This is a genomic window from Nocardioides sp. NPDC054178, from assembly GCF_055585005.1.
This window is the reverse complement of the sequence record NZ_JBVJKY010000009.1, coordinates 232,679-339,079: the sequence shown is the minus strand read 5'-3', so window position 1 is coordinate 339,079 and position 106,401 is coordinate 232,679. Positions and strand designations below refer to the sequence as shown.

The 106,401-nt window shown below is 70.2% G+C and carries 99 protein-coding genes; 37 read left to right on the top strand and 62 right to left on the bottom strand.

All coding sequences use genetic code 11. The features are described from left to right. Nucleotides 1–104: 104 nt before the first annotated feature. Nucleotides 105–1,043, bottom strand: coding sequence for a heme o synthase (locus tag ACZ6WN_RS27385; protein ID WP_465869270.1), 939 nt, complete (start codon nucleotides 1,041–1,043; stop codon nucleotides 105–107). Between the two features lie 172 nt (nucleotides 1,044–1,215). Here ACZ6WN_RS27385 and tkt point away from each other — a divergent pair, with 172 nt between their 5' ends. The 6 genes from tkt (at nucleotide 1,216) to ACZ6WN_RS27355 (ending at nucleotide 9,230) form a co-directional block, all read left to right on the top strand. Continuing rightward, nucleotides 1,216–3,327, top strand: a complete 2,112-nt coding sequence (gene tkt, locus ACZ6WN_RS27380; protein WP_465869268.1) for a transketolase — start codon at nucleotides 1,216–1,218, stop codon at nucleotides 3,325–3,327. Between the two features lie 3 nt (nucleotides 3,328–3,330). Beyond that, nucleotides 3,331–4,437: a transaldolase gene (gene tal / locus ACZ6WN_RS27375; RefSeq protein WP_465869266.1), complete on the top strand. Its 1,107-nt coding sequence runs from the start codon at nucleotides 3,331–3,333 to the stop codon at nucleotides 4,435–4,437. Further along, nucleotides 4,434–6,089 carry a glucose-6-phosphate isomerase gene (gene pgi / locus ACZ6WN_RS27370; RefSeq protein WP_465869265.1) on the top strand — a complete coding sequence of 552 codons (1,656 nt, stop codon included), beginning with the start codon at nucleotides 4,434–4,436 and terminating at the stop codon, nucleotides 6,087–6,089. Before tal ends, pgi begins: the two co-directional genes overlap by 4 nt. Next, on the top strand, nucleotides 6,086–6,826 hold the full coding sequence (pgl, locus tag ACZ6WN_RS27365) for a 6-phosphogluconolactonase (RefSeq protein ID WP_465869263.1): 741 nt from the start codon (nucleotides 6,086–6,088) through the stop codon (nucleotides 6,824–6,826). The genes pgi and pgl overlap by 4 nt, the downstream gene beginning before the upstream one ends. 147 nt (nucleotides 6,827–6,973) lie before the next feature. Further along, nucleotides 6,974–8,158, top strand: coding sequence for an endonuclease (locus ACZ6WN_RS27360; protein ID WP_465869261.1), 1,185 nt, complete (start codon nucleotides 6,974–6,976; stop codon nucleotides 8,156–8,158). A gap of 103 nt (nucleotides 8,159–8,261) precedes the next feature. Beyond that, nucleotides 8,262–9,230, top strand: a complete 969-nt coding sequence (locus ACZ6WN_RS27355; RefSeq protein ID WP_465869260.1) for a type IV toxin-antitoxin system AbiEi family antitoxin domain-containing protein — start codon at nucleotides 8,262–8,264, stop codon at nucleotides 9,228–9,230. A gap of 106 nt (nucleotides 9,231–9,336) precedes the next feature. Here ACZ6WN_RS27355 and ACZ6WN_RS27350 read toward each other — a convergent pair whose 3' ends face one another. The 10 genes from ACZ6WN_RS27350 to ACZ6WN_RS27305 form a co-directional block, all read right to left on the bottom strand. Beyond that, entirely contained in the window at nucleotides 9,337–9,696 is a 360-nt protein-coding gene (locus tag ACZ6WN_RS27350; protein WP_008357153.1) for an RNA polymerase-binding protein RbpA, read from the bottom strand. A 132-nt stretch (nucleotides 9,697–9,828) separates the two neighbouring features. Then, nucleotides 9,829–10,059 carry a preprotein translocase subunit SecG gene (secG, locus tag ACZ6WN_RS27345; RefSeq protein ID WP_008357155.1) on the bottom strand — a complete coding sequence of 77 codons (231 nt, stop codon included), beginning with the start codon at nucleotides 10,057–10,059 and terminating at the stop codon, nucleotides 9,829–9,831. A 30-nt stretch (nucleotides 10,060–10,089) separates the two neighbouring features. After that, nucleotides 10,090–10,899, bottom strand: a complete 810-nt coding sequence (tpiA, locus tag ACZ6WN_RS27340) for a triose-phosphate isomerase (RefSeq protein WP_465869258.1) — start codon at nucleotides 10,897–10,899, stop codon at nucleotides 10,090–10,092. Continuing rightward, nucleotides 10,899–12,122 (bottom strand): phosphoglycerate kinase, encoded by a 1,224-nt coding sequence (locus ACZ6WN_RS27335; RefSeq protein WP_465869256.1) that lies wholly within the window; start codon nucleotides 12,120–12,122, stop codon nucleotides 10,899–10,901. Before ACZ6WN_RS27335 ends, tpiA begins: the two co-directional genes overlap by 1 nt. Before the next feature lie 38 nt (nucleotides 12,123–12,160). After that, nucleotides 12,161–13,159 carry a type I glyceraldehyde-3-phosphate dehydrogenase gene (gene gap, locus ACZ6WN_RS27330; RefSeq protein ID WP_465869254.1) on the bottom strand — a complete coding sequence of 333 codons (999 nt, stop codon included), beginning with the start codon at nucleotides 13,157–13,159 and terminating at the stop codon, nucleotides 12,161–12,163. 184 nt (nucleotides 13,160–13,343) lie between these two features. Continuing rightward, on the bottom strand, nucleotides 13,344–14,330 hold the full coding sequence (gene whiA / locus ACZ6WN_RS27325) for a DNA-binding protein WhiA (RefSeq protein ID WP_045547796.1): 987 nt from the start codon (nucleotides 14,328–14,330) through the stop codon (nucleotides 13,344–13,346). 60 nt (nucleotides 14,331–14,390) lie between these two features. Beyond that, complete coding sequence (locus ACZ6WN_RS27320) at nucleotides 14,391–15,371, bottom strand: gluconeogenesis factor YvcK family protein (RefSeq protein ID WP_465869252.1); 981 nt, start codon at nucleotides 15,369–15,371, stop codon at nucleotides 14,391–14,393. A gap of 2 nt (nucleotides 15,372–15,373) precedes the next feature. Next, nucleotides 15,374–16,240 (bottom strand): RNase adapter RapZ, encoded by an 867-nt coding sequence (rapZ, locus tag ACZ6WN_RS27315; protein ID WP_141792971.1) that lies wholly within the window; start codon nucleotides 16,238–16,240, stop codon nucleotides 15,374–15,376. Nucleotides 16,241–16,243: 3 nt separating this feature from the next. Continuing rightward, on the bottom strand, nucleotides 16,244–18,220 hold the full coding sequence (uvrC, locus tag ACZ6WN_RS27310) for an excinuclease ABC subunit UvrC (protein ID WP_465869250.1): 1,977 nt from the start codon (nucleotides 18,218–18,220) through the stop codon (nucleotides 16,244–16,246). Between the two features lie 60 nt (nucleotides 18,221–18,280). After that, complete coding sequence (locus ACZ6WN_RS27305; RefSeq protein ID WP_465869249.1) at nucleotides 18,281–22,207, bottom strand: GH92 family glycosyl hydrolase; 3,927 nt, start codon at nucleotides 22,205–22,207, stop codon at nucleotides 18,281–18,283. Nucleotides 22,208–22,439: 232 nt separating this feature from the next. Between ACZ6WN_RS27305 and ACZ6WN_RS27300 the strand changes: the two genes are divergently transcribed. Together ACZ6WN_RS27300 and ACZ6WN_RS27295 are read left to right on the top strand one after the other, a co-directional pair. Beyond that, nucleotides 22,440–23,474 carry a LacI family DNA-binding transcriptional regulator gene (locus ACZ6WN_RS27300; protein WP_465869248.1) on the top strand — a complete coding sequence of 345 codons (1,035 nt, stop codon included), beginning with the start codon at nucleotides 22,440–22,442 and terminating at the stop codon, nucleotides 23,472–23,474. Between the two features lie 61 nt (nucleotides 23,475–23,535). Further along, on the top strand, nucleotides 23,536–24,819 hold the full coding sequence (locus ACZ6WN_RS27295) for a tetratricopeptide repeat protein (protein ID WP_465869246.1): 1,284 nt from the start codon (nucleotides 23,536–23,538) through the stop codon (nucleotides 24,817–24,819). Nucleotides 24,820–24,851: 32 nt separating this feature from the next. Here the strand turns inward: ACZ6WN_RS27295 and ACZ6WN_RS27290 are convergent, their stop codons facing one another. Both ACZ6WN_RS27290 and uvrA read right to left on the bottom strand, forming a co-directional pair. Then, nucleotides 24,852–25,274: a Rieske (2Fe-2S) protein gene (locus ACZ6WN_RS27290; RefSeq protein ID WP_465869244.1), complete on the bottom strand. Its 423-nt coding sequence runs from the start codon at nucleotides 25,272–25,274 to the stop codon at nucleotides 24,852–24,854. Nucleotides 25,275–25,349: 75 nt separating this feature from the next. Beyond that, nucleotides 25,350–28,313, bottom strand: coding sequence for an excinuclease ABC subunit UvrA (gene uvrA, locus ACZ6WN_RS27285; protein ID WP_465869242.1), 2,964 nt, complete (start codon nucleotides 28,311–28,313; stop codon nucleotides 25,350–25,352). Nucleotides 28,314–28,462: 149 nt separating this feature from the next. Here uvrA and ACZ6WN_RS27280 point away from each other — a divergent pair, with 149 nt between their 5' ends. Continuing rightward, on the top strand, nucleotides 28,463–29,146 hold the full coding sequence (locus ACZ6WN_RS27280; RefSeq protein WP_465869241.1) for an MBL fold metallo-hydrolase: 684 nt from the start codon (nucleotides 28,463–28,465) through the stop codon (nucleotides 29,144–29,146). Here the strand turns inward: ACZ6WN_RS27280 and ACZ6WN_RS27275 are convergent, their stop codons facing one another. Next, the gene (locus ACZ6WN_RS27275) at nucleotides 29,147–29,626 is read right to left on the bottom strand and encodes a hypothetical protein (RefSeq protein ID WP_465869239.1); all 480 of its coding nucleotides are present in this window, start codon (nucleotides 29,624–29,626) and stop codon (nucleotides 29,147–29,149) included. 110 nt (nucleotides 29,627–29,736) lie between these two features. Further along, nucleotides 29,737–30,204 carry a hypothetical protein gene (locus ACZ6WN_RS27270; protein ID WP_465869238.1) on the bottom strand — a complete coding sequence of 156 codons (468 nt, stop codon included), beginning with the start codon at nucleotides 30,202–30,204 and terminating at the stop codon, nucleotides 29,737–29,739. A gap of 263 nt (nucleotides 30,205–30,467) precedes the next feature. Between ACZ6WN_RS27270 and ACZ6WN_RS27265 the strand changes: the two genes are divergently transcribed. Beyond that, nucleotides 30,468–30,788 carry a helix-turn-helix domain-containing protein gene (locus ACZ6WN_RS27265; RefSeq protein WP_465869237.1) on the top strand — a complete coding sequence of 107 codons (321 nt, stop codon included), beginning with the start codon at nucleotides 30,468–30,470 and terminating at the stop codon, nucleotides 30,786–30,788. Nucleotides 30,789–30,791: 3 nt separating this feature from the next. On the opposite strand, the gene ACZ6WN_RS27260 is transcribed toward ACZ6WN_RS27265, so the two are convergent. Both ACZ6WN_RS27260 and ACZ6WN_RS27255 read right to left on the bottom strand, forming a co-directional pair. Next, nucleotides 30,792–31,397 (bottom strand): ClpP family protease, encoded by a 606-nt coding sequence (locus ACZ6WN_RS27260; RefSeq protein ID WP_465869236.1) that lies wholly within the window; start codon nucleotides 31,395–31,397, stop codon nucleotides 30,792–30,794. After that, nucleotides 31,394–32,026 carry a ClpP family protease gene (locus ACZ6WN_RS27255; protein ID WP_465869235.1) on the bottom strand — a complete coding sequence of 211 codons (633 nt, stop codon included), beginning with the start codon at nucleotides 32,024–32,026 and terminating at the stop codon, nucleotides 31,394–31,396. The genes ACZ6WN_RS27260 and ACZ6WN_RS27255 overlap by 4 nt, the downstream gene beginning before the upstream one ends. Before the next feature lie 108 nt (nucleotides 32,027–32,134). On the opposite strand from ACZ6WN_RS27255, the gene ACZ6WN_RS27250 reads away from it, so the two are divergent. Then, nucleotides 32,135–33,079, top strand: coding sequence for a D-2-hydroxyacid dehydrogenase family protein (locus ACZ6WN_RS27250; protein ID WP_465869233.1), 945 nt, complete (start codon nucleotides 32,135–32,137; stop codon nucleotides 33,077–33,079). On the opposite strand, the gene ACZ6WN_RS27245 is transcribed toward ACZ6WN_RS27250, so the two are convergent. Continuing rightward, a complete protein-coding gene (locus tag ACZ6WN_RS27245; RefSeq protein ID WP_465869232.1) occupies nucleotides 33,080–33,850 on the bottom strand; it encodes a GNAT family N-acetyltransferase in 771 nt (256 codons plus the stop codon). Between the two features lie 114 nt (nucleotides 33,851–33,964). Between ACZ6WN_RS27245 and ACZ6WN_RS27240 the strand changes: the two genes are divergently transcribed. The 3 genes from ACZ6WN_RS27240 to map are packed head-to-tail and all read left to right on the top strand — an operon-like array spanning nucleotide 33,965 to nucleotide 36,442. After that, nucleotides 33,965–34,408 carry a YciI family protein gene (locus tag ACZ6WN_RS27240; RefSeq protein WP_465869230.1) on the top strand — a complete coding sequence of 148 codons (444 nt, stop codon included), beginning with the start codon at nucleotides 33,965–33,967 and terminating at the stop codon, nucleotides 34,406–34,408. Continuing rightward, the gene (locus tag ACZ6WN_RS27235) at nucleotides 34,405–35,637 is read left to right on the top strand and encodes an RNA polymerase sigma factor (RefSeq protein WP_465869228.1); all 1,233 of its coding nucleotides are present in this window, start codon (nucleotides 34,405–34,407) and stop codon (nucleotides 35,635–35,637) included. Before ACZ6WN_RS27240 ends, ACZ6WN_RS27235 begins: the two co-directional genes overlap by 4 nt. A 37-nt stretch (nucleotides 35,638–35,674) precedes the next feature. Continuing rightward, nucleotides 35,675–36,442 carry a type I methionyl aminopeptidase gene (map, locus tag ACZ6WN_RS27230; RefSeq protein WP_350659017.1) on the top strand — a complete coding sequence of 256 codons (768 nt, stop codon included), beginning with the start codon at nucleotides 35,675–35,677 and terminating at the stop codon, nucleotides 36,440–36,442. Nucleotides 36,443–36,501: 59 nt separating this feature from the next. On the opposite strand, the gene ACZ6WN_RS27225 is transcribed toward map, so the two are convergent. The 6 genes from ACZ6WN_RS27225 to ACZ6WN_RS27200 all read right to left on the bottom strand — a co-directional run bounded on the left by ACZ6WN_RS27225 (nucleotide 36,502) and on the right by ACZ6WN_RS27200 (nucleotide 44,112). Then, nucleotides 36,502–38,838 carry a M4 family metallopeptidase gene (locus ACZ6WN_RS27225; RefSeq protein WP_465869227.1) on the bottom strand — a complete coding sequence of 779 codons (2,337 nt, stop codon included), beginning with the start codon at nucleotides 38,836–38,838 and terminating at the stop codon, nucleotides 36,502–36,504. A gap of 374 nt (nucleotides 38,839–39,212) precedes the next feature. Beyond that, a complete protein-coding gene (locus ACZ6WN_RS27220) occupies nucleotides 39,213–39,497 on the bottom strand; it encodes a DUF3263 domain-containing protein (protein ID WP_357334978.1) in 285 nt (94 codons plus the stop codon). Between the two features lie 229 nt (nucleotides 39,498–39,726). After that, nucleotides 39,727–40,875 carry a potassium channel family protein gene (locus tag ACZ6WN_RS27215; protein ID WP_465869226.1) on the bottom strand — a complete coding sequence of 383 codons (1,149 nt, stop codon included), beginning with the start codon at nucleotides 40,873–40,875 and terminating at the stop codon, nucleotides 39,727–39,729. 98 nt (nucleotides 40,876–40,973) lie between these two features. After that, nucleotides 40,974–41,813 (bottom strand): carbohydrate ABC transporter permease, encoded by an 840-nt coding sequence (locus ACZ6WN_RS27210; RefSeq protein WP_465869224.1) that lies wholly within the window; start codon nucleotides 41,811–41,813, stop codon nucleotides 40,974–40,976. After that, nucleotides 41,813–42,808: a carbohydrate ABC transporter permease gene (locus tag ACZ6WN_RS27205; RefSeq protein WP_465869222.1), complete on the bottom strand. Its 996-nt coding sequence runs from the start codon at nucleotides 42,806–42,808 to the stop codon at nucleotides 41,813–41,815. Before ACZ6WN_RS27205 ends, ACZ6WN_RS27210 begins: the two co-directional genes overlap by 1 nt. Continuing rightward, entirely contained in the window at nucleotides 42,805–44,112 is a 1,308-nt protein-coding gene (locus tag ACZ6WN_RS27200; RefSeq protein WP_465869221.1) for an ABC transporter substrate-binding protein, read from the bottom strand. Before ACZ6WN_RS27200 ends, ACZ6WN_RS27205 begins: the two co-directional genes overlap by 4 nt. Nucleotides 44,113–44,362: 250 nt before the next feature. Between ACZ6WN_RS27200 and ACZ6WN_RS27195 the strand changes: the two genes are divergently transcribed. Further along, entirely contained in the window at nucleotides 44,363–44,707 is a 345-nt protein-coding gene (locus tag ACZ6WN_RS27195) for a hypothetical protein (RefSeq protein ID WP_465869219.1), read from the top strand. Between the two features lie 67 nt (nucleotides 44,708–44,774). On the opposite strand, the gene ACZ6WN_RS27190 is transcribed toward ACZ6WN_RS27195, so the two are convergent. Beyond that, nucleotides 44,775–46,124, bottom strand: a complete 1,350-nt coding sequence (locus ACZ6WN_RS27190) for a cation:dicarboxylate symporter family transporter (RefSeq protein ID WP_465869217.1) — start codon at nucleotides 46,122–46,124, stop codon at nucleotides 44,775–44,777. A 123-nt stretch (nucleotides 46,125–46,247) separates the two neighbouring features. Here ACZ6WN_RS27190 and ACZ6WN_RS27185 point away from each other — a divergent pair, with 123 nt between their 5' ends. From ACZ6WN_RS27185 to ACZ6WN_RS27175, 3 genes are all read left to right on the top strand, one after another. After that, nucleotides 46,248–47,870, top strand: coding sequence for a sensor histidine kinase (locus ACZ6WN_RS27185; protein WP_465869215.1), 1,623 nt, complete (start codon nucleotides 46,248–46,250; stop codon nucleotides 47,868–47,870). After that, nucleotides 47,867–48,559, top strand: coding sequence for a response regulator (locus tag ACZ6WN_RS27180; RefSeq protein ID WP_465869213.1), 693 nt, complete (start codon nucleotides 47,867–47,869; stop codon nucleotides 48,557–48,559). The genes ACZ6WN_RS27185 and ACZ6WN_RS27180 overlap by 4 nt, the downstream gene beginning before the upstream one ends. Nucleotides 48,560–48,621: 62 nt before the next feature. Continuing rightward, nucleotides 48,622–49,365: a class I SAM-dependent DNA methyltransferase gene (locus ACZ6WN_RS27175; RefSeq protein ID WP_465869211.1), complete on the top strand. Its 744-nt coding sequence runs from the start codon at nucleotides 48,622–48,624 to the stop codon at nucleotides 49,363–49,365. Here the strand turns inward: ACZ6WN_RS27175 and ACZ6WN_RS27170 are convergent. The 5 genes from ACZ6WN_RS27170 to ACZ6WN_RS27150 are packed head-to-tail and all read right to left on the bottom strand — an operon-like array spanning nucleotide 49,335 to nucleotide 52,723. Then, nucleotides 49,335–49,649, bottom strand: a complete 315-nt coding sequence (locus ACZ6WN_RS27170) for a hypothetical protein (protein ID WP_465869209.1) — start codon at nucleotides 49,647–49,649, stop codon at nucleotides 49,335–49,337. The two genes, ACZ6WN_RS27175 and ACZ6WN_RS27170, sit on opposite strands and share 31 nt — an antisense overlap. Continuing rightward, complete coding sequence (locus tag ACZ6WN_RS27165) at nucleotides 49,646–49,939, bottom strand: hypothetical protein (protein WP_465869207.1); 294 nt, start codon at nucleotides 49,937–49,939, stop codon at nucleotides 49,646–49,648. Before ACZ6WN_RS27165 ends, ACZ6WN_RS27170 begins: the two co-directional genes overlap by 4 nt. Before the next feature lie 9 nt (nucleotides 49,940–49,948). Then, nucleotides 49,949–50,719 carry a nucleotidyltransferase domain-containing protein gene (locus ACZ6WN_RS27160; RefSeq protein WP_465869205.1) on the bottom strand — a complete coding sequence of 257 codons (771 nt, stop codon included), beginning with the start codon at nucleotides 50,717–50,719 and terminating at the stop codon, nucleotides 49,949–49,951. Nucleotides 50,720–50,724: 5 nt separating this feature from the next. Beyond that, nucleotides 50,725–51,261 carry a GNAT family N-acetyltransferase gene (locus ACZ6WN_RS27155; protein ID WP_465869204.1) on the bottom strand — a complete coding sequence of 179 codons (537 nt, stop codon included), beginning with the start codon at nucleotides 51,259–51,261 and terminating at the stop codon, nucleotides 50,725–50,727. A gap of 4 nt (nucleotides 51,262–51,265) precedes the next feature. Then, nucleotides 51,266–52,723 (bottom strand): glycine hydroxymethyltransferase, encoded by a 1,458-nt coding sequence (locus tag ACZ6WN_RS27150; RefSeq protein WP_465869203.1) that lies wholly within the window; start codon nucleotides 52,721–52,723, stop codon nucleotides 51,266–51,268. 465 nt (nucleotides 52,724–53,188) lie between these two features. Here ACZ6WN_RS27150 and ACZ6WN_RS27145 point away from each other — a divergent pair, with 465 nt between their 5' ends. From ACZ6WN_RS27145 to ACZ6WN_RS27130, 4 genes are read left to right on the top strand one after another with little or no spacing between them, the layout of a single operon-like run. Beyond that, nucleotides 53,189–54,913, top strand: a complete 1,725-nt coding sequence (locus ACZ6WN_RS27145; protein WP_465869202.1) for a nitrite/sulfite reductase — start codon at nucleotides 53,189–53,191, stop codon at nucleotides 54,911–54,913. Next, nucleotides 54,910–55,110, top strand: a complete 201-nt coding sequence (locus ACZ6WN_RS27140; RefSeq protein ID WP_465869201.1) for a hypothetical protein — start codon at nucleotides 54,910–54,912, stop codon at nucleotides 55,108–55,110. The genes ACZ6WN_RS27145 and ACZ6WN_RS27140 overlap by 4 nt, the downstream gene beginning before the upstream one ends. After that, the gene (locus ACZ6WN_RS27135) at nucleotides 55,107–55,850 is read left to right on the top strand and encodes a phosphoadenylyl-sulfate reductase (protein WP_465869200.1); all 744 of its coding nucleotides are present in this window, start codon (nucleotides 55,107–55,109) and stop codon (nucleotides 55,848–55,850) included. Before ACZ6WN_RS27140 ends, ACZ6WN_RS27135 begins: the two co-directional genes overlap by 4 nt. Nucleotides 55,851–55,897: 47 nt before the next feature. Then, nucleotides 55,898–56,641, top strand: a complete 744-nt coding sequence (locus tag ACZ6WN_RS27130; RefSeq protein WP_465869199.1) for a sirohydrochlorin chelatase — start codon at nucleotides 55,898–55,900, stop codon at nucleotides 56,639–56,641. 112 nt (nucleotides 56,642–56,753) lie between these two features. Here the strand turns inward: ACZ6WN_RS27130 and ACZ6WN_RS27125 are convergent, their stop codons facing one another. The 8 genes from ACZ6WN_RS27125 to ACZ6WN_RS27090 all read right to left on the bottom strand — a co-directional run bounded on the left by ACZ6WN_RS27125 (nucleotide 56,754) and on the right by ACZ6WN_RS27090 (nucleotide 62,825). Further along, complete coding sequence (locus ACZ6WN_RS27125) at nucleotides 56,754–57,164, bottom strand: DUF3037 domain-containing protein (RefSeq protein WP_465869197.1); 411 nt, start codon at nucleotides 57,162–57,164, stop codon at nucleotides 56,754–56,756. After that, nucleotides 57,164–57,946, bottom strand: a complete 783-nt coding sequence (locus ACZ6WN_RS27120; protein ID WP_465869196.1) for a HipA family kinase — start codon at nucleotides 57,944–57,946, stop codon at nucleotides 57,164–57,166. Before ACZ6WN_RS27120 ends, ACZ6WN_RS27125 begins: the two co-directional genes overlap by 1 nt. Further along, a complete protein-coding gene (locus ACZ6WN_RS27115; RefSeq protein WP_465869195.1) occupies nucleotides 57,943–58,785 on the bottom strand; it encodes a PPK2 family polyphosphate kinase in 843 nt (280 codons plus the stop codon). The genes ACZ6WN_RS27120 and ACZ6WN_RS27115 overlap by 4 nt, the downstream gene beginning before the upstream one ends. A gap of 31 nt (nucleotides 58,786–58,816) precedes the next feature. Continuing rightward, nucleotides 58,817–59,512: a GNAT family N-acetyltransferase gene (locus tag ACZ6WN_RS27110; RefSeq protein WP_465869194.1), complete on the bottom strand. Its 696-nt coding sequence runs from the start codon at nucleotides 59,510–59,512 to the stop codon at nucleotides 58,817–58,819. A 23-nt stretch (nucleotides 59,513–59,535) separates the two neighbouring features. Then, nucleotides 59,536–60,036, bottom strand: coding sequence for a phosphoribosyltransferase (locus ACZ6WN_RS27105; RefSeq protein ID WP_465869192.1), 501 nt, complete (start codon nucleotides 60,034–60,036; stop codon nucleotides 59,536–59,538). Next, a complete protein-coding gene (locus ACZ6WN_RS27100; protein WP_465869191.1) occupies nucleotides 60,033–60,746 on the bottom strand; it encodes a regulatory protein RecX in 714 nt (237 codons plus the stop codon). Before ACZ6WN_RS27100 ends, ACZ6WN_RS27105 begins: the two co-directional genes overlap by 4 nt. Nucleotides 60,747–60,804: 58 nt before the next feature. Continuing rightward, entirely contained in the window at nucleotides 60,805–61,863 is a 1,059-nt protein-coding gene (recA, locus tag ACZ6WN_RS27095) for a recombinase RecA (protein ID WP_378685601.1), read from the bottom strand. A 248-nt stretch (nucleotides 61,864–62,111) separates the two neighbouring features. Beyond that, nucleotides 62,112–62,825, bottom strand: a complete 714-nt coding sequence (locus ACZ6WN_RS27090) for a DUF4396 domain-containing protein (protein ID WP_465869189.1) — start codon at nucleotides 62,823–62,825, stop codon at nucleotides 62,112–62,114. A gap of 159 nt (nucleotides 62,826–62,984) precedes the next feature. Between ACZ6WN_RS27090 and ACZ6WN_RS27085 the strand changes: the two genes are divergently transcribed. Continuing rightward, nucleotides 62,985–63,431 carry a hypothetical protein gene (locus tag ACZ6WN_RS27085; RefSeq protein ID WP_465869187.1) on the top strand — a complete coding sequence of 149 codons (447 nt, stop codon included), beginning with the start codon at nucleotides 62,985–62,987 and terminating at the stop codon, nucleotides 63,429–63,431. Nucleotides 63,432–63,484: 53 nt separating this feature from the next. Then, the gene (locus ACZ6WN_RS27080) at nucleotides 63,485–64,126 is read left to right on the top strand and encodes a DUF305 domain-containing protein (protein ID WP_465869186.1); all 642 of its coding nucleotides are present in this window, start codon (nucleotides 63,485–63,487) and stop codon (nucleotides 64,124–64,126) included. Nucleotides 64,127–64,177: 51 nt separating this feature from the next. On the opposite strand, the gene ACZ6WN_RS27075 is transcribed toward ACZ6WN_RS27080, so the two are convergent. From ACZ6WN_RS27075 to ACZ6WN_RS27045, 7 genes are all read right to left on the bottom strand, one after another. Then, nucleotides 64,178–65,416 carry an MFS transporter gene (locus ACZ6WN_RS27075; RefSeq protein ID WP_465869184.1) on the bottom strand — a complete coding sequence of 413 codons (1,239 nt, stop codon included), beginning with the start codon at nucleotides 65,414–65,416 and terminating at the stop codon, nucleotides 64,178–64,180. Further along, on the bottom strand, nucleotides 65,413–65,607 hold the full coding sequence (locus ACZ6WN_RS27070) for a DUF3046 domain-containing protein (protein ID WP_465869183.1): 195 nt from the start codon (nucleotides 65,605–65,607) through the stop codon (nucleotides 65,413–65,415). Before ACZ6WN_RS27070 ends, ACZ6WN_RS27075 begins: the two co-directional genes overlap by 4 nt. A 25-nt stretch (nucleotides 65,608–65,632) precedes the next feature. Then, on the bottom strand, nucleotides 65,633–66,775 hold the full coding sequence (locus ACZ6WN_RS27065; RefSeq protein ID WP_465869181.1) for a DinB family protein: 1,143 nt from the start codon (nucleotides 66,773–66,775) through the stop codon (nucleotides 65,633–65,635). 71 nt (nucleotides 66,776–66,846) lie between these two features. Beyond that, complete coding sequence (locus tag ACZ6WN_RS27060; protein ID WP_465869179.1) at nucleotides 66,847–67,659, bottom strand: ABC transporter permease; 813 nt, start codon at nucleotides 67,657–67,659, stop codon at nucleotides 66,847–66,849. Nucleotide 67,660: 1 nt separating this feature from the next. Next, the gene (locus ACZ6WN_RS27055; protein ID WP_465869178.1) at nucleotides 67,661–68,500 is read right to left on the bottom strand and encodes an ABC transporter permease; all 840 of its coding nucleotides are present in this window, start codon (nucleotides 68,498–68,500) and stop codon (nucleotides 67,661–67,663) included. After that, a complete protein-coding gene (locus tag ACZ6WN_RS27050; RefSeq protein WP_465869177.1) occupies nucleotides 68,500–69,429 on the bottom strand; it encodes an ABC transporter ATP-binding protein in 930 nt (309 codons plus the stop codon). The genes ACZ6WN_RS27055 and ACZ6WN_RS27050 overlap by 1 nt, the downstream gene beginning before the upstream one ends. Nucleotides 69,430–69,484: 55 nt before the next feature. Next, a complete protein-coding gene (locus ACZ6WN_RS27045; protein WP_350840555.1) occupies nucleotides 69,485–69,805 on the bottom strand; it encodes a hypothetical protein in 321 nt (106 codons plus the stop codon). A 167-nt stretch (nucleotides 69,806–69,972) separates the two neighbouring features. Between ACZ6WN_RS27045 and ACZ6WN_RS27040 the strand changes: the two genes are divergently transcribed. Next, nucleotides 69,973–72,036, top strand: a complete 2,064-nt coding sequence (locus ACZ6WN_RS27040) for a HelD family protein (protein ID WP_465869176.1) — start codon at nucleotides 69,973–69,975, stop codon at nucleotides 72,034–72,036. Continuing rightward, nucleotides 72,033–72,623, top strand: coding sequence for a GNAT family N-acetyltransferase (locus tag ACZ6WN_RS27035; RefSeq protein ID WP_465869175.1), 591 nt, complete (start codon nucleotides 72,033–72,035; stop codon nucleotides 72,621–72,623). Before ACZ6WN_RS27040 ends, ACZ6WN_RS27035 begins: the two co-directional genes overlap by 4 nt. Here ACZ6WN_RS27035 and ACZ6WN_RS27030 read toward each other — a convergent pair. Continuing rightward, complete coding sequence (locus ACZ6WN_RS27030; protein WP_465869173.1) at nucleotides 72,613–73,308, bottom strand: aspartate/glutamate racemase family protein; 696 nt, start codon at nucleotides 73,306–73,308, stop codon at nucleotides 72,613–72,615. The genes ACZ6WN_RS27035 and ACZ6WN_RS27030 overlap by 11 nt on opposite strands. Before the next feature lie 176 nt (nucleotides 73,309–73,484). On the opposite strand from ACZ6WN_RS27030, the gene ACZ6WN_RS27025 reads away from it, so the two are divergent. Next, nucleotides 73,485–73,784, top strand: a complete 300-nt coding sequence (locus ACZ6WN_RS27025; protein WP_465869172.1) for a hypothetical protein — start codon at nucleotides 73,485–73,487, stop codon at nucleotides 73,782–73,784. Between the two features lie 227 nt (nucleotides 73,785–74,011). Here ACZ6WN_RS27025 and ACZ6WN_RS27020 read toward each other — a convergent pair whose 3' ends face one another. Then, the gene (locus tag ACZ6WN_RS27020) at nucleotides 74,012–75,286 is read right to left on the bottom strand and encodes an HNH endonuclease signature motif containing protein (protein ID WP_465869171.1); all 1,275 of its coding nucleotides are present in this window, start codon (nucleotides 75,284–75,286) and stop codon (nucleotides 74,012–74,014) included. A 1,038-nt stretch (nucleotides 75,287–76,324) separates the two neighbouring features. On the opposite strand from ACZ6WN_RS27020, the gene ACZ6WN_RS27015 reads away from it, so the two are divergent. Next, nucleotides 76,325–76,744, top strand: coding sequence for a pyridoxamine 5'-phosphate oxidase family protein (locus ACZ6WN_RS27015; protein WP_465869170.1), 420 nt, complete (start codon nucleotides 76,325–76,327; stop codon nucleotides 76,742–76,744). On the opposite strand, the gene ACZ6WN_RS27010 is transcribed toward ACZ6WN_RS27015, so the two are convergent. After that, on the bottom strand, nucleotides 76,675–77,817 hold the full coding sequence (locus ACZ6WN_RS27010) for an NAD(P)-binding domain-containing protein (RefSeq protein WP_465869169.1): 1,143 nt from the start codon (nucleotides 77,815–77,817) through the stop codon (nucleotides 76,675–76,677). The two genes, ACZ6WN_RS27015 and ACZ6WN_RS27010, sit on opposite strands and share 70 nt — an antisense overlap. Nucleotides 77,818–77,933: 116 nt before the next feature. Between ACZ6WN_RS27010 and ACZ6WN_RS27005 the strand changes: the two genes are divergently transcribed. The 5 genes from ACZ6WN_RS27005 (at nucleotide 77,934) to ACZ6WN_RS26985 (ending at nucleotide 84,635) form a co-directional block, all read left to right on the top strand. Beyond that, the gene (locus tag ACZ6WN_RS27005; RefSeq protein ID WP_465869167.1) at nucleotides 77,934–79,292 is read left to right on the top strand and encodes a cytochrome P450; all 1,359 of its coding nucleotides are present in this window, start codon (nucleotides 77,934–77,936) and stop codon (nucleotides 79,290–79,292) included. After that, nucleotides 79,289–80,878 carry a succinic semialdehyde dehydrogenase gene (locus tag ACZ6WN_RS27000; RefSeq protein ID WP_465869166.1) on the top strand — a complete coding sequence of 530 codons (1,590 nt, stop codon included), beginning with the start codon at nucleotides 79,289–79,291 and terminating at the stop codon, nucleotides 80,876–80,878. Before ACZ6WN_RS27005 ends, ACZ6WN_RS27000 begins: the two co-directional genes overlap by 4 nt. Continuing rightward, nucleotides 80,875–82,422: a class I adenylate-forming enzyme family protein gene (locus ACZ6WN_RS26995; protein WP_465869165.1), complete on the top strand. Its 1,548-nt coding sequence runs from the start codon at nucleotides 80,875–80,877 to the stop codon at nucleotides 82,420–82,422. The genes ACZ6WN_RS27000 and ACZ6WN_RS26995 overlap by 4 nt, the downstream gene beginning before the upstream one ends. Next, complete coding sequence (locus ACZ6WN_RS26990) at nucleotides 82,419–83,249, top strand: SDR family oxidoreductase (RefSeq protein WP_465869164.1); 831 nt, start codon at nucleotides 82,419–82,421, stop codon at nucleotides 83,247–83,249. The genes ACZ6WN_RS26995 and ACZ6WN_RS26990 overlap by 4 nt, the downstream gene beginning before the upstream one ends. Before the next feature lie 75 nt (nucleotides 83,250–83,324). Then, nucleotides 83,325–84,635, top strand: coding sequence for an APC family permease (locus ACZ6WN_RS26985; RefSeq protein ID WP_465869162.1), 1,311 nt, complete (start codon nucleotides 83,325–83,327; stop codon nucleotides 84,633–84,635). On the opposite strand, the gene pdxR is transcribed toward ACZ6WN_RS26985, so the two are convergent. Continuing rightward, complete coding sequence (gene pdxR / locus ACZ6WN_RS26980; RefSeq protein WP_465869161.1) at nucleotides 84,558–85,949, bottom strand: MocR-like pyridoxine biosynthesis transcription factor PdxR; 1,392 nt, start codon at nucleotides 85,947–85,949, stop codon at nucleotides 84,558–84,560. The two genes, ACZ6WN_RS26985 and pdxR, sit on opposite strands and share 78 nt — an antisense overlap. Before the next feature lie 60 nt (nucleotides 85,950–86,009). Continuing rightward, entirely contained in the window at nucleotides 86,010–86,588 is a 579-nt protein-coding gene (locus tag ACZ6WN_RS26975) for a DEAD/DEAH box helicase family protein (protein ID WP_465869159.1), read from the bottom strand. Nucleotides 86,589–86,638: 50 nt separating this feature from the next. On the opposite strand from ACZ6WN_RS26975, the gene ACZ6WN_RS26970 reads away from it, so the two are divergent. Then, nucleotides 86,639–91,516: an Lhr family helicase gene (locus ACZ6WN_RS26970; protein WP_465869157.1), complete on the top strand. Its 4,878-nt coding sequence runs from the start codon at nucleotides 86,639–86,641 to the stop codon at nucleotides 91,514–91,516. A gap of 4 nt (nucleotides 91,517–91,520) precedes the next feature. Next, complete coding sequence (locus ACZ6WN_RS26965; protein ID WP_465869155.1) at nucleotides 91,521–92,273, top strand: DNA-formamidopyrimidine glycosylase family protein; 753 nt, start codon at nucleotides 91,521–91,523, stop codon at nucleotides 92,271–92,273. Here the strand turns inward: ACZ6WN_RS26965 and ACZ6WN_RS26960 are convergent. The 10 genes from ACZ6WN_RS26960 to ACZ6WN_RS26915 all read right to left on the bottom strand — a co-directional run bounded on the left by ACZ6WN_RS26960 (nucleotide 92,270) and on the right by ACZ6WN_RS26915 (nucleotide 101,356). Next, nucleotides 92,270–92,500 (bottom strand): hypothetical protein, encoded by a 231-nt coding sequence (locus ACZ6WN_RS26960; protein WP_465869153.1) that lies wholly within the window; start codon nucleotides 92,498–92,500, stop codon nucleotides 92,270–92,272. The genes ACZ6WN_RS26965 and ACZ6WN_RS26960 overlap by 4 nt on opposite strands. Nucleotides 92,501–92,616: 116 nt before the next feature. Beyond that, nucleotides 92,617–92,904 (bottom strand): helix-turn-helix domain-containing protein, encoded by a 288-nt coding sequence (locus ACZ6WN_RS26955; RefSeq protein WP_040754988.1) that lies wholly within the window; start codon nucleotides 92,902–92,904, stop codon nucleotides 92,617–92,619. A gap of 60 nt (nucleotides 92,905–92,964) precedes the next feature. Then, a complete protein-coding gene (locus ACZ6WN_RS26950; RefSeq protein WP_465869151.1) occupies nucleotides 92,965–93,450 on the bottom strand; it encodes a CinA family protein in 486 nt (161 codons plus the stop codon). A 77-nt stretch (nucleotides 93,451–93,527) separates the two neighbouring features. Continuing rightward, the gene (locus ACZ6WN_RS26945; protein ID WP_465869150.1) at nucleotides 93,528–95,501 is read right to left on the bottom strand and encodes an ExeM/NucH family extracellular endonuclease; all 1,974 of its coding nucleotides are present in this window, start codon (nucleotides 95,499–95,501) and stop codon (nucleotides 93,528–93,530) included. 154 nt (nucleotides 95,502–95,655) lie between these two features. Then, a complete protein-coding gene (pgsA, locus tag ACZ6WN_RS26940; protein ID WP_465869148.1) occupies nucleotides 95,656–96,279 on the bottom strand; it encodes a CDP-diacylglycerol--glycerol-3-phosphate 3-phosphatidyltransferase in 624 nt (207 codons plus the stop codon). Between the two features lie 10 nt (nucleotides 96,280–96,289). Then, the gene (gene rimO, locus ACZ6WN_RS26935) at nucleotides 96,290–97,693 is read right to left on the bottom strand and encodes a 30S ribosomal protein S12 methylthiotransferase RimO (protein ID WP_465869275.1); all 1,404 of its coding nucleotides are present in this window, start codon (nucleotides 97,691–97,693) and stop codon (nucleotides 96,290–96,292) included. Between the two features lie 127 nt (nucleotides 97,694–97,820). After that, on the bottom strand, nucleotides 97,821–98,246 hold the full coding sequence (locus tag ACZ6WN_RS26930) for a universal stress protein (protein ID WP_465869147.1): 426 nt from the start codon (nucleotides 98,244–98,246) through the stop codon (nucleotides 97,821–97,823). Beyond that, complete coding sequence (locus ACZ6WN_RS26925; RefSeq protein WP_465869145.1) at nucleotides 98,246–99,769, bottom strand: tripartite tricarboxylate transporter permease; 1,524 nt, start codon at nucleotides 99,767–99,769, stop codon at nucleotides 98,246–98,248. The genes ACZ6WN_RS26930 and ACZ6WN_RS26925 overlap by 1 nt, the downstream gene beginning before the upstream one ends. A 10-nt stretch (nucleotides 99,770–99,779) precedes the next feature. Next, on the bottom strand, nucleotides 99,780–100,310 hold the full coding sequence (locus ACZ6WN_RS26920; protein WP_465869144.1) for a tripartite tricarboxylate transporter TctB family protein: 531 nt from the start codon (nucleotides 100,308–100,310) through the stop codon (nucleotides 99,780–99,782). After that, complete coding sequence (locus ACZ6WN_RS26915) at nucleotides 100,307–101,356, bottom strand: Bug family tripartite tricarboxylate transporter substrate binding protein (protein WP_465869143.1); 1,050 nt, start codon at nucleotides 101,354–101,356, stop codon at nucleotides 100,307–100,309. The genes ACZ6WN_RS26920 and ACZ6WN_RS26915 overlap by 4 nt, the downstream gene beginning before the upstream one ends. A gap of 100 nt (nucleotides 101,357–101,456) precedes the next feature. Here ACZ6WN_RS26915 and ACZ6WN_RS26910 point away from each other — a divergent pair, with 100 nt between their 5' ends. Next, on the top strand, nucleotides 101,457–103,130 hold the full coding sequence (locus ACZ6WN_RS26910) for a sensor histidine kinase (protein WP_465869141.1): 1,674 nt from the start codon (nucleotides 101,457–101,459) through the stop codon (nucleotides 103,128–103,130). Continuing rightward, on the top strand, nucleotides 103,127–103,843 hold the full coding sequence (locus tag ACZ6WN_RS26905) for a response regulator (protein ID WP_465869140.1): 717 nt from the start codon (nucleotides 103,127–103,129) through the stop codon (nucleotides 103,841–103,843). The genes ACZ6WN_RS26910 and ACZ6WN_RS26905 overlap by 4 nt, the downstream gene beginning before the upstream one ends. A gap of 10 nt (nucleotides 103,844–103,853) precedes the next feature. Here the strand turns inward: ACZ6WN_RS26905 and ACZ6WN_RS26900 are convergent, their stop codons facing one another. Both ACZ6WN_RS26900 and ACZ6WN_RS26895 read right to left on the bottom strand, forming a co-directional pair. Next, complete coding sequence (locus ACZ6WN_RS26900; RefSeq protein ID WP_465869139.1) at nucleotides 103,854–104,870, bottom strand: LacI family DNA-binding transcriptional regulator; 1,017 nt, start codon at nucleotides 104,868–104,870, stop codon at nucleotides 103,854–103,856. Between the two features lie 23 nt (nucleotides 104,871–104,893). Beyond that, nucleotides 104,894–106,264 (bottom strand): glycoside hydrolase family 16 protein, encoded by a 1,371-nt coding sequence (locus ACZ6WN_RS26895; protein ID WP_465869138.1) that lies wholly within the window; start codon nucleotides 106,262–106,264, stop codon nucleotides 104,894–104,896. Nucleotides 106,265–106,401 lie beyond the last annotated feature (137 nt).

The window sequence follows — 106,401 nt, the reverse complement described above, 5'->3', positions numbered from 1 at the left end:
GACGCCTCGCCCGACCTAACCGACGCCTCGCCCGACCTAACCGACGCCTCGCCCGACCTAACCGACGCCTCGCCCGACCTAACCGACGCCTCGGCGGAGCCGGGTCAGCGGATCAGCGGGTCGACAGCGAGAGCGACGAAGAGGAGCGACAGGTAGAGGTTGCTCGAGTGGAAGAGCTGCATGGGGCGGATCTTGGTGAGGTCCTCGGTGCCCTTTGCACGCGCGTGCAGCTGGTGGGCCTGGACGAGGAAGACGGCGCCGAGGCCGACGGCGGCGACCGGGTAGAGCCAGCCGGTGGAGGCGATGGGCCACAGCAGCAGCGAGGTGGCGACCATGATCCAGGAGTACGCCACGATCTGGCCGCCCACGTGGCGGGCGGACTTGACCACCGGCAGCATCGGCACGTCGACCTGCGCGTAGTCCTCGCGGTAGCGCAGCGCGAGGGCCCAGGTGTGCGGCGGGGTCCAGAAGAAGACGACCATGAACAGGATCAGCGGCTCCCAGGAGACCTGGTTGGTGACCGCGGTCCAGCCGATCAGGGTCGGGAAGCAACCGGCGATGCCGCCCCAGACGATGTTCTGGGTGGTGCGCCGCTTGAGCAGCATCGTGTAGACGAAGACGTAGAACGCGTTGGCGGCCAGCGACAGGCCCGCGGAGAGCCAGTTGACGAAGAACCCGAGCACCAGCACCGACAGCACGGCCAGCACGGACCCGAAGACCAGGGCAGCCCGCGGGGTGACCACGTGCCGCGGCAGAGCCCGGCGTCGCGTACGCCTCATCTGCTCGTCGATGTCACGGTCGTAGACGCAGTTGAAGACCGAGGCCGAACCGGCCGAGAAGATCCCGCCGACGACGGTGGCCGCGACCAGGCCGACGCCCGGGACACCCTGGGCGGCGAAGAACATCACCGGAACGGTGGTCAGCAGCAGCAGCTCGATCACGCGGGGCTTCGTCAGGGAGACGTACGCCGAGATGACGTCGCGCATTGACGCGCGGTCGCTACGCTGGTCGAGGTCGGGGACCGGCTGTTCGACGTGCGTCACTGAGAAGATCCTTCTCGTTCGGGTTGAGGCGTCACATGCGGCTCGTACAAGCAGTTCACAGCATGCGGCTCGCAGTCTAACCCCGAGCGTGAGTAGGCTCGGATTCGGCAGCCCCCACGGCCAGCCCAAGAAATGTCCCCAGCGGATTTCTACGATTTTGAAAAGGCACCTCGTGAGCACCAAACCTGTACTCGAGTGGACCGATCTGGACAGCAAGGCCGTGGACACCGTCCGCGTTCTCGCCATGGACTCCGTGCAGAAGGTCGGCAACGGCCACCCTGGCACCGCGATGAGCCTGGCCCCGGCGGCGTACCTGCTCTTCCAGAAGGTGATGAAGCACAACCCGGCCGACACCGACTGGCTCGGCCGTGACCGGTTCGTGCTCTCCGTCGGCCACTCGAGCGTCACCCTCTACATCCAGCTCTACCTCGGCGGCTTCGGTCTCGAGCTCGGCGACCTGGAGGCCCTGCGCACCTGGGGCTCGCTGACCCCGGGTCACCCCGAGCGCGGCCACACCCGCGGCGTGGAGGTGACCACCGGCCCGCTCGGCCAGGGTGTCGCCAACGCCGTCGGCATCGCGATGGCCCAGCGCCGGCTGCGCGGCCTGCTCGACCCGGACACCCCGGTCGACCAGCCGAGCCCGTTCGACCACAAGACCTACGTGCTGGCCGGTGACGGCGACCTGCAGGAGGGCGTCAGCTCCGAGGCCAGCTCGATCGCCGGCACGCAGAAGCTCGGCAACCTCACGATGATCTACGACGCCAACCGGATATCGATCGAGGGCGACACCAACGTCGCGTTCACCGAGGACGTGGCGGCCCGCTACAAGGCCTACGGCTGGCACGTGCAGGAGGTCGACTGGACCCACGACGGCACCGGCTACGCCGAGGACGTCCCGGCGCTCTACGACGCGATCAACGCCGCCGCCGAGGTCACCGACCAGCCGTCGCTGATCCTGCTGCGCACCATCATCGCCTGGCCCGCCCCCAACGCGCAGAACACCGAGGCCGCCCACGGCTCGGCGCTCGGCGCCGAGGAGGTCGCCGCGACCAAGGAGGTGCTGGGCTTCGACCCGGCCAAGTCCTTCGACGTCGACCCCGCGGTGCTCGCCCACACCCGTAAGCTCATCGAGCGCGGCGAGCAGGCCGAGCAGGCCTGGCGTGAGCAGGAGGCCGCCTGGGCCGAGGCCAACCCGGAGGGCGCCAAGCTGCTCGCGCGGCTGCAGGCCGGGGAGCTCCCCGACGGCATCGCCGACGCGCTGCCGTTCTTCGAGGCCGACGCCAAGGGCATCGCCACCCGCGCCGCCTCCGGCAAGGTGATCAACGCGCTGGCGCCGGTGCTGCCCGAGCTGTGGGGCGGCTCGGCCGACCTCGCCGGCTCCAACAACACCACCATCTCCGGTGCGCCCAGCTTCGTCCCCGAGGACCGCTCCACCCACGAGTGGAAGGGCGACCCCTACGCCGGGCGCGTGCTCCACTTCGGCATCCGCGAGCACGCCATGGGCGCGATCCTCAACGGCATCGTGGCCCACTCGCCCACCCGGGCCTTCGGCGGCACGTTCTTCCAGTTCTCCGACTACATGCGCGGCGCCGTACGCGTCGGGGCCCTGTCCAAGCTGCCGGTGATCCACGTCTGGACCCATGACTCGGTCGGTCTGGGCGAGGACGGCCCGACCCACCAGCCGGTCGAGCACCTCGCCGCGGTCCGGGCCATCCCGGGTCTCGACGTGGTCCGTCCCGCCGACGCCAACGAGACCGCCGCCGCCTGGCTCGAGGTGCTCAAGCACCACGACCGCCCCTCGGCGCTCATCCTGACCCGTCAGGCGCTGCCGACCTTCCCGCGCGGGAAGGATGGCTTCGCCGACACGAGCGGCGTGGCCAAGGGTGGCTACGTGCTCCTCGACTCCCCCACCGGGACCGTGGACGTGGTGCTGCTCGGCACCGGCTCCGAGGTGCAGTACGCCGTCGCCGCCCGCGAGGAGCTGGCGAAGGAGGGCATCGGCGCCCGGGTCGTCTCGCTGCCCTGCCTGGAGTGGTTCGAGGCCCAGGACCAGGACTACCGCGACTCGGTGATCCCGCCCAGCGTCAAGGCGCGCGTCAGCGTCGAGGCCGGCGTGAAGCAGGGCTGGCGGGAGTACGTCGGCGACGCCGGCCGGATCGTCTCGCTCGAGCACTTCGGCGCCTCGGCGTCCGGTGCGCTGCTGTTCAAGGAGTACGGCTTCACCCCCGAGGCGGTCGTCACGGCCGCCAAGGAGAGCCTCGCCGCCATCAACAAGGGAGCATGAAATATGTCTGATCGTCTCAAGGCGCTGGCCGAGGCCGGCGTATCCATCTGGCTCGACGACCTCTCCCGCGAGCGGATCGAGACCGGCAACCTCGCCGATCTCGTCAAGGAGAAGTCCGTCGTCGGGGTGACCACCAACCCGACCATCTTCGCCGCCGCGATCGCCAACGGTGAGCGCTACGACGAGCAGCTGCGCTCGCTGGTGGCCGACGGCAAGAACGTCGACGAGGTCATCTTCGGCCTCACCACCGAGGACGTACGCAACGCCTGCGACATCCTCGCGCCGGTCGCCGAGGCGACCAAGGACGACGGCCGGGTCTCGATCGAGGTCGAGCCCACGCTGGCCAACGACACCGACGCGACCATCGCCTCCGCGAAGGCGCTGTGGGCCGCTGTCGACCGCCCCAACGTGCTGATCAAGATCCCGGCAACCCTCGAGGGGCTGCCGGCGATCACCGCCGCGATCGCCGAGGGCATCTCGGTCAACGTGACCCTGATCTTCTCGGTGGAGCGCTACCGGGCGGTGATGGACGCCTACCTGACCGGTCTGGAGCAGGCCAAGGCGGCCGGCAAGGACCTGTCCACGATCCGCAGCGTGGCGTCGTTCTTCGTCTCCCGGGTCGACACCGAGATCGACAAGCGGCTCGAGGCGATCGGCACCCCTGAGGCCACCGCGCTGCGCGGCAAGGCCGCGGTGGCCAACGCCATCGCCGCCTACGCCGCCTTCGAGGAGGTCCACGCCGGCGAGCGCTGGGCCGCGCTGGCCGCCGAGGGCGCCAACGCCCAGCGGCCGCTGTGGGCCTCGACCGGGGTCAAGAACCCGGACTACCCCGACACCCTCTACGTCACCGAGCTGGTCGTCGCCGACACCGTCAACACGATGCCGGAGAAGACCCTGGAGGCCTTCGCCGACCACGGCGAGGTCAAGGGCGACGTCGTCACCGGCAAGGGCGCCGAGGCGGCAGCGGTCTTCGAGTCGCTGCGCTCGGTCGGGGTCGACATCGACGACGTCTTCTTGGTGCTGGAGACCGAGGGCGTCGACAAGTTCAAGGCCTCCTGGACCGAGCTCGTCGACACCGTCGTCGGCCAGATCGAGGCGGTCAAGCAGTGAGCGATGGCCCGGTCGACGTGACCACGACGGACGCTTGGAAGGCACTCACCGAGCTGCGGGCAGGCTTCGAGCCCGACCTGCGCTCGTGGTTCGCCGATGATCCCGGCCGGGCCTCACGCTTCACCTTCGAGGCGGCCGATCTCCACGTCGACCTCTCCAAGAACCTCCTCACCGACGACCTCCTGGCCACCCTCCTCACGCTCGCCGAGCAGGTCGGCCTGGAGGCGCGGCGCGATGCCATGTTCACAGGCGAACACATCAACGTCACCGAGGACCGGGCGGTGCTCCACACCGCCCTCCGCCTCCCGTCCGACGCCTCCCTGGTGGTCGACGGCACCGACGTCGTCCCCGAGGTCCACGAGACCCTGGCGAAGATGTACGCCTTCGCCGACCGGGTCCGCTCGGGTGAGTGGAAGGGCGTCACCGGGGAGCGGATCCACACGGTCGTCAACATCGGCATCGGCGGCTCCGACCTGGGCCCGGTGATGGCGTACGAGGCGCTGGAGCCGTTCCGTCACCCCGAGATCGAGTGCCGCTTCATCTCCAACATCGATCCCACCGACGCCGCCCAGAAGCTGAAGGGGCTCGACCCCGCCACCACCCTGTTCGTCGTCTCCTCGAAGACCTTCTCGACGCTGGAGACGCTGACCAACGCCCGGCTGGCGCGTGCCTGGCTCCTCGACGCGCTCGGCGACGACGTGGACGCCGCCGACGCGGTGAAAAAGCACTTCGTCGCGGTCTCGACCGCCCTGGACAAGGTCGCGAGCTTCGGGATCGACCCGGAGAACGCGTTCGGCTTCTGGGACTGGGTCGGCGGCCGCTACTCGGTCGACTCCGCGATCGGCACGTCCCTGGCGATCGCCGTCGGCCCCGAGGGCTTCGCCGAGTTCCTCGGTGGCTTCCACGCGATCGACGAGCACTTCCGCACCACCCCGCTCGCCCAGAACGTCCCGGCCCTGATGGGTCTCCTCAACGTCTGGTACGTCAACTTCTTCGACGCCCAGACCCACGCCGTGCTGCCCTACTCCCAGCTGCTGCACCGGTTCCCGGCCTACCTCCAGCAGCTGACCATGGAGTCCAACGGCAAGTCGGTTCGCTGGGACGGCACCGCGGTGAGCACCGACACCGGCGAGGTGTTCTGGGGCGAGCCCGGCACCAACGGCCAGCACGCGTTCTACCAGCTGATCCACCAGGGCACCCGGGTGATCCCGGCCGACTTCCTCGCGTTCGCCAACCCCGCCTATCCGCTCGCGGACGGCGACATCGACGTGCACGAGCTGTTCCTGGCCAACTTCTTCGCCCAGACCCAGGCACTCGCCTTCGGCAAGACCGCCGAGCAGGTGCGCGCCGAGGGCACCGCGGAGAACATCGTCAACGCCCGAGTCTTCTCCGGCAACCGGCCGACCACCTCGATCATGGCGCCGGCTCTGACCCCGCACGTGCTGGGGCAGCTGATCGCGCTCTACGAGCACATCACCTTCACCCAGGGTGTGGTGTGGGGCATCGACTCCTTCGACCAGTGGGGCGTCGAGCTCGGCAAGCAGCTCGCCCTGCAGATCAGCCCGGCGGTCTCCGGTGATGTCGAGACCGCCAAACAGCAGGACACCTCCACCCAGTCCCTCATCGCCTACTACAGAGAGAAGCGCACGTGACCAGCGACGGTCATCCCGAGTCACTTATCGAGGTCCACGAGACCGCCGAGGCGCTGGCCTCGGCCGTTGCCGGAGAGTTCCTCAGCCGCCTCGCCGACCTGCAGGCGGCCGGCGACGTCCCCACCATCGGACTCACCGGTGGCACCATCGCCGAGGCGATCCATCGTGAGATCGCGCGTCTCGCTCCCGAGTCGGGTGTCGACTGGGGCGCGGTCGAGTTCTTCTTCGGCGACGAGCGCTACGTCGCCGCCGACTCCCCCGACCGCAACGCCGGCCAGGCCCGTGCCGCCTTCCTGACCGAGGTCGGCGTGCCCGACCACCGCATCCACGAGATGCCCGCCACCGACTCCGGCCTGAGCGTCGACGAGGCCGCGGCGCAGTTCTCCGAGGACGTACGCCGGCACGGCTCCGGCGGCTTCGACATCCTCATGCTCGGCGTCGGGCCCGACGGCCACATCGCCTCCCTCTTCCCCGGCTTCCCGCAGCTCGAGGCGAAGGACGCGATCGCCGTCGGCGTCACCGGCTCCCCCAAGCCCCCGCCCGAGCGCATCACCTTCACGTTCGAGGCGCTGCGCCGTTCCACGACCGTCTGGTTCCTGGTCAGCGGTGAGGGCAAGGCCGAAGCGGTGGCCAAGGCCCACTCCGGCGCACCGGTCACCGAGATCCCCGCCACCGGCGTCACCGGCACCACCGAGACGACCTGGTTCCTGGACCGGGCCGCCGCCTCGAAGCTCTGACCGCCGCCGACCCGGCGCGTCTGCCCCGCCCAGGCGCGTCGAGTCGGCGCAAATGTCTCGGGAACTCCGTTACCCAGGTTGCTAACTGCAGGTAAATCTTTCCCGCATCGGGTTCCGCGCGCACCTGCCGGCTGCCACCATCCGAGCATGTCCTTCAGCGCCTCTCGGCGGCTGCGCCTCACCCTGGCCAGCCTCGTTGCCCTCGCCCTGGCGAGCTTCATGGCGGTCGTCATCACGACCGCCCCGGCCCAGGCGGCCACGATCACCGTATCCACGGCGATCGCCACCCAGAACGGCTCGACGGCGACGGTACGCGGCTACGTCGTCGGTCAGCCCACCGCGACCAACACCGTCGTGACCAGCAGCTATCCCAACGACTACGCCCTCGCGATCGCCGACTCAGCCACGGAGACCAGCACGTCGAGGATGCTCTACGTGCAGATCCCCGACGCCTTCCGCAGCTCGTGGGGCCTGCGGTCCAACCCGAGCCTGAAGGGGCGTCAGATCGATGTCACCGGCACCCTGACGGCGTACTTCTCCCATCCCGGCCACAAGAACGGCACCGCCTTCGCGTTCGCCGGCTCCACGCCGGCCCCCACACCCACCCCCACCGCCAGCCCCACCCCGGATCCCAACATCCCGGCGGGCTACTACGACTCGGCCACAGGTCTGTCCGGCTCGGCACTGAAGTCGGCGCTGCACAACATCATCGACGGCCACACCACCCTGTCCTACAGCGCGGTCTGGGAAGCGCTGAAGGTGCTCGACCAGGACCCCAACAACTCCTCGAACGTGATCGAGTTCTACTCCGGAGTCTCCACACCGAAGACCAACAACGGCGGCGACGCCAACAACTGGAACCGCGAGCACACCTGGCCCCAGAGCCACGGCGACTTCGGCACGAGCAACGGCCCCGGCACCGACGTACACCACCTGCTGCCCGAGGACGTCACCGTCAACTCCACCCGCGGCAACAAGGACTTCGACCTCGGTGGCTCGGCAGTCTCGGAGTGCAGCGACTGCTGGAGCGACGCCGACTCCTTCGAGCCGCGCGACAGCGTCAAGGGCGACCTCGCCCGCGGCATCCTCTACATGGCCGTGCGCTACAACGGCGACGACGGCTTCGCCGACCTCGAGCTCAACAACTCCGTCAACGGTTCGACCAGCTACCTCGGCAAGGTCTGCGTCCTCCTGGCCTGGCACAGCGCCGACCCCGTCACCGCCGCCGAGCGCACCCGCAACAACACGATCTACTCCACCTACCAGCACAACCGCAACCCGTTCATCGACCACCCCGAGTACGCCGACTCCATCTTCGGCGCCACCTGCTAACCCCCGCCGAGTCGGCTCATCTTGACCGGATTCCGCGCCGAGTCGGCTCGTCATGACGAGCCGACTCGGCGGAATTGTCGGTGGTCCCGCTCATGCTGGGCGCATGGACATTGAACAGATGCGATTCACCCGTACGCTCGGCGCCGACTTCCCGCTGGCCGCGACCCTGCCGTTCACCACGAAGATGGCGCTCGATTCGGGCGTGACCCACCGACAGCTGCGCGAGCTCGTGCACCTCGGACTCATCCGGCGGTTGATCAAGGGGGTCTATCTGGCCACAGAGGCGGGCGACTCGCTCGCGCTGCGCGTCGCGGGGCTCAAGCTCGTCGTTCCCGAGGACGCCGTGGTGGTCGACCGGCATGCTGGTTGGCTCCTCGGCGCCGAGATGATGCTCGCGCCGGGCGAGCACCTCGACCTGCAGCCTCTCTCGGTCTTCCTTCCTGCCGGCCGTGGTCGTCTGCGCAACGACCTCGCTGCCAGCGGCGAGCGCACCTTCGTCAAGGACGACATCCTCGAGATCGACGGTCTGCTGGTGACCAGCGCACTCCGCACCGCCTGGGACGTCGGCCGGGTGCGGTGGCCAGAACGGGCCATCGCCGGGATCGACCAGGTGCATCGGCTCGGCCACTACGATCCTGGCGAGTTCCTCGCCGGGATCAACAGGTTCCGTGGACAGCGGTACGTCACCACGCTGAGAGCGGTCGGACCACTCGCCGATGGTCGAGCGGAGTCACCTCCGGAGTCGGTCCTGCGGATCTGGTCGAAAGAGGTGAGAGGCCTCGATCTCGTACCTCAGCTCGAGGTCCATCGAGGACGCCGGTTCCTCGGACGCCTCGACCTCGGCAACGAGCACCTGAAGATCGGCGTCGAGTACGACGGGGCCGAATGGCACAGCACCCCCGAGCAGCTGGAGCATGACCGGAGCCGGCGAGCCGACATGATCGATGACGGCTGGCTCATCGAGGTCTTCACCAAGGACGACACGTTCCGCAGACTCGCTGACCCCGGCGTACGACTGCGGCGGCTGCGCGACCGCGCCCACCAGCGCCTTGCCGACGCGACGGCCGCCTGAAACCGCCGAGTCGGCTCGTCCTGACCACATCCGGTGCCCAGTCGGCTCGTCATAACGAGCCGACTCGGCACCGATTCATGTCAGAACGAGCCGACTCGGCGGGTGTTCAGAAGATGATCTCGCCGGACTTGCGGCGGGAGCGGAGCAGGGCGATGGCCTCCTCCAGGATGTCCTCGGCCTCGGCGTCGGAGCGGCGCTCCTTCACGTAGGCGAGGTGGGTCTTGTAAGGCTCGATCTTCGGCGCCGGGGGCGCGTTCTCCTCGTCCAGACCAGCCGGGAGCCCACACTTGGGGCAGTCCCAGGAGTCCGGTGGCGTCGCCTCGACGGCGAAGGTGATGACCGAGCGATGTGCGTTGGCGCAGAAGTAGGTGACGGCCTTTCGCGGGGCAGCTTCGCCACGCTCCGCCTCACCCATCGGCCCAGCACCGACTCGGGAGCCCCGAATCGCGTTCCCTCCACCTGCCATGGTGCTGCGGTGTCCTCTCTCAACTTAAAGTTCGCAGCCCCGAGAGGCCACTTTGGGGGAATCGGACGGCAAAATCTCCGTCCAGCGTCGATGAGTTTAGACGCTATCGCGCGTGCGCTGAAGGGGAATGGTTCAGTAGGCCATCAGCAGGCCGAGCGCGATCACACAGGCGAACCAGATGACACCGATGCCGATGGTGAGTCGGTCGAGGTTGCGCTCGACGACCGAGGATCCACCCAGCGAGCTCGAGACACCGCCACCGAACATGTCGGAGAGTCCGCCACCGCGGCCCTTGTGGAGCAGCACGAGCAGGATCATCAGCGCGCTCGCGATGACCAGAATGATGGTGAAGAGAAGTTCCACGTCTGAAATCCTATCTGGAGAGCGGCAAACCTACAGCACCGGTAGGTCGTAGTAACGGGAGATCGCCGCGAAGTCCTCCACGGAGAGGCTTGCGCCGCCGACCAGGGCGCCGTCGACGTCGCCCTCCTGCATCAGCGCGGCCACGTTGTTGGGCTTCACCGAGCCGCCGTAGAGGATGCGTACGCCACCGGCGATCTCCGCTCCGTAGAGCTTCTCCAGGCGCTCCCGGATGCCGGCGCAGACCTCCTGGGCGTCCTGCGCCGTCGCGGTCTCCCCCGTGCCGATCGCCCAGACCGGCTCGTAGGCGATCACGACCTGCGCGACCTCGGCGTCGGTGAGCCCGGCCAGCGATGCCTCGGCCTGAGCGGTGCAGTGCTCGAGGTGGTTGCCGGCCTGGCGGACCTCGAGGCCCTCGCCGACGCAGACGATCGGGACGATGTTGTGCTTGAGCGCGATCTTCGCCTTCTGCGCGACGATCTCGTCGGTCTCGCCGAAGTGCTCACGACGCTCGGAGTGACCCACGATCACGTAGGAGCAGCCGAGCTTGGCCAGCATCGAGGCCGAGATCTCGCCGGTGTAGGCGCCGGACTCATGGGTCGAGACGTTCTGGGCACCGTAGGTGATGCGCATCTTGTCGCCGTCGACCAGCGTCTGCACCGAGCGGATGTCGGTGAAGGGCGGGAAGACCGCGACCTCCACGGCAGCGAAGTCGTGGCGCTTGTCGGAGAGCGTCCAGGCGAGCTTCTGGACCAGCACCACCGCTTCTTGGTGGTTGAGGTTCATCTTCCAGTTGCCGGCGATGAGCGGGGTGCGCCCCGCGGCCGCCTTCTTGGCCGCCATCAGCCCAGTCCCCCGGCCAGCGTCGACTCCTCGAGCACGGCGATGCCCGGAAGGGTCTTGCCCTCCAGGTATTCGAGCGAGGCGCCGCCGCCGGTGGAGATGTGACCGAACTGGTCATCGGAGAACCCGAGCTGACGGATCGCCGCGGCGGAGTCACCACCGCCGACGACCGAGAGGCCGTCGATCGTGGTGAGCGCCTGGGCCACCGCGCGGGTGCCCTCGGCGAAGGCAGCCTGCTCGAAGACGCCCATCGGACCGTTCCAGAAGACCGTCTTCGCGCCCTCGAGCGCGGCGGCGTAGGTCTGCGCGGACTCCGGACCGATGTCGAGCCCGAGCGACTCGGACGGGATCGCGTTGGCCGCGACCACGCGGGCGGAGGCCTCGTCGCCGAAGGAGTCGGCGACCACGATGTCGGTCGGCAGCAGGATCTCGACGCCGATCTCCTCGGCACGCTCGAGGTAGCCGAGCACGGTGAGGATCTGGTCCTCCTCGAGCAGCGACTGACCCACCTCGTTGCCCTGGGCCTTGAGGAAGGTGAAGACCATGCCGCCCCCGATGAGCAGCTTGTCGGCCTTGCCGAGCAGGTTGTCGATCACGCCCAGCTTGTCGGAGACCTTCGAGCCACCGAGGACGACCACATAGGGCCGCTCGGGGGTCTCGGTGAGCCGCTTGAGCACGTCGATCTCGGTGGCCACCAGGTCGCCCAGTGCGCTCGGGAGCAGCTTGGCGACGTCGTAGACCGAGGCCTGCTTGCGGTGGACCACGCCGAAGCCGTCGGAGACGAAGGCGTCGGCCAGAGCGGCGAGCTCGGCGGCGAAGGTGGCCCGCTCGATGTCGTCCTTGCTGGTCTCACCGGGGTTGAAGCGTACGTTCTCCAGCAGCGCGACCTGGCCGTCGGCGAGGCCGCCGACGACCGCGCTGGCGGAGTCGCCGACGGTGTCGGTCGCGAAGGCGACCTCGGCACCGAGCAGCTCACCGAGGCGGACCGCCACGGGCGCCAGCGAGTAGGCCGGGTCCGGCTCCCCCTTCGGGCGACCGAGGTGGGCGACCACCACGACCTTGGCGCCGGCGTCGGCCAGCGCCTTGATCGTGGGCACCGAGGCACGGATGCGACCGTCGTCGGTGATCGTGGTGCCTTCCAGCGGGACGTTGAGGTCGGAGCGCACGAGAACGCGCTTGCCCGCGACACCCTGCTCGATGAGCTGCGTGAGATTCAGAGACATAACGGGCTAGACCCTAACCTGTGAGGTGGGTCGCTGGGTCACAGGCTCGCGCCAACGTACGCCACCAGGTCACCGAGCCGGTTGGAGTAGCCCCACTCGTTGTCGTACCACGCCGCGACCTTGACCTGGTTGCCGATCACCTTGGTGAGCGGAGCGTCGAAGATCGAGGACGCCGGGTTGGTCACGATGTCGGAGGAGACGATCGGGTCGGTCGAGTAGACGAGGTACTTCCCGTCGGCGGCCTTCTCCATGATCGAGTTGATCTCCTCCACCGAGGTCTCGCGCGAGGCCTCGAAGGAGAGGTCGACGATCGAGCCGGTCGGCACCGGCACACGCAGCGCGTAGCCGTCGAGCTTGCCCTTCAGCTCCGGCAGCACCAGGCCGATCGCCTTGGCGGCGCCGGTCGAGGTGGGCACCACGTTGAGCGCGGCCGCGCGGGCACGGCGCAGGTCCTTGTGGATGTTGTCCTGCAGGTTCTGGTCGGCGGTGTAGGCGTGCACCGTGGTCATCAGGCCCTGGTTGATGCCGATGCCCTCGTGCAGCGCCTTCGCCAGCGGCGCCAGGCAGTTGGTGGTGCAGGAGGCGTTGGAGATGACCGTGTGGGCCTCGGGGTCGTAGACGCCCTCGTTGACGCCGAGGACGATGGTGGCGTCCTCGTTCTTCGCCGGTGCGGAGATGATGACCTTCTTCGCGCCGCCGTTGTCGACGTGGGCGCGGGCCTTGGTCGCGTCGGTGAAGAAGCCGGTGGACTCGATCACGACGTCGACGCCGAGGTCGGCCCACTTGAGGTTGGCCGGGTCACGCTCTGCGTACGCCTTGATCTCCTTGCCGTCGACGACGATCGCGTCCTCGGTGGCGGACACGTCGGCGCCGAGGGGACCGAGGATCGAGTCGAACTTCAGCAGCGTCGCGAGGGTGGCGTTGTCGCTGAGGTCGTTGACACCGACGATCTCGATGTCGAGGTCGGAGGCGCGCACCGCGCGGAAGAAGTTGCGGCCGATCCGGCCGAATCCGTTGATGCCTACTCGAACTGTCACGTGGACTCCTGGTTCGCGTCGAAAGATTGTGCGCGGGATCACCCGCTGACGCCGACACTACCCAGCCCCTCTGAACAGCGGGAGACTGGGTTGGATCGTTCCAAAAGACGGACGAGTAGCAAACGGCCCGAGCCCCTCGGATACACGAGGGGCTCGGGCCGGGTCGAGAATGGGGAAGCGCTCCTCAGGCGTCCTCGGCGAGCATCTCCGCGGTCAGCGACGCCTCGGTGTCGGGGATGCCGAGCTCCTCGGCCCGCTTGTCGGCCATCGCGAGCAGACGGCGGATGCGGCCGGCGATGGCGTCCTTGGTGAGCACCGGGTCGTGGAGCTGGCCGAGCTCCTCGAGGGAGGCCTGCTTGTGCTCCAGCCGGAGCTTGCCGGCCTGGCGCAGGTGGTCGGGGATGTCCTCACCGAGGATCTCCAGGGCGCGCTCGACGCGCGCTCCAGCAGCGACGGCCGCACGGGCCGAGCGGCGCAGGTTGGCGTCGTCGAAGTTGGCCAGCCGGTTGGCGGTGGCACGTACCTCGCGGCGCATCCGGCGCTCCTCCCAGGCCATCAGCGACTCGTGGGCACCCAGACGGGTCAGCAGCTGGCCGATCGCGTCACCGTCGCGGATGACGACGCGGTCCACGCCGCGGACCTCACGGGGCTTGGCGGAGATGCCGATCCGACGGGCTACGCCGACCAGAGCCAGCGCCGACTCCGAGCCGGGGCAGGTCACCTCCATCGAGGAGGAGCGACCCGGCTCGGTCAGCGAGCCGTGGGCCAGGAACGCCCCGCGCCAGGCGGCGACGGCGTCGCAGGCCCCGCCCGAGACGACGGCAGGGGGAAGACCCCGCACCGGTCGCCCGCGCTGGTCGAGGAGGCCGGTCTGGCGCGCCAGCGCCTCACCGTCCTTGACCACGCGCACGATGTAGCGGCTGCCCTTACGAAGCCCGCTCGCCTGGATGAGAGCCACCTCTGCCTCGTGGCCGAAGACGTCGGCGATGTCTCGCTTCAGTCTCCTGGCGGCCAGACCGGTGTCGAGCTCAGCCTCGACCACGATCCTGCCGGCCACGATGTGGATCCCCCCAGCGAACCTCAACGTCGAGGCAACCTCTGCCTTGCGGCAGCATGTCTTGGTGATCTGAGTGGAGGCCAGCTCTGCCTTCACCTGTCCCGTCATCGCCATGCCGGAGAGTCTTTCATTGTTGTCAACGACCCTCGAATCGGTTCCACCCCAGAGGCCGCGCTAACCCGCCCCGATCACCCTCGCGTACGCGGCGGCGAGCCGCTCCGGGTCGTGACGAGGGGTCCCGTCGCCGACGGCGACGTCGGCGACCTCGACCTGTGCGCCGCACTTCTCGGCGACCCGCGACAGCTCGTCGAGGCCGTCGAGGGAGGAGTCGACCAGGACGGTGTGGATGCGGAGGTCGGGGGCGTGCTCGAGGAGGACCGAGAGGTGCTCGGCGGGGCCGAAGCCGGTCGTCTCCCCCGGCTGCTCGCCGAGGTTGAGCACAACGACGATCTTCGCGGAGGTCGCGACCAGGGCCTCGCGCAGGGCGCGGACCATCAGGTGCGGCAGGACCGAGGTGAACCAGGAGCCCGGCCCCAGGAACACCCACTCCGCCTCGCAGATGGCCGCGACCGCATCCGGAGCGGCGGGCGGGTTGTCGGGGATGAGCCGGATCGACTCGATCTTCCCGTCGGTGCTGGCGACCTCGACCTGCCCCTGCACCGAGGTGAGGGCCTCGGGAGACCCGGGCACCAGGCCGCGTACGTCGGCGACGATGTCCATCGGGACCAGCGCCATCGGCAGGACCCGGCCCTTGGCGCCCAGCAGGCGGCCGACCCAGTCGAGGGCCTCGACGTGGTCGCCGAGCTGCTCCCACAGGCCCACGATCAGCAGGTTGCCGAGGTTGTGACCGCGCATCTCGCCCTCACCGGCGAAGCGGTGCTGCAGCACCTGCGCCCAGGTGTCGTCCCAGCGGTCCGCGCCGCACAGCGCGGCGAGCGCCATCCGCAGGTCGCCCGGCGGAAGCACACCGAACTCCCGTCGGAGCCGGCCGCTCGAGCCGCCGTTGTCGGCGACCGTGACGATCGCGGTGAGCTGGTCGACGGTCAGGTCGTCGACCAGCAGACGCAGCGCGCTCAGCGATGCGTGCAGTCCGTGCCCTCCCCCCAGGGCGACGACGGCCTGGGCTTCTGCCCCGGGTCGGTCGGCCCCGGCCACTCTCACTCCCGCCCGAGGTCTCGGTGGATCGCCTTCGCATCCAGGCCGGCATCTCGCAGCCGCCTGGAGATCTCCTCCGCCATCGCCACGCTGCGGTGCTTGCCGCCCGTGCACCCGATCGCCACGCGCATGAACCTCTTTCCTTCGTGGAGATAGCCCTTGGTCACTCCGATGAGCACCGGAACATACCCGCTCAGGAACTCCTCCGCACCAGGGCGCGAGTAGACGTAGGCGGCGACGTCGGGGTTGTCACGTCCGTTGCCGTCCTTCAGCTCCGGCACCCAGTGCGGGTTGGGCAGGAAACGCATGTCGGCCATGAAGTCGGCGTCGACCGGGATCCCGTACTTGAACCCGAAGCTCACCACCGACACCTTCAGCGTCGTCCGCTCGGGAGTGCCGAACGCCTCAGCGATCCGCGCGGTGAGCTGGTGCACGTTGAGCTGGGTCGTGTCGATGACCAGGTCGGCGGCACCGCGCAGGCTGGCCAGCACCACCCGCTCCCGCTCCAGCGCGTCCAGCAGCCGCTCGTTGCCTCGCTGCATCGGGTGCGGCCGTCGCGCGGCCTCCTGCCGGCGGACCAGCGTGTCGTCGGCGGCGTCGAGGAAGACCAGCGTCGTACGCCGCCCGGTGGCTCCCTTCGCCACGATCTCCTCGAGCTCGGCGAAGAACGACCCCGAACGTACATCGGTCACGACCGCCACCGGCTGCTCCGGGCCCCGGGCCGCGTCGACCCGCTCGACCACCTGCGGGAGCAGGCTCGGCGGCAGGTTGTCGACGACGTAGTAGCCGAGATCCTCCAGCTCCTTGGCGGCGGTGCTCCGCCCGGCACCGGTCATGCCGGTGATGACGACGACCTCCCCCTTGTGCATGACCTACTCCTCGATGATCTCGCCGGTGGTGACGTTGATGGCGCTAACCTTGCCATTCTTCGCCGTCTGCTCCACAGCGGTCTTGATCGCGGTCGCGGTGCCGGGCCCGATGCCGGGCACCTGGGCGATCTCCTCGACGGTCGCGGCCCGGAGCTTCTTGAGCGAGCCGAAGTGCTTCATCAGGGTCTTGCGGCGCACCTCGCCGAGGCCGGGTACGTCGTCGAGCAGGCTCTCCACCATCGACTTCGAGCGACGGCCGCGGTGATGGGTGATCGCGAACCGGTGCGCCTCGTCGCGGACCCGCTGCAGCAGGTAGAGCCCTTCGGAGGACCTCGGCAGGATGACCGGGTCCTCCTCGCCGGGCACCCAGACCTCCTCCAGGCGCTTGGCCAGGCCGACGACCGGGATGTCGTCGATGCCCAGCTCGGCCAGGGCTCGCTGGGCGGCGGCCACCTGGGGCGCGCCGCCGTCGACGACGACCAGGCCCGGTGCGTAGGCGAACTTCCGCGGCCGGCCGGTCTCCGGGTCGACCAGCATCGGGCCGTTCGCCCCCTCGACCTCCGTGGACACGATCGAGGTCGACTGCTCATCGAGGAGCCGCTTGAACCGCCGGGTGATCACCTCGTGCATCGCCCGGACGTCGTCGGAGCCGTCCTGGCCCTTGATGATGAACCGGCGATACTCCGACTTGCGGGCGAGGCCGTCCTCGAAGACCACCATGCTGGCCACGATCTCGGTGCCCTGCAGGTGGGAGATGTCGTAGCACTCGATCCGCAGCGGCACCTCCTCGAGCTCGAGCGCCTCCTGGATCTCCTCCAGCGCCCGGTTGCGGGTGGTCAGGTCGCTGGCCCGCTTGGTCTTGTGGAGCGCCAGGGCCTGCTCGGCGTTCTTCGCCACGGTCTCCTGGAGCGTCTTCTTGTCGCCGCGCTGCGGGACCCGGATCCTGACCCTCGCCTTGCGGACGTCGGAGAGGAGCTCCTCGAGGGTCTCGTGGTCGGGTGGCAGCGCCGGGACGAGGATCTCGCGCGGGATCGCCTCGGCGTCTTCGCCCGCGTAGAGCTGGAGCAGGAAGTGCTCGACCAGGCCGGCGGTGTCGGCGTCGTCCATCCGGTCGGCGACCCAGCCGCGCTGGCCCTTGATGCGGCCGCCGCGTACGTAGAAGATCTGCACGCCGACCTCGAGCGGGTCCTCGGCCAGCGCGATGACGTCGGCGTCGGCACCGTCGCCGAGCACCACGGCCTGCTTCTCCAGGGCACGCTGCATCGCGCCGAGGTCGTCACGCAGCCGCGCGGCCTTCTCGAAGTCGAGGGCCTCTGACGCGGCGTACATCTCCTTCTCGATCCGCTTGATGAAGGTCGTGGTGTGGCCGGCCATGAAGTCGCAGAAGTCGTCGACGATCTCGCGGTGCTCCTCGGCGGAGATGTTGCCGACGCACGGGGCGGTGCACTTGTCGATGTAGCCGAGCAGGCAGGGACGGCCGATCTGCTGCGAGCGCTTGAAGACGCCGTTGCTGCACGAGCGCATCGGGAAGACACGCAGCAGGATGTCGACGGTCTCGCGGATCGCCCAGGCGTGGCCGTAGGGGCCGAAGTATCGGGTGCCCTTGCGTTTGGCCCCGCGCCCGACCATGACCCGCGGGAACTCCTCGGAAACGGTGACCGCGAGCCACGGGTAGGACTTGTCGTCGCGGTACTTCACATTGAACCGCGGGTCGAACTCCTTGATCCAGGTGTATTCGAGCTGGAGCGCCTCGATGTCGTTGTTGACCGTCGTCCACTCGACGCTGGCCGCGGTGGTGACCATCGTCGCCGTGCGGGGGTGCAGGCTGGGGATCGGCTGGAAGTAGTTCGCGAGCCGCTGGCGCAGGTTGATCGCCTTGCCGACATAGATCACCCGCCCCTTGGGATCGCGGAACCGGTAGACCCCGGGCTGGGTGGGGATGTCCCCCGCTTTGGGGCGATAGCTCTGCGGATCGGGCACGTCCGCCAGCCTATCGGCGAGGACCGACAGGCCGGCGGTACGTCGACGTGCCCGGGTCGGCTAGCCGAGCAGCTCCACCTCCGAGAGCGTGATCCGGTCGGCAGCCGACCCGGTGAACTCGATCCGGATCCGGCTGAACCTCGACGCCGACCCGAGCTTGAACGGCCGGGTGGCCTGCTGCCAGTCGAACCGCTCACCCGAGCGCCGGTCGAGGACCTTCCAGTCGGTGCCGTCGTCGGACCCCTTGACGACCCAGCCGCTCGGCGAGCCACCGTCGGCGCCGTTGGTGAGGGTATAGAAGGACACCGGCGGCCTGCCGCCGGAGAACCGGTACTCCACCCAGCCGTCGCCGGCCACCGTCGTCTGCGTCCCGGAGTCGTCGTCGACGAGCGTCTCGCCATCGCTGCCGCTCACCGACACCGTGCCCTTGCCCGCACCGGACCTGTCGGCCATCGGCGTGGCCGGCTCCGAGCCGCTGGTCAGCGACGGCGGGACGGCGCCGGGCGAGGTGCCCCAGCGCGACGGCCTCGAGCCCATGTCGAACTCGATGGTGCCGCCGTCGGCGAGCTCCTGGTGGGAGACGTACGTCTTGTCCCACCGCTTGCCGTCGATCTCGACGCCCTGGACGTAGATGTTCCTGTTGCTGTTCTTCGGGGCCTTGATCACCAGATCCTTGCCGCCCTCGAGGTGGAGGGTGGCCTTGGTGAACAGCGGCGAGCCGAGCACGAGGTTCTCGCTGCCCATCTGGAGCGGGTAGAGGCCGAGCGAGGAGAAGAGGTACCACGCCGAGGTCTCGCCGTTGTCCTCGTCACCGGCGTAGCCCTGCCCGATCTCGGAGCCGGTGTACATCCGGCGCAGCGTCTCGCGGACGATCTCCTGCGTCTTCCAGGGCTGGCCGGTGTAGCTGTACATCCACGGGATGTGGTGGCTGACCTGGTTGGAGAAGCCCCACTGCCCCAGGCGTACGTCCCGGGCCTCCCGGATCTCGTGGATGATGCCGCCGTAGGAGCCGGGGTACTCCCCCGTCTCCGGGGTCGAGAAGAAGGTGTCCAGCTTCGTCGCGAGCGCGCCGCGACCGCCGTAGAGGTTGGCCAGGCCCTGGCCGTCCTGCGGCGTGTGGAACGCGAAGTTCCAGCCGTTGGTCTCGGTGTAGTCGTGGTCGCTGCCCCACACCAGCGGGTTGTAGTCCGCCGGCGACTTCTTGAAGGTGCCGTCGGCGTTGCGGCCCTGGAAGAAGCCCACCTTGGTGTCGAAGGTGTTGACGTAGTTGCGGGCCCGGCTGAGGAAGTACTCCGACTCCTCTCGCAGCCGCTTCCGCTCGGCGGCGGAGATCCCGTCGCGCCGGGCGAGCTTCGCGGCCATGTTTCCGATGCCGTAGTCGTTGATGTAGCCCTCGAGCCCCCAGGAGACGCCCTCGCTCACGGCCGCGGGGGTGTAGCCGAGGAACACCGAGGTCTGCATGCCCTTGCGGCCGACGTTGGAGTTGGTCGCGGAGCCCGGGGGCCGGACGGTGGCGTTCTTCACCGCGGCCGCATAGGCGGCCTCGGCGTCGATCCCCTTCACCCCCTTGACGTAGGCGTCGGCGAAGGAGACGTCCGAGCTGGTGCCGGTCATCAGGTTGGCGTAGCCCGGCGAGGACCAGCGCGAGATCCAGCCGTTGTCCTTGTACTGCTGCACGAAGCCGTTGACCATCTCGGCCGCCTGGCTCGGCTCCAGGAGCGAGTAGGCCGCCCAGGTGGTGCGGTAGGTGTCCCAGAAGCCGTTGTTCACATAGACCTTGCCGTCCACGATGTCGGCCCCGGTGTGGGTGGGCGTGGTCCCCGGCGGGTTGGTGTCACCGGAGGTCGACTGGACGGCGTGCTTCCAGACCGGCTCGTCGGCGGTGCCGGTGTTCTCGTGGCCCGAGTTGGGGTAGAGGAAGAGCCGGGCGAGGTTGGAGTAGACGGTCGTCTTCTGGTCCTTGGTCGCACCCTGGATGTCGAGGACGTCGAGCTTGTCCTGCCACAGCGCCTTCGCCTTCTCCTTGACCGTGTCGAAGGAGTCCTCGGCGACCTCGAGCTCGAGGTTGCGCCTGGCCTGGTCGATGCCGATCAGGCTCGTGGCGATGCGCATCGTCACGGTCCGGTCCGCGCCGGCGTCGAACTCGAGATGGCCCTGTACGTTCGGGCGCTCGCCGGTGGCGTACTTCCCGCCGCCGGTGACCGGCTGGTCGAACGTGGCGTAGACGTACATCCGGGTGGCGCCGTTGGACAGGCCGCTGCGGGTGTCGGTGAAGCCCTGCAGGGTTCCCGCGGCCGGGTCGAGGGTCAGGCCGCCGTCGTTGTTGACGTTGTCGAACACCAGGCTCGCATCGTCGCCGGGATAGGTGAACCGGAACACGGCCGCATGGTCGGTCGGTGCGATCTCGGCGCTCTGGCCGTTGTCGAAGCCGACCTTGTAGTAGTACGGCCGGGCGGTCTCGTTCTCGTGCTCGAAGGTGAGCTCGCGCGCGTTGCGTCCCGGGTCGGCGGTTCCCTCGGCCGCAGACGGCATCACCTGGAAGGTCTGCCGGTCACCCATCCACGGGCTCGTCTCGTGGCTCAGCGTCAGCGCCTGCAGGCTGGTCCGGTTCTGGGCGTCGTTGTCCTGGTGATAGCGGTAGAACCACGACAGCGAGCCGGCGTTGGTCATCGGCGCCCAGAAGTTGAAGCCGTGCGGGACCGCGGTCGCCGGGATGTTGTTGCCGCGCGAGAAGCTCCCGCTCGACTGGGTCCCGCGGGTGGTGACGGCGTAGTCGACGCGGCTGGTCACCTGCGGTTCCTCCGGGGAGGCGGTGATCGCGATGTCGTCGTACCAGCCACGGAACTTCGTCGGGCCGCTCGGCGCGTCGACGGCGACCAGGATGCGGTCGATCGTCCTGCCCGCGGCGACCTCGCCGATGACGGAGGTCTTCTTGTTCCACTGGTTGGTGTAGAGCGACTTCGACTCGCCCTGGCCCTTCGGGGACAGTACGTAGCCCTGCGCGTCGAGCGCGCCCAGCTCGGAGAGCAGGGTGCCGTCGGTGAAGGCCAGGTCGACGGCCGTGTACGTGCTCGGGTAGCTCAGGTCGCCCTCGATGAACTCCGGGAAGACCAGGTAGGACAGCTCGGTCTCCTTGCCGACCGGGATGTCGACGTCGAAGACGCGGTTGTAGGAGTGACCCTTGTCCTCGGTGATCTTGCCGGCGTACTCGAAGGCGTGGGTTCCGGTGAAGCCGACCTTCGACTTCGCGGCGTACGCCGAGGCGGGGCCGTCGTCGGGGTGGCTGGTCATGTTCCTCAGCGGCGGCGGGGGCTCGGAGCCGTCGGAGAGCTGCCACTCGGCGAGCTGGATGATGCCGCCGCTCTGGTTGGCGGAGATGTCGATGCGGTAGTGGGAGTACGCCTGCGGGGAGGCGATCTCGAACTCCCGTGTCTGGAAGCGCTCGTCCCAGGACTGGCCGGTGCGGGTGTCGAGCGTCGTCCAGGCCTGACCGTCGGTGGAGCCCTGGACCACCCAGTCCCTGGGGTCGCGCTCGGCGGCGTCGTTGGCCGAGGTGAGGGCGTACCTGACGACGCTGAGGGGCTGGTCGAGCTCGATCTGCACCCAGCCGGTGGTCGCGAAGGTGAGCCACTTGGTGTTGATGTCGCCGTCGACGAGCTCGGCGGCCCCCTCGCCCGAGCCGGTGTTCTCTCCGCTGGCGGTGACGCCGGTGATGTGCTCGGAGATGTCGCCGGGGATGCCGAAGGGGTCGGGTCCGGTGACGCCCGCGGTGCGGGGGTCACCGTCGTCGTCGGTGTCGACGAGGTCGGCCCAGCTGGGCTGGGGGTCGTCCTCCTCGAAGGAGGTCTCCCAGTCACCGCCCTCCGCGGCTCGCTGGGGGTCGGCGGTGTCGGACCTCGGCGCGGTCGGGTCAGGTGCGCCTGGGGTCGCGAGCGCGGGTGCGGTGCCGCTCATCGCGACCATCAGCGTCGCCGTGGCGGCGATCATGGCGGCCAGGCGGGCCCGGCCTCTCGTTCTGCGTGGTGCGTCCCAACGGTGCATCGGTGTGATCTCCTTCACATGGGGGCCATCCCAGATGGAACCGTGGGATGACAACGTTGTCAACGAGGTTTGCGAAGGATTTACGCGGGGAGTCTTGGGAAGAACGGAGATCTGTGCCGACACACGGGAAGAATTGAGACATCGTTGTCGCGCTCGGATCGGCGTCTACGCTGAGCACGTGGCATCACCCTCGTCCGAGCAGACCCGTCAGCAGCGCCGCCCGACCATGAAGGACGTCGCGGCGTCGGCCGGGGTGAGCCTGAAGACGGTCTCACGGGTGGTCAACGGCGAGTCCAACGTCAACGACGACCTGCGCGCGGCGGTGCTCGAGTCGATCGCCCAGCTCGGGTTCCGACCCAACGCCGGTGCGCGCGGCCTGCGACAGGGACGCTCCGGCACCGTCGGGCTGCTGCTCGAGGACGTCGCCGACCCGTTCTACTCGATGCTGTCCCGCGCGGTCGAGGAGGTCGCCCGCCAGCACGGGACGATGGTCTTCGCCGGTTCCTCGGCCGAGGACGCCGACCGGGAGCGCGAGCTCGCCCTCGCGTTCTGCGAGCGGCGCGTCGACGGCCTCATCGTCGTGCCGGCCGGCACCAGCCACTCCTACCTCCTCCCCGAGATGCGAGCCGGCATCCCGGTCGTCTTCGTCGACCGCCCGCCCGGCGACATCGAGGCCGACATGATCCTCACCGACAACCTCGGCGGCAGCCGGCGTGGAGTGGAGCACCTCCTCTCCCACGGGCATCGTCGGATCGGCTTCATCGGCGACGCACCCGAGATCTACACCGCCGGCGAGCGGCTCCGCGGCTACCGCGAGGCGCTGGCGTCCGCCGGGATCGAGTTCGCCGAGGAGCTCGTCACCCAGGCACCGCCCTCGCCCGCCTCGACCGCCGACGCGCTGGACCGGCTCCTCACCGGGCCCTCGCCGGCGACCGCGCTGCTGTGCGGCAACAGCCGCACCACCGTCAGCGTCCTGCGCGAGCTGGCCCGGCGCTCCACCCGACTGGCCCTGGTCGGGTTCGACGACGTCGAGCTCGGCGATCTCCTCCAGCCGGGGCTCACCGTCGTCGCCCAGGACCCCGGCGCCATGGGCGCGGCCGCCGCGCGACTCCTGTTCCAGCGCATCGCCGGCGACACCGCGGGCCCGCCGCAGACGGTCACCATCGGCGCTCGGCTGATTCCCCGGGGCTCCGGCGAGCTCCCGGCTCCCTGAGTCTGGGGAAATCGGCCACGCCAGACCTGGGTTTTAAAGTCTAGTGGTCTAGTATGGTTATGTGCCTTGTCGTGACCGCTACGGATACGCGCTGACCACCAGTGACGAAGCTGCCCTGTCCTACTCCCAGGGGCTGCTCGATGTGCTTCGTCTACGGGACGGCGCCCTCGCCTCCTTCGCGGCCTCGATCGTCCTCGACCCGACGTTCGCGCTCGGACATGCGGCGCTGGCGCTGCTCGGACACGAGATGTGCGCTCCCGTCGACGTCGACGCGCGCCTGCGGCAGGCCCGGCTCCACGCCCAGCGGGCGACCGAGCGGGAGCGCAGCCACGTCCACGCGGTCGACGCCCACATCGGCGGCAACCCGCGGCCGCTGATCGACCATCTGGCGGCCTTCCCGCGAGACGCGCTGCTGCTCTCGACCGCGGTGCCCACGATCGCCTTCGCCGGGGCGACCGAGGTGCCTGAGGAGGCGTGGGCGATCGTGGAGCGCGCCGCGCCCGCCTACGGTGACGACTGGTGGTTCGCCGGACTGCTGGCCTTCGTACGCCAGGAGCAGCGCCGCTTCGACGACGCGATGTCGCTCTCCTGCGCCTCGCTGGCGGTGGAGCCCGGGGCCGGCCACTCCGCCCATGCCCGTGCCCACGCCCACTACGAGACCGGCGACCACCAGGCGGGTCTCGCGTGGATGTCGACGTGGGTGCTCGGCGACGGTGCCCAGATCGACTCGCTGTCCCACTTCTCCTGGCACGCCGCGCTCCATGAGCTCTCGCTCGGCGACCTGGATGCCGTACGCCGCCGCTACCAGACCCAGCTCCAGCCCGGCCACGCGCTGGGCTGCCGGGCGCTGGTCGACTCCGGCTCGTTGCTCTTCCGCTGGGCACTCACGCCGGGCGCTCGCGACGTGCCCGACATCGCCGAGGTCGTGCGGGTCACCGGCCGCGAGACGATGACCCGGCCCGCCACGCCGTTCCTGGCGATGCACACCGCGGTCACCCACCTGGCCACCGGCGACGCCGGTGCGCTCGACGAGCTGAGGTCGTGGGCCGCCGGGCACGTACACCCGACCATGGCCACCGTCGTCTCCCCGCTCGCCGAGGCCCTCGGGCTGATGGCCCGCGACGAGAACTCGGCCGCCGCCGACCGGCTCGCCGCGCTCGCCCCGTCGATCCGCCGCCTCGGCGGCTCCGACGCGCAGCGGGAGATCATCGAGGAGGCGCGCATCGCCGCCCTGCTCCGCGCCGACCGCTGGGACGAGGCCCGGGTGCTGCTCGATGCGCGTCTCGACCGCCGCCGCTCCCCGCGCGACGAGCTGTGGCGGGCTCAGGCGCTCGCGCGCACCTGAGCCTCCCGAGGAGCCTCAGCCGAGGCGACCTCTCAGCTGGGGACGATCTCTCCGTCGGTCACCTCGAAGGCGACCTCCTCCAGCGGACTGTTCGCCGGGCCCTGGGTCACCGAGCCGTCCTCGATCGAGAACCGGCTGCCGTGGCACGGGCAGTCGATGGTGCCACCGGCGACCTTCGTGACCGGGCAGCTGCGGTGGGTGCAGATCGCGGAGAAGACCTTGAACGTGCCTTCGGTCGGCTGGGTGGCCACCAGGTTGCGGTCGGCGACGATCACTCCGCCGCCGACCGGGATCTCGCTCGTCGCGATGAGCGGGCCGTCGCCCGTCGACCCGGAGTCACCGCCACCGGTCCCGCCGGAGTCGCTGCCGCCGCACGCTGCGAGGAGCGGGACACCGACGACCGTGACCGCGGCCCCGCCTACGACCTTCCGGCGGGTGATTCGAGATTCACTCATGCCGCCCAGAATAGGCACGTCGACCTCGCACGTCGCCCGCCGAGCGCAAACCTTCAGGCAAATCTCGATCTCGGGTCAGGAGGTGCTGACCTTCTTCCGCGCCGCGGTCTTCTTCGCTGCGGCCTTCTTCGCCGTCGCCTTGGCCGGAGCGGCCTTCGCCTTCACCGGCTTGTCCGGCGGCTGCTCGGCGGCCTTGCCGTCGAGCAGCGGGGCGAGGAAGCCACCGGTGTGGCTGCCGGGAGTCGCGGCTACGGTCTCGGGAGTGCCCTCGGCGATCACCGTGCCACCCCGGTTGCCGCCCTCCGGGCCCATGTCGATGATCCAGTCGGCGGTCTTGATCACGTCGAGGTTGTGCTCGATCACGAGCACGGTGTTGCCCTTGTCGACCAGTGAGGACAGCACGCCGATGAGCTTGCGGATGTCTTCGAAGTGGAGGCCGGTGGTGGGCTCGTCGAGGACGTAGAGCGTCTTGCCGGTCGAGCGCTTCTGCAGCTCGGCGGAGAGCTTGACGCGCTGCGCCTCACCACCCGACAGGGTGGTCGCGGGCTGGCCCAGCCGGACGTAGCCCAGGCCGACCTCGACCAGCGTCTTCATGTGGCGCGCGATCGCGGGCACGGCGGCGAAGAACTCCACGGCCTCCTCGATCGGCATGTCGAGCACCTCGGCGATCGACTTGCCCTTGTAGTGGACCTCGAGCGTCTCGCGGTTGTAGCGCGCGCCGTGGCAGACCTCGCACGGGACGTACACGTCCGGCAGGAAGTTCATCTCGATCTTGATCGTGCCGTCGCCGGAGCAGGCCTCGCAGCGGCCGCCCTTGACGTTGAACGAGAAGCGGCCCTGCAGATAGCCCCGCATCTTGGCCTCCGGGGTGGAGGCGAAGAGCTTGCGGATGTGGTCGAAGACGCCGGTGTAGGTGGCGGGGTTGGACCGCGGCGTACGCCCGATCGGGGACTGGTCGACGTGGATCACCTTGTCGACGTTGTCCAGGCCGGAGATCTTCGTGTGCCGGCCCGGGACCGTGCGGGCGCGGTAGAACTCCTTGGCCAGCGCGGTGTAGAGGATGTCGTTGACGAGCGTCGACTTGCCCGAGCCCGAGACGCCGGTGACCGCGAGGAAGAGCCCCAGCGGGAAGGTGACGTCGATGTCCTTGAGGTTGTTCTCCTTGGCACCGTGGACGGTCAGCTCGCGCCCGGCGGTGCGGGGGCGGCGGACGGCCGGGACGGCGATCTCACGGCGACCCGCCAGATACTGGCCGGTCACCGAGTGCTCGTTGGCGAGCAGCTCCTCGACCGTTCCGGAGTGGATCACCTGGCCGCCGTGCTCGCCGGCGCCGGGGCCGATGTCGACGACCCAGTCGGCGACCTTGATGGTGTCCTCGTCGTGCTCGACGACGATCAGGGTGTTGCCGAGCCGCTTGAGCCGCTCGAGGGTCTCGATGAGCCGGTGGTTGTCGCGCTGGTGGAGACCGATGGACGGCTCGTCCAGCACGTAGAGGACGCCGACCAGACCCGACCCGATCTGGGTCGCCAGCCGGATCCGCTGGGCCTCACCGCCGGAGAGCGACCCCGAGGGCCGCTCGAGGGAGAGGTAGTCGAGGCCGACGTCGAGCAGGAAGCGCAGCCGCGCCTGGATCTCCTTGAGGACCTGCTCGGCGATCTGCCGCTCCCGGCCGCTGAGCTCGACCGTGTCGAGCCACTCCGCGGCCTCGTTGATCGGCAGCGCACACAGCTCGGCGATGTTGAGACCGCCCTCGCTCCGCTCCCCCAGGGTCACCGAGGTGGAGACGGGCTTGAGCCGGGTGCCCTTGCAGGTCGGGCACGGCACCTGGCGCATGTAGCCCTCGAAGCGCTCCCGGGTGGTGTCGGACTCGGCCTCCTTGTGGCGCCGCTCCACCCAGCGGCGTACGCCCTCGAACTCGGCGTCGTAGGAACGGCGGCGGCCGTAGCGGTTGACCGAGACCACGTGCACCTTGCGCCCGTGACCGTCGAGGATCGCCTTCTGCCCGGCGGCCGGGATGTCCTCCCAGGGGGTGTCCAGGTCGAAGCCGAGCTCACCGCCGAGCGCCTCCAGCAGGCGCAGGAAGTATTCGGCGACGTGGGCCTGGGACCACGGCTGCAGCGCGCCCTCGGCGAGCGTGGCTGCCGGGTTGGGGACGACCAGCTCGGGGTCGACCTCCATCCGGGTGCCGAGGCCCGTGCAGGCCGGGCAGGCACCGAAGGGCGAGTTGAACGAGAACGACCGCGGCTCGAGCTCGTCGGTATCGAGCAGGTGGTCGTTGGGGCACGACATCCGCTCGGAGAACTTCATCTGCTCGCCGCTGTCGACGAAGTCGAAGACGACCAGGCCGCCGGCCAGCTCCAGCGCGGTCTCGACCGAGTCGGTCAGCCGCCGCTTGGAGGACTCCTTGACCGCGAGCCGGTCGATGACCACCTCGATGGTGTGCTTCTTCTGCTTCTCCAGCTTGGGCGGCGCGTCGAGCTGGTAGGTCTCGCCGTCCACCCGCACCCGGGAGTAGCCCTGCTGCTGCAGCTGGCTGAAGAGCTCGACGTACTCCCCCTTGCGGGCCCGGATCACCGGGCTGAGCACCTGGAAGCGGCGGCCCTCCTCCAGGGTGAGCACGTGGTCGACGATCTGCTGCGGCGTCTGCCGCTCGATCGGCGCGCCGCAGACCGGGCAGTGCGGCCGACCGGCGCGGGCGTAGAGAAGACGCAGGTAGTCGTAGACCTCGGTGATGGTGCCGACCGTCGAGCGCGGGTTCTTGGAGGTCGACTTCTGGTCGATCGACACCGCCGGGGAGAGCCCCTCGATGAAGTCGACGTCGGGCTTGTCCATCTGACCGAGGAACTGTCGAGCGTACGCCGAGAGCGACTCGACATAGCGACGCTGGCCCTCCGCGAAGATGGTGTCGAACGCCAGGCTCGACTTCCCGCTTCCGGACAGGCCGGTGAACACGATCATCGAGTCCCGAGGCAGGTCGAGGGAGACGTCCTTCAGGTTGTGCTCCCGGGCTCCCCGGATGATCAGCTGCTGCTCCGCCACGTTCTTTCCTCGTCCAGTGCTATCGCATCGCGCTACCGCGTCGAACAGATGTTCGCATCATACGACGCTGGGAAGACTCCCAGATGGCACCCTCTCACGGAGCACCGACATTTTACTTCTGGTCGGGTCCGACGTGCTTGCATAGGCGTATGAGCGATGCCCCTACCACTTATACAGGCGCGGTGAAACCGGGCGGCCCGGCCGACGTGCGCGAGCTCGGCCGGCTGACCGTCACGAAGGTCGCCGTCGACGCCCAGATGTCCAACAACTGCTACCTGCTGCGCTGCCGGTCCACCGGCGAGCAGCTTCTCATCGACGCCGCAGCGGAACCGGAGACCCTGCTCCCCCTCGTCGGCGAGAACCTGGCCACCGTCGTGACCACCCACCAGCACTGGGACCACCACCGGGCCCTGGCCGCCGTCGCCACCGCAACCGGCGCCGCCACCCTCGCCGGCGAGCCCGACGCCGCCGCGATCACGGAGGCCACCGGCGTACCCATCTCTCGCACGCTCTCCCACGGGGACACCGTCGCCGTGGGCGACTGCACCCTCGAGGTGATCGCGCTGCGCGGGCACACCCCCGGATCGGTCGCCCTGGTCTACCGCGACCCCGAGGGCAGCCCTCACCTGTGGACCGGCGACAGCCTGTTCCCGGGCGGCGTCGGCAACACCCAGCAGGATCCCGTACGTTTCACCCAGCTGCTCGACGACGTGGAGGAGCGCATCTTCGCCACCCTCCCCGACGAGACCTGGTTCTACCCGGGCCACGGCGACGACTCCACCCTCGGCGCCGAGCGTCCCCACCTGGCCGAGTGGCGCGAGCGGGGCTGGTGACTACGGCTCCGTAGGCGGGGTCACGGTCTCCGTCGGCGTCGGGTCCGTGGTCGGATCGGCGGACTCGGTCGGCGTGGCACTCGGCTCCGGGTCCGCCGTGCGCGTGGGTCCGGAGGTGGGCGTCGAGCCATCGGTCTCGGCGGGCTCGTCCGGCTCACGCGAAGCCGTCGGCCGGTCAGGGCCGCCCGCCGTCGAGGGCTCGGCCTCCCCCGGCTCGTACCCCGTTCCGTCTCGATCGGCTCCCGGGCCGTACGGACGCGGGGTCGAGCCCGGGGAGGGCACCCGAGACGGCTTCGCGTCGGGCAGCGGCGGCAGCGGATCCACGTCGGGATAGGCGTTTCCGATGTCCTCGACACCCGTGGCCGGGTCACGATCGGGTCGCTCGGCCTGCGCCCAGCCGGCGATCAGGACCACCACCCCGAGTCCGGTCATGACCGCGCCGGTCAGGATGCCTGCCACGGCGACCTGCTTGCTCTGCAACTCGACTCCCTGTAACCGCCCCGCGCCTGGTGTGGCGCACAGCGTAGGGCAGCACGGCCTCGAGCGTTACCCTCCCCGGGGCATCCAGTTCGGCGCTCCGGGAGCCCGGGTCAGTCGGTCGGGCTCTCGCTCGGCGACTCGCTGGGCTCGCTGGGCGACTCGGTCGGCTCGCTCGGCGACTCGCTCGGGTCGCTGGGCGACTCGCTGGGCTCGCTCGGGCTCTCGCTCGGCGACTCGCTGGGCTCGCTCGGCGACGCCGTCGGCCTGCCCGAGGGCCGCTGCTCCGAGGGCACCTGCGTGGGTCGGGCCGGGACCGGGGACATCGACCCGTCGGCCGACTCCTCGACCGACCGCGGGCTCGCCGGGACCGGCTCGGTGACCTCGGGGTCCTGGCTCTCGGGACCCATCTGGCTGGACGGACCGGCCTGCGACGGCGTCGAGGACGACTTCTCCAGCGGCGCGACCGGCGAGACCGGCGAGATCAGGCTGATCCCGGACTCGTCCGTGGCGTAGCTGTGTCCTGGCTCCTCGGCCCCGGCGTTGCCGACGATCAGGCCACCGATCCCGATGCTCGTCATGGCCAGCCCCGTTGCCATTCCAGCCAAGGCGATCTGCTTGCGATGCAACACGATTCCCCCGTGATACCAACGACTCGACAAGTTCTCTGGTCGTGCACAGTAGACCCACAAAGATCGAAACTGTGCGACCACTATCGGGGTGTCGTGGCTCGCTGGCAAGTCCCCATCATCTATCGTTCGACCGATATAAGCCCTGGTGGGGCGCATGTTCGCCCGGCGCGAACGGCCCGTCCGAGCCTCGCGTGCAGCGCTAGTGTGTGAGCATGGGCGAAGTGATCAGGTTTCCCGGCCATCCGTTGCCGGACCACGACAGACCGGCGCCGCTGTGGCGTGAGGCCGCGGGCCGGGCGATCCGCGAGGAGCGGTCCCGCCAGGAGCGCACCCTGGCCGACGTCGCCGGTGATGCCGGTGTCTCGACGCAATACCTCTCCGAGATCGAGCGCGGCCGCAAGGAGCCCAGCTCCGAGGTGCTCGAGGCGGTGGGTGGCGCGCTCGGCCTCGGGCTGGTCGACCTCACCGAGCGGGTCACCCGCACGCTGCGCGCGGGCGCCCGCCCCTCCGGCCCCCTGGCTCTCGCCGCCTGAGCCTCAGACCGAGGTGAGCTTGCGGCTCTCCAGGACGGCGTCCGCCAGGCCGTACGCCACCGCCTCCTCGGCCCCGAGGACGAGGTCCCGCTCGGTGTCGAGGTGGATCTGGTCGGTGCCGTGACCGGTGTGCCGCGCCAGCAGCGCATCCATCTCGGCCCGCACCCGGCCGATCTCCTTCGCCGCGACCTGCAGGTCGGTGACATCGCCCCGCTGACCGTCCTGGCCCGGCTGCTGCAGCACGACCCGCGCGTGCGGCAGGACCGTACGCCGGCCCGGATCGCCCGCGGCCAGCAGCACCGCCGCGGAGCCCGCTGCCTGGCCGACGCAGGTGGTCGCGACCGGTGAGCGCAGGAACTGCATCGTGTCGTAGATGCCGAACATCGCGGTCGGGTCGCCGCCCGGAGAGTTGAGGTAGAGCTCGATCTGCGTGTCCGGCGCGTCCGACTCGAGGTGGATGAGCTGCGCGATCACCACGTTGGCGACACCGTCGTCGATCGGCGTACCGAGGTAGACGATCCGGTCGGAGAGCAGCCGGCTGTAGACATCGAGCGCCCGCTCGCCACGCGGGGTCTTCTCGACGACCGAGGGGATCGTGTAGGAGCTCATCGGGTCGCCCCCGCCGTGGAGAGGCCGAAGGCGGCGCTGCGCTGCTGGACCGGCGTCACCGACTGCACGTCGTCGAGCACCTCGTCCACGAACCCGTACTCGCGCGCCTCCTCGGCGGTGAACCACCGGTCGCGCAGCGAGTCGTGGTCGATCTGCTCGACGCTCTGACCGGTGTGGGCGGCGGTGATCCGCAGCATCTGCTCGGTCATCCGCGCCAGCCGCGCAGCCTGCACCTCGATGTCGGCCGCGGAGCCGCCGATCCCCGCGGACCCCTTGTGCAGCAGCACCTCGGTGTGCGGCAGGACGTAGCGCTTGCCCGGGGTGCCCGCGGTGAGCAGGAACTGGCCCATGCTGGCCGCCATCCCCATCCCCAGCGTGGAGACGTCGTTCGGGATCAGGTGCATCACGTCGTAGATCGCCATCCCGGCCGTCACCGAGCCGCCGGGCGAGTTGATGTAGAGGGAGATGTCGCGGTGCGGGTCCTCGGCGCTGAGCAGGAGCAGCTGCGCGCAGATCCGGTTGGCGATCGCGTCGTCCACCTCCTGGCCGAGCACGATGATCCGTTGGTTCTGCAGCCGCGCCGTCAGCTGCTCGTCGAGCGGCCCGGCCGCCACTGGTGTCTGAGTCATGTCCTCGACTCTGAAGCACTCCCCCGCCGCGTACCAGCGAATCTGCCGCAGGCAGATCTGCCCACAGCAGAACGGCGCGACCGATGGTCGTGTCGATAGGTTGGGGTCGTGCGCTGCGTGATTCTCGACGACTATCAGGACGTGGCGAGGACGTACGCCGCGTGGGACTCTCTCGACGGCGTCGAGATCACCGCGGTGACCGAGCATCTGGCGCCGGACGCCCTGGTCCGGGCGCTCGCCGGTGTCGAGATCGTGGTGGCGATGCGGGAGCGTACGCCGTTCCCGGCCACCCTCCTGGAACGACTCCCGGACCTGAAGCTGCTGGTCACGACCGGGATGCGCAACGCCTCGATCGACCTCGCGGCAGCGGCCCGGCTGGGGATCACCGTGTGCGGCACGACGTCGAGCCCGCACCCTCCGGTCGAGCTGACCTGGGCGCTGATCCACGCGCTGACCCGCCACCTCGTCACCGAGGCGACCGGCCACGCCTGGCAGCGGACGGTCGGCAGCGACCTCCACGGCCGCACCCTCGGCCTGCTCGGGCTCGGCAAGATCGGCGCCCGGGTCGCGGCCGTCGGGCAGGCGTTCGGGATGGAGGTGATCGCCTGGAGCCCCCACCTCACCCCCGAGCGTGCCGAGCCGCTCGGGGTGCGCGCGGTCGAGAAGGCCACCCTGTTCCGGACCAGCGACATCGTCTCGGTCCATCTCGTCCTCTCGGAGACCACCCGCCACCTCGTCGGCCACGCCGACCTGGCCTCGATGAAGCCGACCGCCCATCTGGTCAACACCTCGCGCGCCGGGCTGGTCGACACCGAGGCGCTCATCGCCCACCTCGGCTCCGGCACGATCGCCGGCGCGGGGCTGGACGTCTTCGACATCGAGCCGCTTCCCGCCGACGACGTGCTGCGCCACCTCCCCAACGTGGTCGCGACCCCGCACCTCGGCTACGTCACCGACGACAACTACCGCCGCTTCTACGGGGGCGCGGTCGAGGACATCGCCGCCTGGCTGGCCGGTGATCCGATCCGCCGCCTGGCGGCCACGGGCGACTGATCAGTCGAAGCGACGGACGTACGGCGTGGTGGTGCCGACCTTGACCAGCCCAGAACGCTCCAGGATCGGCCGGGAGAACTCGGTCGAGTCGCTGTGGATGTAGCGCTTGCCGAGCGCGATGGCGGTGCGGGCGCGGACGGCGGTCAGGGCGCGGTAGATACCGCGGCCGCGCCACTCCTCCAGGGTCGCGCCGCCCCAGATGCCGGCGAACTCCGTGCCCGGGACCGGGTCGATCCGGCCGGCGCTGACGATCTCACCGTCCGCCTCGGCGACCCACATCTCGGTCTCCCCCGCCGCGATCCGGCGCACCATCTCGTTCAACCGTCCCGCGGAGGTCGGCGACCCGAAGACGCCGTCCTGCATGACGCCGGCGGCCCGAAGGTCCTCCGCGGTCGTGATCGACCGCAGGACGACCCCGTCGGGCAGGGGGACGTCGACGGCGAGGAGGTGGGCCTCGCCGACCATGATCGACTCGGGATCCTCCGGCTCGAAGCCGTGCCGGACCAGGGTCTCGTGCAGTCCGGGAGCGACGTCGTGGCCGCGGGTCTTCCACTCGACCTCCTCGATCGCCGGGTCGGCCTCGAAGTGGGCCACCGCCGCCGCGACCAGCGCCTCGATCCCGGCCTCGTCGGCCCCACCGAGATCCTGGTAGGAGACGAAGCCCCGCCCACCCTCGAAGGTGATCAGCCGCAGCGGCCCGTGCTGGGTCACCGACACCGCCCCGGGAGTCTCGGCATCGGTTCGCAACTGCTCGTCATAGGCCTTCAGCACGGCGAGAAACCTACGCCGAAGTCTGTGGCGAAAGCATGTAGTTATCCGGCGACCGGCTCCGTTCCTCTCGTGAATGGCGCTCACGAGGAGCGCCCGAAGTGGAAGGGTGAGGACATGCCTCGCTACCTGATGATCCTCGACTACCAAGGCGGCAACGACGAGACTCCCGGCGGGATGGCCGGGTGGAAGCCGGAGGAGGTGCAGGGCCACATGGGCTACTACGAAGCGCTCAACAAGGCACTGACCGAGTCCGGCGAGCTGGTGCACGTCGAGGCGCTGACGCCTCCGGACCAGGCGTTCGTGGTCACCTCCGACGGCACCGACAAGACCGTCACGGACGGGCCGTTCCAGGAGTTCAAGGAGTGGGTCGCCGGCTACATGATCATCGACGCCGAGACCCGCGAGCGCGCCCTGGAGATCGCCGGGCTCTACTCCGCCGCCCCCGGCCCGGGCGGGCGGCCGATCGAGCAGCCGATCCAGGTGCGCCGGATGTACCACGGCACCGACGGCTCCTCGGTCGAGGACACGATCGCCTTCGGCGAGGCGAGCATCGAGTGACCACGGCGCTGCCCGACGACCTGCTGCGTGACCTCACGCCGCAGGTCGTCGCCGTCGTCACCCGGCGCAGCGGCGACTTCGACACCGCCGAGGACGCGGTCCAGGAGGCGCTGGTCGAGGCCGTACGCACCTGGCCGGAGCGCGGTGTCCCGGAGAACCCGCGCGGCTGGCTGATCGCGACCGCGATGCACCGCCTCGTCGACGCCAAGCGCAGCGAGTCACGTCGGCGCGACCGGGAGACCTCGGCGGATCCGATCGCTTCGGGCCTCGCTTCAGCAGTCGACGACTCCCTCGACATACTCCTGCTCTGCTGCCATCCCAGCCTCACCCCGGCCTCGGCGGTGGCGCTGACCCTGCGGGCGGTCGGCGGGCTCACCACCCGGGAGATCGCGCACGCCTACCTCGTCCCGGAGAAGACGATGGCGCAGCGGATCTCCCGGGCCAAGGCGACGATCAAGGGACGCTCGCTCGGGATCGACGGCGCCGCCGACCTCGCCGCGCGGATCCCGGCGATGATGAAGGTGCTCTACCTGCTCTTCAACGAGGGGTACGTCGCGACCGAGGGCGACCACCTGCAGCGGGTCGACCTGTGTGCCGAGGCGATCCGGCTGACCCGCCTGGCCCGCACCGCGCTCGCCCGGATGACGGGGAGCGTCCACGGCGAGCTCGGCGGGCTGCTGGCGCTGATGCTGCTGCTCGACGCCCGCCGGCCGGCCCGGGTCGACGCCCACGGCGCGGTGGTGCCGCTGGCCGACCAGGACCGGAGCCGGTGGCGGACCGAGGCCACCCGTGAGGGCGTCGCGCTGGTCGACACCGTCATCGGCACCGGCCGCCCGGGGACCTACCAGATCCAGGCGGCCATCGCCGCCCTCCACAATCGCGCGGCCTCCGCCGAGGAGACCGACTGGCTGCAGATCACCGCGCTCTACGGACTGCTGGAGAAGGTCGCGCCCGGCCCGATCGTGACGCTCAACAAGGCCGTCGCGGTCGGGTACGCCGACGGCCCGGGCCCCGCGCTCGCCCTGCTCGACGAGCTCGTGCGCGAGACGGACGGCAGCCTCGGCGACCATCCTCGGGTGCCCGCCGTGCGCGCGCACCTGCTGGAGCTCGCCGGCGATCTGGAGGGTGCGGCCGCGGCGTACGACCTCGCCTCGGTGCGGGCCACCAACCTCGCCGAGCGCCGATTCCTGACCTCGAAGGCGGCGGCCTTGCGGGATGCTCGCTCCTGAGTTCTACTGAGAACGGTTCTCAGGATAGTCTGTGCCTGTGATCGAACTGCGCACCCCGACCCAGATCGAGCAGATGAAGCCCGCCGGCCGATTCGTGGCCGATGTCCTGACCGCACTCCGCGAGCACGCCGCCGTGGGTGTGAACCTGCTCGAGCTCGACGAGCTGGCGCACAAGATGATCAAGGACCGCGGCGCGGAGTCGTGCTACATCGACTACCACCCGAGCTTCGGCGCGATGCCGTTCGGCAAGGTGCTGTGCACCTCGGTCAACGACGGTGTGCTGCACGGTCTGCCCTTCGACTACAAACTCCAGGACGGCGACCTGCTCAGCGTCGACTTCGCGGCCAGCGTCGACGGCTGGGTCTCCGACTCGGCCCTCTCCGTCGTCGTCGGCACGCCCCGCCAGGAGGACCTCGACCTGATCGAGACCACCACCCAGGCGCTCGCCGCCGGCATCGATGCCGCGCGCGTCGGCAACAAGGTCGGCGACATCTCCCACGCGATCGCCGGGGTCGCGCGGGCGAAGGGCCTCAAGATCAACACCCAGTTCGGTGGCCACGGCGTCGGCCGCACCATGCACGGCGACCCGCACATCGCCAACGACGGTCGCCCCGGCCGCGGCTTCAAGCTGCAGCCCGGTCTCGTCATCGCGATCGAGCCGTGGTTCCTGCACACCACCGACGAGATCTTCACCGACCCCGACGGCTGGACCCTGCGCAGCGCCGACGGCTCCCGCGGAGCCCACATGGAGCACACCGTCGCGATCACCGAGGACGGGCCCCTGATCCTGACGGCCCGCGACTGACGTACGAACGACGGCGCCCCCGCTCCCGCGAAGGGAGCGGGGGCGCCGCGTTGTTCGACCTACGACAGGGTCACTGCCGTGTCATCGATCAGGAAGCTCGTCGCGAGCGAGGAGTCCTCCGTACCGGTGAAGGTGAGGGTGAGTGTCGAGCCCGCCTGAGCGCTGAGGCTGATCGACTTCTGGACGTAGCCCGAACCCTTGTTCAGGTTCGAGTAGGTCGCCAGGGTGGTCGAGCCGGCCTTGACGGTCAGCTTGTCGTACGCCGAGGTCGTGGTCGTCTCATCGGAGTCGACGTAGAGCCAGAACGTCAGCGTGGCCGCACACCCGGACGGGATGGTGACCGACTGCGACAGCGTGTCGGTGTGGGTGCTGCCGTAGCCGTTCAGCCAGGCCTTGTACGACCCCGAGTGCGCCGGAGCGCCGGTCGAGCTGTCGATCACGCCCGAGGAGGCGGTCCAGCCGGTCGCGCCGGACTCGAAGCCCGGGTTGGTCAGCTTCTGGCCCGAGCAGGTGCCGCCACCGGAACCGGAGACGGTGAAGGTGAACTGCACCGAGCCGGTCACACCGGCCGAGTCCGTCGCGGTGACCGTCGGCGTGTAGGTGCCGGCCGTGGTCGGCGTACCCGAGACGGTGCCCGAGGTCGAGATCGAGATGCCGGCCGGAAGGCCGGTGGCCGTGTAGGTGTAGGGCGAGGTGCCACCCGAGGCGGTGACCGCGAAGGACGAGATCGCGGTGCCGACCGTGCCGGTCCGGGAGCCCGGCGAGGCCACCGTGACGGGGCTGCTGCCGCCGCCCGGGGTGCAGGTCGGGTCACCGGTCTGGGCCGGGACCGAGACGGCGTTCCAGGCGGCCTTGACCGCGTTGAACTCGGTGCAGGTCGTGGTGCCGTAGAGGTTCTTGGCCGCGGTGAGCGTCCAGGTGCGGTACTTCAGGTACGACGACGATGAGGTCTTCAGCAGCATCGCGTTGTACATGATCTTCATCGCCTTCTGGATCCCGACACCGGTGACGGTGGAGGAGTTGCAGGTCGGCGAGGTCGGCTGGCCGTTGGTCGGGTTGGAGCCCTCGGCGAGCAGGTAGAACCAGTGGTTGCCCGGTCCGGCGGCGGCGTGGACCTCGTCGCCCGGCGTCGAGGACGAGTAGCAGTTGTCGTCGCCGACCAGCGAGGGGTTGTACATGTTGCGGATCGGTCCGGCGCCCACCAGGTCGACCTCCTCACCGACGGTGTAGTCGGGGGTGTCGTTGGCGCTCTGGTTGTCGTACCACTCGGTCGCCGCGCCGAAGGTGTCGGCGACGAACTCCTGGGTGTTGCCACCCGAGATCCCGCCCGGGGTGTGGTCGTCGATGCCGTGGCCGAACTCGTGGGCGACGACGTCGAGCGAGCCGATCCAGCGCGACCCGGACTGCGAGTGGCCGATCTGCACCTGGGTGCCGTCGTAGTAGGCGTTCACGTCGTTGAGACCGACGCGGACCGGGAGCCAGCCGCCCGAGCCGTCCATGCCCGAGCGACCCAGCCACGAGGTCAGCATCCCCTTCTCCTGCTGGGCGGCATAAAACGCATCGACGCAGCCGGTCTCCCGGTTGGTCGGGTCGCCGTTGCCCCAGGAGTCGTCGGTGCCGGTGTAGGTCACGTTGCCGGTCGCGTTCTGGCACTTCAGGGTCGTCGAGGACGGGTCGATCAGTGAGTAGGTGGAGCCGGAGAGCTGCGTCGGGATCGACACGGTCCCGGAGTAGCCCGAGCTGCCCGTGCCCTGCACGACGTGCTCCTTGGTGGAGAGCACCTTGCCGGTGGCCGCGTCGACGAAGACCGAGAGCCGCGAGGGCTCACCCGCGCGGGTGCCGGTCACGATCGTCTCGTACGCCAGGTCCGACCCGGCCTCGCCCTGGACGATGACCAGCTCGGTGGACTCGACGGCCGGCCCGGTCACCTTGCCCCGGGCGACCTTCTCGGCCTTCGCCTCGGTGATCGCGGGCTTCGTGGTGGCCACCTCGACCGGTGCGTCCTGGGCGACCGAGGTGCCCAGCAGGTTGCCCTCGGCGTCGGCGGCGACGACGAAGTCACCGCCGACGACGCGCAGGCCCTGGTGGGTGCGGTCGTAGGAGACGTACTGCAGTCCGGAGGACTGGTACGTCTTCAGCCTGACCGCCTCGTCGGCGGTGCCGAGCTTCAGCGCCGCCGGGTCGGCGGCGACGAACGCCGCGGCCGACCTCTCCGCCTTGGTCCTGGCCTGTTTGCCACTGACGACCGCGCGGCCGTCGTCGGTCTCCTGCGATGCCACGGCGCCCTTGCCGGGCTTGGGGTCGGTGGCCGCCTGCACGCCTGTGGGCATGCTGATGGCGGCCACTGCCGCGATGAGGGCCATGGTCAGGCCCTGCGCTACGCGTCTGTTGTTCACGCAGACTCTCCTTGAGCCGGCCCCGCCGAGGCGGAGCAGCCGATGTTGACTCATGGACAGTGGCGAGCGGACTCGAAGCCGGTCAATCAGGTGAGTGATTCATAACCGTGCAGTGCATCGAGTCGCTTTTACGACAACATATGAATACCCACGGGCACATACCGGATGCGTCAGTTTTCGCATCTGCGGCCGGAGGCGTTCGCCTGCCACGGCCGGTCCGGACGTGCCCCGAAATAGAAGTCAGCCGCTGGCGTCTCGGGTCACCAGCGGCTGACAAGAAGAACGTTAGCCGACAGATCCACGTCCGTGCAAGCACGTGCAATGCAAAAGTGTGCAAATGGTTCCGACGGACCATGGAAACTGGCCCGAGAAGGCTACTGACGCGGGTTCTTCGCGCGCTGCGTACGCCGCGCGTCGCGCTGCCGCCGCAGCCGGCGCACCAGGACGCCGTCGTAGGCGAGCGCCTCGGGCTTGTCGATCAGGTCGTTGACGGCGCGGTGGTACTCGGCCGCGCTCATCCCGAGCTGCTCCCGGACCGCGTCGTCGCGGCCGGTGCCGGCCGACCACCAGGAGCGCTCGAAGTCGAGCAGTCGCTTCTCGTTCTCGGAAAGTCCCGGCTGCCCGTCGGCAGACCCGGGGCTGTGGGGCGCCTCGGTCATGCGGACATCATCCCAGGCGCGGCGGTCGCCCTCGAACCCGCCACGCACTGCCGTCTCGAACTACCCGGCATAGCCCGTTCGGGCTATCTTCATAAAAGTGCAGATCAACTCTTTGAAGGTCGCCGGAGCGTCGGCTAATCTCTTCCATGTCAGCCGCTGGTGACCCGAGACGCCAGCGGCTGACTTCTATTTCGGCAGGTGTCTCAGCCGGCTCGGCCGGCTCCGCCGGCTAGGCGTCAGCGGTCTCCTCGCCGTGCGTCCCCGGACGCGGCGCCCAGGGCAGCTCCTTCGCCGCCCGCACGACGACCAGCCGGTCCCCGCGCGACAGGGTGCCGACGACCGGGTCGAAGTAGCGGAAGACCTTCTCGTCGCGCACGACCGCGATCACCTGGTCGGCCAGCTGCTGCGGCTGCTTGCCGACCTCGTTGACCAGCAGGTCACGCTCGGCGACCTCGAGGCCGATACCGGAGTTGAGCAGGTCCTCCATGACCGAGCCCAGGGTCGGCGAGATGGTGGAGAGACCCATCAACCGGCCGACCGCGTCGGCGGAGGTGATCACCGAGTCGGCGCCGGACTGCTTCATCAACGGCGCGTTCTCGCGCTCCCGGGCCGCGGCGACGATCCACGCGTCCGGGTTGATCTGCCGCACCGTCAGGATCGTGAGCACGTTGGAGTCGTCACGGTTGGTGGTGATGATGACCTGCTCGGCGTCCTTGACGCCGGCTCGCATCAGCACCTCGCGCCGGGTCGCGTCGCCGGTGACCACCGCGATCCCGTCGGAGTGGGCGTCCGAACGCGCCACCGGATCGGGGTCGACGACGACGAACTCCTCGGGGTCGGCACCGTTGCTGAGCAGCGTCTCCACGGCGCTGCGGCCCTTGGTGCCGTAGCCCACGACGACGATGTGCTGGGACATCTTCTTCCTCCAGCGAGCGACTCGGATCAGGTCACGGCCCTGCTTGGTGAGGACCTCGAGAGTGGTGCCGATCAGCAGCACCAGGAAGGCGATGCGGGCCGGCGTGATGATGAACGCGTTGATCATCCGCGCATGCGCCTCGACCGGGGCGATGTCGCCGTAGCCGGTCGTGCTCAGCGTCACCGTCGTGTAGTAGATCGCGTCGATCAGGCTGATCTGGCCCGTGGGATCGTTGTTGTCGGCGTACGCATCGCGGTCGAGGTAGACCAGCAGGACCGTGCCGACCAGGATCGCCAGCGCGGCCAGCAGCCGCCGCCCGAGCTGCCACCACGGCGACCGCACCGTCTCGGGAAGAGCGATCTGCTCGACGCCGGCCCACCGGGGGGCATATGCAGATGTCTCGGACACATCTCCGACCCTATCCGCCGCCCTCCACCCTCTGCTGCAGGAGTGCCTCGACATCCGCCGTGTCACCGACCGGTCACCGACCGATCGCCGGGAAGCACGAACGGGCGCCATGCCTCCGAGGAGACATGGCGCCCGCCGTGTGCGGACGGAGCTCAGCCCTTGACGGACCCAGCGGTGAGGCCGCGGACGAAGTAGCGCTGCAACGAGAAGAACACGAGCAGCGGCACCGTCATCGTGATGAACGCACCGGCGGTGAGCAGGTGCCACTCCTGGCCCTTGTCGCCGATCAGGTCACGCAGGGTGATCGTCACGACCTCGTTGTCGCCGGCGCCGAGGAAGATCAGCGCGACGAGCAGGTCGTTCCAGACCCAGAGGAACTGGAAGATCGCGAACGCGGCCAGCGCCGGCACCGACATCGGCACGATCAGCCTCCAGAAGGTCTGGTAGTGGGACGCCCCGTCGATCTCGGCCGACTCGATGATCTCGTGCGGCAGGGTCGCCATGTAGTTGCGCAGGATGAAGACCGCCAACGGCATCCCGAACGCCGTGTGGGCCAGCCACACCGCGAGGAAGGTGCCGTTGAGGTCGTAGGTCCCGAACAGGTTGAGCAGCGGCACGAACGCCACCTGCAGCGGGACCACCAGCAGCCCGACGATCAGCATGAACAGCACGTTGCGCCCCGGGAACCGCATGAACGTGAACGCGTACGCAGCGAACGCGGCGATCATGATCGGCAGCACCGTCGCAGGGACGGAGACGACGATCGAGTTCACGAAGGCGTTGGCCATCCCGCTCTCGAGGACCTGGGAGTAGCTGTCCAGCGTCCACTGGGAGAACGGGTCGGTGATGACCGTCCACCACCCCGACGACTTCACGTCGGCCTCGTCGCGGAACGACGAGATCAGCAGACCCAGCGTCGGGATGAACCAGAGCACGCAGAGCAGGAAGATGCCCACGCGGACAGCGACGCTGCCGAGGGTGAGGTTCCTCATCAGCGGGCCTCCTGCTTCTTGAACTGGCGCATCTGGTAGATCATCACCGGGATCACCGCGATCATCAGGACCACGACCACCGCGGCCGCGCGACCGGCGTCGCCGAACTCGAAGAGCTCGAGGACGAAGGTGTTGGCCAGCACCGAGGTGCCGGACCGGCCACCGGTCATCACGTAGACGATGTCGAAGACCTTCATCACCAGGATGAGGATGGTCACGAAGACCACGATCACCGTCGGCCAGATCTGCGGCACGACGACCTTGAAGAAGATCTGGAGCTCGCTGGCACCGTCGATGCGCGCGGCCTCCACGGTGTCGTCGGGGACGCTCTTGATCGCCGAGGAGAGCAGCACCATCGCGAAGCCCGCCTGCAACCAGATCATGATGACGATCAGGAGCAGGTCGTTGAGGTTTCCGGTCTGGATGCGCAGCCAGGCGACCGGCTCGAAGCCGAGGCTCGTCGAGATCGCCGAGAGGAGACCGATCTGCTTGTCCCCCTGCGCGAACCTGGTCGCGTAGACGAAACCCCAGATCGTGCTCGCCCCGACGAAGCTGATCGCCATCGGCATGAAGATGACCGACTTCGCGACCCGCTCCGGGAACGCCTTGAGCTGGTCGGCCAGGACCGCCACGAGCAGGCCGACGATGACGCTGCCGACCGGGACGATGAGGATCCAGAGCAGGTTGTTGACCAGCGTGCCGATGAACTCGTCGTCCCGGAAGAGCGACGTGTAGTTCTCGAACCCGACCCAGTTGATGCTGTTGGCGTCGGCGAAGCTGTAGATCACCGTCATCACGGCCGGGTAGACCAGGAACACGGTGACCACCACGATGGCGGGGCCGATGAAGACGTACGGCTTGACCCGCCGCTCCCACTGGCCGGGCAGCAGGCCCGAGAGGAAGTTGAGCAGCCAGTAGAGAGCGGCGGTGCCGCCGACACCCAGGACGATCGCGAGGAGGCCGTTGACGATCTTCAGGAACGGATCATCGCTCATCCGCGCCAGCTCTCCTCGATCGCGTCGGCTGCCTCCTGAGCGCTCTTCTCACCTCCGACGTAGGCGTTCATCTCGCTCCAGAACGTGCCGGCGCCCACCTGTGCGGGCATCAGGTCCGAACCGTCGAAGCGGAAGGTGTCGGCGTCCTGCAGCAGGGTCGCGATCTCGCCGAACATCGGGTCGGCGTAGTTGGAGTTGTCGAACTCCGTGCTCGGCGAGAGCCAGCCGCCGGCCTTGGCCCACTCGGCACCGAAGTCGGGCGACGCGAAGAACTCCATCAGCTCCACCACGTCGGTGTCGTTGGTGAAGGCGGTCGCCATGTCACCGCCGCCGAGCACCGGGTTGCCCTCGAAGCCGCCCTCCATGTTGCCCGGCAGGGCGAAGACGCCGACGTTGCCGGCCAGGTCCTGCTGGACCTCCTTCGGGAAGAAGGTGGTGATGAAGTTGGCCTGACGGTGCATCTCGCAGCCCGGCTTCGGGTCGAAGAGCGGGAGCGGGGAGTCGCCGAAGGGCTCGCTCAGGGTGCCGTCGGCGCCGCCGCGTACGTTCTTCGGCTTGTTGATGATGTCGCCCATGGTCTCGATCGCCTGGACGATCTTCGGGTCGTTGAACGGGACGTCGTGGGAGACCCAGTCGTCGTAGAACTCCGGGCCCTCCTGGCGCAGGACGATCTCCTCGACCCAGTCGGTGAAGACCCACCCGGTGTCGGCGCCGGCCTCGGCGCCCAGGCACCACGGGGTCTGGCCCTTCGCGATGATCTGGTCCTGCAGCGTCATCAGCTCGTCCCACGTCGTGGGCGTCTTGTAGCCGGACTGCTCGAAGTTCTTCGGGGTCCAGACCAGCGACTTCATGGAGACACGGATCGGGACGCCGTAGGTCTTGTCGTCGATCTCGACCGAGTCCATCAGGCCCGGGATCATGGTGTCGTCGAGCGAGTCGACGTCGATGAGGTCGTCGAGCGGGAGCGTGTCACCCGACTCGGTCAGGTCGCCGACCAGACCGGGCTGCGGGAAGAGCGCGATGTCGGGGGCGTCGTTTCCGTTGACCTTGGTGCGGATCTCGGTGGTGAAGTCCGTGGAGGGGGTGTAGGTCACCTCGATCCCGGTCTCCTTGGTGAAGGTGTCGAGGGCCGCGTTGAGGCCCACCGCCTCGCCCTCGGGGATCGCGCCGAGGATCTGGATGCTGCCGTCTCCCTTTTCGGTGTCGCCGGCATCGTTGCTGCCACCGCCACCGGGAACACCACAGCCGGTCACGGCGAGCAGACCTGCGGCCACTGCTCCGATTTGCCACTTTCGCACGTGCATCTGATTGCACCCTCCATCGTCGTTTGATCCACGGAGTCGTGCCACGCAGGCCGCGTCGGGTCCACGAGGCATCGCCTCGTTATGTGATCTCCGTAACATTAGTCGCTACGGTCCATCGATGTCCCGGGGAAATTGTCGAACACTCACCCGAGAACGCGCAGGAGGATACCTCTCAGGCACTCCGGCGCCGGGAAGACCCGCCAGCCCGGTGTGGCTCCGGCGGCGGAGTTAGGCCAGAATCAGGGCCCAAATGAACTATCCGCACCCTCCCCATCAAGGCCCCGGTCACGGGTCCCACCACCAGCCTCGCGACCCCCTGGCCGTGGCCGGCCGGCTGGCGGCTGTCATCTGCTCGATCCTCTTCTGGCTGATCGGGGCGATCGCCGTGGTCGCGGCCGTCATCGGCATCTTCCGGGCCTTCGGTGGCGACCTGGCCTGGCGTACGGTCGGGATCTGGGCCGTCGCCGGTCTCGGCTGCTTCGCGTTCTCCTGGATCGTCGCCGCGCTCGGCCGGATCGGCCTCGACGACGAGCCGATCGGTACGTGGCGCGTCGCGCCGTTCCAGCTGGCTCGGATCCTCTACCGCAACCGCTGACAGGTCGCACGACAACGGGCCGTACGTCGCGCGTGCTCGCGCGGCGTACGGCCCGTTGTCATGGGGTCTAGACGGGTGTCTTCTCCGTCGCGGCCGCGGGCGGCGCGGCGTGGTCGTCGACCATGGTCGTCTCGTCGAACGGGTCCTGACCGTCCAGGACACGGTCGAGCTGGCGGTGGTCGATGGTCTTGGTCCAGTGGCCGACCAGGACGGTGGCGACCGAGTTGCCGGCGAAGTTCGTCAGCGCACGGGCCTCGGACATGAACCGGTCGATGCCCACGATGAGCCCGACCCCGTCGACCATCTCCGGGCGGTGGGACTGGAGCCCGCCGGCCAGGGTCGCCAGGCCCGCACCGGTCACACCGGCGGCGCCCTTGGAGGCGATCATCATGAACAGCAGCAGACCGATCTGCTCGCCGATGCTCAGCGGGTCACCCATCGCGTCCGCGATGAAGATCGAGGCCATCGTCAGGTAGATCGCGGTGCCGTCGAGGTTGAAGGAGTAGCCCGTGGGGACCACGACGCCGACGGTCGCCTTCTCGACACCGGCGTGCTCCATCTTCGCGATCAGGCGCGGCAGCGCGGACTCGGACGAGCTGGTGGAGAGGATCAGCAGGAACTCGCGGGCGAGGTACTTCAGCAGCTTGAAGAGGTTGACGCCGGTGGCCAGCTTGAGGATCGCGCCCAGGATGCCGAAGACGAAGATCGCACAGGTGACGTAGAAGGCGATCATGATGACCGCGAGGCTCTTCAGGGCGTCGATGCCGGTCTCCCCCACGACACCGGCGATGGCACCGAAGGCGCCGACCGGGGCGGCCCACATGATCATCGCGAGCACGCGGAAGATGAGGTTCTGGATCGCGGTGATCGCGTTGAGGATCGGCTTGCCCGACTCCCCCATCCGCTGCAGCGCGAAGCCGACCAGCAGTGCCACCAGCAGGGTCTGCAGCACGATGCCGGAGGTCAACGCCGAGAAGAGCGAGGTCGGGATGATGCTGAGCAGGAAGTCGGTCGTGCTCGCGTGCCCCTCCGAGGCAGCCTCCTGGCCCGCGCTGGACGCGTCCGTGCTGATCTGGAGGCCGGTGCCCGGGTCGATGATGTTGCCGACGATGACGCCGATCGCCAGGGCGACGGTGGACATCACGATGAAGTAGACCAGCGCCAGGCCACCGACCTTGCCGACCTTGGCCGCGTTGGCGACCGACCCGACGCCGATGACCAGGGTGCAGAAGATGATCGGCTGGATCATCATCTTGATCAGGTTCACGAACGCCGTGCCGATCGGCTTCAGCTCCACCGCGAACGACGGGGCGATCAACCCGACCAGGATGCCAAGGATCACCGCGGCTATCACCGCGATGTAGAGATAGTGGGTCCGGTCCTTCTTGGGTCTTGTCTCTGTGGTGGTCGTACTCATCGATCCTCCTGGTCCGCTGTGTCCTGCCCTCTGGGCAACTCGGGCAACTCTCCGGCAGAACGTGACGACCGTCACTGTTGTGTTCGTTGTGTTCGTGGCCGCCATCACAACGAGGCGACCGCGGTGGGTGAGAATGAGATCGTGTCCCGTGTCCACCCGTTCCGCCCCCGCGTCCTTCGCGATCGGCCGGTGGCGCAGCAGGTTCTGCTCCTCCAGTTCGGCACGGTGCTGCTGCTCGTCGTCACCGGCATCCTGATGGCCTCCTACGACGCCCAGCGCGACTCCTACAGCCGCGCCACCCAGCGCGCGGTGGCCGTCGCCCAGACCGTCGCCGACTCCCCCACCGTCCGTACGGCGCTGCGCGGCAAGGACCCGACGGCGACCCTGCAGCCCTGGACCGAGGAGGTACGCCGCGACACCGACACCGACTTCGTCGTCGTGATGGACCTGGACCGCACCCGCTACACCCACACCGACCCGCGCCAGATCGGCGGAAAGTTCGTCGGCGACCTCGGCGGCGCACCGCAGGGCAAGGTCTTCACCCAGCAGTACACCGGGACCCTCGGCCCCTCGGTCCGGTCGGTGGTGCCGGTCGAGGCCGGCGACGACGTCGTCGCGCTCGTCTCGGTCGGCATCACGGTCAGCGACATCAACCGCGGGCTCAAGCGCGACGTCGCGATCGTGCTGCTGTGCGGCGGGCTCGTGCTGGCCGCCGGACTCATCGGCGCCTGGCTGCTGAGCCGGCGCCTGCACCGGTTGACCCACGGCATGGGCGAGCGCGAGCTGGCCCGGATGTACGAGTACTACTCCGCCGTCCTCCACTCGGTCCGCGAGGGTCTGCTCCTGCTCGACGGGGAGGGGCGCGTGCAGCTGGTCAACGACGAGGCGCGGCGCCTGCTGGCGCTGCCGGACGACGTCATCGGCACCCCGATCGAGGACCTCGGCCTGGCTCCCGGGCTGGTCGCCGCCGCCCGCGGCCGCACCGCCGAGTCCGACGACCTCTACCTCGCCGGCGAGCGGATCCTCGTCGTCTCCTCGGCCCCGGCGCTGTGGGACGGCCGCGAGGTCGGCGCCGTGGTGACGCTGCGCGACCACACCGAGCTGCGCTCGGTGACCGGCGAGCTCGAGGTCGTACGTCGCCTCACCGAGTCGCTCCGCTCGCAGAACCACGAGGCCGCGAACCGGCTGCACACGGTGGTGTCCCTGATCGAGATGGGCCGGGAGGAGGACGCGGTCGAGTTCGCCACCGAGGAGCTCCAGGTCGCCCAGCTCCTCACCGACCGGGTCGTCGGCGCGGTGGAGGACCCGGTCGTCGCCGCCCTCCTGCTCGGCAAGTCGGCCGAGGCCGCCGAGCAGGGCGTCGAGTTCCGCATCGTGGGCGATGTGCCACCGGGCACCGGCATCCCGCCCCGCGACCTGGTGACGGTGCTGGGCAACCTCGTCGACAACGCCATCGATGCCGTCTCCGGCCGCGAGGCCCGCCAGGTCGAGGTCCACCTGACCGGTGACGACGACGCCCTCGTCGTCCGCGTGGGCGACAGCGGCCCGGGCCTGGACGACGCCGACGCGGCGCGCGTCCTCGACCGCGGCTGGACGACGAAGGCCGAGCCCGGCACCGGCCGTGGCCTGGGCCTCGCGCTGGTCGGCCAGATCGCCCGGCGTCATGGTGGCGAGGTCGCCATCGGCCGCTCCCATCTCGGCGGTGCGGAGTTCACCGTCACGCTCGCGACGGAGGTGGCGGCATGAGTGTGCGGGTGCTGGTCGTCGAGGACGAGGCGCTGGCTGCCGAGGCCCACGCGGCGTACGTGGGCCGGGTCTCGGGCTTCGCCCTGGCCGGGGTCGCGCGCTCGGCGCGCGAGGCGGTCCGCGCCCTCGACGCGGCTCGCGACGCGGGCACTCCGGTGGACCTGATCCTGCTCGACATGAACCTGCCCGACGGGCACGGGCTGGGGCTGCTCAGCAGGCTGCGGGCCGCCGGCCATTTGTGCGACGTGATAGCGGTGACGGCGGCGCGGGACACGAAGGTGGTGCGGCAGGCCGTCGTGCAGGGGGTCGTGCTCTACCTGCTCAAGCCGTTCACGTTTGCGACCTTCCGGGACAAGCTCGAGCAGTACGCCGACTACCGAGCCCGGCTGGACGCCGCCCCCGAGGAGGTCGTCCAGGACGAGGTCGACCAGCTCCTGGGGTCGCTGCGGCCCAGCGGGAGCACACCGCTGCCCAAGGGCATGAGCGCGGAGACGCTGCGGGCGGTGACGGCCGCGCTGCGCGAGGCCGAGCGCGACCTGTCCGCGAGCGAGGTCGCGGCGGTGGTGGGCGCGTCGCGGGTGACCGCGCGGCGCTACCTCGAGCATCTCGCCGACAAGGGCCTGGCCACCCGCGGGGTCCGCTACGGCCCTAGCGGCGGCCGCCCCGAGGTCGGCTACTCCTGGCTCTGAGCCGGACGACGGGCCCTAAATGGTTCGCGCCCGGGGTGTGCCGCCGGGCAGAGTCGGCCTCCATGACGAGCAGCGATCTGTGGACCCGCGACGACGCCGAGCGCTACGACGACCCCGACGACTGGGTCAACTCCGCCGAGGTGACCGGGCCGGTGGCCCGCTTCCTCGCCGGGCTCGCCGGCGACGGCCGCGCGCTCGAGCTCGCCATCGGGACGGGCCGGATCGGCGTACCGCTGCGGGAGCTGGGTGTGCCGGTCACCGGCATCGAGCTGTCCCAGCCCATGGTCGACGTCCTGCGGCGCAAGGTCACCGCGGAGCAGATCCCGGTCGTGGTCGGCGACATGGCCTCTGCCGAGGCGCCCGGGGTGGGGACGTACTCGTTGGTCTATCTGGTCTTCAACACGATCGGGAACCTGCGCACACAGGAGGAGCAGGTCGCCTGCTTCGCCAACGCCGCTCGCCATCTGGCGCCCGGTGGGCGCTTCCTGGTCGAGGTCGGCGTGCCCGGGCTGCGGCGGCTCCCGCCGGGCAGCCCGGCGATCCCGTTCGACGTCTCCCCCGCGCACCTCGGGTTCGACACCTATGACCTGGTCACCCAGCAGGCGATCTCACACCACTACACCCGGGAGGCCGACGGCCGCTTTCGCTACGGGCAGCACAACTTCCGGTTCGTGTGGCCCGCCGAGCTCGACCTGATGGCGCGGCTGGCCGGGATGACCCCGGAGGCGAGGTACGCCGGCTGGGACCGCTCCGTGTTCACCGGTGAGTCCACGAGTCACGTGTCGGTGTGGCGCAGGCCGGGGTAGCGCTGGAACTCCCAGGCCAGCCTGATCGCCTCGCGGACGGCTTCGGGAGCGGCGCGGTCGAGGTAGGCCTCGATCTTGTGGTGGGCCTCCATCCTCGGCGGGATCCCGAAGGCGTCGGGCCAGCGGTCGACCAGCTCCTCACGGCGCTCGATCGGGACCCGGACGAGCAGCGTGGTCGCGTCGAGGTGCCGGGCGACCAGGCGATCGTGGACGTACCAGCCGCGCGGCTTGAGGCGGCAGCCGTCCAGGGTCGCCACATAGGCGTCGACCTGATCCGGAGTCATGCCTTCGCAGCGTACGCCGCCCGCCACCGCTCCGCAGCCACCTGAGCAGCCTCGCTGATCAGCGCGGCCAGCTCGGGGCGGTCCGGGACCGGGAACGAGGTGTAGGCGCTGCGGCCGCCCTCGACCGGACGGCCGTAGGCCTTGGCCGCGAGGCGCCCGTCGGGCAGGAGACGTACGTTGAGGGTGCTGAGCCGGAAGACCACGTCGCGGCGGGTGTCCGTCCACTGCAGGGCCTCGGGGACGGCGACGTTGATCGCCAGGGCACTGACCTCGACCTCATCACTCGTCACGGCGCGAGTCTATTCGCGCCACAGCCCGATCTCCGCCGCGAAGCGGGCGGCGATGGACTCGATCACGCCACCGGTGGCGAGGAGCGCCCTGGTCTCCTCGGCGGACGCGCCACCGCTGTCGCACAGGTCCCGGAGCCTGGCCAGCTCGGGAGCCCGGGCCGGTTCGAGCTCGCGCCAGCGGGCGAGCGCCGCCTGCCGGTCGGTGGTCCAGGTGCCGTCGTGGACGCTGACCAGACCGGCCACGGCGAGAAGCGACTTGCGCGCGATCCGTCGGGAGAGGTCGCTCGGGTCCACGCGACCGAGGCCGGCGCGCCACCTGCGCAGCGAACGCTCGATGTCGCCGTTGAAGCCGCGGGCGGCACGAGCGTCCGCCGGGAACCCGGGCAGGTCGGCGCCCGGGTCGGGGCCGGCGAGATGGGCGCAGTAGTGGCGCAGGAAGACCCGGTTGCCGTAGGCCTCGTCGCCCTCGCCGAGGCAGTCGTCCGAGGAGACCGCGGCGATCTCGACGCCGCGGCAGAGCTCGGCGAACGCCGCCGACGCCTCGGCAGCGAGCGCGGCGGCCTCCGCGGCCGGAAGGCCGATCGTCAACAGATCGACGTCGGAGGTCGGCTCGGTGGCCGTGCCGTTGGCCACCGAGCCGTAGACGTGGACCGGCACCTGCGGCGGGACCCGCCCCAGGACGTACTCGAGGACCGGCTCGTACGCCGGCGGCACCCGGTCACGGCGTGCTCCGGTGACGATCAGACCCTCGGGGGTCACGCCCTCGCGCGGGTCTGCCATCGCGCTCAGGTGAGGCGGAGCGCCATCTTGGACTCCGTGCGCGGGTCGCCCTCGGGGAAGGGCTGCGTCTCGCCGGTGAGCTCGAAGCCCAGCCGCTCGTAGAGGCGGCGGCCGGACTCGTTGCCGTCGACGACCCACAGGGTCAGCACGGAGGCGCCGTCGCGACGCGCCCAGCCGGCGACGGCCAGGATCAGACCCTCGGCGAGACCGTGGCCACGCGCCTCGGGGGCGAGCCACATGTTGATCAGGTGGTGCTCGTCGTCGTGGATGATCCCGGCAGCGAGCCCCGAGGGCTTCTCGCCGAGCCAGGCGATGTAGGCCGCGCCGGACGCGGCCCACAGCCGCCAGCGCTCGTCGGGCCAGGTCACGACCTCTTCGTAGGAGGCCCAGAACGCCCGCGGGGTGTCCTGCAGAGCCGCGAGGCGCACCTTCTTGAGCGCCGGCCACTCGTCCTCGACGACGACACGGACCTCCGCCGTCGGGACCACCTTCTCAGGGGCCCCGACGCCGGGGATCGAGCTGGGTCGCTTCGGTGCGGGCACGGAATCAGGCGAGGTCGAGACCGGGGTACAGCGGGAACTTCGCGAGCAGCTCCGCCGCGGCGGCCTTGGTGTTGTCGGCGACGGAGTCCTCGATGGCGTAGGACGCCTTGGACGGGCCGCCGGCCTTGGTGGTGCCCGGGGTCGTCTTCGAGAGCACGTCGACGATGAGCTCGGCGACGCGGTCGAACTCGTCGGCGCCGAAGCCGCGGGTGGTCAGCGCCGGGGTGCCGAGGCGGATGCCCGAGGTGTACCAGGCGCCGTTCGGGTCGGACGGGACCGAGTTGCGGTTGGTGACCACGCCGGAGTCGAGCAGCGCCGACTCGGCCTGGCGGCCGGTGAGGCCGAAGCTGGTCACGTCCAGCAGGACGAGGTGGTTGTCGGTGCCGCCGGTGACGAGCTTGGCGCCGCGCTTGAGGAAGCCCTCGGCGAGCGACTTGGCGTTGTCGGCGACCTCCTGGGCGTAGACCTGGAAGCTCTCCTGCTTCGCCTCGGCGAACGCGACGGCCTTCGCGGCCATGACGTGGCTCAGCGGACCACCGAGCACCATCGGGCAGCCGCGGTCCACGCTCGGGGCGTACTCCTCGGTGGCCAGGATGAAGCCGCCGCGCGGGCCGCGGAGCGACTTGTGCGAGGTGCTCGTGACGACGTCGGCGTAGGGAACCGGGTTCTCCTCGCCCTGGAACACCTTGCCGGCGACGAGGCCGGCGAAGTGGGCCATGTCGACCATCAGGGTGGCGCCGACCTCGTCGGCGATCTCGCGCATCTTGGCGAAGTTCACCCGGCGCGGGTAGGCGGAGTAGCCGGCCACGATGATGAGCGGCTGGAACTCCTTGGCCTTGGCGCGCAGCGCGTCGTAGTCGAGCAGCCCGGTCTCGGGGTCGGTGCCGTACTGGTTCTGGTGGAACATCTTGCCGGAGATGTTGGGGCGGAAGCCGTGGGTGAGGTGGCCACCGGCGTCGAGCGACATGCCCAGCAGGCGCTGGTTGCCGAGCTCGGCGCGCAGCGTCTCCCAGTCGGCCTCGGAGAGCTCGTTCATGTTCTTGACGGCCATCTTCTCCAGCCACGGGCCCTCGACCCGGTGGGCGAGGATGGCCCAGTACGCCGTCAGGTTGGCGTCGATGCCGGAGTGCGGCTGCACGTAGGCGTACTCGGCGCCGAAGAGCTCGCGGGCGTGCTCGGCGGCGATCGACTCGACGGTGTCGACGTTCTGGCAGCCGGCGTAGAAGCGGTGACCGACGGTGCCCTCGGCGTACTTGTCGGAGAACCAGGTGCCCATCGTCATCAGCGTGGCGGGGCTCGCGTAGTTCTCGCTCGCGATCAGCTTGAGGCTGGCCCGCTGGTCGGCGAGCTCCTGCTTGGTCGCCTCGGCGATGCGGGGCTCCACGGAGGCGATGACCTCGAGGGCTTGGTTGTAGGCAGAACTCACAGTGCCTGAATTCACCGGGGCAGACAGATCGCTCATGGGTCACAGCCTAGTCAGCCGCGCGGACGAGAGCAGCATCGTGGTCACCCGGTGCGTTGCGTACGTCCTCTATCACCGCCCGCGGGAATGACTGACTGCTCAACCCGGTTAAGAGACCGTGACCAGATGGTGACCTCGGCCACACCGCCCGCGTGAACAAGCGTGAACGTCCCACATAACGGACCGATGTCTCATATATCGGGATTCCAGATTGCGTGGAGGCCGTCCGCTACCTGAGACTCCTTGACATGGTCACTGCTGCAACACATGCGCACCTCGTGGTTCGACGCCACGTGGACTATTGCCGCATCCGCAGCTCGATCTGTTGGCGCCACTGACGCCCAGCGCTCCGCATCCCCCCGCGTCGAGCCGCTGGCCCGCCGCCCGACAGACATCCCGGGCGCCCGCCGCGAGCACGTCCCTGCTCCGCCGTGCGTCCACGACCGACGCAAAGGTTTCTCTGACATGAGCGACAACCGGTTTCAGGCCAAGCGCGCCACCCGAACCGAGATCCCCCGGCCCAAGAAGGGTGAGGGTCAGTGGGCCCTCGGCTACACCGAGCCCCTGAACAAGAACGAGGAGTCGAAGAAGAACGACGACCCGCTCAACGTTCGCGACCGGATCCTCTACACCTACTCCAAGCGCGGGTTCGACTCGATCGACCCGGCCGACATGCGCGGCCGCTTCCGCTGGTTCGGGCTCTACACCCAGCGCAAGCCCGGGATCGACGGCGGCAAGACCGCCATCCTCGAGGAAGAGGAGCTCGACGACCGCTACTTCATGATGCGGGTCCGCTCCGACGGCAAGCTCCTCTCCCCTGCCGCGGTGCGCACGCTGGGTCAGATCAGCGTCGACTTCGCCCGGGACAGCGCCGACATCACCGACCGCGAGAACATCCAGTACCACTGGATCGAGATCGAGAACGTCCCGGAGATCTGGTCGCGCCTGGAGGAGGTCGGGCTGCACTCGACCGAGGCCTGCGGCGACTCCCCGCGGCCGTTCCTCGGCTCGCCGGTCGCCGGCGTCGCCGCCGACGAGATCATCGACGGCACCTCGGCGCTGCGCGAGATCGAGTCGCGCTACCTGGGCGACCCCGCCTTCTCGAACTTCCCGCGCAAGTTCAAGACCGCGCTGACCGGCCACCCCTCCCACGACGTGGCGCCCGAGATCAACGACATCGCCTTCGTCGGCACCGTCCACCCCGAGCACGGGCCGGGCTTCGACGTCTGGGTCGGCGGTGGCCTCTCTACCAACCCGCGCCTGGCCGAGAAGCTCGGCGTGTGGGTGCCGATCGACGAGGTCGCCGACGTGTGGGCCGGCGTGGCGGGCATCTTCCGTGACTACGGCTACCGCCGGCTGCGCTCGCGGGCCCGGCTGAAGTTCCTGGTCGCCGACTGGGGCAAGGAGAAGTTCCGCGAGGTCCTCGAGAACGAGTACCTCGAGCGTCAGCTCGTCTCCAACCCCTCCCCCGAGTCCCCTCTGGGCCACCGCGACCACGTCGGCATCCACGACCAGAAGGACGGCAAGAAGTACGTCGGCCTGGCACCGATCGCCGGACGCATCTCCGGCACTCACCTGGTCGAGCTCGCCGGCGTCCTGGAGAAGTTCGGCGTCGAGGGTGCTCGGCTCACGCCGTACCAGAAGATCGTGCTGATCGGCGTCGAGCCGGCGGTCGTCGAGGACCTGGTGGCCGACCTGGACGCGATCGGGTTCTCCGCCCGGCCCTCCAACTGGCGCCAGAACACGATGGCCTGCACCGGGATCGAGTTCTGCAAGCTCGCGATCGTGGACACCAAGGACCGTGCCCGCGACCTGATCGCCTCGCTCGAGTCGCGCTTCCCCGAGCTCGACGCCTCGATCACCGTCAACGTCAACGGCTGCCCCAACGCCTGCGCCCGGACCCAGGTCGCCGACATCGGGCTCAAGGGCCAGCTGGTCCTCGACGCGGACGGCAACCAGGTCGAGGGCTTCCAGGTGCACCTGGGCGGCGCGACCGGGCTGACCGCCAACTTCGGGCGCAAGCTGCGCGCGCACAAGGTCACCTCGGCCGGGCTCGACGACTACATCTCCGCCCTGGTGGTCAACTACCTGGCCGACCGGACCGAGGGCGAGACGTTCGCGGCCTGGACCGCACGGGCCGACGAGGTGCTGCTGCGCGGCGAGAAGACCCTGACGGAGGTGCCCGCATGAGCGAGCGCGCCGGCACCCCGTTCCACTGCCCGTTCTGCGGTGAGACCGACCTGTGGCCGCACGAGGCCACGCACGGGTCCTGGGAGTGCCGCGCCTGCCTGCGGGCCTTCCAGCTGAAGTCGCTGGGCCAGATCTCCCGGCCTGACAACTCTCGTCCTGAAATCTCTCGGAACGTCACGAAGGAGGCGCACGCATGAGCATCAGCACTGCAGCCGCCCGCGCCAACCGCGCGGTGGACACCGAGGGACGTACGCCCGAGGAGCTGCGCGAGATCGTCTCCCACTGGGGTGCGGAGCTCGAGCTCGCCCCGGCCGAGACGATCATCGAGTGGGCCGCCGCCACGTTCGGTGAGCGGTTCGCGATCACCTCCTCGATGGGTGACGCGGTCCTGGCCCACCTCGCCTCCAAGGTCGTCCCCGGGATCGACGTGGTCTTCCTCGACACCGGCTACCACTTCATCGAGACGATCGGCACCCGCGACGCCGTCGAGGCGACGATGCCGGTCAACCTCCTCACGATCACGCCGGTGCAGACCGTCGCGGAGCAGGACGCGGAGTACGGCAAGGACCTCTACCGCACCGACCCCGACCTGTGCTGCGCGCTGCGCAAGGTCAAGCCGCTGGCCGACTCGCTCGCCTCCTACGACGCCTGGGCCACCGGCCTGCGGCGCGCGGAGACGAAGAACCGGGTCATCGCCCCGGTCATCGGCTGGGACGCCAAGCGCCAGAAGGTCAAGGTCTCGCCGATGGCGCGATGGTCCGACGAGCAGGTCGAGCGATATATCGAGGACAACGGAGTGCTCGTGAACCCGCTCGTCTATGACGGGTATCCCTCGATCGGCTGCGCGCCGTGCACCCGCCGGGTCGCCCCCGGCGAGGACCCGCGCAGCGGGCGATGGGCCGGCACCGGCAAGACCGAGTGCGGCATCCACGCCTGACCACAGACTTTCCGACCTTTCCCCGCAACACCCGAAGGATGAAGACAATGGCAGCTCCCGCTCTGGTAGCCCTGGCTCACGGCAGCCGCGATCCGCAGTCCGCCGCAACCATCAACGCGCTCATTGCCGAGGTACGCGCCCTGCGCCCCGACCTCCGCATCGAAGCCGCCTTCCTCGACCACTCCCGGCCGCGTTTCCAGGCCGTCATCGACAAGCTGGTCAAGGCCGGCCACGACGAGATCGTCGTCGTGCCGTTGCTGCTGACCGAGGCGTTCCACGCCCGGGTCGACGTACCCTCAGTCATCGCCGAGGCCACCGCGCGCCACTCCGGCCTGCGCATCCACACCAGCGCGATCCTCGGCCTCGAGAGCGTCTTCCTGCAGGTGCTCGACGAGCGCCTGCGGGAGTCGCTGAAGTCGGCCCGGGTGCGCGAGCTCGACGCCCTGGTCCTGGCCGCCGCCGGCTCCTCGGACTCGCTGGCCAACCAGTCGGTGGCCCGCCTGGCCCGGATCTGGGGAGCCCACCACAAGCTGCCGGTCGTGGCCGCGTACGCCTCGGCTGCTCCGCCGGCCACCGGCGAGGCCGTCCGTGCCTTCCGCGCCGAGGGCCGCCGCCACATCGCCGTCGGCATGCTCTTCCTGGCCCCCGGGCAGCTGCCCGACCGCGCCAAGGAGCTCGCCCTCGAGGCCGGCGCCGTCGCGGTCAGCGACCCGATGGGCGCCCACCCCGAGGTGGCCCGCACCATCCTGGCCCGCTACGCCGTCGGCGCCGTCGAGCTCGTCCCGGTCTGACCCACCCCGCGCCGAGTCGGCGCATCTTGACATCAACCCCCGCCGAGTCGGCTCGTCATGACGAGCCGACTCGGCGGGGTTTTTGGTCAGGACGAGCCGACTCGGCGCGCTCTCAGGTGATCTGGTGGGTGAAGATGCGGTCGAGCTCGGCGGCGGCGTCGGCCGTGACGCCACCGTGGACGGGGCCGGGCTGCAGGACCGTGGACTTCGGGGCCTTGAGGAGGCCGAAGCGGGCCGACTCGTTGTGGGAGAGCGCCCGGATGCCGTACGCCGTGGCGCGCACGCCCGCGCCGAAGCCGGCGTGGGCGGCGCCGGCACAGATCAGGTCCACCGACTCCAGGGCCGCCCGCACGAGCGAGTGGTCGAGGCCGGGGGCGAAGGCGGCGAGGCGCTGCTCGTCGAGCGCCCACCGAGCGGCGAGGAACTTCTGCTCGGGGCAGTGCAGGACGACGCCGACGTTGAGGAACTCCTCGCGCTCGGGGCGGGGTACACAGCGGAGCACGACGTACTGGTAGGCGTCCATCACGCCTCCTGGGCCGGCTCGGCCACCGGCAGCCACGGGCGGCCGCCGTCGAGGCGGGCCCTCAGGAACGCGACGTAGCGCTCACGCAGCGACTCCGGGGTGTCGTAGCCGGGGACGGGCTCGAGCCACTCGTCGGGTACGTCGGCGAGCACCTTCTCCAGCACCGCGTCGTCGAGCCGCGTCGCGAGGTCGTCGTTCTGGGCGAGCGCCTCGTCCGCGTAGGCCCGCAGGACGTGCTCGGAGGTGTCGAACGGCTGCGCGGCGTAGCGCGCCGGGTCGCCGCCTCCGCCGGGCCAGACGTGGTGGAAGTAGAGCGAGGCGCCGTGGTCGATGACGTAGAGCGCGCCGTTCCACAGCAGCATGTTGGGATTGCGCCAGGAGCGGTCGACGTTGGCGATCAGCGCGTCCAGCCACAGGATCCGCCCGGCCAGCGACGGGTCGGGCTGGTAGGCGGCGTCGTAGCCGAACGCACCCGCCAGGAAGTCGATGCCGAGGTTGAGGCCGGCACTGACGTTGAGGAGGTCCTGGACCTCCTCGTCGGCCTCGTAGCGGGCGATCTCGGGATCGAGATCGAGCACGACCTGGTCGGGCGTCGGGATGTCGAGCGCCCGGCACAGACCGGTGACGATCACCTCCGCGACCAGCACCCGCAGCCCCTGCCCGGCGCCACGGAACTTGCAGACGTACGTGCCGAGGTCATCGGCCTCCACGATCCCGGGCAGGCTGCCGCCTTCCCGGAGCGGGGTCACATACCGCGTCACCCGCACCGTCTCCAGACTCACGAGATGGTGTCCTCTTTCAGTCGTCTCTTCTCCTCGGCGATGTCGAAGCGAGGCGCGGGCCAGCCCAGATCGAGCCGGTCCAGGGTCTCCAGGAGCAGCTCGCCGATGGCCAGGTTGCGATACCACTTCTTGTCGCTCGGCACGAGGTACCACGGAGCGTACTCGGTGTTGGTCCGCTCCAGCGCAATCTCGTACGCCCTCTGGTAGTCGTGCCACAGCTGACGCTCGTCGATGTCGCCGGGGCTGTACTTCCAGTGCTTGGTCGGGTCTTCGAGGCGGGCCAGGAGCCGCTTCTTCTGCTCCTTGGGCGAGATGTGCAGCATGCACTTGAGGATGACGGTGCGGTCGTCGGCGAGCCGCTTCTCGAAGTCGTTGATGGCGGCGTAGCGCCGTTCGATCTCCTCGGGGGCGGCAAGCCCGCGGACGCGGCCGATCAGCACGTCCTCGTAGTGGGAACGGTCGAAGACTCCCAGGTAGCCGGGTTCGGGCACCGCCTTCTCGATCCGCCACAGGAAGTCCTGGGCCCGCTCCTCCTCCGTCGGTGCCTTGAAGCTGGTGATCTTCACGCCGACGGGGTCGACCAGCCCGACGGTGTGCTTGAGCACGCCACCCTTGCCGGAGGTGTCCATCCCCTGCAGGACGAGCAGCACCCGCCGGGGGTCGTCGCTCTCCTTGGAGGCGAACAGCTTGGTCTGCAGCTCGAGCAGCGTCGGGCCGAGCTCGGCGAGCACCTGCTTGCCGGTCTCCTTGTCGGCGCCGACGCCCGGCGCGGAGTTGGTGTCGTACTTCCGCAGGTCCACCGCTCCGGTCGGCAGCCGCAGCTCCTCAAGAAGGCTCATGTCCTGACCATAGGTGCCGCCGGGCGTGACGTCAGCCGAGTACGCGACGAAGATCGAGCGAGCAGCCGACCATCGTGGTCGTCGAGCCATCGGGCTGGGGCTCGTCAAACCAGGTGCCCTGCTCGAACCCGACCTTGGCCAGCATCCGCAGCGAGGCGGCGTTGCGGTGGTCGGGGGCCGCGAAACAGGCCGTCGCGCCGGGGTAGCGGCGCGGGATCGAGGTCAGCCAGACCCAGGCCATCCGCGGCCCGATCCCCCGGCCCACGAAGGCCGGCTCCCCGATCGCGTAGTCGAAGCCGATCGCGTCCGGGTCGGGGGTGAGCAGCGCGTAGTCGGGCTCGTCGCTGATCCGGTAGTCCTGGCAGAAGCCGACCGAGCGCCCGTTGACCTCGATCACCCAGAACGTCACGGTGGTCTTGCCGTCGATGTCGGGCCCGTAGTTCTCCCTCACCCACTCGGGCGTCGGCTCGCCGTCGACGGCGTACCAGCGGTGAACGTGCTCGGCGTTGAGCCAGCGGATCAGGTGGGGCAGGTCGCCGCGGGTCATCGGCCGCAGCGCCACCACCGGCATCGGGTCGGAGGAGAACTCCTTCACCTCACCGGAGAGGTCCACGGCGTACGCAGGCCGCCCGGCGATCCTCGTCGCCGCCGATGCCCAGCTCTCCCCCGGGCGCGTCACGCCGCCGAGACGGTGGGTCCCGGTGTGGACGGCGACCGGCGTGAACATGCACCCAGGCTAGCCGTGAGGAGTCAGTGGGCCTGGCCGCCACGGCGGTCGACGAGCGGCGGCTGGGAGGACCACGGGAAGTCGATCCAGCGGTCGGTCTTCTTGTAGACGTAGTCGGCGTTGATCACCGTCCACGGCTTCTCGAAGATCACCGCCGTGCGGGCCTCGGCCACGTGGCCCTCGCAGAAGTCGTGGACGATCTCCAGGGTCTTGCCCGTGTCGGCGACGTCGTCGGCGATGAGCACCTTCATCCCGGTCAGGTCGACGGCGGCGGGGGTCGGCGGGAGCATGATCGGGACGTCGAGACGCTCGTTGATGCCGGTGTAGAACTCCACGTTGACCGCGGACAGGTTCTTCACGTCGAGGGCGTAGCCCAGGCCCATCCCGAGGGCCAGGCCGCCGCGGGCGATGGAGAGCACGATGTCGGGCTCGTAGCCGCTGTCGACGACCTTCTGGGCGATTTCGCGCACTGCGGTGCCGAAGAGGTCGTAGGTCAGGATCTCGCGCTCTTGCTGCTCACTCACAGATCGGATTCTGACACGAGACCGTCGCCACCATCGTCATCGGCCAGAGCGAGCTCCTCGCGGACGATGCCGTAGGCCACACCGGCGCCGTATCCCTTGCGGGCGAGCATCGCGACCAGACGCCGGGTCTTGGTCTGGTCGTCGAAGCGCTCCAGGGAGCGCAGCTTGCGCCGGACCATCCGCCGGCCGGCCTCACGCTCGTCGTCCGGATCGATCTCGTCGAGCGCGTCACGGGCCACGTCGTCGTCGATGCCCTTGCGGCGCAGCTCTTGGGCCAGGGCGCGTCGGGCCAGGCCCTTTCCGGGCTGTCGGCTGGCGATCCAGGCTCTGGCGAAGGCCTCGTCATCGATCAGGCCGACCTCTTCGAAGCGGTCCAGCAGCTGGGTCGCGAGGGCCGCCGGAACCTCCTTCTTCTCCAGCTTGTCGGCGAGCTCCTTGCGGCTGCGCGCCTGGCCGGTCAGGGCGTCGAGAAGGATCTTGCGGGCGATCGCCTCGTGGTCGGGCTCGGGATCGTTCTTGGGGTCTGCTGGGTCTGCTGGGCGGGGGTTGCGCGAACGGGACCGTGTTGGCCTCGACACGCCGTCGCTCCTTCGTCGCGACGACGGCTCGACCGACGGGGGCGAGGGCTCGACCAGCGGGGTCTTGCCGGCCCAGGCTTCGACGCCGAGGGAAACGTCCCCCAGCCAGTCGGGCGCGGGTCGCTCGTCCACCCAGGGATCCTGGGTGGACGAGCGGTCACGCTTCGACGAAGCCACTGGTCAGACTGGTCTAGAAGTCCTCGACGCCGGCAGGCTCGGCGACGGGCGCCTCGCCGTCGGCCGGGGCGTCGACCGTCGGCACCACCCCGAGCTTCTCCAGGATCCGCTTCTCCAGCTCGTTGGCCAGATCCGGGTTGTCCTTGAGGAAGTTGCGGGAGTTCTCCTTGCCCTGACCGAGCTGGTCGCCCTCGTAGGTGTACCAAGCGCCGGCCTTGCGGACCAGGCCAGCCTCGACACCGACGTCGATCAGGCCACCCTCGCGGGAGATGCCCTTCCCGTACATGATGTCGAACTCCGCCTGCTTGAACGGCGGGGCCACCTTGTTCTTCACGACCTTGACGCGGGTGCGGTTGCCGACCATGTCGGTGCCGTCCTTGAGCGTCTCGATCCGGCGCACGTCGAGGCGCACCGAGGAGTAGAACTTCAGCGCGCGACCACCGGTCGTGGTCTCGGGCGAGCCGAACATCACGCCGATCTTCTCGCGCAGCTGGTTGATGAAGATCGCGGTGGTGCCGGAGTTGTTGAGCGCACCGGTCATCTTCCGCAGCGCCTGGCTCATCAGTCGAGCCTGGAGGCCGACGTGGCTGTCGCCCATCTCGCCCTCGATCTCGGCCCGGGGCACCAGCGCCGCGACGGAGTCGATGACGATCAGGTCGAGCGCACCCGAGCGGATCAGCATGTCGGCGATCTCCAGGGCCTGCTCACCCGAGTCGGGCTGGGAGACCAGCAGGGCGTCGGTGTCGACACCGAGGTTCTTCGCGTATTCCGGGTCGAGCGCGTGCTCCGCGTCGATGAAGGCCACGATGCCACCGGCGCGCTGCGCGCTGGCGACCGAGTGGAGGGCGACCGTCGTCTTACCCGAGGACTCCGGACCGTAGATCTCCACGACCCGCCCGCGGGGCAGACCGCCCAGGCCCAGCGCCACGTCGAGCGCGATCGAGCCGGTCGGGATCACCTCCAGCGGAGCCCGGGTCTCATCGCCCAGCCGCATGACCGAGCCCTTGCCGAACTGCCTCTCGATGTTGGCGAGAGCGGCGTCCAATGCCTTCTCGCGATCACCTGCCGCCATGTTCTTTCCTTCCTGAGGGGCAGACTTCTTCCCCTTGCCTGCCGCTTGTCCACGTGTCTTCGTCGTCATCAAGGCAGACGCTAGACGGGACCACCGACAGTTTTGAACGGGACCCTCTGGCACGGTGTTTCACGACCCGGTTTTTGCCTGGGCGATAGCACGAACCACGCTCCACCTACTACCACACACTAGCCCGAACAAGCGTTCGATGTGAACACCTGTTCGGGCGTGTCGAGGTCGCCGGATCCTCAGTGACCCTGCATCTCCACCTGCTCGGCCGCGTCCGGGCCGCCGCCGATCTCGTCAGCGATGGCGACCGACAGGCCACCGAGCATGAAGGCGATGATCACCGCCGCCAGAGCACCGCTGGAGAAGGCAGGAATGAAGCGGCGTACGCCCTCCTGGACCGGCTCCGCGCCGTGGTACTGGTGCGTGAGCGCATGTCCCTTGCCCCGCTGGAGCAGGTAGCGGTTGACCGGGAACGCCGCCACGAAGGCGACCGCGAGGGCAATCATCATCCCGACCCAGAACACGACGTTGACCAGCCCGGCGTCCATGGCCCCGGGGATGAGCGCCATGACCAGGTTGTCGACCAGCTCCATCGTCGCGATCGAGAGGGTGTCGGCGGCGAGCACGACGCTCAGCGCCGCACCGAGCGCCACACCCGACTTGAGCAGCGGCAGGGTCGAGAGGGCGTAGCCGAACACGAACGCCAGCGTGACGGCCAGGACGATCGTCCACCCCGTGCTGAGGCCGACCGCGGTGCCGATCATCAGCCCGGCGATCTCGCCGATCGCACACCCGGTGAGGCAGTGCAGCGTGGCGCTGGCGGCCATCGCGTTCACCCCGCCGTGCCCGGAATGCCCGGAGTGGTCGCCGTGACCCTGGTGACCCTCGTGCATCGAGTGCTGATGCCCGGCGTGGTCGTGTCCGGCGTGCACGTGCTCGTCATGCGACGTCATGTCGCTCCCTTGCTCGATCCGATCGGTGTTCCTACTCCTCAATTCATACCCCATGGGGGTATACGACCGCAAGAGATATCAGGTCGATGGCCCGCTTTGTCGAACCGTGAGCGACTCCCTAAGGTGTGCTGTGTGTGGACGGCGGCGCGACGCAGGCGGATGACCCGGGCGCTCGTGCGCGCCGGTCTGCTGACCGCGGCGATCGTCACGGTTGCCGGCCTGCTGGCCATGCATGCGCTGAGCCTCCACGGCACCGGCACCGACGGCGAGCACGGCACCATGAGCCTGCCCGCCGCCCACGTGGGGCACACCCACGCCCTCGACCACGCAGCCCACGACACCGCCGACTACACCGACGACGACACAGCCGACGACGCCGGACACCCCGGACACCCCGGCGGTGAGGGACGCACGGCGATGATGCTGTGCGCCGCGTTCCTGATCGCGGCGGGTGCGCTGCTGCTGAGCGCGCTGTGGCGGCGTACGCCTGCCTGGTGGTTCGCCCACTCCCACCTCCGGTCCCGGGCCACCGGGTCCACACCCTTCCGCACGCATCCCGCGACCGGCCCGCCGCCGGAGTGGGCGTTCTCCGTCATCAGGTGCTGAGCGGTCCTCTTCCATGGACCCCGAAAACAGCACGTGACAAGGAGAAACAACAGATGCGTACGCACCACCCCCTGATTCGCACGACCTGGGCGGCGGCCGGCCTGGCCCTGCTGCTGACGCTGTCCGCCTGTGGCGGCGGCGACGAGTCCGCGAAGCCCCAGGAGCTCTCGGAGACCGAGCACAACAAGGCCGACGTCGCCTTCGCGACCGACATGATCCAGCACCACGCCCAGGCGATGTCGATGGTCGACCTGACCATGGACCGCGACCTCGAGCCCGAGGTCCAGGAGCTGGCCGACGCGATCCGGGCGGCCCAGAGCCCGGAGATCGAGACCATGTCCGGCTGGCTCCAGGAGTGGGGCGAGGAGGTCCCCTCGACGATGCGCGACCACGTCAACGGCGGCCACGAGGGCCACGGTGACGAGGACGGCAGCATGTCCGACTCGATGGAGGGCATGGAGCACGACATGCCCGGGATGATGTCGGCCGAGGACATGGATGCCCTCGAGAAGGCCTCCGACGCCGAGTTCAGCGACCTGTGGCTGGAGATGATGATCGAGCACCACGAGGGCGCGGTCGAGATGTCCGAGACCGAGCAGGACGAGGGCCGGTTCAAGCCCGCCGTCGACCTGGCCGGGACGATCATCGAGTCGCAGTCGACCGAGATCGAGACGATGGAGAAGCTCCTCGGCTGAGGACGCCTCACGGGCAGGGCCGCCCAGCGGCCCTGCCCACCGGTGGGCTCCTCAGGCCGACCGACGGGCCACGTACGCAGCCCCGAACAGCACCACGACCAGCAGGATCGTGCCGAGCGCGAGCGCCGGATATCCGGCCAGGTCGACGACGACCCCCGAGACCGCCCCCGCGGCGGCAGCGGCGACGCCCATGATCAGGTCGGCGGTGCCCTGGACGTCGGCACGCACCTCGAGCGGGGTGTGGTCCGCGACCGAGGTGGCTGCCGCGATCGTGGCCAGCGACCAGCCGAGGCCGAGCAGGAAGAGCCCGACGAAGATCCGCCCAGAGCTGCCCTGCGGCGCCGCGGCGCACAGGACCAGGGACACCAGGAGCACCCCGCCGCCGAGCGCCATCACGTCGGCCCGGCCGACCCGGTCGGCGAGCCAGCCGGCGACCGGGGCGAAGGCGAACATGCCCAGGACGTGCCCGCTGATCACCAGCCCGATGATCTCCAGGCCCGCACCACCGTGCTCCATGTGGAGGGGCGTCATCACCATCACCGCCACCATCGTGGCGTGGGCCGCGGCCTGGCCCACGACCGCCGCCGCCAGCGCGGGGCGCTCCCGGATCACGGCCAGCGCCCGCCGCCAGCTCGTGCCCGACGCCTTTTCCGTGGCCGGTGCGCCCTCCCGGGCGACCAGGAGCGGGTCAGGTCGCAGGAAGACGCCGACCACCAGCGCGGCGGCCAGCATCCCCATGGCCCCGAGCGCGAACGGGCCGGTGAGGACCGGGATCCCGACGGCCTCGGAGAAGATCTCCGCGACGCCGGTCAGGTTGGGGCCGATCACCGCACCGAACGTCGTCGCCCAGACCACCACCGACAGCGCCCGCGCCCGGCTCCGGGCCGGCGCCAGGTCGGTGGCCGCGTAGCGAGCACCGTTGTTGGCCGCAGTGGTCGCCCCCAGCAGCACCGCGCCGACCAGCAGCAGCGCCATCGAACCGACCACGCCGGCCAGCACCGCCAGCAGCCCGCCGGCCGCCCCGAGCAGGTAGCCCGCCACCAGCCCGAACCGGCGCCCACGCACGTCCATCACCCGCCCCAGGACGTACGCAGCGACGGCGGCGCCGAGCACCTGGGTCGTCTGGGAGAGACCGGCCATCGACTCCGAGCCGGACAGGTCGCGCGCCAGCAGCGAGGCGGTCGCGATGCCGATCGTGATGCCCATCGCCCCGACCGCCTGGGTCGCGACCAGCGTGCGGATGGTGCGCTTCTGGACCGCGACGACCGAGGCCGGAGCGACCAGCGTCACCGCTCACGCGGTGGCAGCTCCAGGGCCTTCCAGACCGCGGCCCAGACCTCCTTGGGCGGAATCCCGTCGTCGAGCGCCTCCTGGGCGGTGCGCCCGCCCAGGTCACCCATGACGAACTGACGTGCCCACGCTCGTGCGTAGCCCGCGCCGAGCGCCTCATCCATCCGGGACCAGAACTCCGTGTGTCTCATCGACCCGAATGCTACTCAGCGGAGCTCAGGCGCGCCGCCGGGCGAGGACGTCGAGCCAGACGTCGCCGAGGCGGCTGTCGGCGTGCCCGACCTCGAGCACCTCCCAGCCGGCCTCGTCCAGCGCCGCCCGGAGCGCGGGCTCGCGCCAGTAGACGAAGAGCCGCGGAGCCTCGATGTGACCGCGGTTGGTCCACTCCTCGCCGTCGCCCTCCTTCATCGACACGTGCAGCGCACCGCCGGGGCGGGTCACCTCCGCGAGCCGGGCGAGCACGGTCCCGAAGTCGTGGCGGGCCACGTGCAGCAGCGTCGCCGAGGCCCAGACCGCGGCGTAGGGGACGTCGGGATGGACCGGGTCGCGCAGGTCGTCGGTCAGCGGGTCCAGGCAGGCAGCGGCGTACCCCTGCTTGCGCAGGTGCGCCACGAACCCCTCGCTGATGTCGGTGCGCCGCACCCGCACTCCCCCGGCCTCGAGGGCCTTCGCGTCGTGGCCGGGCCCGGTGCCGATCTCGAGCACGTGGTCACCGGGCTCGAGCTCGGCCAGGAACCTGTCCAGGACCGAACGGGTCTCCTCGGAGAACGAGGTGCCCTGGACGTACGTCGCGACGCCGGCGTCGTAGGCGGCGACGGTCGCCCGCTTGGCGGCCGAGCGTACGTCCCACAGGTGGTGGACGACGTCGTGGAGGTGGTAGCGGCCCAGCGACTCGACGCTGAACACGTCGCCGTTGGACCGGGTCCCGCGACGGCCCCACGCGTCCGGCGGGACCTTCTCGTAGATCGTGGCGATCTCGTCGGCAGCGTCCATCAGCTGCTCGGCGACGACGGCCGGGTCCTGGCCGGCGTAGTCCTCCTCGCGGGCGGTCACGTCCTGGTCCCAGTTGGCGAACCGCGGCTCGTCCTCGGTCAGCATCTGCTGCAGCCGCTCGGCGAAGATGCGGTGGACGTCGCGTACGTGTGCCCCGTACTCCAGCGCCGACCACACCCCCGGCCGGGGGCGCTCGCGCGCGTTGTCGGCGGCGAGGTAGATCTCCCAGTAGGTCGCGTTGTCGCGCACGATCTCGGGCAGCTGGTCCGCGGTCACCGCACCGGCGACGAATCCACACTCCGGGCAGGGCCGGTCGAGGACCCAGGTCCAGTCCTTGGTGTCGGGCGTGATCGCGTCATAGGTCATGCCTCCATCTTGACGGCCAACCCGGGCGGCCACGAGCGAGATCCTGCCTGTGAGACGCGAGTTGCCGCCGCTCAGGTGAGCAGGAGCGCGTCGAGCCTGCGCCGCACGATCACCAGACCGACCGCCCCGAAGGCCAGCAGGTAGGCCACCGAGACCAGCGAACCCCACGACGGCACGCCGAGCGTCAGCTCTCGGCACAGCACGACGCCGCGGTAGAGGGGCGTGACCTCCACGACCCAGCGCAGCCACTCCGGATAGGCCGTCACCGGGAAGAACGTCGCACTGAACAGGAACATCGGCATCATCGCGAGGGTGACCTTCTCGAAGTCCTGCCAGGAGGTCATGTAGGTCGTCAGCGCCATCCCCACGGCTCCGAAGGCGGACCCGATGAGCAGCGCCGCCGGCACCACCAGGAGCGCCCACCACGAGTGGACGAGGTCCATCGCGACCATGATCAGCAGGAACGCGGTCACGTAGATCCCGCTGCGCAGCTGGTTCCACAGGATCTCGCCGACCGCGATGTCGCCCGTACGCAGCGGGGTGGCCAGCATCTGGTCGTAGAGCTTGTTGTACTTCAGCTTGAAGAAGAAGTTGAACGTCGCATCCAGCAGGGACCCGTTCATCGCCGAGGCCGCGATCATGCCGGGTGCGACGAACTCGCGGTAGTCGACCGGCCTCCCGGCGTACTCGAAGCCGACCACCATCGCGCCCACGCCGATCCCGATCGAGAACAGGTAGAAGACCGGCTCCAGGAAGCCGGTGATGAAGACCAGCCAGGCGCGCCGGTAGACCAGGATGTTGCGCCACAGCAGCAGCCGGGCGGCCTCGCCGCCCCGCAGCGGCCGGGCGACGGTGGCACCCACGGCAGCGGTGAAGAGCGCCATCTCAGGAGACCAGCCTCTCGTCGAGCTTGCGCACCGCGAGCCACCAGCAGACGCCCGCGAGCACCCCGAGGTAGGCGACGTGGACCGCGGCCAGCGCCCAGTCGACCTCGCCGAGCGCGAGCATCCGGGTCAGGTCGACTCCTTGCCACAGCGGCGAGGCCATCGCGACCTTCTCCAGCACCGGCCCGAGGTTGGCGACGGGGAAGAAGGTGCCGGAGAAGAGCGTCAGCGGGATCATCCCCAGCCTGAAGATCAGCGCGAAGGACTCCTCGCCCTTGATGGAGAGCGAGAACAGCAGCACCGGCGTGCCGAAGGCCAGCACGACCAGCCCCTGCACCAGCCACGCCGCCAGCACGCCCCACCACGTCTCGAAGACCCCGAACGGGGTCAGGACCAGCAGAAAGACCCCGCAGGCGAACAGCGTACGCAGCATCAGGAAGCCCAGCTGGGCGAGCACGATGTGGGAGGCGGTCAGCGGCGAGGCGATCATCGAGAAGTAGATCCGCTGCCACTTGACCATGCCGTAGACCGGATAGGTCATCTCGGAGAAGGCGATCGTCATCGCGTGGGCCGCGACCATGCCCGGCGCGACGAAGGCGAGGTAGGAGTCGGCGCCCTCCAGGGTGGCCGGATCGGCCTCGACGAAGCCCCCGAGCAGCACACCGAGCGCCAGCACGTAGAAGAACGGCGTCACGAAGGTCGTGATCACCCCGCCCTTCCAGGTGCGCGCCAGGACGGTGAGCCAGTAGTCGCCCATCCGCAGCGCGCCGGAGACCTGCCCCGCGGGCGCTGTCGGCCGGGTCACCGGCGCCGAGTCTGCGTAGTCGGCGTAGTCGGCCATCAGTCCACCAGGGTCCGGCCGGTCAGGTGCAGGAAGACGTCCTCGAGCGAGGAGCGCCGCACCAGGGTGGCCACCGGCGACAGGTCGCGGCCGTGGACGGCCTCGATGACCGCTTCGCCGTCGTCGCTGTAGAGCAGCAGCCGGTCGGGCAGCACCTCGACCCGCTCGGCGAGGTCCTCGACCTTGGCCGCCAGCGCCTCGTGCTCGCCGACGCCGAAGCGCAGCTCGGCGACCTCGCGGGTGGAGTGCTGCTGGATGAGCCCCAACGGCGTGCCGTGGGCCACGATCCGGCCCTGGTCCATCACGACGAGCTCATCGCACAGCTGCTCGGCCTCGTCCATGTAGTGGGTGGTCAGCAGCAGCGTCACGCCCGCCTGCTTGAGCCGGAAGAGCCGGTCCCAGATGACGTGGCGGGCCTGCGGGTCCAGGCCGGTGGTCGGCTCGTCGAGGACCAGGATCTCGGGTTGGTTGATCAGGCTCCGGGCGATCGTCAGCCGTCGCTTCATGCCGCCGGAGAGGTCGTCGACCTTCGCCTTGGCCTTGTCGGTGAGCTGGACGAAGTCGAGCAGCTCCTCGATCCGGCCCTTCACCTCGGCCCGCGGCAGCCCGAAGTAGCGGCCGTAGACGAAGAGGTTGTCGTAGACGTTGAGCTCGACGTCGAGGGTGTCCTCCTGGGGGCACACCCCGAGCCGCGCCTTGATCTTCGGCCCGTCCTTGGCCGGATCCATCCCGAAGACCCGCAGCTCACCCCCGCTCGGCGGCGAGACGCAGCAGATCATCCGCATCGTCGAGGACTTGCCGGCGCCGTTGGGCCCCAGGAATCCGAAGGCGACACCGGGCCGCACGGAGACGTCGATGCCGCGCACGGCCTCGAAGTCGCCGAACGACTTGCGCAGCCCACGCGCCGAGATCATCAGGTCTTCACCCACGTCGGCAAAGACTAGATGCGCGCACCGACAGTTTCGAGCCGGTTCGGATCGGTGCCTACCGGCCCTGCTGCTTCTGGCGCCGGTTGTAGTCGCGCATCCGCTGCGGAACGCCGACCACCGCGGCGTCGTAGGACGGGACCTGGTGCTTGTTGGCGAACTTGTGCGCCCACTGCGCCGACGGCACTCGCCGCCGGGTCCACTCGCCGTCGTGCGCGACCAGCAGCAGGGTCACCTCGCTGACGACGGTGCGCGGCTCGACGAACCCCTCGACACCACGCCGGGTCTTCACGAACTGCTCGAGGTGCTGCTGGTCGGTGGAGTCCGCGGCGCGCACCCTTGTGGATCCGGTGTAGCTCTCGCCCGTGGGACGGCTCATGCGCGTCCCACTGCGTCGAAAGCGATCGAACAGGCTCACCCTCCAATTGTGCAGGTAAGCGCCCAACCGCGCCCGATAAACCTGTTGGGCGCCTCCTCCGGGGTCGCCTATGTTGGAGCCTTTGACCCCATCGAAACCTGCCGCGACGGAGAAGCGATGAACCAGCCATGCCCGTAGACGACCTCGACGCCGAGCGCGAGCATCTGGCCGCCTCCCGGCAGGATCTGGCCCGGATGCGCCGGAAGGTGGAGTCGCTGGACTCCTCGACGGCCGGCAACTGGGTCAGCGCCGAGATCCTCGACGCGACCCTCGCCCACCGGCTGGAGCAGCTGGCCGACGATCCGGACGTGCCGCTCTTCTTCGGCCGGATCGACCGGACCGCTGCGCTGGGAGCCGAGAGCTTCCACATCGGCCGCCGTCACATCTCCGACAGCGTCGGCGACCCGATGGTCGTCGACTGGCGCGCCCCGGTCAGCGTCCCGTTCTACCGGGCGTCGCGGACCGAGCCGATGGGGCTGACCCGGAGGCGGCGCTACGGGTTCTCCCACGGGGAGCTGACGGCCTTCGAGGACGAGTCGCTGACCGACGCCGGCCCCGGGCCGGAGCACTCGGCGATCCTCGAGGCCGAGATCGAGCGGCCGCGCGTGGGGCCGATGCGCGACATCGTCGCCACCATCCAGCCCGAGCAGGACGTCCTGGTCCGCGCCGACCTGTCGCAGACGATCGTCGTGCAGGGTGCGCCCGGGACGGGGAAGACGGCCGTGGGGCTGCACCGGGCGGCGTACCTCCTCTACGCGCACCGCGACCAGCTGACCCGGCGCGGGGTCCTGATCATCGGCCCCAACGCCTCGTTCCTGCGCTACATCCGTGACGTGCTGCCCGCGCTGGGCGAGATCGAGGCCAAGCAGGCGACGATCGCGGAGCTGGTCGCCAAGAACGGGCACAAGAACGGGCCGGGCCATGGCGCCGTCCACGCGGAGGAACCCGCGCCGGTGGCGACGCTGAAGGGTGACGTACGCATGGCCGAGGTGCTCCACCGGGCCGTCTGGTCCCAGGTCGGCGAGCCCGAGGAGGCCCTGGTCGTCCCGCGCGGCTCGCGGCGCTGGCGGGTGCCTGCCTACGAGGCGCGGGAGGCGGTGGAGGGGCTGCGCGCCAACGATCTGAGGTACGCAGCGGCCCGGGCCCTGCTCCCGCGCGCCCTGGCCCACCGGGTGCTGGTGCAGATGGAGCGCTCGGGCGACTCACCCGACGACCGGGTGCACGACGCGGTGGCGCGAGCGAAGCCGGTCAAGGACTATGCCGCCGCGCTGTGGCCCGACCTCAAACCGGCGAAGGTGCTCTTCCGGCTGCTCACCGACGCGGCGTGGCTGGCGGAGGTCGCCGACGGGCTGCTCTCCGAGGCGGAGCAGGCGAGCCTGCTCTGGGAGAGGCCGCCGCGCTCGGCCGGTGCGGCGCGATGGTCGCTGGCCGACCTGGTGCTCCTCGACGAGATCGCCGATCTGCTGGACCGTACGCCGTCGGTGGCCCATATCGTCGCCGACGAGGCCCAGGACCTCTCCGCGATGATGCTGCGGGCGCTCGGGCGCCGTTCGACGACGGGGTCGCTGACGATCCTCGGGGACCTCGCCCAGGCGACCACGCCGTGGGCCTCCTCGTCCTGGGCCGACGCGCTGGCACATCTCGGCAAGCCGGAGGGCCATGTCGAGCAGCTCACGCGCGGCTTCCGCGTACCGGCCGACGTGATCGCCTACGCGGCCCGCCTCCTCCCCCACATCGCTCCCGGCCTGGAGCCACCCGTCGCGGTGCGCCGCGCCCGTGGCGACCTCACCTTCACCACCTCCTCGGTCGTGGAGGCGCTCCGCGACGCGCTGGAGCGCCCCGGGTCGGTGGGGCTGATCGTCCCCGACGCCTCGCTGGCGTCGGCGCGCGCCGAGCTGGACAGCGCCGGGCTCGCCTTCGCCGAGATCGGGGTGAGTGCCGATGAGGAGACGGAGTTCGACGCGCATCTCGACCTGGTCCCCGCGTCGCTGGCGAAGGGGCTCGAGTTCGACCATGTGGTCGTCTCGGACCCGGTCGGGATCGTCGCCGGGGAGCCCGACCGCGGCACCGGCCTGCGCCGCCTCTACGTCTGCCTCACCCGCGCGGTCACCTCGCTGGTCGTGCGCCACGACGACCTCCCCGAAGAACTCGGTGGCATCCCTGAGCGAGAAGATGCGAAGGTGGGCGCATGATCGACACGCGACCTGATCCGCTGGTGAAGGCCGAGTGGCCGCTACGCACCGAGCGGCTCGTGATCCGCCGGATGGTGCCCGCCGACATCGAGCCGACCTGGGCCTTCCGCGGGCTGCCCGAGGTGGCCGAGTGGGTCACGACCTCCTTCACGGACCTCGGGGCCTACCGCACGATCTTCGAGCACCCCGACATCATCGGCCCGGCCCTGGTGATCGAGCACGACGGCGTCATCGTCGGCGACCTCATGCTGCGGATCACCGACCCGTGGTCCCAGACCGAGGTGCGCGAGCGGGCCAACGGCACCCAGGCCGAGCTCGGCTGGACGATCGACCCCGCCCACCAGGGCAACGGCTACGCCACCGAGGCCGTACGCGCCGTGCTGGACGCCTGCTTCGGCCCCCTGGGTCTGCGCCGCGTCGTAGCGGAGTGCTTCGCCGACAACGAGGCCTCCTGGCGGCTCATGGAGCGCCTCGGCATGCGCCGCGAGTCGCACACGATCAAGGACTCCCTGCACCGGACCCGCGGCTGGCTCGACGGCCTCTCCTACGCGATCCTCGCCGAGGAGTGGGCCACCGTCAGTCGCTGAGCGCCGCATCGATCGCGGCCTCGCAGTGCAGCCTGGTCGTCGGGAACAGCGGCACACCGGCGTACGTCTCGATCGGCAGCAGCAGCTCGATCTCGGTGCACCCGAGGATGACACCCTCGCAGCCGTCGGCGACGAGCCGGTCGATGACCTCGAGGTACGCCTGTCGCGAGCTGTCCAGGAACGTCCCCAGACACAGCTCCTCGTAGATGATCCGATGGACAGTCGCCCGGTCGGGCTCGGTGGGGACGGTGACCTCCAGGCCGTGGCCCCGGAGCCGGTCGGCATAGAACGGCTGCGACATCGTGAACCCGGTCCCGAGGAGCCCCACCCGGCCGACTCCTGACGCAATGACCGCGGCCGCCGTCGTGTCACCCAGATGCAGGAACCGATCCCCGTACGTCTCCTCCAATGCCCCGGCCACCTTGTGCATCGTGTTGGTGGCCAGCACGATCACCTCGGCCCCGGCATCGCTGAGCCTCGCCGCTTCCTCGGCCAGCCGCTCCCCCGCACGCTCCCACTCCCCGGCGACCTGCATCTCCTCGATGTCGGCAAAGTCCACCGACCGCACGAGCAGATCCGCCGAGTGCAGTCCGCCGAGCCGCTTCGACGTGATCTCGTTGAGCAGGCGGTAGTACTCCGCCGTCGACTCCCAGCTCATCCCACCCAGTACGCCGATCCGTCGCATGCCCCTCAGTCTCCCCTGACGCCCAACTTCCGCCCTTGTCGCCCGCAGGGACCGCCCTTGCTTCGGCGCCTGACGGGCATGGGACCGTGGGTGGTCACGTCGGCGATGGTTCGTGCATCGTGGGCACACCTCGTGAACCGTTCCCACGCATCCCCGTCCAGACGAAGGACCGAGCCATGACCGACCGACCCGAGATCGTCTGTATCTGCGGCTCCGTCCGATTCGTGGAGGAGATGCGGGCGGCGAATCGGGAGCTGACCTTCGCGGGCGTCATCGTCGTCGCTCCAGGCGAGGCGGACGAGTTGGTCACCGAGGAGCAGAAGGCGGCCCTGGACGCCCTCCACCTCCGCAAGATCGACCTGGCCGACCGGGTCCTGGTCGTCAACCCAGGCGGGTACGTCGGCGAGTCCACGCGCAGGGAGATCGCCTACGCCCACGCCACCGGCAAGCCGGTCTCTTTCACCGATCCCGCCTGAGCACCGACGCCTCGTGGCGTAGGGACGAGTCTCGGCCAGCCTCAAGGCGGGCTGCTTGAAGGTCGTTGAGGTGGTCGGGCGCAGCGGGACAGTAGCGCCGACTCCGCGCCTGCGGGCAGGGCTGGTGCGCCGACACGTGGCGAGCACGGGTAGGCGCTTCGAATGGGGCGAAGCCGAGAGATGGGCTGCTGGCCGTGCCTTGGTGGAGCGGTTGATTGCGCTTCCGGTCAGGTGCGGCGGGTGAACCGGATGGTGCCATCCGGCAACCGCTCATGGACGTACGCGGGGTTGTGGGCGAGGCGGTGATGATGCGGACACAACAAGGCCCCGTCTTTGAGGTCGGTCTTGCCGCCAGCGGCCCAGGGGTCGAGGTGGTGGGCGTCGCACCATTCCGGGGGCATGTCACAGCCCTCGGCCTGGCAGCACTTCTGCCGCAACCGCAGTGCCTTGCGCTGGATCGGCTGGAAGAACCGACTGCCCCGACCGGCGTCGAGGACCTCACCATCTCCACCGAGCACCCAGGGGATGATGGTCGCGTTGCAGGCCATCCGCCGAGCCTCGGCGGCGGTGATCGTGGCCCCGTTGGTCTCGTCATAGCCCAACGTGGCGACCCCGAGGTCCTTACGCAGCTCCTCCAGCGAGATCACCACATTGACCACAGTGGCGTCACCCCCGTGGCGGGGCAGCGCGGCGGGGTCGAGGGTCTCCAGCAACCGGGCGAACCCCTGCCCCATCATCCGCTCCCACGGCGGCAACGGGCTGCCCTTGCCGACCAACTGCTGCTTGCGGGGCTGGGCATAGGCCTCGACCATCCGCTTGAACCGCATCCCCATCGAGACCGGCAAGACTCCCTCGAACCCGATGGTGCCGTCGTGGTTGTCCCACACCCGCAACGCGGTCTTCTGCTGGGCCCGTTCCTCCTCAGCCAGCAGCGCCTTGGCTTCGGCGTCCTCGAACCGGACCGGGTCGATCTCGACCAGGATCCGTTTGCCCACGATCCGCAGCTGGTTCACGGTCAACGTGCGCGCGTACTCGACCAGCAGCTTCTCAGCCACGACCAGATCCTCGGCAGTAGCGACCGGGTCCGTCTTGATCTTGTCCAACGCCCTCGTGATCACCCGGGCCTTGTCCAACGACACCACGCCCCCGGCCAGGCCGGCAGCGACCAGGTCGTATTGGGCGAGCTTGGTGGCGAGTTTGATCTGGGAGCGCGCCTCGCCTGTGTCGACCAGGAGTTCGGCCCGCATCCAGGCCGAGGCGTCTTTCGCGCCGGTCTCCTCCGCGATGTCGCCCGCAGATGCGAGCACCCGCAGTTTCAGCGCGGCCTGCATGGCCTGGAGCTCCTCCAGCCGTTCGAGCAGGTCCTTCTTCTGCTCGGTGCGCCAATAGGCGGGGTCACTGGCGAGGAGGTCGTGGAGGGCGGTCTCGATGGCCGCAAGGGCAGCGTCGATCGCGTCGCCGGGGTTGGTTCCCCAGTGGTCGATGTCGCGCCCGAGACTCATCGCCATCCCTTCCTTCAGAGGTGTGTTGTGATGGCTCTGAGTCTACGCCCGAACCGCTCTCTTTACCATCTATTTTCCCTGATCAGGCCCCGTTTTCGCGGTTAGCGAACGACGTCGTCCCTGTGGATAGTAAGTGGCCCGAAGGGCCACCCCTCACGCCCCAGCAACGCCATCCGTCCCAGGAACGAATCCGCTGCGCCACACCCCGGCCGCCGCCCCGATAGCCAGCCAAGTTTTTTCTCGACGGGCCCCGGTGTCCAGGACCGCGAAGCGGCCGGCGAAGCCGGCGGCCGCAGGCCGTCCTTGACTCCGGGGTTCGTCGAGAAGACCCTCGTGAAACGGGTCGGCGGCCCAGACCAGCCCCGAAGAGCGGTCACGAGACAGGGTGGTCTCGACAAGCTCGACCACCGAGAGCAACTGAATGCCGAGTCGGCGCATCTTGACCGGCTCGCTCGCTTCGCTTCGCGAGACACCGGTCAAGATCCGCCGACTCGGCAGGGTTACACGCCACCCTGCCACTGCTGCTCTCGACAAGCTCTCGACTACCCCATCACCGGTCGACGACCCAGACCCCTAAACGCGGCTGGCAAACCCGACACCCGCAGGGCGGCCTTGATGCTGGCCCGGATCGAGAAGACCCTCGTCATCGGGTCGGCGGCCCACGTAAGCCGCGAAGAACGGTCACGCGACAGGTGGTCTCGACAAGCTCGACCACCCGGCATCACGGTCTACGACACAGACCCCCAAACGCGGCCAGCGAAGCCGGCCCCTGCAGGACGTCTTCGACGCCGGACCATGCCGAGAACAGCCTCAAGAACCGGCCGGCGGCCCACACCAGCCCCGAAGAACGGTCACGCACAGGGTGGTCTCGACAGGCTCGACCACCGGCGTGAATGAATGCCGAGTCGGCGCGTCTTGACCGGCTCGCTCGCTTCGCTTCGCGAGACACTGGTCAAGATGCGCCGACTCGGCAGGGTTACGCCACCCCACTGCTCGTCGCTCCGGCTCGACCACCGACGCCGACGTACGGTCGAAAGCATGGGTATCCCACTCACAGACCGCCAAGAGCTCCTGACGCAGCCCCTGATCGCGGCACTCTCGGTCACCAGAGAGAACGGACAGGGACCGCTGACGGTGCCGATCTGGTACGACTACACCCCCGGCGGCGACGCCTGGTTCGTCACCGGCAAGGACTCACTGAAGACCAGACTGATCCGCGACGCGGGACGGTGCACGCTGATGGTCGAGCGGCTCGAGCCGACGGTGCGCTACGTGTCGGTCGAGGGGCCGGTGCGGATCGCGGATGCGGAAGAGGGCGAGGCGGAGGCGATGGCGCGGCGGTACCTGCCGCCCGAGGCAGCCGACGCGTACCTGGCCCAGGCGGCGAACTACCCGCCCGAGGTGACCATCCGGCTCTCGCCGGAGAACTGGCTCTCGGCCGACCTCGGCACCCTCTGAGGGTCGGCCGGCTGAGGGTCGGCGAGCTGCCGACGTACCGCAAGCGCGGCGGCCCGCCCTGCGCGACTGGCGCCGATGGTGCTGGCCGAGGGGCCGTAACCGACGAGCTGGACACGTGGGTCGTACGCAGCGGTGACGGCGGTCTGGACGTCGGCCGACTCGCGCAGCAGCGGGATCCCGCCGTGGGAGCTGCGCAGGTGGAGCGGCGCGAGGTGGGTGACCGCGGGCCGGAACCCGGTGGCCCACAGGATCGCGTCGACGGGCTCGAAGGCCCCCGAGTCCCACCGCAGCCCGGACGGTTCGATACGCGAGAACATCGGCAGCCGACGCTCGTAGACCCCGAGTCGGGCGGCCTCCTGCTCCTGGGGGCGCAGCGAGAGACCGGTTACGCTGACGACGCTCGCCGGCGGCAGACCGGCCTCGACCCGCTCCGCGACCAGCGCCACCGCCTCACGGCCACGCTCGGCGTCGAAGTCGGAGCGCCAGACCGGCTCCCGCCGGGTCACCCAGAGCACCGAGGTGACCGGCGCGAGCTCACCGAGGAACTGCACTGCTGAGGCTCCCCCGCCGACGACCGCGACGCGCTTGCCGCGGAAGTGGGCGGCGCCGGGATAGTCGTGGGTGTGCACCTGCTCCCCGAGGAAGGTCGAGGCCCCCGGGTAGTGCGGGACGAACGGCCGCGTCCAGGTGCCGGTCGCGTTGACCAGCGTGCGGGTGAACCAGGTCCGCCCGTCGGCCGAGTGCACCGCCAGCAGATCTCCGACGGAGGTCACCGACGTCACCGAGACGGGGCGTTCCACCGGCAGATCGTGCAGCGACTCGTAGAGACCGAACCAGCCCGGCACCGCGATGTTGGCCCGTTCGCCGGACTCCCCCGGCGCCTGCCCGTCCGGGAGGTCGGCGACGCCGTGCACGTCGTGCATCGTCAGCGAGTCCCAGCGGTGCTGCCAGGCGCCACCGGGGCGCCGTTCGGCGTCGAGCACGACGTGGCGTACGCCCAGCCGGCTGAGGTGGTAGGACGCCGACAACCCGGCCTGACCAGCACCGATCACCACTGACTCGTAGCTCTCCACGCACATCTCAACAACGGGCGCGCCGCATCCATGCCCGCCATGCCCGACGAACGGCTGCGGGAACACGTTCTACTTGACTAACCTCAGCAGAGTCACTCGGGACCGGGAGGTCAGGCATGAATCAGACAGCGACCGAGACACTGCGCGAGATCCCACCGCTCGCGCCGGGCGACCACGGGCTCCCCTGGGTCGGCCGGCTGCTGGACTACTCCCGCGACCCGGTCGGGTTCTACCGGCACCAGTGGGAGACGTACGGCCCGGTCTCGCCGTTCTTCCGCGCCGGCGAGCACGGCGTGGTGGCGCTCGGGCCGGACGCCTGCGAGGCGGTGCTGCGCAACAAGGACAAGGCCTACGCCAACGGGCCTGCCTGGGGGCAGATCGTCGGGCCGTTCTTCGACCGTGGCCTGATGCTGCTCGACTTCGACGAGCACCACGCCCATCGCCGCATCATGCAGGAGGCCTTCACCCGGGACCGGCTCGCCGGCTACACCACCGCGATGCACCCGGCGATCGAGCAGGGAATGCGCGGCTGGACGACCACCCCGGAGTTCCGGGCCTACCCGCGGCTCAAGCAGCTCACCCTCGACATCGCCGCGGACATCTTCATGGGTGGCGCGGCCGAGACCAGCCGCGCCGAGATGGACCGGGTCAACAAGGCGTTCATCGCCTGCGTGCAGGCGGCCGCCGGTGTCGTACGCGGCGATGTGCCGCTGACCCGCTGGGGCCGGGCGTTCCGCGGGCGGAAGGTGCTGGAGGGCTTCCTGCGCCACTACCTGCCCGCCAGGCGGGCCACCGCGAGCGACGACATCTTCTCGGTGCTGTGCCACATCGAGACCGACGACGGCGAGCGGTTCAGCGACGAGGACGTCGTCAACCACATGATCTTCCTGATGATGGCCGCCCACGACACCTCGACCATCACCACCTCGACGATGCTGCAGTACCTCGGCCAGCACCCGCAGTGGCAGCAGCGCTGCCGCGAGGAGTCCCTCGCTCTCGGCCCTGCCCCCACGATGGCCGAGATCGAGAGCCTCACCAGCCTCGACCTGGTGATGCGGGAGGCCCTGCGGCTGCGCGCCCCGGTGCCGGCGCTGATCCGGCGTACGGTCAAGGAGACCCGCCTCCTCGGGGTCCGCATCCCGGCCGACACGGGGGTGATGGTCGGGGTCCAGTTCAGCCACATGATGGAGGACTACTGGACCAACCCGACCGTCTTCGACCCCGAGCGCTTCGCGCCGCACCGCCGCGAGGACAAGAGCCACCGGATGGCGTGGGAGCCGTTCGGCGGCGGGGTGCACAAGTGCATCGGCCTCTACTTCGCCGGCCTGGAGGTCAAGTCGATCCTGCACCGGCTCCTGCGCACCCACCGCTGGACCGTCTCCCCCGCCTACCGCGCACCCCTGGACAACAGCTCGCTGCCGTTCCCGAAGGACGGCAACCCCATCCATCTGACCCGGATCCGAGGAGATCGATGACCACGAAGACAACGGCGGCCGAGAGCGTACGCCCCGGCTGGATCGACGAGTCACGGCTCGCCTCCTGGACCCGGTGGGTCTCGGCTCCGGTCTCGGGCGGCGACGGCACGCTGACCGCGATCGCGCCCTACGACGCCGAGCCGACCGCCCCGGTGCCGTCGGTCACCGCGGCGGACGTCGCTGAGGCGGCGGCCGCGGCACGGGCGGCACAGCCCGACTGGGCCACGCTGGCCTTCCAGGACCGCGCCGAGGTCATGCTCCGCTTCCACGACCTGCTGGTCGAGCGCCAGGACGAGGTGCTCGACCTGATCCAGTGGGAGATGGGCAAGGCCCGCTTCCACGCCTGGCAGGAGATCCTCCAGGTCGGCACCATCGCCCGCCACTACGCGCGTCGAGGCCCCACCTATCTCGCCGACAAGCGCGTGCGCGGTGCCATCCCCGGCGTCACCTCCGTGAAGGAGGTGCGGGTGCCGAAGAAGGTCGTCGGGATCATCTCGCCGTGGAACTACCCGCTCTACCTCGGGGTCGGCGACGCCATCCCGGCCCTGCTCGCCGGCGCGGCGGTGATCAGCAAGGCCGACCCACAGGCGCCGCTGACGCTGCTGTGGGCGCGGGCGCTGATGGCCGAGGCCGGCCTGCCCGAGCACGTCTGGCAGGTCGTCACCGGGCCGGGGGCGGCCACCGGTGAGGCGGTCATCGACAACGTCGACTACATCGCCTTCACCGGCTCGACGGCCACCGGACGGATCGTGGCCCAGCGCGCCGCGGGCCGGCTGATCGGCGCCTCCCTCGAGCTGGGCGGGAAGAACCCGCTCATCGTCCGCCGCGACGCCGACCTCGCCCAGGCCGCCCGCGGCGCCGTGATGGCGGCCTTCGCCAACACCGGCCAGATGTGCGTCCACATCGAGCGCGTGGTGGTGCACGAGGCCGTCTACGACGCCTTTCGCCAGGCCCTCGTCGCCGAGACGGAGGGCCAGGTGGTCAAGCAGGCCTTCGACTATTCGGCCGACGTCGGGTCGCTGGCCTCGCAGGCCCAGCTCGACAAGGTCACCGCGCACGTCACCGACGCGGTCGCGAAGGGTGCGACCGTGCTGGCCGGAGGCGAGCCGCTCGCCGAGGTGGGTCCGTACGCCTTCGCCCCGACCGTCCTGGAGGGCGTCACCGACGAGATGGACCTGTGTCTGGGCGAGACCTTCGGCCCGGTGCTCGCGCTCTACCGCGCCGGCAGCGACGAGGAGGCGGTCCGGATCGCCAACCAGGGCGAGGCCGGCCTCTCGGCCAGCGTGTTCAGCAAGAACCTGCGCGAGGCCGACATGATCGCTCGCCGCATCCGCGCGGGCGCGGTGAACATCAACGACGGCGCCGCCCTGGCGGCCGGGAGCATCGAGGCCGGGATGGGCGGCATGGGGTCGAGCGGGCTCGGTCGCCGCCACGGCGCGGACGGGATCCGGAAGTTCACCGACGCCCAGACCCTCGCCGCCTCCCGGATGGGCCCGATCGGGCCGTTCAAGGGCCAGACGGTCGAGAAGTTCGTCGCGCTCGGCAACGGGCAGCTCAAGGCGCTGCGGAAGCTGGGTGCCCGATGAGCGCGCCGACGACTGGCCCCGGCAAGCACAACCTCGCGGTGCTGGCCGAGGAGTCCTACGCCCGCCACGGCGACCACCCGATGGTCTTCTTCGAGGGCGCCTGGCACTCCTCGGGCGAGATCGCCGAGCGCTCCGCCCGGGTCGCCGGGGGCCTGCGCGAGCTCGGGATCGAGCCGGGCGACCGGGTCGTGGTGCTCACCATGAACACCCCGGAGGTCTTCGTCAGCTACCGCGCCCTGTGGCGCCTCGGCGCAGTGGTGACACCGGTGATCTTCCTGCAGACCCCGCCCGAGCTGCGTCACATCCTGGAGGACTCCGGGGCGAGGGCGGCCATCGTCACGCCCGAGCTGCTGCCGCTGGTGCAGGCCGCCTCCGAGGGGCTCGATCTCACCGTCATCGTGGCCGGGCCGGCTCCGGAGGAGGCGGGGGTGGTGGCGTACGAGAACCTGGAGAGCGCCGCCCCGATCGAGATCGCGCCTCGCGGTGACGACGACCTCGCCGCGCTGCTCTACACCGGCGGCACCACCGGGCGGGCCAAGGGCGTGATGCTCAGCCACCGCGGGCTGTGGGAGTCCGGGCACGCGCTCCACCGGGTCGGGGAGAGCCAGGGCACGACGCGGTGGCTGCTGCCGCTGCCGCTCTCTCATGCGTACGGCCTGATCGTGGTCATCAGCGGGATGCACTCCTCGCGCCCGCAGAGCTCGGTGCTGCAGCGGTGGTTCGACGCCAAGGGGTGGCTCGAGCTCGCCCAGGAGCACCGGGTCGAGTCGAGCACGGTGGTGCCCTCGATGCTGCAGATGCTGCTCGACCAGCCCTACCAGGACTACGACCTGAGCTCGCTGCGCTCCTTCGGCAGCGGCGGCGCGCCCTTGCTGCCGGCGCTGCGGGAGAAGGCCGAGGAGGCCTTCGGGGTGACGATCCTGGAGGGCTACGGCTGCACCGAGTCGAGCGCGGTCATCGCCGCCTCGACGGTCGAGGAGTCGCGGCCCGGCAGCGTCGGCAAGCCGCTCTCGCACGCCGAGGTGATCATCGCCGGGCCGTCCGGCGAGCCGGTCGCGACCGGCGAGGAGGGCGAGATCTGGGTGCGCGGCCCCGGGGTGATGCAGGGCTACTGGAACGACCCCGAGCAGACCGCGGCCACCGTGGTCGACGGCTGGCTGCACACCGGCGACATCGGCCACTTCGACGCCGACGGCTACCTCTACGTCGACGACCGGATCAAGGACCTGATCATCCGGGGCGGGTTCAACGTCTTCCCGCGCGACGTCGAGGACGCCCTCCTCGCCCACGAGACGGTCACCGCGGCCGCGGTGGTCGGCCGCCCCGACGCTCAGCGAGGCGAGGAGGTGGTCGCGGTCGTCGCCCTCCATCCCGGCGCGCGCACGACCCCCGAGGAGCTGATCGCCTTCGCCAAGACGCGGCTCGCGGCGCACAAGTACCCCCGCGAGGTCCGGATCCTCGACGCCGTCCCCGTCACCAGCGTCGGCAAGACCGACAGGAAAGCCGTACGCAGCCTGGTCCGCACCACCGAAGGAGAGTCATGACACGCCAGATCGAGGGAACCGCCGTCATCATCACCGGAGGCGCCCGGGGCATCGGCCGCGCCACCGTCGAGCGGCTCGCCCGCGCCGGAGCGAAGGTGGCCGTCGGCGACCTGGACCCGGACCTGCTCGCCGACGTGGTCGACTCGTCCGGGTCGCGGGTCGCGGCGGCCCATCTCGACGTCACCGACCCCGCGTCGTGGCGAAGCTTCCTCGAGACGGTCGCCGACCTGGGGCCCTGGGACGTGCTGGTCAACAACGCCGGGATCATGCCGCTCGGGTCGGTCCTCAAGGAGGATGACGCGCTCACCCGCGCGATCTTCGAGGTCAACGTGCACGGCCCGATCAACGGGATCAAGGCGGTCGCGCCGGCGATGGTCGAGCGGGGCCGGGGCCACATCGTCAACGTCGCCTCGGCGGTCGGCCGGGTGCCGGTGCCCGACGCGGCGACCTACTCGGCCTCGAAGTTCGCCGTGGTCGGCTTCTCCGAGGCGCTGCGTCTCGAGCTGGCACCGGCCGGGGTCGACGTGTCCCTCGTCCTGCCGACGGTGGTGCAGACCGAGCTGGCCGACGGGGTGCCGCCGGCCAAGGGGATGAAGCCGGTCACCGCCGAGGACGTCGCGGAGGCGATCGAGTCGGTCATCCGCGAGCCCCGGCCCGAGGTCTGGGTGCCCAACTGGGCCCAGTCGCTGACCAAGATCACCCAGGCGATGCCACGCCGGTTCCAGGACTTCGTCGACCGCGCCACCAACGCCTCCCAGCTGCTCGCCGGCGTCGACCCGGCGGCGCGGGCGGCTTACGAGGAGCGGGTGCGGCGGAACGTACGGTAGGGGTGGGATTGGCCCAGGAGACGAGGGGCCGATTGGCCGGGCGCGGAGGGCCGCTCTCTCACTAGCGTCGGAGGCGTGAAGAACGACGGACTCTCCGTGCCCCAGGGCGCGGCTCTCACCCTCGGTGCGGTGCTCGGCACCGGTGTCATCTCCCTGCCCGCGCTGGCCGCGAGCGAGGCCGGACCGGCCTCGCTGGTCGCCTGGCTGGCCCTGATCGTGCTCTCGGTGCCGCTCGCGGCGACCTTCGCCGCGCTCGGGGCGCGCCATCCCGACGGCGGCGGGGTGGCTACGTACGCACGGCTCGCCTTCAATGCGCACGTCTCGACCATGGTGGGCTGGGCGTTCTACCTGACGATCGGCGTGGGGGCGCCGGTCGCGGCGGGGTTCGGCGGGGCGTACGTCGCCGACGCGTTCGGGGGTGGCCGGAACATGTCGCTGGCCGCGACGGCGGGCATCATCGTGCTGGTCACCGTCATGAACTGGTTCGGGATCAAGGTCTCCGGGGGCTTGCAGCTGGCGATCGCCGGGGCCATCGCGGTGCTGCTCGCGGTGGCGGTCGTGGTGGCGCTGCCACATGCCGAGCTGGGGCGGCTCACGCCGTTCGCGCCGCACGGGTGGGGCTCGGTCGGCACCGCGGCGGCGATGCTGGTCTGGGCGTTCGCGGGATGGGAGATCCTCTCCTCGCTCTCGGCCGAGTACCGCGACCCGGCGCGCGACATCCGCCGGGCGACCTTCCTCGCCCTCGGCGTCGTGACGGTGCTCTACCTCGGGATCGCGTTCGCCACGGTCGCCTCGCTCGGCTCCACCTCCGGTGCCGCGCCGCTGGCGGACCTGCTCGTCCTGGGCTTCGGGGAGCCCGCACGGCCGGTGACCGCCGTGGTCGCCGTGCTGCTCACCGTCGGGGCGATCAACGCCTACTTCGCCGGAGGCTCGCGGCTGGGAGCGTCGTTGGCCCGCGAGGGCGCGTTGCCCCGGTTCCTGGCCGACCCCGCGTCCGGCATCCCGCGCCGCTCGCTGCTCGCCGTGTGTGCCGTGGCGCTCGGTTCCCTCGCGGTGATCTGGGTCGCCGGGGCCTCGACCGACGCACTGCTGCTGATGGCCTCGGGCACCTTCTCCCTGCTGTACGTGGTGGGTGCCGCAGCCGCGCTGCGGCTGCTCCCTCGGGGCACCGGGTCGTGGTGGGCGGCGGTCTGCTCGATGGTCGCGGCGCTGGTGCTGCTGGGACTCACCGGCGCCCATCTGCTCGGCCCCGTCATCTGCGGTGGCGCCGGCCTGGTGTGGTCGCTGGCCCGCTCCCGACGAGGCCGTTCACACCCAGCCCGCGAGCTGGCCCAGGCGCTCGAGCCCGCGCGGGAGGGTCTGTGTCCGGACGGCTCCGTAGCCTAGGACGAGCCCGTCTCGGCCGGGCAGCAGCCGGTGAGCAGTGATCGTGTCCAGCGCCAGCCCCTCGGTCGCGGCGCGTCCGGGCAGGTCGGCGGGGAGATCGGCGTGGGCCGAGAGGTGCAGTCCGGCGGCCGACGGGAGCACCTCGACCGGCCAGGTGTCGAGGGTCTCGAGGAGGATCGAGCGGCGCTCGGCGTACGTCTTGGACGCCTTGCGTACGTGGCGGGCGAGCAGGCCCTCCTCCAGGAAGCGGGCCAGGGCGGCCTGGGGCTGGACGGGGCCGAAGCCGTCGCCGAGCTGCTTGGCGGCCAGGAGGCTGTCGACGAGGGAGCCCGGGGCGACCAGGTAGCCGGTGCGCAGGCTGGGCAGCAGCGACTTGGAGAAGGTGCCGACATAGATCACCCGACCCTGGTCGTCGAGGGCGTGCAGCGGCTCCAGGGGGCGTTCGGTGAACCGGAACTCGCTGTCGTAGTCGTCCTCGACGATGCCCGCGCCGTGGGTGTCCGCGAAGGCGAGGAGGGCTCGGCGGCGTGGGAGGGAGAGGCGTACGCCGAGCGGGAACTGGTGGCTCGGGGTCGTGTAGACGAGCCTTGTCTGCTCCGGGATGCGGTCGACGACCAGGCCCTCCTCGTCGACCGGGACCGGCACCACCTGAGCACCGTGGGAGGCGAAGAGGTCGCGCGCGGACGGGTAGCCCGGGTCCTCGACGGCCACGATGTCGCCCGGCTCCAGCAGCACCCGAGCGACGAGGTCGAGCGCCTGCTGGGTGCCGCTGGTGACCACGATCTGGTCCGGGTCGGCGCGTACGCCGCGGTGGTAGGCGACGGTGTGCGCCAGCGCCTCGCGCAGCCTCGCCAGACCGGCCGGCGAGGCGTAGGTGCCGGGATTGTGGCCGCGTAGCCGCGACTCGGCCGCGAGGATCCGCCGCCAGGTGTCGAACGGGAAGAGCTCGGCGTCGGGAATCCCCACCCGCAGGTCGTACGCCGGGACCGCCGCCTCCGCGCTGGTCGGACGTGGCGCCCACTGCCAGCTCGGGCGCGGTCTCAGCGATCCCGGGGTGGTCTCCTTGCGCTGCCGCGTGGTCTCGGCGACGTACGTCCCCGCGCCCACGCGCGACTCGCAGAACCCCTCCGCGACCAGCCGCTCGTAGACCGTGGCGACGGTGTTGCGGGAGATGCCGAGGTCCTTGGCCAGCGCGCGACTGGCCGGGAGCCGGTCGCCCGCCTTCAGCCGGCCGTCGGCGAGCGCGTCGCGCAGGGCCTGATAGAGCGAGGCGGATCTGACCGACCGGTCGGTCAGATCGAGCGCGAGGTCCACAGCGGGATTGGATCACCTGGGCGCCGAATGCGCGATTGTTTTCCAGACATCCGGCCCACGTCAGGGAATGGTCGGCAGTCCGAGGCGGGCGATGATCTCCTCGGCGGTCTCGGCCGCGGACAGACGCGTGTTGTCGACCACGGTGTGCGGGAAATGCAGCGGGAACGGCATCTCAGGTCCGGTCGAGAGCACATGGCGCTCGTTCCAGTCCACGGCGTTGGCCCTCGCCCACTCGGTGTCGCGCTTGGACGGTTTCGCGGCCAGCCGCTCCGGGGTGCCCTCGCGGCTCAGTCGGGTCGGCATGTCGGCGTACAGCTCGACGCAGTCGACCTTCCCACCCGCCTCGACCACGGGCGCAACCAGATGAGAGACGGCTCGCGCGTCCTCGGGGAGCTCGAGTGCCCAGACAAAGGTGAAGATCAGCCCGGGGAGCTCGGAGGCCACCGCCTCCTCGATCACTCGCCGCCGGAACTCGTCCTTGAGCACCCCGAACGAGGGCATCTCCCAGTCGAAGACCTCCAGCAGCGGCTCGATCGTGGCGTGGTTGTGGAAGAGGCGGTACGGCGTGCGCGCCGCGATCTCCCGGCCCACGCTCATCTTGCCGACCGCTGGTGGGCCGAAGAGGTTGATGAGATGCATGGGGTCAGTGTGGCCGCTGAGTGTCGGTGGTCGCGACTAGGTTTGTCCTCATGAGCCAAGGAAATGGCTTCGGGCTCCCCCTCAGCGACACGTCTCAGGCGTTGGGGCAGTTCAGCGACCCTACGCGTACGTGGTTCAAGGCCGCCTTCGCGGCGCCCACCGCGGCGCAGGCCGGCGCCTGGGAGGCGATCGGGGCGGGACGCAACGCGCTGGTGGTGGCGCCGACCGGGTCGGGGAAGACGCTGAGCGCGTTCCTGTGGTCGATCGACAAGCTCCTGACCGAGCCGGTGCCCGAGAAGAAGGAACGCTGCCGGGTCCTCTACATCTCCCCGCTCAAGGCGCTCGGGGTCGACGTCGAGCGCAACCTGCGCAGCCCGCTGGTCGGGATCCGCCAGACCGCCGATCGGCTGGGCGTCGAGGCGCCCGAGGTGCGCGTCGGGGTGCGGTCCGGCGACACGACCGCGGCCGACCGGCGGCGCCTGACGACCACTCCCCCCGACATCCTGATCACCACGCCCGAGTCGCTGTTCCTGATGCTGACCAGCCAGGCCCGCGAGACGCTGCGCAGCGTCGAGACGGTGATCGTCGACGAGGTCCACGCGGTCGCGGCGACCAAGCGTGGCTCCCATCTGGCGCTGACCCTGGAGCGTCTCGACGCCCTGTTGGAGAAGCCGGCGCAGCGGATCGGGCTCTCCGCGACCGTGCGGCCGCTGGAGGAGGTCGCGCGCTATCTCGGCGGCGCCCAGCCCGTCGAGATCGTCGCTCCGCCTGCCGAGAAGCGGTGGGACCTGAGCGTCGTCGTACCGGTCGAGGACATGACCGCGCCGAGCCCCTACAGCGAGGACGAGGACGACGACCCGCAGCGGGCCTCCTCGATCTGGCCCCACGTCGAGGAGCACGTCGCCGACCTGGTCACCGCCCACCACTCCACCATCGTCTTCGCCAACTCCCGCCGGATCGCGGAGCGGCTGACCGCCCGGCTCAACGAGATCGCCTCCGACAGGGTCTTCGAGACCGGGCCCCCGCCCGCGCAGGTGATGGCGCAGTCTGGGCAGTCGCACGGCGCGGCCCAGGTGATCGCCAAGGCTCACCACGGCAGCGTGTCCAAGGAGCAGCGGGCGCTGATCGAGGACGACCTCAAGTCCGGCCGGCTACCGGCGGTGGTCGCGACCTCCAGTCTCGAGCTCGGCATCGACATGGGCGCCGTCGACCTCGTCGTCCAGATCGAGTCACCGCCGAGCGTCGCCTCCGCGCTCCAGCGCGTCGGGCGGGCCGGCCACCAGGTCGGCGAGGTGTCTCGCGGGGTGCTGTTCCCGAAGCACCGCGGCGACCTGGCCCAGACCGCGGTGTCGGTGCAGCGGATGCGTCAGGGGCTGATCGAGTCGATGAGCCTGCCGGCCAACCCGCTCGACGTGCTCGCCCAGCAGATCGTCGCCGCCACGGCGCTGGACACCTGGGACGTCGAGGAGCTGTTCACGCTGGTCAGGAGGACGGCGTCGTACGCCACCCTCCCCCGCTCCGCCTACGACGCCACCCTCGACCTGCTCGCCGGGCGCTATCCGAGCGAGGAGTTCGCCGAGCTGCGACCGCGCATCGTGTGGGACCGGGTCGCCGGGACCGTGACCGGGCGCCCCGGAGCGCAGCGGCTGGCCGTCACCAGCGGCGGCACCATCCCCGACCGCGGTCTCTTCGGCGTCTTCATCGCCGGGGAGGGTGCCGGGCGGCGGGTCGGTGAGCTCGACGAGGAGATGGTCTACGAGTCCCGGGTCGGCGACGTCTTCGCGCTGGGCGCGACGTCGTGGCGGATCGAGGACATCACCCACGACCGGGTGCTGGTGACCCCGGCCCCGGGGGTCCCGGGGCGGCTGCCGTTCTGGAAGGGCGACTCGCTCGGCCGGCCCGCCGAGCTCGGCGAGGCGGTCGGTGCCTATACCCGCGAGCTCGGCGCGCTCCCGCGGGCGAAGGCGGAGGCGCGCGCCCAGCAGGACGGCCTGGACGCCTACGCGGCCGCCAATCTGGTCACCTACCTGCACGAGCAGGCCGAGGCGACCAACGTCCTCCCCTCCGACAGCAACATCGTCGTCGAACGGTTCCGTGACGAGCTCGGCGACTGGCGGCTGGTGGTGCACTCCCCCTACGGCCGGCCGGTGCACGCCCCGTGGGCGCTGGCGATCAACGCGCGGATCCGGGAGCGCTACGGGGTCGACGGGCAGGCGATCGACAGCGACGACGGCATCGTGATCAGGCTTCCCGACACCGACGCCGAGGCGCCGACCGGCGAGATCATCGTCTTCGAGCCCGACGAGATCGAGGACCTGGTCACCACCGAGGTCGGTGGCTCGGCGCTGTTCGCCAGCCGGTTCCGCGAGTGCGCGGCGCGCGCCCTGCTCCTGCCCCGCCGCGACCCCGGCCGCCGCTCGCCGCTGTGGCAGCAGCGCCAGCGCTCCGCCGCCCTGCTCGAGGTCGCCTCCCAGTACCCGAGCTTCCCGATCATCCTCGAGGCCGTACGCGAGTGCCTCCGCGACGTCTACGACCTCCCCTCCCTCGTCGGCATCCTGCGCCGCATCGAGCGCCGCGAGATCTCGATCGTCGACGTCGCCACCCCGACCCCGTCGCCCTACGCCCAGTCGCTCCTGTTCGGCTACGTCGCCCAGTTCCTCTACGAGGGCGACTCCCCCCTCGCCGAACGCCGCGCCGCCGCCCTCACCCTCGACCAGGGCCTCCTCGCCGAGCTCCTCGGCCGCGCCGAGCTCCGTGAGCTCCTCGACCCCGACGTCCTCGCCGAGGTCGAGTCCGAGCTCCAGCGCCTGGCCCCCGGGCGCAAGGCCCGAGGCGCCGAAGGCATCACCGACCTCATCCGCACCATCGGCCCCCTCACCCTCGACGAGATCACGGCCCGCACCACCCTCGCCGAGGCGTCACGTACGTCGGCCGAGGGGTCAGCCCCGTCGGGCGAAGCGTCAGGTACGTCGGGCGAAGCGTCAGGCAGGTCGGGCGAGACGTCAGGTACGTCGGGCGAGGCGTCAGGTACGTCGGGCGAGGCGTCAGGTACGTCGGGCGAGACGTCACTTACGTCGGGCGAGACGTCACTTACGTCGGCCGAGACGTCACCGACTGACGTTTCGGCCGACGCCAGTGACGCCTCGACCGACCGGAGTGACGCCTCAGCCGACCGAGGTGACGTCTCGCCCGACCGCGCCGACGCCTCGCCCGACCGGGGTGACGTCTCCGCGGCGCTGGATAACCTCGCCACGGCCCGGCGGGTGGTCGAGGTGCGGGTGGCCGGGGAGGCTCGGTGGGCGGTGGTCGAGGATGTGGCCAGGCTCAGGGACGGGCTGGGGGTGGCGGTCCCTCCGGGCGTACCGTCGGCGTTCACCGAGCCGGTCGAGGATCCGGTCGGCGACCTGGTCTCACGGTATGCACGCTCGCACGGGCCGTTCACGGCAGCAGATGTGGCCGCGCGGCTGGGGCTGGGTGAGGCGGTCGTCCGGCATGCCCTGGCGCGGCTCTCGGCGCGCGGGCGGGTGCTCGACGGGGAGTTCCGGCCGGGCGGGAGCGGGCTGGAGTGGTGTGACGCCGACGTGCTCCGGATGCTGCGCCGGCGCTCGCTGGCCCGGCTGCGAAAGGAGGTCGAGCCGGTCGAGCCGGCGGCTCTGGGCAGGTTCCTTCCGGCGTGGCAGAGGACGTCCGTACGCAAGGGCGCGCTGCGTGGGGTCGACGGGGTGCTGAGCGTGGTCGACCAGCTGGCCGGCTGCCCGGTCCCGGCCAGCGCCCTGGAGACCCTGATCCTGCCGGCCCGGGTGATCGATTACGAGCCGGCGTTCCTCGACGAGCTGACCGCCGGAGGCGAGGTGTTCTGGGCCGGTCACGGCACCCTGCCCGGCACCGACGGCTGGGTCTCCCTGCACCCGGCCGAGACCGCGGAGCTGACCCTGCCTTCGCCCGCCGAGATGCCGCCGGGACCGCTCGCCGAGCGGCTCCTGGAAGCGCTCGAGCCCGGCGGCGCCTGGTTCTTCCACCAGCTCGCCCGGACGGTGGCGGCCGACGCCGACACGACACCGAGCGACGCCGACCTCAGCGCGGCCCTGTGGGACCTGGTCTGGTCGGGTCGGGTCAGCAACGACACCCTGCTCCCCCTGCGGGCGCTGACCCGCTCCGGCACGCCGTCGCACCGCTCCCGCAGACCGCCGCCGAGAGCACGCGGCGGCCGCTACACCGGTGGCGCGCGGATGCCGGCACGAGCCGGCCTGCCGGAGACGGCCGGGCGCTGGACGATCCTGCCCGAACCGGATCCCGACCCGACCAAGCGCGCCCACGCGGCCGCCGAGCGGCTCCTGGACCGCCACGGCGTGGTCACCCGCGGCGCGGTCCAGTCCGAGCGCACGCCTGGAGGGTTCGCCGCCGTCTACAAGGTACTCAGCGCCTTCGAGGAGTCCGGCAGAGCCCGGCGGGGCTACTTCGTCGAGGGCCTCGGCGCCGCCCAGTTCGGCACCGCGGGCTCGGTCGACCGTCTGCGTACGTTCTCCCGGGTCGAGCCGAGCGACAAGCCGGTCGCGCTCGCGCTGGCCGCGACCGACCCCGCCAACGCCTACGGCGCGGCACTCCCTTGGCCGGTCGCGGAGGAGGGCCACCGGCCCGGCCGCAAGGCGGGCGCGATCGTGGTGCTGGTCGACGGCGAGCTGGCGATGTACGTCGAGCGCGGCGGCCGCACCCTGCTGACCTGGTCCGAGGACCCCAACCTTCTCGAGCCGGGCGCCGAGGCCCTCGCCGATGCCGTCCGGCGCGGGGCGCTGGGACGGCTCACGGTCGAGAAGGCGGACGGCGCCCCGCTGCTCGGCTCGGGCGACACCCCGCTGCGCCAGGCGCTCCAGTACGCCGGCTTCGTCGCCACCCCGCGCGGCCTGCGCCTGACCTCGCAGAGCAGGTGAGGTCGTGCCCGAGGGGGACGCGGTGCTCCGGACCGCCCGCAGGCTCGACAAGGGGCTGGCGGGGCAGGTGCTCACGCGTACGGACTTCCGGGTGCCGCAGCTGGCCACGGCGGACCTCTCCGGGGGCACCGTGCGTGGCACGGTGGCACGCGGCAAGCACCTGCTGACCCGGATCGACCACCGCACCGGCGAGTGGACGCTGCACACTCACCTGAAGATGGAGGGCTCCTGGCGAGTCCTCGAGGCCGGCCGGCGCTGGCCGAAGCCGGCGTTCCAGGCACGGGTCGTGCTGCGCACCGAGCAGAAGGAGGCGGTCGGCTTCCTCCTCGGCATCGTCGAGCTCGTCCCGCGCGACCAGGAGGAACGGCCGGTCGCCCATCTCGGCCCGGACATCCTCGCCGACGACTGGGACCCCGACACCGCCCTCGAGCGCCTCCTGCGGCAGCCGAACCGGCCGCTCTTCGAAGCGCTGCGCGATCAGACCAACCTCGCCGGGATCGGCACGATCTACGCCGCCGAGACCTGCTTCATCGCGGGGATCAACCCGCTGCGTACGGTCGCGGAGGCCGGCGACAAGCTCCCCCGGATCCTCCAGCGCGCCCGGGACCTGATGCAGGCCGAGTGGTCCCGCTCCCGCCAGATGTGGGTCTACGGCCGCCGGGCCTGTCGCCGCTGCGGGGGCACCGTGACCCTGGCCAGGGTCGGCCCGCCGGGCGAGGAGCGCCCGGCCTACTACTGCGCCAGCTGCCAGGCCTAGCGGCCGTGCAGCAGCCGCATCCGGATCTGGGCGATCCGGACGCGGGTCTCACGCATGTGGCGGGCGACGTGCGCACGCTCGCCGGGAGCGACCGAGGTGAACTCGTCGCGAAGGATGTTCAGGGTCTCCTCCAGCCCGTAGAGCTCGGCCTCGAGCAGATCGGGAGAATCCGAGTCGCCCCGCGGCCCGGGAACCGTCAGATCTGGAAGCTCGTTCTCGACAGCCATGCGCATCGCACCATCTCCCCTTGATTCAGCAGGCCCATGGTGGGCCCACGTCGGCAAGGAGGACGGATGCGCTCGTTTTGAGACACCCGGAACGGAAAAATTCCGCCCGGGGACGATCAGGCAGCGGCAGCGTCGGCCGCGGCGCGAACAGGCATCCGCAAGATGGTGGCCTCTTCGAGGGCGACCGCGTCGGAGACGTCGCGGAGCACGTCGGAGAGAGCCACGTCCAAGGCGCTGCAGAGCGAGGCGAGGAGCTCGGAGGAGGCTTCCTTCTGGCCGCGCTCGACCTCGGAGATGTAACCGAGGCTGACTCGCGCCTCCGCGGAGACCTCGCGCAGGGTCATCCCACGCTCGAGCCGCTGGGCACGAAGCACCTCGCCGAGAAGTCGACGGAAGAGCACCATTGCGGTCAGCCTCCTACAGTTCACAAGTCACCGACATCTGGGTGACGTCCTGCTCCAACGCTACCTGACCCTTCGATGTTCCCGCCGAAGTAGTCCGAGTAGTTCATCAACAGCGAACAAACACGTATCACGCTGGATCTCCTCGCGCGAGCCTGACAGTCCGAGTTGCGTCGTTGTTTCGCCGTGCGGACCGGAAACCCCCACAAAGACCGTCCCGACAGGCTTCCCCTCCTGTTCCTCGGGCCCGGCCACACCCGTGGTCGCGAGGCCGTACGTCGACCCCGAGCGCTCCCGCGCCCCGGCGGCCATCGCCGCCGCGCACTCCGCGGAGACCACCCCGACGGTCTCGATCACCGAGACGGGGACCCCCAGCAGGGTGTGCTTCAGCTCGGTCGCGTACGTCACGAAGCCCCCGCGAAACGTCTTCGACGCACCCGGAGGCTCGGTGAGCAGCGCGGCCAGGCGACCGGCGGTCAGCGACTCGGCGGTCGCCACGGTGGCACCGGCCTCCAGCAGAGCGGCATTGAGCTCATCGACAGCGATCATGGGGAAAACCTAGCGGCCCCATGCCGAGTCGGCCCGTCATGACGAGCCGACTCGGCATGCCGTGTCGGGGGCCGGCGTCAGCCCGCGTTGCGCTTGAGCCCGACGACGACCGGGTCGTGGTCGGAGGAGCGGTACGGCGAGTCGGTGTGCAGGTCGGCACCGGTGTAGTTGTAGCGGCTGTACTCCAGCAGCAGCGACTCACCCGAGTTGATCCCCCAGATGTCGGAGCCGGTGAAGCGGCGCTGGGCGTGCCGGTTGAGCAGCACGTGGTCGAGGGATCCGGCCAGGCCCGAGAAGGAGTAGCTGTACTCCTCGTTGCCGCTGAGCGTCTCGGAGTCGGCGTAGCCGGCCTCGTAGAGGACCTGCATCGGGTCCTCCTGGGTGTAGGAGTTGAAGTCTCCGGCGAGCGCGACGTCGGCGACCCCGGTCTGGGAGCGGATCGAGGAGACCCAGGAGACCAGCGCGGTCGCCTGCCGGACCCGCGACTCGTTGGAGGCACCCTGGCCGTCGCCGGTGTCGCCGTCGCCCGGCCACGGGCCGGGCGAGCCCTTCGACTTGAAGTGGTTGACCACGAAGAAGAACGGCGCACCGCCGTCGGCCGGCTTGAAGATCTGGCCGATGGGCTCGCGAGCGTTGCCGAAGGCCTGGTCGTCGCCGCTCTGGTCGCCCAGCGCTCGGGCCTCACCGAGGCGGCGTACGGCCGAGCGCTTGTAGATGATCGCGTTGGTGATCACGTCGGCGCCGGAGGCGTCGGGCAGCTCGGAGGAGGACGGGTTGGCGGTCCAGACCGGCCGGCCGGCGGCGGCGTTGAGCGCGGCGACCAGCGAGGTGGTCGCCTCGTCGGGGGTCTCGCCCAGACGGGCGGAGTTCTCGATCTCCATCAGCCCCACGACGTCGGCGTCGAGCGCGTTGATCGCGGAGACGATCTTCGCCTGCTGACGGGCGAAGTCGGCCGGGTCCCAGGCGCCGCGCTGGTCGCAGCCGCCGCTGACGTTGTTGCCGTCGCCGGCACGGTCCTTGTAGGCGGTGCAGCCACCGTCACCGACGTTGTCGTCGTCGGCGTCGCCCAGCGTGGTGAAGTAGTTGAGCACGTTGAAGGAGGCGATCTTCACGTCGGCGCGGCGGCCGATCTTGCGCTCGTCGGGAGCGTCGGTGCGTACGTTCTCGAAGTCGGCCGGCCACGAGGCCGGGTCGGCGGTGGCGACCTGGGTGGGCTGGAGACGGTAGGTCGGCGCCGAGGGCGAGCCGCCCTCGGAGAGGATCACCGGGCCACGGAAGTCGACGGAGGCGCCGACCACGACGGGCGAGGTGTTGGAGACGTAGGGGATCGTCCGGCTCGTCGGCGGGCGAAGCGTGGTCGAGGAGCCGTCGTCGAGCACGATCCCGCGGGCGGCGTTGTCGGCCTCGACCGCCGCGGCCTCGGCCGACCCGGGACGGGCCACCTCGGTCGGCTGGAGCAGCGGGTGGTCGCCGTGGGCGAGACCGAGCTCGCCGAAGTTCTCGACACCGTAGGTGTTGCTCACCGTGACCTCGCCCTGGGGCGCGAAGAGCATGCCCTCCAGCGACTCCTTCTGTACGGCGGTCGCCGGCCACTGCGACACGACCGGGTCGATCGACCCGGTGCCGTCGACGACGATGTCGGCGGCCGTGGGCACGGACACCTCGGTCAGTCCGGCGTACTCGGTCACCGCTCCGGTCACCGTCACCGCGTCGCCCGGCTCGACGGTGACGGCACCCGCCGAGCGAGGCTGGTAGACGAAGACCGCGTCGGAGGCGTCATGGGAGCCCAGGTCGAGCGCCCCGCCCGTGCCGGGGGTCTGGAGATAGAAGCCGAAGAAGCCGCCCGAGGGGTAGGCGGCCGTGACGATGCCGCTGGTCGTGACGGTCTGACCGACCAGCGGACTGGCGGTCCCGGTGCCCTGGATGTCGGCGATGGTGACGGCCTCGGCCGTGGTGGTGGCGCGTGCGGTCGGGATGGCGACCGCGCCGATGCCCGCGACGGCGGCCGTCAGGCCGACCATCGAACCGAGCACCTGACGTGCTGAGAACATGGATGACTCCCCGCGTGTGGAAGGTAGTGGGCGATCGGCGGTCTGCCCGATTCAGCACCGACCGAAACGCGACAATAACGCCGCGTACGCCTTCTTCGCGGGGATCTTCGATGAACGTCGGGTAACGGAGTTACAACTACCCGAAATAGGAGATCTACGAGGAGCGGAGCGAGGCGCGCTGCTTCCACACGCCGTGGAAGAACTGCGCGCCCGACCACATCGTCAGGGCGACCGCGACCGCGAGGCAGATCTGGAAGGCGTAGAAGAGCAGCTCCCCGACCAGGGCGTCGCCGAACGCGCCACCGTGGGCCGAACCGTGCGGGAGCGGCAGCAGCAGGCCGCCGAGGGCGACCGCCTGCACCGTGGTCTTGATCTTGCCGAGCTGGTCGGCCGCGATCACGATCTTCTTGAGCACCGAGAGGCGCAGCAGCGTGACGCTCCACTCGCGCAGCAGCACGATGATGGTCACCCACCACCAGATGTCGCCGACGATCGAGAGGCCGATGAAGGCCATCCCGGTGACCGCCTTGTCGGCGATCGGGTCGGCGATCTTGCCGAAGTCGGTGATCAGGTTGTGCTTGCGGGCCAGGTCGCCGTCGATCTTGTCGGTGATCATCGCCAGCGCGAAGATCACGAACGAGACCCAGCGCAGGGTCGGGTTGTCACCGCCGTCGGCGAGCAGCGCCCACGCGAAGAACGGGACCGCGATGATCCGCAGCGTGGTCAGCGCGTTGGGTACGTTCCAGTTGCTGGTCTTCTGAACCGTGGTCTCGTTCACGGGCTGCACCCTAACCGTTCACCGACGCGACCAGGTCAACGCCTTCGGAGGCGATGACGGTCGCGGTGACCAGATCACCCGGACGTACGCCCTCGACGTCGCCCTCGAGGGAGGTCATCCCGTCCACCTCGGGGCCCTGGTGGGCGGCCCGGCCCAGGATCTCCCCGTCCGCGACCTCCTCGACGAGCACGACGACCTGCTCGCCGATCCGCTCCTCGGCCCGCTGGGCGGTGAGCTCCTCGACGAGCTCGTTGACGTGCTCGACGCGGGCGCGGATCTCGTCCTCGTCCAGCTTGAGCGCCGGGTCGAACCCGGCGGCCTCGGTGCCCTCCTCGTCGGAGTAGCCGAAGACGCCGGTGACGTCCATGCGTGCGGCGACGAGGAAGTCGGTGAGGATCTCGAGATCCTCCTCCGTCTCACCGGGGAAGCCGACGATGACGTTGGAGCGGACCCCCGCCTCCGGGGCGTACGCACGGATCTGCTCGAGCAGGCCCAGGAAGCTCTCCGGGTCGCCGAACCGCTTCATCCGCCGCAGCACGGCGTTGGAGGCGTGCTGGAAGCTGAGGTCGAAGTAGGGGGTCACACCGGGCGTGGTGCCGATGACCTTCAGCAGGTCGGGCCGGGTCTCGGCGGGCTGCAGGTAGGAGACGCGGACGCGCTCGATCCCGTCGATGCCGGCCAGCTCCGGGAGGAGCGTCTCCAGGAGCCGGATGTCGCCGAGGTCCTTGCCGTAGGAGGTGGAGTTCTCCGAGACCAGGAACAGCTCCTTGACGCCCTGCTGGGCCAGCCACTGGGCCTCGTGGAGCACGTCGGAGGGGCGCCGCGACACGAAGGAGCCACGGAACTGCGGGATCGCGCAGAAGGTGCAGCGACGGTCACAGCCCGAGGCGAGCTTCAGCGGCGCCCAGGGCGCGTCGTCGAGCCGCGTACGTCCTGCGAAACCCGGCACCTGGTCGACGGCGGCCATGCCGGGGACCGAGATGGCGGAGGCGTCGCGCTCGACCGGGGAGATCGGGAGCAGCAGGCGCCGGTCCTGGGGCGTGTGCGGGTGGTGGGCCTCCCCGCTGAGGATGGAGCGGAGCTTGGCGGCGATGTCGGGGTAGTCGTCGAAACCGAGCACGGCGTCGGCCTCGGGGAGCTCGGCGGCCAGGTCCTTGCCGTAGCGCTCGGCCATGCAGCCGACCGCCACGACCGCCTGCGCGCGGCCGGTCTCCTTGAGATCGGCGGCCTCGAGCAGCGTGTCGACCGAGTCCTTCTTCGCCTGCTCGACGAAACCGCAGGTGTTGACGACCACCGTGTCGGCCTCGTCCGGGTCGGCGACCAGCCGGAATCCCCCGGCCGTCAGCCGGCCGGCGAGCTCCTCGGAGTCCACCTCGTTGCGGGTGCACCCGAGGGTCACCATCGCGACGGACACGAGTGGCTGGTCAGCCTGCTGGTCGGTCGGCGCGGTCTCGGCGGAGGGTTCGGTGGCAGTGCTCATCACCGTGAAGTATGACGGGCACACACCCCGGACACCGAACCCTCGCGCCGTGGAGCCACGATCAGTCGGGCCGCACCGAGCCCGGCTTCACCGCGAGGACCGGGCAGGAGGCGCCGAGCAGGATCCGCTGCGCGACGCTGCCCATGAGCAGCTTGCCGACCGGCGTACGCCGCCGCAGGCCGACCACGACCAGCTTGGCGTCGAGCTGCTCGGCCGCATCGAGGACCGCGCCGGCGACGTCGGGGTCGATGGACTGCCGGATCTCGTGGGTCCGGCCCGAGTCGGCCAGCCGGCGCTCGAGCTCGGCCACCTGCTCCTCGACGGCGAAGCGGTCGTCGACCGGGGCGTCGCCCCGGGAGGCGTTGACGACCACGACCCCACGGTCGCGGCGCTCGGCGTCGGCGAGCGCCCAGTCGAGCGCGGCCGCGCCGTAGACGTCGGGCGCCCACGCCACGACCACCCAGCCACCTGCGGGAGTCTCACTCATCAGTTCACCAGCTCCTTCTCGTCCTCGACCTCGGCCGACTGCTCGGCCCGTGCCCGGACCCGGGCGATGAACGGCCGGCCCAGGATGAACAGCGCGATCAGGACGTAGATGGCCACCGCGAGCGGCTCGCTCAGCAGCCCAGCGTAGTCACCGCCCGAGATCGTCAGCGCCTCACGCAGCTTGCTCTCCATCAGCGGCCCCAGGATGACGCCCAGGATCAGCGGCAGCACGGGCAGGCCGAAGCGGCGCATCATCAGCCCGAGCAGACCGAAGGCGACCAGCAGCCCGATGTCGAACGGGTCCAGGTTCGTCGCGTACGCACCCAGGCAGGCGAAGAACAGGATTCCTGCGTAGAGCTGCGGGCGCGGGATCCGCAGCAGCCGGGCCCACAGCGGCGCCAGCGGCAGGTTGAGCACCAGCAGCAGGGTGTTGCCGATCAGGAGGCTGGCCAGCAGCGTCCACACCAGGTCGGCGTGGTCGGTCATCAGCTGCGGACCCGGGGTGATGCCGTAGCCCTGGAGCGCCGAGAGCATCACCGCGGCGGTGGCCGTCACCGGCAGGCCGAGGGCCAGCATCGGCACGAACATCCCGGCGGCCGAGGCGTTGTTGGCCGCCTCGGGCCCGGCGACGCCCTCGATCGCACCGCGCCCGAAGTCACCGCGCTTGGAGAGCTTCCGCTCGGTCAGGTAGGAGAGGAACGTCGGGATCTCGGCGCCGCCGGCGGGAAGGGCGCCGAACGGGAACCCGAAGGCGGTGCCGCGCAGCCACGGCTTCCACGAGCGGGACCAGTCGTCGCGTCCCATCCAGGGCCGGCCGACCGGGACCACGTGCGCCGGACGCCGGCGCAGGTGAGCGGCGACCCACAGGGCCTCGCCGAGGGCGAAGATGCCGACCGCGACGACCACGATGTCGAGCCGGTCGACGAGCTGGGTCACCCCGAAGGTGAGCCGCGGCTGGCCGGTGTTGAGGTCCAGACCGACCAGGCCGATCGTCAGGCCGAGGAACAGCGCCGCGAAGCCGCGCAGGGCCGAGGTGCCGAGCACCGTCGTGGTCATGACCAGGGCCAGGACCATCAGCGCGAAGTACGAGGGCGCACCCAGCTCGACGGCCACGTCGGCCAGCGCCGGCGAGAAGAAGGCCACCAGGATGGTGCCGATGGTGCCGGCGACGAACGAGCCGACCGCGGCGGTGGCCAGCGCCTGCGCGCCACGCCCCGCCCGGGCCATCCGGTTGCCCTCCAGCGCCGTCATCACCGACGCGGACTCCCCCGGTGTGTTCAGCAGGATCGAGGTGGTCGAGCCGCCGTACATGCCGCCGTAGTAGAGGCCGGCGAACATGATGAACGCGCTGGTCGGCTCGAGCCGGTACGTCACGGGCAGCAGCAGCGCGATGGCCATCGCCGGCCCGATGCCGGGCAGCACGCCGACGAAGGTGCCCAGCAGCACGCCGATGGCGGCATAGAGCAGGTTCATCGGGGTCAGGGCGGACTCGAGTCCGCCCATGAGCAGTTGGAAGTTCTCCATCAGTCAGTCCTCACAGGATCCCGTCGAGTACGCCAGGGGTGAGCGGGATGCCCAGACCGACGTAGAAGGCGTACCAGCTGGCGACCGCCAGGACGATCCCGACGATCACGTCCCGCACGAGCGTGCGGCTGCCGAGGGCCCAGGCGGCGCCGGCGAAGAGTGCCGCGCCGGAGATCGCCCAGCCGAGCAGGTTCACGGTCGCGACCGTGAACAGCAGGACCGCTACCAGCTTGAGGACCGTCAGCCAGTCGGCCGACGAGCTCAGGTCGACGTCCTCGCCCTCCTCGGGCTCCGGCTGGGAGCCGCGGGCGGTGGCGACCGCCAGCAGCACTCCGACCAGGACGAGGCCGGCGCCGATGACGTACGGGAAGAGGCGGGGGCCGACCGGGTCGGCGAAGCCGACCTCCAGTCCGCTGGCATCGATGACGGTGTAGATCCCGACGACGACCAGGAACAGGGCCAGGCCGTACTGGCCGACGTCGACCCGCCGCGCGGGGCTTGCGGGCTCGGGGGGTTGGGTTTCGGTGACGTGGACGCTCACAGCAGATCCAGCTCCTTCAGGGTCGAGGCGACGCGCTGGTCCTGCTCGACCAGCAGGTCGTGGAAGTCGTCGCCGGTGACGAAGGCATCGGTCCAGCCGTTGTCCTTCAGCGCCTGCTGCCACTGCTTCGAGTCGTGCATCTGGGTGAGCAGGTCGATCAGCTCCTGCCGTCGCGCGTCGCTGATGCCCGGCGGGGCGAGCACGCCGCGCCAGTTGAGGAAGACGAGGTCGATGCCGCTCTCGGTCAGCGTGGGTGCGTCGGCGAACACGCCGTCGCCGCGCTCGTCGCCCGAGACGGCCAGGACGCGCAGCTCACCGGCCTCCACCTGGCCCTCGAACTCGGCGAGACCGGAGAAGCCCACCTCGATCTTGTGACCCAGCAGCGCGCTGGTGAGCGGGCCGCCGCCGTCGTACGGGACGTAGGTGACGTCCTTCGGGTCGATGCCGGCGGCCTCGGCCAGCTGCATCGGGAAGAGGTGGTCGGGGCCACCGGGCGAGGAGCCGCCGCCGACCACGATGGACTCGGGGTCCTCGGCCCAGGCCTTCACCAGGTCGTCGATGGTCTTGAACGGCGAGTCGGCCGGAACCAGCACGCCCTCCTGCTCCTCGATGAGCTGGGCGATCGGGGTGGCGTCCTGGGGACGGGCGTCCACGCCGAAGGAGTACGTGGAGCCGACCACGCCCAGACCGATGGTCATGAGCAGGTTGCCGTTGCCCTCCTCGCTCATCAGGCGGGACATCGCGACGGAACCGCCGGCGCCCAGGATGTTGGTGACCTGGATGTCGCCGCCGCTCATGTTGTCGCGGTCGAGGACCCCCACGGCCGCGCGGCCGGTCTGGTCATAGCCGCCACCGGGGCTGTTGGGAATCCACATGTCGAGGTCACGGGACTCGGCGCCACCGGTCACGCCGCAGGCCGAGGCCGCGGCGAGCAGGCAGGTCACGAGCACGACGGCGAGGGCGCGGGTACGGCGTATGCTCGCTGCCCGGCCCCGCTGCACCGGCAGCGGCGGACGGGGCGGGGACTGCGATGTCGGCGTCGACAACGGCTGGCCTCCAGACTCAAGGGTTGAAACGGTCAGTGGCGATGGTCACAGCCTGAGGTGACCGCCGTCACCATTCGGCAACCAAAGGAGGTTGTGTAACTTGTGGTCACCGCGACCGCGCCGTCATCTGTCGCTGGCCGGGCAGGTGCTGGTGCTGCAGCTCTCGGTGCTGCTGCTCGTCGTCGTGGCGACCAGCATCGTCTCCCTGCGGCAGTCCGACGCCGACTTCCGTGACTCCCGCGAGGACCGGCTGCGAGCCGCCGCGGAGAGCCTGGCCGGGATCGCGGCGGTCCAGGACGGGCTGAGCAGCACCAGCGCCCCCGACCGGCAGGCCCTGGCCTTCTACCTGCAGACCCGGGCGGCCGACGCGGGCGCCGACACCGCCTACCTGACCGGGCTCGACGGCACGGTCCTGGTCGCCACCGACCCCACCCGGGTCGGCGAGACGCTCGACCTCGGTCGGCGCGAGACGAGCCGGGCCTGGTCCGGGGACATCGACGACGCCGGCCGCCGCGCGATCGCCGCCCAGGTCCCGGTCTACGGCGGTGGGTCGACCGGTGCCGACGCCGAGGCGCCGCGGCCGGTCGGCGTCGTCGTGGTGACCGAGGACTACCCGCCGATGACCGAGCGCCTCGCCCGCACCTGGGCCGACGCCCTCACCGTCCTGCTGGCCGGCCTCGCGCTCGGAGTGCTGGGGTCGTGGCTGCTGGCGCGGCTGATCAAGCGGCGTACGCGTGGGCTGGAGCCCCGCGACATCGCCGCCCTCGCCGACCACCGCGAGGGCCTCCTGCGCTCGATCCGCGAGGGGGTGCTGGCCGTGGGCGCCGACGGGCGGGTCAGCCTGATGAGCGACAGCGCCCGCGAGCTGCTCGGGCTGACCTCGGACCCGACCGGGCGCCGGCTCGACGAGCTCGACCTCCCTGCCGAGACGCTCGCCCTGCTCAGCGGGGCCGAGGAGGTGCACGACGCGCCGCTGGTCACGGGCGAGCGCGTCCTGGTGCTCAACCGCAACCGGGTCCGCCACGACGGCCGTCCCGCCGGCACCGTCACCACGCTGCGTGACCGCACCGAGCTGGTGGCGCTGCAGAGCGAGCTCAACGCCCGCGAGAGCGTCACCGAGACCCTGCGCGCCCAGACCCACGAGTTCAGCAACCAGCTGCACACCATCACCGGGCTCCTCGAACTGGAGGAGTACGCCGAGGTGGGCCGCTTCGTCACCGGGCTGACCGCTCGCCGGGCGGCGCTGAGCGACCACATCACCTCCCGGATCGACGACCCCGCGGTGGCCGCCCTGCTCATCGCCAAGGCCAGCCTGGCCGCCGAGCGGCGGGTGAGCATCGACCTGGAGACGTCGAGCGCGCTGCCGCGGCTCACCCCCGACGGGTCCGCCGACGTGGTCACCGTGCTCGGCAACCTGGTCGACAACGCCGTCGACGCGGCCGCGCTGGTCGGCCCGCTCGACGGCCGGGTCGGCGTACGCCTGTGGGCCGAGGGTCAGACCGTGACCGTCCGCGTCTGCGACACCGGCGGCGGAGTGCCTGCCGAGCGGCTGCCCGAGATCTTCCGGCGCGGCTTCAGCACCAAGCCGCGCGACGCCAGCGGCCGCGGTGTCGGGCTCGCGCTGGTGCAGCTGGTGTGCCGCGCACGCGGCGGGGAGGTCGAGGTGGAGAATAGCGGGTCGACGGCACGCCCCGGAGCGGTCTTCGTCGCGACCCTGCCGGGTGCCGCACCGCTCGCCCCGCCCACCACCGCTGCCCCCGAGGAGACCCGATGACGTCCGCACCGGAGCTCACCGTGCTCGTGGTCGAGGACGACTTCATGGTGGCCTCGATCCACACCCGCTTCGTGGAGCGCGTCGAGGGGTTCCGGGTCGTCGGCGTGGCTGCGACCGGTGCGCAGGCGCTCGAGGAGACCGCCCGCCTCTCCCCCGACGTGCTGCTCCTCGACGTGCACCTTCCCGACTTCAGCGGCATCGAGCTGCTGCGCCGGCTGCGCGGACGCGGCGACGACGCCGACGTCATCGTCATCACCGCCGCCCGCGAGGCCGACACGGTGCGGGCGGCGGCGGCCGGCGGCGCCGCCCACTACGTGGTCAAGCCGTTCCCGTTCGAGGACCTGGCCGCCCGGCTCGACGACGTACGCCGCTCCCGCGAGGCGCTGGCCCGGATCGGGCAGCGGGCCGAGGGTGCGGAGCACCGCGACGAGGTCCAGGCCGGCATCGACGAGGTCTTCAGCCACCAGGGCGCGCGGGAGGCCCGCGAGCGGCTGCCGAAGGGGCTCAGCGCCGAGACCGCCCGGGCCGTGCTGGCCGCGCTGCAGACCGCCGGCGAGCTCAGCGCCACCGAGTGCGCCGACGCGATCGGAGTCTCCCGGGTGAGCGCCCGCCGCTATCTGGAGCACTTCGCGAGCACGGGCCGGATCGGCGTACGCCTCAACTACGGCACCGCCGGGCGGCCCGAGCGGCGCTACCGCGCGGGAGATGCCTGAGGCTCCTGCCTCAAGCGGACTCGCGGATCACCAGCCTCGTCGGGAGCACGACCGAGGCCTCGACCTCCTCCCCCGCGACCAGGCGGAGGATCTGCTCGGCCAGGCGGGTGCCGATCTCGTGGATCGGCTGGTGCACGGTCGTCAGCGGCGGGTCGGTGAAGCGGGCCGCGTCGACGTCGTCGAACCCGATCACCGCCACGTCGTCGGGCACCCGGCGACCGAGTCGTCGCAGCGTACGCAGGGCGCCGTCGGCCATCAGGTCGGAGGCCGCGAAGACGGCGTCGATGCCGGGATCGCGCTGCAGCAGACGCTCCATCGCGTCGATGCCGGACTGGCGCATGAAGTCGCCCTCCTCGACCAGCGGTTCCGCCCCGGGCAGCGCCTGGAGACCGGCGAGGTAGCCGGCCAGGCGCTCACGCCCGGCGACCATGTCCTGCGGCCCGGCGATGGTCGCGATCCGGCGCCGGCCGAGACCGACGAGGTGGTTCATCGCCGCCGCCACGCCGCTGGCGTGCTCGACGTCGATGAACGGCACGGTGGCCTCGCCCAGCGGCCGCCCGCTGGTGACGACCGGGACCCCGGCCGCCCGCAGCTCCTCGGGCAGGGTGTCTGCGCCGTGCATCGAGGCGAGCACGACGCCGTCGACGGTGCGGCTGTGCACGTAGCGCAGGATGCGGTCGTGGCTCGACTGCGTCGAGGCGAGCAGCAGCACCAGCTGCTTGTCCGCCTTCTCCAGCACCTCCCCGACGCCCCGGATCACGCCCGGGAAGAAGGCGTCGTCGGAGAAGACCCGGGTGGCGGACTCCGGCAGGATCAGCGCGATGGAGTCCGTACGCTGCATCACCAGGCTCCGCGCCGCCGGGTTCGGCACGTAGCCGAGGTCGGCGATGGCCTGGCGGATGCTCTCGGCGATGTCGGCGCGCACCGTCGTGGAACCGTTGACCACGCGCGAGACCGTCGCTCGCGAGGCCCCGGCCGCCCGCGCCACCGTCTCCAGCGTCGGCCGGCCGGCCGGGGTCTCGTTCATGAGTGGAACCTACCCCCTCGCGCTCACCGGGAGAACGTGAACCAGTTGAGGTTGACGAAGTCGGCCGGCTGGCCGCTGGTGAACCGCAGGAACACGGTGTGCGTCCCGGTCACCCCGCTGATGCTGCCCGGGACCGTACGCCAGCTCTGCCAGCCTCCGGTGTTGGCCACCGAGAAGCTGCCGATCGGGGCGTTGTTCACGTTGTCGAGGCGTACCTCCACCAGGCCACTGACCCCCGCGGGGGCTCCGGAGGCGACCCGTGCGGAGAAGGTGCGCGCCGCGCTCGAGCCGAAGTTCACACCGTCGTAGCGGAGCCAGTCGCCGTTGCTGAGGTAGCCGACGTTCTGGCCGCCGCCGGTGTCGGTGGTCGCCTCGGTCTGGGTGCCGCTCTGGGCGTTGTAGGACTCGGCCTGGATGGTCGAGTAGGCGTCCCTGCTGCCCGGGGCGGGCGGGTCGGTCGGCTCGGTGGTGCCGCCACCCTTGGCGTAGACCGCGACGTAGTCGACCAGCATCGGCACGCCGGAGGCGGTCGCCGCGGTCGGGTTGCCGGGCCAGCCGCCCCCGATCGCGACGTTGAGGATGATGAAGAAGCCGTGGTTGGTCGCGTTGTTCCAGGTCGTCGCGTCGACCTGGCTCGAGCGCACCGTGTGGTAGAGCGTGTTGTCGACGTAGAACCGGATCTGCTGGGGGCTGGTGCTGCGGTCCCACTCCATCGCGTAGGTGTGGAACGACGACTGGCAGGTCGAGCCCGGGCAGCCCTGGAGGGTGCCACCGAGGCCGGTGGTCTCGTTGCACGGGCCGCCGGGCGAGGTGCCGCAGTGCAGGGTGCCCCAGACCTGGTTGGCGCCGTTGACGTTCTCCATGATGTCGATCTCGCCGATGCCCGGCCAGTTCCAGTAGTTGCCGCGGAAGGGCTCCCCCAGCATCCAGAACGCCGGCCAGATGCCCTGGGCCGCCGCGCCGGTGACGTTCGGCATCTGGATGCGGCTCTCGACGCGGAGCACGCCTCCTGACGGCGGCTGGAAGTCGGTGCGGGTGGTCTCGATCCGGCCCGAGGTCCAGTTGCCGGCGCTGTCGCGGATCGGCTTGATGACGAGGTTGCCGTTGCCGTCCTGATAGACGTTCTGGGTGCTGTCGGTGTGGTAGGCGATCTCCCCGGTGCCCCAGTTGGCGGCGCCGCCGGGGTAGGAGTGGCCGATGTCGTAGATCCAGTTGCTCGTGTTGATCCGCGACCCGGCCGTTCCGGTGAAGTCGTCGCTCCACACCTTCGTCCAGCCGGCCGGGGTTCCCGGCTCGGACGCCTCCGACGCCTGCCCGAGCGATGTGAGCGGCACCGCCACCGCGACCACGCCGGCCGCGATGACGGCGGCTCCTAATGCCTTGAGACTTCTCATGATGACTCGCTTTCCGATGAACGAGCGTCGAGTCCTGGCGACTCGTGAGAGCGCTCTCTCAGATGTCATGGTCGCAGGGTCCATGTGACCCGCGTCACCAAATCCAGATCTCTTTAACAACCCGCCGAGTCGGCTCG

Bases quoted from the DNA above. Each gene is read 5' to 3' on its own strand.
- ACZ6WN_RS27115 (WP_465869195.1), bottom strand. From the start codon at position 58,785: ATGAGCCTTCTTGAGGAGCTGCGGCTGCCGACCGGAGCGGTGGACCTG.
- tal (WP_465869266.1), top strand. From the start codon at position 3,331: ATGTCTGATCGTCTCAAGGCGCTGGCCGAGGCCGGCGTATCCATCTGG.
- ACZ6WN_RS27130 (WP_465869199.1), top strand. From the start codon at position 55,898: ATGGCAGCTCCCGCTCTGGTAGCCCTGGCTCACGGCAGCCGCGATCCG.
- ACZ6WN_RS26970 (WP_465869157.1), top strand. From the start codon at position 86,639: ATGAGCCAAGGAAATGGCTTCGGGCTCCCCCTCAGCGACACGTCTCAG.
- ACZ6WN_RS27200 (WP_465869221.1), bottom strand. From the start codon at position 44,112: ATGCACGTGCGAAAGTGGCAAATCGGAGCAGTGGCCGCAGGTCTGCTC.
- ACZ6WN_RS26900 (WP_465869139.1), bottom strand. From the start codon at position 104,870: ATGAACGAGACCCCGGCCGGCCGGCCGACGCTGGAGACGGTGGCGCGG.
- ACZ6WN_RS27025 (WP_465869172.1), top strand. From the start codon at position 73,485: ATGACCGACCGACCCGAGATCGTCTGTATCTGCGGCTCCGTCCGATTC.
- ACZ6WN_RS26995 (WP_465869165.1), top strand. From the start codon at position 80,875: ATGAGCGCGCCGACGACTGGCCCCGGCAAGCACAACCTCGCGGTGCTG.
- ACZ6WN_RS27140 (WP_465869201.1), top strand. From the start codon at position 54,910: ATGAGCGAGCGCGCCGGCACCCCGTTCCACTGCCCGTTCTGCGGTGAG.
- ACZ6WN_RS27005 (WP_465869167.1), top strand. From the start codon at position 77,934: ATGAATCAGACAGCGACCGAGACACTGCGCGAGATCCCACCGCTCGCG.
- ACZ6WN_RS26990 (WP_465869164.1), top strand. From the start codon at position 82,419: ATGACACGCCAGATCGAGGGAACCGCCGTCATCATCACCGGAGGCGCC.
- ACZ6WN_RS26975 (WP_465869159.1), bottom strand. From the start codon at position 86,588: ATGCATCTCATCAACCTCTTCGGCCCACCAGCGGTCGGCAAGATGAGC.
- ACZ6WN_RS27145 (WP_465869202.1), top strand. From the start codon at position 53,189: ATGAGCGACAACCGGTTTCAGGCCAAGCGCGCCACCCGAACCGAGATC.
- ACZ6WN_RS27350 (WP_008357153.1), bottom strand. From the start codon at position 9,696: ATGGCAGGTGGAGGGAACGCGATTCGGGGCTCCCGAGTCGGTGCTGGG.
- ACZ6WN_RS27060 (WP_465869179.1), bottom strand. From the start codon at position 67,659: ATGGCGCTCTTCACCGCTGCCGTGGGTGCCACCGTCGCCCGGCCGCTG.
- ACZ6WN_RS26905 (WP_465869140.1), top strand. From the start codon at position 103,127: ATGACGTCCGCACCGGAGCTCACCGTGCTCGTGGTCGAGGACGACTTC.
- ACZ6WN_RS27080 (WP_465869186.1), top strand. From the start codon at position 63,485: ATGCGTACGCACCACCCCCTGATTCGCACGACCTGGGCGGCGGCCGGC.
- ACZ6WN_RS27030 (WP_465869173.1), bottom strand. From the start codon at position 73,308: ATGCGACGGATCGGCGTACTGGGTGGGATGAGCTGGGAGTCGACGGCG.
- ACZ6WN_RS27280 (WP_465869241.1), top strand. From the start codon at position 28,463: ATGAGCGATGCCCCTACCACTTATACAGGCGCGGTGAAACCGGGCGGC.
- ACZ6WN_RS27110 (WP_465869194.1), bottom strand. From the start codon at position 59,512: ATGTTCACGCCGGTCGCCGTCCACACCGGGACCCACCGTCTCGGCGGC.
- ACZ6WN_RS27260 (WP_465869236.1), bottom strand. From the start codon at position 31,397: ATGAGCTCCTACACGATCCCCTCGGTCGTCGAGAAGACCCCGCGTGGC.
- ACZ6WN_RS27150 (WP_465869203.1), bottom strand. From the start codon at position 52,723: ATGAGCGATCTGTCTGCCCCGGTGAATTCAGGCACTGTGAGTTCTGCC.
- ACZ6WN_RS27015 (WP_465869170.1), top strand. From the start codon at position 76,325: ATGGGTATCCCACTCACAGACCGCCAAGAGCTCCTGACGCAGCCCCTG.
- ACZ6WN_RS27070 (WP_465869183.1), bottom strand. From the start codon at position 65,607: ATGAGACACACGGAGTTCTGGTCCCGGATGGATGAGGCGCTCGGCGCG.
- ACZ6WN_RS27035 (WP_465869175.1), top strand. From the start codon at position 72,033: ATGATCGACACGCGACCTGATCCGCTGGTGAAGGCCGAGTGGCCGCTA.
- ACZ6WN_RS27205 (WP_465869222.1), bottom strand. From the start codon at position 42,808: ATGAGCGATGATCCGTTCCTGAAGATCGTCAACGGCCTCCTCGCGATC.
- ACZ6WN_RS27085 (WP_465869187.1), top strand. From the start codon at position 62,985: ATGACCCGGGCGCTCGTGCGCGCCGGTCTGCTGACCGCGGCGATCGTC.
- ACZ6WN_RS27220 (WP_357334978.1), bottom strand. From the start codon at position 39,497: ATGACCGAGGCGCCCCACAGCCCCGGGTCTGCCGACGGGCAGCCGGGA.
- ACZ6WN_RS27270 (WP_465869238.1), bottom strand. From the start codon at position 30,204: ATGACGAGCATCGGGATCGGTGGCCTGATCGTCGGCAACGCCGGGGCC.
- ACZ6WN_RS27355 (WP_465869260.1), top strand. From the start codon at position 8,262: ATGGACATTGAACAGATGCGATTCACCCGTACGCTCGGCGCCGACTTC.
- ACZ6WN_RS27265 (WP_465869237.1), top strand. From the start codon at position 30,468: ATGGGCGAAGTGATCAGGTTTCCCGGCCATCCGTTGCCGGACCACGAC.
- ACZ6WN_RS27360 (WP_465869261.1), top strand. From the start codon at position 6,974: ATGTCCTTCAGCGCCTCTCGGCGGCTGCGCCTCACCCTGGCCAGCCTC.
- ACZ6WN_RS27045 (WP_350840555.1), bottom strand. From the start codon at position 69,805: ATGAGCCGTCCCACGGGCGAGAGCTACACCGGATCCACAAGGGTGCGC.
- ACZ6WN_RS26930 (WP_465869147.1), bottom strand. From the start codon at position 98,246: ATGAGTGAGACTCCCGCAGGTGGCTGGGTGGTCGTGGCGTGGGCGCCC.
- ACZ6WN_RS26950 (WP_465869151.1), bottom strand. From the start codon at position 93,450: ATGATCGCTGTCGATGAGCTCAATGCCGCTCTGCTGGAGGCCGGTGCC.
- ACZ6WN_RS27175 (WP_465869211.1), top strand. From the start codon at position 48,622: ATGACGAGCAGCGATCTGTGGACCCGCGACGACGCCGAGCGCTACGAC.
- ACZ6WN_RS26955 (WP_040754988.1), bottom strand. From the start codon at position 92,904: ATGGTGCTCTTCCGTCGACTTCTCGGCGAGGTGCTTCGTGCCCAGCGG.
- ACZ6WN_RS27135 (WP_465869200.1), top strand. From the start codon at position 55,107: ATGAGCATCAGCACTGCAGCCGCCCGCGCCAACCGCGCGGTGGACACC.
- ACZ6WN_RS27210 (WP_465869224.1), bottom strand. From the start codon at position 41,813: ATGAGGAACCTCACCCTCGGCAGCGTCGCTGTCCGCGTGGGCATCTTC.
- ACZ6WN_RS27180 (WP_465869213.1), top strand. From the start codon at position 47,867: ATGAGTGTGCGGGTGCTGGTCGTCGAGGACGAGGCGCTGGCTGCCGAG.
- ACZ6WN_RS27160 (WP_465869205.1), bottom strand. From the start codon at position 50,719: ATGGCAGACCCGCGCGAGGGCGTGACCCCCGAGGGTCTGATCGTCACC.
- ACZ6WN_RS27090 (WP_465869189.1), bottom strand. From the start codon at position 62,825: ATGACGTCGCATGACGAGCACGTGCACGCCGGACACGACCACGCCGGG.
- ACZ6WN_RS27195 (WP_465869219.1), top strand. From the start codon at position 44,363: ATGAACTATCCGCACCCTCCCCATCAAGGCCCCGGTCACGGGTCCCAC.
- ACZ6WN_RS27000 (WP_465869166.1), top strand. From the start codon at position 79,289: ATGACCACGAAGACAACGGCGGCCGAGAGCGTACGCCCCGGCTGGATC.
- ACZ6WN_RS26895 (WP_465869138.1), bottom strand. From the start codon at position 106,264: ATGAGAAGTCTCAAGGCATTAGGAGCCGCCGTCATCGCGGCCGGCGTG.
- ACZ6WN_RS27290 (WP_465869244.1), bottom strand. From the start codon at position 25,274: ATGAGTGAATCTCGAATCACCCGCCGGAAGGTCGTAGGCGGGGCCGCG.
- ACZ6WN_RS27170 (WP_465869209.1), bottom strand. From the start codon at position 49,649: ATGACTCCGGATCAGGTCGACGCCTATGTGGCGACCCTGGACGGCTGC.
- ACZ6WN_RS27065 (WP_465869181.1), bottom strand. From the start codon at position 66,775: ATGACCTATGACGCGATCACGCCCGACACCAAGGACTGGACCTGGGTC.
- ACZ6WN_RS27335 (WP_465869256.1), bottom strand. From the start codon at position 12,122: ATGTCTCTGAATCTCACGCAGCTCATCGAGCAGGGTGTCGCGGGCAAG.
- ACZ6WN_RS27240 (WP_465869230.1), top strand. From the start codon at position 33,965: ATGCCTCGCTACCTGATGATCCTCGACTACCAAGGCGGCAACGACGAG.
- ACZ6WN_RS27040 (WP_465869176.1), top strand. From the start codon at position 69,973: ATGCCCGTAGACGACCTCGACGCCGAGCGCGAGCATCTGGCCGCCTCC.
- ACZ6WN_RS26960 (WP_465869153.1), bottom strand. From the start codon at position 92,500: ATGGCTGTCGAGAACGAGCTTCCAGATCTGACGGTTCCCGGGCCGCGG.
- tpiA (WP_465869258.1), bottom strand. From the start codon at position 10,899: ATGGCGGCCAAGAAGGCGGCCGCGGGGCGCACCCCGCTCATCGCCGGC.
- ACZ6WN_RS27055 (WP_465869178.1), bottom strand. From the start codon at position 68,500: ATGGCCGACTACGCCGACTACGCAGACTCGGCGCCGGTGACCCGGCCG.
- rapZ (WP_141792971.1), bottom strand. From the start codon at position 16,240: ATGCACAAGGGGGAGGTCGTCGTCATCACCGGCATGACCGGTGCCGGG.
- ACZ6WN_RS27190 (WP_465869217.1), bottom strand. From the start codon at position 46,124: ATGAGTACGACCACCACAGAGACAAGACCCAAGAAGGACCGGACCCAC.
- ACZ6WN_RS27305 (WP_465869249.1), bottom strand. From the start codon at position 22,207: ATGATCGCCGCCACGGCGACGCTGATGGTCGCGATGAGCGGCACCGCA.
- ACZ6WN_RS26945 (WP_465869150.1), bottom strand. From the start codon at position 95,501: ATGTTCTCAGCACGTCAGGTGCTCGGTTCGATGGTCGGCCTGACGGCC.
- ACZ6WN_RS27255 (WP_465869235.1), bottom strand. From the start codon at position 32,026: ATGACTCAGACACCAGTGGCGGCCGGGCCGCTCGACGAGCAGCTGACG.
- ACZ6WN_RS26925 (WP_465869145.1), bottom strand. From the start codon at position 99,769: ATGGAGAACTTCCAACTGCTCATGGGCGGACTCGAGTCCGCCCTGACC.
- ACZ6WN_RS27020 (WP_465869171.1), bottom strand. From the start codon at position 75,286: ATGAGTCTCGGGCGCGACATCGACCACTGGGGAACCAACCCCGGCGAC.
- ACZ6WN_RS27215 (WP_465869226.1), bottom strand. From the start codon at position 40,875: ATGTCGAGGCACTCCTGCAGCAGAGGGTGGAGGGCGGCGGATAGGGTC.
- ACZ6WN_RS27125 (WP_465869197.1), bottom strand. From the start codon at position 57,164: ATGGACGCCTACCAGTACGTCGTGCTCCGCTGTGTACCCCGCCCCGAG.
- recA (WP_378685601.1), bottom strand. From the start codon at position 61,863: ATGGCGGCAGGTGATCGCGAGAAGGCATTGGACGCCGCTCTCGCCAAC.
- whiA (WP_045547796.1), bottom strand. From the start codon at position 14,330: ATGGCGATGACGGGACAGGTGAAGGCAGAGCTGGCCTCCACTCAGATC.